The sequence below is a fragment of the Leptolyngbya subtilissima AS-A7 genome (assembly GCF_039962255.1).
In the GTDB taxonomy this organism is placed as follows: domain Bacteria; phylum Cyanobacteriota; class Cyanobacteriia; order Phormidesmidales; family Phormidesmidaceae; genus Nodosilinea.
The window spans coordinates 57672-169819 of the sequence record NZ_JAMPKY010000009.1 but is presented as its reverse complement, the minus strand read 5'-3'; the positions used below and the strand labels follow the sequence as shown (position 1 = coordinate 169819).

At 56.3% G+C, this 112148-nt stretch carries 111 protein-coding genes (1 of these 111 only partly in view); 42 read left to right on the top strand and 69 right to left on the bottom strand.

The window, feature by feature from the left end; translation table 11 throughout:
- The first annotated feature begins 110 nt into the window (after nucleotides 1-110).
- On the top strand, nucleotides 111-1037 hold the full coding sequence (locus NC979_RS19295; protein ID WP_190516639.1) for a carbohydrate ABC transporter permease: 927 nt from the start codon (nucleotides 111-113) through the stop codon (nucleotides 1035-1037).
- Between the two features lie 119 nt (nucleotides 1038-1156).
- Here NC979_RS19295 and NC979_RS19290 read toward each other — a convergent pair whose 3' ends face one another.
- The 3 genes from NC979_RS19290 to trmD form a co-directional block, all read right to left on the bottom strand.
- Nucleotides 1157-1543, bottom strand: a complete 387-nt coding sequence (locus tag NC979_RS19290) for a phospholipid-binding protein (protein ID WP_190516637.1) — start codon at nucleotides 1541-1543, stop codon at nucleotides 1157-1159.
- Between the two features lie 361 nt (nucleotides 1544-1904).
- On the bottom strand, nucleotides 1905-2387 hold the full coding sequence (gene ispF, locus NC979_RS19285; RefSeq protein WP_190516635.1) for a 2-C-methyl-D-erythritol 2,4-cyclodiphosphate synthase: 483 nt from the start codon (nucleotides 2385-2387) through the stop codon (nucleotides 1905-1907).
- A 157-nt stretch (nucleotides 2388-2544) separates the two neighbouring features.
- Nucleotides 2545-3267, bottom strand: coding sequence for a tRNA (guanosine(37)-N1)-methyltransferase TrmD (gene trmD / locus NC979_RS19280; protein ID WP_199308716.1), 723 nt, complete (start codon nucleotides 3265-3267; stop codon nucleotides 2545-2547).
- A gap of 177 nt (nucleotides 3268-3444) precedes the next feature.
- Here trmD and NC979_RS19275 point away from each other — a divergent pair, with 177 nt between their 5' ends.
- Nucleotides 3445-4263 carry a cyanophycinase gene (locus NC979_RS19275; protein WP_190516633.1) on the top strand — a complete coding sequence of 273 codons (819 nt, stop codon included), beginning with the start codon at nucleotides 3445-3447 and terminating at the stop codon, nucleotides 4261-4263.
- Here NC979_RS19275 and NC979_RS19270 read toward each other — a convergent pair.
- The 3 genes from NC979_RS19270 to NC979_RS19260 form a co-directional block, all read right to left on the bottom strand.
- Nucleotides 4260-6380: a serine/threonine-protein kinase gene (locus NC979_RS19270; RefSeq protein WP_190516630.1), complete on the bottom strand. Its 2121-nt coding sequence runs from the start codon at nucleotides 6378-6380 to the stop codon at nucleotides 4260-4262. The two genes, NC979_RS19275 and NC979_RS19270, sit on opposite strands and share 4 nt — an antisense overlap.
- Nucleotides 6381-6495: 115 nt before the next feature.
- Nucleotides 6496-7653 (bottom strand): TPM domain-containing protein, encoded by a 1158-nt coding sequence (locus NC979_RS19265; protein ID WP_190516628.1) that lies wholly within the window; start codon nucleotides 7651-7653, stop codon nucleotides 6496-6498.
- 133 nt (nucleotides 7654-7786) lie between these two features.
- Nucleotides 7787-8671, bottom strand: a complete 885-nt coding sequence (locus NC979_RS19260; RefSeq protein WP_347403902.1) for an EamA family transporter — start codon at nucleotides 8669-8671, stop codon at nucleotides 7787-7789.
- A gap of 244 nt (nucleotides 8672-8915) precedes the next feature.
- On the opposite strand from NC979_RS19260, the gene NC979_RS19255 reads away from it, so the two are divergent.
- Nucleotides 8916-9644: a DUF456 domain-containing protein gene (locus NC979_RS19255; protein ID WP_242023918.1), complete on the top strand. Its 729-nt coding sequence runs from the start codon at nucleotides 8916-8918 to the stop codon at nucleotides 9642-9644.
- A gap of 3 nt (nucleotides 9645-9647) precedes the next feature.
- On the opposite strand, the gene NC979_RS19250 is transcribed toward NC979_RS19255, so the two are convergent.
- Both NC979_RS19250 and NC979_RS25495 read right to left on the bottom strand, forming a co-directional pair.
- The gene (locus NC979_RS19250; RefSeq protein ID WP_190516624.1) at nucleotides 9648-10295 is read right to left on the bottom strand and encodes a class I SAM-dependent methyltransferase; all 648 of its coding nucleotides are present in this window, start codon (nucleotides 10293-10295) and stop codon (nucleotides 9648-9650) included.
- A gap of 73 nt (nucleotides 10296-10368) precedes the next feature.
- Nucleotides 10369-10479 (bottom strand): 4a-hydroxytetrahydrobiopterin dehydratase family protein, encoded by a 111-nt coding sequence (locus tag NC979_RS25495; RefSeq protein WP_488656489.1) that lies wholly within the window; start codon nucleotides 10477-10479, stop codon nucleotides 10369-10371.
- Nucleotides 10480-10648: 169 nt separating this feature from the next.
- Here NC979_RS25495 and NC979_RS19245 point away from each other — a divergent pair, with 169 nt between their 5' ends.
- The 3 genes from NC979_RS19245 to NC979_RS19235 all read left to right on the top strand — a co-directional run bounded on the left by NC979_RS19245 (nucleotide 10649) and on the right by NC979_RS19235 (nucleotide 16986).
- Entirely contained in the window at nucleotides 10649-10840 is a 192-nt protein-coding gene (locus NC979_RS19245; RefSeq protein WP_348253803.1) for a hypothetical protein, read from the top strand.
- 487 nt (nucleotides 10841-11327) lie between these two features.
- Nucleotides 11328-14162: an nSTAND1 domain-containing NTPase gene (locus tag NC979_RS19240; RefSeq protein WP_190516620.1), complete on the top strand. Its 2835-nt coding sequence runs from the start codon at nucleotides 11328-11330 to the stop codon at nucleotides 14160-14162.
- 58 nt (nucleotides 14163-14220) lie between these two features.
- Nucleotides 14221-16986, top strand: coding sequence for an AAA family ATPase (locus tag NC979_RS19235; protein ID WP_190516617.1), 2766 nt, complete (start codon nucleotides 14221-14223; stop codon nucleotides 16984-16986).
- A 141-nt stretch (nucleotides 16987-17127) separates the two neighbouring features.
- On the opposite strand, the gene NC979_RS19230 is transcribed toward NC979_RS19235, so the two are convergent.
- Entirely contained in the window at nucleotides 17128-17358 is a 231-nt protein-coding gene (locus NC979_RS19230) for a photosystem II protein, Psb35-related (RefSeq protein ID WP_190516615.1), read from the bottom strand.
- A 428-nt stretch (nucleotides 17359-17786) separates the two neighbouring features.
- Here NC979_RS19230 and NC979_RS19225 point away from each other — a divergent pair, with 428 nt between their 5' ends.
- Nucleotides 17787-18347 (top strand): pentapeptide repeat-containing protein, encoded by a 561-nt coding sequence (locus NC979_RS19225; RefSeq protein ID WP_190516612.1) that lies wholly within the window; start codon nucleotides 17787-17789, stop codon nucleotides 18345-18347.
- 86 nt (nucleotides 18348-18433) lie between these two features.
- On the opposite strand, the gene NC979_RS19220 is transcribed toward NC979_RS19225, so the two are convergent.
- On the bottom strand, nucleotides 18434-19300 hold the full coding sequence (locus NC979_RS19220) for an MlaE family lipid ABC transporter permease subunit (RefSeq protein ID WP_242023917.1): 867 nt from the start codon (nucleotides 19298-19300) through the stop codon (nucleotides 18434-18436).
- Between the two features lie 581 nt (nucleotides 19301-19881).
- Between NC979_RS19220 and NC979_RS19215 the strand changes: the two genes are divergently transcribed.
- The 5 genes from NC979_RS19215 to NC979_RS19195 all read left to right on the top strand — a co-directional run bounded on the left by NC979_RS19215 (nucleotide 19882) and on the right by NC979_RS19195 (nucleotide 25646).
- Nucleotides 19882-20901, top strand: coding sequence for a hypothetical protein (locus NC979_RS19215; protein WP_190516610.1), 1020 nt, complete (start codon nucleotides 19882-19884; stop codon nucleotides 20899-20901).
- Between the two features lie 45 nt (nucleotides 20902-20946).
- Entirely contained in the window at nucleotides 20947-21360 is a 414-nt protein-coding gene (locus NC979_RS19210) for a hypothetical protein (RefSeq protein ID WP_242023916.1), read from the top strand.
- Between the two features lie 172 nt (nucleotides 21361-21532).
- On the top strand, nucleotides 21533-21931 hold the full coding sequence (locus NC979_RS19205) for a hypothetical protein (protein WP_242023915.1): 399 nt from the start codon (nucleotides 21533-21535) through the stop codon (nucleotides 21929-21931).
- 74 nt (nucleotides 21932-22005) lie between these two features.
- The gene (locus NC979_RS19200) at nucleotides 22006-24057 is read left to right on the top strand and encodes a hypothetical protein (protein ID WP_190516608.1); all 2052 of its coding nucleotides are present in this window, start codon (nucleotides 22006-22008) and stop codon (nucleotides 24055-24057) included.
- A gap of 389 nt (nucleotides 24058-24446) precedes the next feature.
- Complete coding sequence (locus NC979_RS19195; RefSeq protein ID WP_190516605.1) at nucleotides 24447-25646, top strand: hypothetical protein; 1200 nt, start codon at nucleotides 24447-24449, stop codon at nucleotides 25644-25646.
- Nucleotides 25647-25808: 162 nt separating this feature from the next.
- Here NC979_RS19195 and NC979_RS19190 read toward each other — a convergent pair whose 3' ends face one another.
- The 10 genes from NC979_RS19190 to NC979_RS19145 all read right to left on the bottom strand — a co-directional run bounded on the left by NC979_RS19190 (nucleotide 25809) and on the right by NC979_RS19145 (nucleotide 32234).
- A complete protein-coding gene (locus NC979_RS19190; RefSeq protein ID WP_190516602.1) occupies nucleotides 25809-26333 on the bottom strand; it encodes a PAM68 family protein in 525 nt (174 codons plus the stop codon).
- A gap of 188 nt (nucleotides 26334-26521) precedes the next feature.
- Nucleotides 26522-26791 (bottom strand): 30S ribosomal protein S15, encoded by a 270-nt coding sequence (gene rpsO / locus NC979_RS19185; RefSeq protein ID WP_190516600.1) that lies wholly within the window; start codon nucleotides 26789-26791, stop codon nucleotides 26522-26524.
- 92 nt (nucleotides 26792-26883) lie between these two features.
- Nucleotides 26884-27510 (bottom strand): Holliday junction branch migration protein RuvA, encoded by a 627-nt coding sequence (gene ruvA / locus NC979_RS19180; protein WP_190516598.1) that lies wholly within the window; start codon nucleotides 27508-27510, stop codon nucleotides 26884-26886.
- A complete protein-coding gene (locus NC979_RS19175) occupies nucleotides 27507-28331 on the bottom strand; it encodes a hypothetical protein (RefSeq protein ID WP_242023914.1) in 825 nt (274 codons plus the stop codon). Before NC979_RS19175 ends, ruvA begins: the two co-directional genes overlap by 4 nt.
- Complete coding sequence (gene coaD, locus NC979_RS19170) at nucleotides 28241-28792, bottom strand: pantetheine-phosphate adenylyltransferase (RefSeq protein WP_190516595.1); 552 nt, start codon at nucleotides 28790-28792, stop codon at nucleotides 28241-28243. Before coaD ends, NC979_RS19175 begins: the two co-directional genes overlap by 91 nt.
- 77 nt (nucleotides 28793-28869) lie before the next feature.
- The gene (locus NC979_RS19165; protein ID WP_190516593.1) at nucleotides 28870-29388 is read right to left on the bottom strand and encodes a GNAT family N-acetyltransferase; all 519 of its coding nucleotides are present in this window, start codon (nucleotides 29386-29388) and stop codon (nucleotides 28870-28872) included.
- 9 nt (nucleotides 29389-29397) lie between these two features.
- Nucleotides 29398-29988 (bottom strand): MiaE family protein, encoded by a 591-nt coding sequence (locus tag NC979_RS19160; protein ID WP_190516590.1) that lies wholly within the window; start codon nucleotides 29986-29988, stop codon nucleotides 29398-29400.
- 42 nt (nucleotides 29989-30030) lie between these two features.
- Nucleotides 30031-30492 carry a type II 3-dehydroquinate dehydratase gene (gene aroQ / locus NC979_RS19155; protein WP_190516587.1) on the bottom strand — a complete coding sequence of 154 codons (462 nt, stop codon included), beginning with the start codon at nucleotides 30490-30492 and terminating at the stop codon, nucleotides 30031-30033.
- Between the two features lie 157 nt (nucleotides 30493-30649).
- Complete coding sequence (locus NC979_RS19150) at nucleotides 30650-30781, bottom strand: hypothetical protein (RefSeq protein ID WP_255524794.1); 132 nt, start codon at nucleotides 30779-30781, stop codon at nucleotides 30650-30652.
- A gap of 127 nt (nucleotides 30782-30908) precedes the next feature.
- Nucleotides 30909-32234 (bottom strand): competence/damage-inducible protein A, encoded by a 1326-nt coding sequence (locus tag NC979_RS19145; RefSeq protein WP_190516929.1) that lies wholly within the window; start codon nucleotides 32232-32234, stop codon nucleotides 30909-30911.
- 156 nt (nucleotides 32235-32390) lie between these two features.
- Between NC979_RS19145 and NC979_RS19140 the strand changes: the two genes are divergently transcribed.
- The gene (locus NC979_RS19140) at nucleotides 32391-34133 is read left to right on the top strand and encodes an ArnT family glycosyltransferase (RefSeq protein WP_190516585.1); all 1743 of its coding nucleotides are present in this window, start codon (nucleotides 32391-32393) and stop codon (nucleotides 34131-34133) included.
- Here NC979_RS19140 and NC979_RS19135 read toward each other — a convergent pair.
- Nucleotides 34089-35147 carry a glycosyltransferase family 4 protein gene (locus NC979_RS19135; protein WP_190516582.1) on the bottom strand — a complete coding sequence of 353 codons (1059 nt, stop codon included), beginning with the start codon at nucleotides 35145-35147 and terminating at the stop codon, nucleotides 34089-34091. The two genes, NC979_RS19140 and NC979_RS19135, sit on opposite strands and share 45 nt — an antisense overlap.
- 319 nt (nucleotides 35148-35466) lie before the next feature.
- Entirely contained in the window at nucleotides 35467-36750 is a 1284-nt protein-coding gene (gene glyA / locus NC979_RS19130) for a serine hydroxymethyltransferase (protein WP_190516580.1), read from the bottom strand.
- Between the two features lie 457 nt (nucleotides 36751-37207).
- Here glyA and crtB point away from each other — a divergent pair, with 457 nt between their 5' ends.
- Together crtB and NC979_RS19120 are read left to right on the top strand one after the other, a co-directional pair.
- Nucleotides 37208-38134: a 15-cis-phytoene synthase CrtB gene (gene crtB / locus NC979_RS19125; protein ID WP_190516578.1), complete on the top strand. Its 927-nt coding sequence runs from the start codon at nucleotides 37208-37210 to the stop codon at nucleotides 38132-38134.
- A gap of 125 nt (nucleotides 38135-38259) precedes the next feature.
- A complete protein-coding gene (locus tag NC979_RS19120) occupies nucleotides 38260-38778 on the top strand; it encodes a thiol-disulfide oxidoreductase DCC family protein (RefSeq protein ID WP_190516575.1) in 519 nt (172 codons plus the stop codon).
- A 115-nt stretch (nucleotides 38779-38893) separates the two neighbouring features.
- Here NC979_RS19120 and NC979_RS19115 read toward each other — a convergent pair whose 3' ends face one another.
- From NC979_RS19115 to NC979_RS19105, 3 genes are all read right to left on the bottom strand, one after another.
- Nucleotides 38894-39220: a DUF2973 domain-containing protein gene (locus tag NC979_RS19115; RefSeq protein ID WP_190516573.1), complete on the bottom strand. Its 327-nt coding sequence runs from the start codon at nucleotides 39218-39220 to the stop codon at nucleotides 38894-38896.
- Between the two features lie 103 nt (nucleotides 39221-39323).
- Nucleotides 39324-39590 carry a TIGR02450 family Trp-rich protein gene (locus tag NC979_RS19110; protein WP_190516570.1) on the bottom strand — a complete coding sequence of 89 codons (267 nt, stop codon included), beginning with the start codon at nucleotides 39588-39590 and terminating at the stop codon, nucleotides 39324-39326.
- Between the two features lie 87 nt (nucleotides 39591-39677).
- A complete protein-coding gene (locus NC979_RS19105) occupies nucleotides 39678-40130 on the bottom strand; it encodes a hypothetical protein (protein ID WP_190516568.1) in 453 nt (150 codons plus the stop codon).
- Between the two features lie 110 nt (nucleotides 40131-40240).
- On the opposite strand from NC979_RS19105, the gene pheS reads away from it, so the two are divergent.
- From pheS to NC979_RS19085, 4 genes are all read left to right on the top strand, one after another.
- Nucleotides 40241-41686, top strand: coding sequence for a phenylalanine--tRNA ligase subunit alpha (gene pheS / locus NC979_RS19100; protein WP_190516566.1), 1446 nt, complete (start codon nucleotides 40241-40243; stop codon nucleotides 41684-41686).
- Between the two features lie 66 nt (nucleotides 41687-41752).
- A complete protein-coding gene (locus NC979_RS19095; RefSeq protein WP_190516563.1) occupies nucleotides 41753-43771 on the top strand; it encodes a sensor histidine kinase in 2019 nt (672 codons plus the stop codon).
- On the top strand, nucleotides 43740-45257 hold the full coding sequence (locus tag NC979_RS19090) for a sensor histidine kinase (protein WP_190516561.1): 1518 nt from the start codon (nucleotides 43740-43742) through the stop codon (nucleotides 45255-45257). Before NC979_RS19095 ends, NC979_RS19090 begins: the two co-directional genes overlap by 32 nt.
- Nucleotides 45258-45395: 138 nt before the next feature.
- On the top strand, nucleotides 45396-45845 hold the full coding sequence (locus NC979_RS19085; protein ID WP_190516558.1) for a response regulator: 450 nt from the start codon (nucleotides 45396-45398) through the stop codon (nucleotides 45843-45845).
- A 207-nt stretch (nucleotides 45846-46052) separates the two neighbouring features.
- Here the strand turns inward: NC979_RS19085 and NC979_RS19080 are convergent, their stop codons facing one another.
- The 9 genes from NC979_RS19080 to NC979_RS19040 all read right to left on the bottom strand — a co-directional run bounded on the left by NC979_RS19080 (nucleotide 46053) and on the right by NC979_RS19040 (nucleotide 53609).
- A complete protein-coding gene (locus tag NC979_RS19080; RefSeq protein ID WP_190516556.1) occupies nucleotides 46053-46358 on the bottom strand; it encodes a hypothetical protein in 306 nt (101 codons plus the stop codon).
- Between the two features lie 68 nt (nucleotides 46359-46426).
- Nucleotides 46427-47035 (bottom strand): hypothetical protein, encoded by a 609-nt coding sequence (locus NC979_RS19075; protein WP_190516553.1) that lies wholly within the window; start codon nucleotides 47033-47035, stop codon nucleotides 46427-46429.
- Between the two features lie 181 nt (nucleotides 47036-47216).
- Entirely contained in the window at nucleotides 47217-48386 is a 1170-nt protein-coding gene (locus NC979_RS19070) for an MSMEG_0565 family glycosyltransferase (protein WP_190516550.1), read from the bottom strand.
- Nucleotides 48387-48397: 11 nt separating this feature from the next.
- The gene (locus tag NC979_RS19065; protein WP_190516547.1) at nucleotides 48398-48940 is read right to left on the bottom strand and encodes a Uma2 family endonuclease; all 543 of its coding nucleotides are present in this window, start codon (nucleotides 48938-48940) and stop codon (nucleotides 48398-48400) included.
- 69 nt (nucleotides 48941-49009) lie between these two features.
- On the bottom strand, nucleotides 49010-50002 hold the full coding sequence (locus tag NC979_RS19060) for a sll0787 family AIR synthase-like protein (protein ID WP_190516545.1): 993 nt from the start codon (nucleotides 50000-50002) through the stop codon (nucleotides 49010-49012).
- 292 nt (nucleotides 50003-50294) lie between these two features.
- The gene (locus tag NC979_RS19055; protein WP_190516541.1) at nucleotides 50295-50813 is read right to left on the bottom strand and encodes an MSMEG_0567/Sll0786 family nitrogen starvation N-acetyltransferase; all 519 of its coding nucleotides are present in this window, start codon (nucleotides 50811-50813) and stop codon (nucleotides 50295-50297) included.
- Nucleotides 50814-50818: 5 nt separating this feature from the next.
- A complete protein-coding gene (locus NC979_RS19050; protein WP_190516539.1) occupies nucleotides 50819-51907 on the bottom strand; it encodes an MSMEG_0568 family radical SAM protein in 1089 nt (362 codons plus the stop codon).
- A gap of 110 nt (nucleotides 51908-52017) precedes the next feature.
- Entirely contained in the window at nucleotides 52018-53064 is a 1047-nt protein-coding gene (locus NC979_RS19045; RefSeq protein ID WP_190516536.1) for a Nit6803 family nitrilase, read from the bottom strand.
- Between the two features lie 62 nt (nucleotides 53065-53126).
- Nucleotides 53127-53609 (bottom strand): MSMEG_0572/Sll0783 family nitrogen starvation response protein, encoded by a 483-nt coding sequence (locus NC979_RS19040; protein WP_190516533.1) that lies wholly within the window; start codon nucleotides 53607-53609, stop codon nucleotides 53127-53129.
- A gap of 372 nt (nucleotides 53610-53981) precedes the next feature.
- Between NC979_RS19040 and NC979_RS19035 the strand changes: the two genes are divergently transcribed.
- The gene (locus tag NC979_RS19035; RefSeq protein ID WP_190516531.1) at nucleotides 53982-55262 is read left to right on the top strand and encodes an MSMEG_0569 family flavin-dependent oxidoreductase; all 1281 of its coding nucleotides are present in this window, start codon (nucleotides 53982-53984) and stop codon (nucleotides 55260-55262) included.
- Between the two features lie 94 nt (nucleotides 55263-55356).
- On the opposite strand, the gene NC979_RS19030 is transcribed toward NC979_RS19035, so the two are convergent.
- The 9 genes from NC979_RS19030 to der form a co-directional block, all read right to left on the bottom strand.
- Nucleotides 55357-55665 carry a DUF2442 domain-containing protein gene (locus NC979_RS19030; RefSeq protein WP_190516528.1) on the bottom strand — a complete coding sequence of 103 codons (309 nt, stop codon included), beginning with the start codon at nucleotides 55663-55665 and terminating at the stop codon, nucleotides 55357-55359.
- Nucleotides 55646-55906, bottom strand: coding sequence for a DUF4160 domain-containing protein (locus NC979_RS19025; RefSeq protein WP_199308715.1), 261 nt, complete (start codon nucleotides 55904-55906; stop codon nucleotides 55646-55648). Before NC979_RS19025 ends, NC979_RS19030 begins: the two co-directional genes overlap by 20 nt.
- Before the next feature lie 33 nt (nucleotides 55907-55939).
- Nucleotides 55940-56752, bottom strand: a complete 813-nt coding sequence (proC, locus tag NC979_RS19020) for a pyrroline-5-carboxylate reductase (protein WP_190516525.1) — start codon at nucleotides 56750-56752, stop codon at nucleotides 55940-55942.
- 119 nt (nucleotides 56753-56871) lie between these two features.
- Nucleotides 56872-57465: a cell division protein SepF gene (locus NC979_RS19015; protein WP_199308728.1), complete on the bottom strand. Its 594-nt coding sequence runs from the start codon at nucleotides 57463-57465 to the stop codon at nucleotides 56872-56874.
- Between the two features lie 532 nt (nucleotides 57466-57997).
- Complete coding sequence (locus NC979_RS19010; RefSeq protein ID WP_190516520.1) at nucleotides 57998-58693, bottom strand: YggS family pyridoxal phosphate-dependent enzyme; 696 nt, start codon at nucleotides 58691-58693, stop codon at nucleotides 57998-58000.
- Nucleotides 58690-58962 carry a transcriptional coactivator PipX gene (gene pipX, locus NC979_RS19005; protein ID WP_190516518.1) on the bottom strand — a complete coding sequence of 91 codons (273 nt, stop codon included), beginning with the start codon at nucleotides 58960-58962 and terminating at the stop codon, nucleotides 58690-58692. The genes NC979_RS19010 and pipX overlap by 4 nt, the downstream gene beginning before the upstream one ends.
- A 137-nt stretch (nucleotides 58963-59099) precedes the next feature.
- A complete protein-coding gene (locus NC979_RS19000) occupies nucleotides 59100-60620 on the bottom strand; it encodes an anthranilate synthase component I (RefSeq protein ID WP_431191090.1) in 1521 nt (506 codons plus the stop codon).
- Nucleotides 60548-61462 carry an energy-coupling factor transporter transmembrane component T family protein gene (locus NC979_RS18995; RefSeq protein ID WP_190516515.1) on the bottom strand — a complete coding sequence of 305 codons (915 nt, stop codon included), beginning with the start codon at nucleotides 61460-61462 and terminating at the stop codon, nucleotides 60548-60550. Before NC979_RS18995 ends, NC979_RS19000 begins: the two co-directional genes overlap by 73 nt.
- A 148-nt stretch (nucleotides 61463-61610) precedes the next feature.
- Nucleotides 61611-62975 (bottom strand): ribosome biogenesis GTPase Der, encoded by a 1365-nt coding sequence (gene der / locus NC979_RS18990; RefSeq protein WP_190516513.1) that lies wholly within the window; start codon nucleotides 62973-62975, stop codon nucleotides 61611-61613.
- A gap of 174 nt (nucleotides 62976-63149) precedes the next feature.
- Between der and NC979_RS18985 the strand changes: the two genes are divergently transcribed.
- Nucleotides 63150-63308 (top strand): hypothetical protein, encoded by a 159-nt coding sequence (locus NC979_RS18985; RefSeq protein ID WP_190516510.1) that lies wholly within the window; start codon nucleotides 63150-63152, stop codon nucleotides 63306-63308.
- A 204-nt stretch (nucleotides 63309-63512) separates the two neighbouring features.
- On the opposite strand, the gene NC979_RS18980 is transcribed toward NC979_RS18985, so the two are convergent.
- On the bottom strand, nucleotides 63513-64445 hold the full coding sequence (locus NC979_RS18980; protein WP_190516508.1) for an NAD-dependent epimerase/dehydratase family protein: 933 nt from the start codon (nucleotides 64443-64445) through the stop codon (nucleotides 63513-63515).
- Nucleotides 64446-64701: 256 nt separating this feature from the next.
- Between NC979_RS18980 and NC979_RS18975 the strand changes: the two genes are divergently transcribed.
- Nucleotides 64702-65853 carry a pentapeptide repeat-containing protein gene (locus tag NC979_RS18975; protein WP_190516506.1) on the top strand — a complete coding sequence of 384 codons (1152 nt, stop codon included), beginning with the start codon at nucleotides 64702-64704 and terminating at the stop codon, nucleotides 65851-65853.
- 90 nt (nucleotides 65854-65943) lie between these two features.
- Here the strand turns inward: NC979_RS18975 and NC979_RS18970 are convergent, their stop codons facing one another.
- Both NC979_RS18970 and queA read right to left on the bottom strand, forming a co-directional pair.
- On the bottom strand, nucleotides 65944-66744 hold the full coding sequence (locus tag NC979_RS18970; protein ID WP_347403901.1) for an alpha/beta fold hydrolase: 801 nt from the start codon (nucleotides 66742-66744) through the stop codon (nucleotides 65944-65946).
- Nucleotides 66745-66872: 128 nt separating this feature from the next.
- The gene (queA, locus tag NC979_RS18965; protein ID WP_190516500.1) at nucleotides 66873-68006 is read right to left on the bottom strand and encodes a tRNA preQ1(34) S-adenosylmethionine ribosyltransferase-isomerase QueA; all 1134 of its coding nucleotides are present in this window, start codon (nucleotides 68004-68006) and stop codon (nucleotides 66873-66875) included.
- Nucleotides 68007-68125: 119 nt separating this feature from the next.
- Between queA and NC979_RS18960 the strand changes: the two genes are divergently transcribed.
- On the top strand, nucleotides 68126-68515 hold the full coding sequence (locus NC979_RS18960) for a hypothetical protein (protein ID WP_073609919.1): 390 nt from the start codon (nucleotides 68126-68128) through the stop codon (nucleotides 68513-68515).
- An 80-nt stretch (nucleotides 68516-68595) separates the two neighbouring features.
- On the opposite strand, the gene NC979_RS18955 is transcribed toward NC979_RS18960, so the two are convergent.
- The gene (locus tag NC979_RS18955; protein ID WP_190516498.1) at nucleotides 68596-69174 is read right to left on the bottom strand and encodes a hypothetical protein; all 579 of its coding nucleotides are present in this window, start codon (nucleotides 69172-69174) and stop codon (nucleotides 68596-68598) included.
- 207 nt (nucleotides 69175-69381) lie between these two features.
- On the opposite strand from NC979_RS18955, the gene NC979_RS18950 reads away from it, so the two are divergent.
- Both NC979_RS18950 and NC979_RS18945 read left to right on the top strand, forming a co-directional pair.
- Nucleotides 69382-70275 carry an ABC transporter permease gene (locus tag NC979_RS18950; RefSeq protein ID WP_190516495.1) on the top strand — a complete coding sequence of 298 codons (894 nt, stop codon included), beginning with the start codon at nucleotides 69382-69384 and terminating at the stop codon, nucleotides 70273-70275.
- Nucleotides 70276-70364: 89 nt separating this feature from the next.
- Complete coding sequence (locus NC979_RS18945) at nucleotides 70365-70997, top strand: SH3 domain-containing protein (protein WP_190516492.1); 633 nt, start codon at nucleotides 70365-70367, stop codon at nucleotides 70995-70997.
- Here NC979_RS18945 and rarD read toward each other — a convergent pair.
- From rarD to NC979_RS18920, 5 genes are all read right to left on the bottom strand, one after another.
- Nucleotides 70975-71895 (bottom strand): EamA family transporter RarD, encoded by a 921-nt coding sequence (gene rarD, locus NC979_RS18940; RefSeq protein WP_190516490.1) that lies wholly within the window; start codon nucleotides 71893-71895, stop codon nucleotides 70975-70977. The genes NC979_RS18945 and rarD overlap by 23 nt on opposite strands.
- Before the next feature lie 36 nt (nucleotides 71896-71931).
- A complete protein-coding gene (locus NC979_RS18935) occupies nucleotides 71932-73494 on the bottom strand; it encodes an ATP-binding protein (RefSeq protein WP_348253802.1) in 1563 nt (520 codons plus the stop codon).
- Nucleotides 73495-73584: 90 nt separating this feature from the next.
- Nucleotides 73585-75093 carry a UDP-N-acetylmuramoyl-L-alanyl-D-glutamate--2,6-diaminopimelate ligase gene (locus NC979_RS18930; protein WP_190516484.1) on the bottom strand — a complete coding sequence of 503 codons (1509 nt, stop codon included), beginning with the start codon at nucleotides 75091-75093 and terminating at the stop codon, nucleotides 73585-73587.
- A gap of 31 nt (nucleotides 75094-75124) precedes the next feature.
- Complete coding sequence (locus NC979_RS18925; protein ID WP_190516481.1) at nucleotides 75125-75412, bottom strand: glutaredoxin family protein; 288 nt, start codon at nucleotides 75410-75412, stop codon at nucleotides 75125-75127.
- A 23-nt stretch (nucleotides 75413-75435) separates the two neighbouring features.
- Nucleotides 75436-76350 carry a helix-turn-helix domain-containing protein gene (locus tag NC979_RS18920; protein WP_190516479.1) on the bottom strand — a complete coding sequence of 305 codons (915 nt, stop codon included), beginning with the start codon at nucleotides 76348-76350 and terminating at the stop codon, nucleotides 75436-75438.
- Nucleotides 76351-76613: 263 nt separating this feature from the next.
- Here NC979_RS18920 and NC979_RS18915 point away from each other — a divergent pair, with 263 nt between their 5' ends.
- The 7 genes from NC979_RS18915 to NC979_RS18885 all read left to right on the top strand — a co-directional run bounded on the left by NC979_RS18915 (nucleotide 76614) and on the right by NC979_RS18885 (nucleotide 81478).
- Entirely contained in the window at nucleotides 76614-77246 is a 633-nt protein-coding gene (locus NC979_RS18915) for an FMN-dependent NADH-azoreductase (RefSeq protein WP_190516476.1), read from the top strand.
- A gap of 87 nt (nucleotides 77247-77333) precedes the next feature.
- A complete protein-coding gene (locus NC979_RS18910) occupies nucleotides 77334-77816 on the top strand; it encodes an anthrone oxygenase family protein (protein WP_190516473.1) in 483 nt (160 codons plus the stop codon).
- Between the two features lie 314 nt (nucleotides 77817-78130).
- Nucleotides 78131-78991: a class D beta-lactamase gene (blaOXA, locus tag NC979_RS18905; RefSeq protein ID WP_431191089.1), complete on the top strand. Its 861-nt coding sequence runs from the start codon at nucleotides 78131-78133 to the stop codon at nucleotides 78989-78991.
- Nucleotides 78992-79044: 53 nt separating this feature from the next.
- Nucleotides 79045-79596, top strand: a complete 552-nt coding sequence (locus NC979_RS18900; RefSeq protein WP_190516471.1) for a dihydrofolate reductase family protein — start codon at nucleotides 79045-79047, stop codon at nucleotides 79594-79596.
- A gap of 129 nt (nucleotides 79597-79725) precedes the next feature.
- On the top strand, nucleotides 79726-80265 hold the full coding sequence (locus tag NC979_RS18895; protein ID WP_190516468.1) for a GNAT family N-acetyltransferase: 540 nt from the start codon (nucleotides 79726-79728) through the stop codon (nucleotides 80263-80265).
- A gap of 118 nt (nucleotides 80266-80383) precedes the next feature.
- A complete protein-coding gene (locus NC979_RS18890) occupies nucleotides 80384-80788 on the top strand; it encodes a hypothetical protein (protein ID WP_190516466.1) in 405 nt (134 codons plus the stop codon).
- A gap of 510 nt (nucleotides 80789-81298) precedes the next feature.
- The gene (locus NC979_RS18885; protein ID WP_190516460.1) at nucleotides 81299-81478 is read left to right on the top strand and encodes a hypothetical protein; all 180 of its coding nucleotides are present in this window, start codon (nucleotides 81299-81301) and stop codon (nucleotides 81476-81478) included.
- 1 nt (nucleotide 81479) lies between these two features.
- On the opposite strand, the gene NC979_RS18880 is transcribed toward NC979_RS18885, so the two are convergent.
- From NC979_RS18880 to NC979_RS18855, 6 genes are all read right to left on the bottom strand, one after another.
- On the bottom strand, nucleotides 81480-82970 hold the full coding sequence (locus tag NC979_RS18880; RefSeq protein ID WP_190516458.1) for a cache domain-containing protein: 1491 nt from the start codon (nucleotides 82968-82970) through the stop codon (nucleotides 81480-81482).
- Between the two features lie 84 nt (nucleotides 82971-83054).
- Complete coding sequence (locus NC979_RS18875; protein ID WP_190516456.1) at nucleotides 83055-84338, bottom strand: dicarboxylate/amino acid:cation symporter; 1284 nt, start codon at nucleotides 84336-84338, stop codon at nucleotides 83055-83057.
- Between the two features lie 15 nt (nucleotides 84339-84353).
- On the bottom strand, nucleotides 84354-85274 hold the full coding sequence (locus tag NC979_RS18870; RefSeq protein WP_190516453.1) for a transporter substrate-binding domain-containing protein: 921 nt from the start codon (nucleotides 85272-85274) through the stop codon (nucleotides 84354-84356).
- Nucleotides 85275-85390: 116 nt separating this feature from the next.
- On the bottom strand, nucleotides 85391-86179 hold the full coding sequence (locus tag NC979_RS18865) for an aspartate/glutamate racemase family protein (RefSeq protein WP_190516450.1): 789 nt from the start codon (nucleotides 86177-86179) through the stop codon (nucleotides 85391-85393).
- Nucleotides 86180-86631: 452 nt separating this feature from the next.
- The gene (locus tag NC979_RS18860) at nucleotides 86632-88212 is read right to left on the bottom strand and encodes a sensor histidine kinase (RefSeq protein WP_347403905.1); all 1581 of its coding nucleotides are present in this window, start codon (nucleotides 88210-88212) and stop codon (nucleotides 86632-86634) included.
- Nucleotides 88213-88362: 150 nt separating this feature from the next.
- A complete protein-coding gene (locus NC979_RS18855) occupies nucleotides 88363-88719 on the bottom strand; it encodes a hypothetical protein (RefSeq protein WP_190516445.1) in 357 nt (118 codons plus the stop codon).
- Nucleotides 88720-89162: 443 nt separating this feature from the next.
- Between NC979_RS18855 and NC979_RS18850 the strand changes: the two genes are divergently transcribed.
- From NC979_RS18850 to NC979_RS18835, 4 genes are all read left to right on the top strand, one after another.
- On the top strand, nucleotides 89163-89813 hold the full coding sequence (locus tag NC979_RS18850; protein ID WP_190516443.1) for a hypothetical protein: 651 nt from the start codon (nucleotides 89163-89165) through the stop codon (nucleotides 89811-89813).
- Nucleotides 89814-90068: 255 nt separating this feature from the next.
- Entirely contained in the window at nucleotides 90069-91919 is a 1851-nt protein-coding gene (ilvB, locus tag NC979_RS18845; protein ID WP_190516441.1) for a biosynthetic-type acetolactate synthase large subunit, read from the top strand.
- A 173-nt stretch (nucleotides 91920-92092) separates the two neighbouring features.
- Nucleotides 92093-92620: a hypothetical protein gene (locus NC979_RS18840; protein ID WP_190516439.1), complete on the top strand. Its 528-nt coding sequence runs from the start codon at nucleotides 92093-92095 to the stop codon at nucleotides 92618-92620.
- A gap of 33 nt (nucleotides 92621-92653) precedes the next feature.
- The gene (locus NC979_RS18835; RefSeq protein ID WP_190516438.1) at nucleotides 92654-94516 is read left to right on the top strand and encodes a peptidoglycan D,D-transpeptidase FtsI family protein; all 1863 of its coding nucleotides are present in this window, start codon (nucleotides 92654-92656) and stop codon (nucleotides 94514-94516) included.
- A 12-nt stretch (nucleotides 94517-94528) separates the two neighbouring features.
- On the opposite strand, the gene NC979_RS18830 is transcribed toward NC979_RS18835, so the two are convergent.
- On the bottom strand, nucleotides 94529-95362 hold the full coding sequence (locus NC979_RS18830) for a metal ABC transporter solute-binding protein, Zn/Mn family (RefSeq protein WP_431191088.1): 834 nt from the start codon (nucleotides 95360-95362) through the stop codon (nucleotides 94529-94531).
- A gap of 240 nt (nucleotides 95363-95602) precedes the next feature.
- Here NC979_RS18830 and NC979_RS18825 point away from each other — a divergent pair, with 240 nt between their 5' ends.
- Nucleotides 95603-96343, top strand: coding sequence for a metal ABC transporter ATP-binding protein (locus NC979_RS18825; protein ID WP_190516435.1), 741 nt, complete (start codon nucleotides 95603-95605; stop codon nucleotides 96341-96343).
- Nucleotides 96306-97211, top strand: coding sequence for a metal ABC transporter permease (locus NC979_RS18820; protein ID WP_431191087.1), 906 nt, complete (start codon nucleotides 96306-96308; stop codon nucleotides 97209-97211). Before NC979_RS18825 ends, NC979_RS18820 begins: the two co-directional genes overlap by 38 nt.
- 24 nt (nucleotides 97212-97235) lie before the next feature.
- Here NC979_RS18820 and NC979_RS18815 read toward each other — a convergent pair whose 3' ends face one another.
- Nucleotides 97236-98372 carry a HetZ-related protein 2 gene (locus NC979_RS18815; protein ID WP_190516433.1) on the bottom strand — a complete coding sequence of 379 codons (1137 nt, stop codon included), beginning with the start codon at nucleotides 98370-98372 and terminating at the stop codon, nucleotides 97236-97238.
- A 431-nt stretch (nucleotides 98373-98803) separates the two neighbouring features.
- On the opposite strand from NC979_RS18815, the gene NC979_RS18810 reads away from it, so the two are divergent.
- The gene (locus tag NC979_RS18810; protein WP_190516431.1) at nucleotides 98804-99472 is read left to right on the top strand and encodes a sugar transferase; all 669 of its coding nucleotides are present in this window, start codon (nucleotides 98804-98806) and stop codon (nucleotides 99470-99472) included.
- A 15-nt stretch (nucleotides 99473-99487) separates the two neighbouring features.
- Here the strand turns inward: NC979_RS18810 and proB are convergent, their stop codons facing one another.
- The 6 genes from proB to NC979_RS18780 all read right to left on the bottom strand — a co-directional run bounded on the left by proB (nucleotide 99488) and on the right by NC979_RS18780 (nucleotide 105054).
- On the bottom strand, nucleotides 99488-100642 hold the full coding sequence (proB, locus tag NC979_RS18805) for a glutamate 5-kinase (protein WP_190516429.1): 1155 nt from the start codon (nucleotides 100640-100642) through the stop codon (nucleotides 99488-99490).
- Nucleotides 100643-100979: 337 nt separating this feature from the next.
- Nucleotides 100980-101489, bottom strand: coding sequence for a YqeG family HAD IIIA-type phosphatase (locus tag NC979_RS18800; protein ID WP_190516427.1), 510 nt, complete (start codon nucleotides 101487-101489; stop codon nucleotides 100980-100982).
- A 134-nt stretch (nucleotides 101490-101623) separates the two neighbouring features.
- Nucleotides 101624-102685: an endolytic transglycosylase MltG gene (gene mltG, locus NC979_RS18795; RefSeq protein WP_190516425.1), complete on the bottom strand. Its 1062-nt coding sequence runs from the start codon at nucleotides 102683-102685 to the stop codon at nucleotides 101624-101626.
- A 35-nt stretch (nucleotides 102686-102720) separates the two neighbouring features.
- Nucleotides 102721-103284 carry a DUF3727 domain-containing protein gene (locus NC979_RS18790; RefSeq protein WP_190516423.1) on the bottom strand — a complete coding sequence of 188 codons (564 nt, stop codon included), beginning with the start codon at nucleotides 103282-103284 and terminating at the stop codon, nucleotides 102721-102723.
- Nucleotides 103285-103387: 103 nt separating this feature from the next.
- Entirely contained in the window at nucleotides 103388-103813 is a 426-nt protein-coding gene (ruvX, locus tag NC979_RS18785) for a Holliday junction resolvase RuvX (RefSeq protein WP_190516418.1), read from the bottom strand.
- Between the two features lie 14 nt (nucleotides 103814-103827).
- Nucleotides 103828-105054 carry a GNAT family N-acetyltransferase gene (locus tag NC979_RS18780; RefSeq protein WP_242023912.1) on the bottom strand — a complete coding sequence of 409 codons (1227 nt, stop codon included), beginning with the start codon at nucleotides 105052-105054 and terminating at the stop codon, nucleotides 103828-103830.
- Between the two features lie 282 nt (nucleotides 105055-105336).
- Between NC979_RS18780 and cruF the strand changes: the two genes are divergently transcribed.
- Nucleotides 105337-106257 carry a gamma-carotene 1'-hydroxylase CruF gene (gene cruF, locus NC979_RS18775; RefSeq protein WP_242023911.1) on the top strand — a complete coding sequence of 307 codons (921 nt, stop codon included), beginning with the start codon at nucleotides 105337-105339 and terminating at the stop codon, nucleotides 106255-106257.
- Between the two features lie 153 nt (nucleotides 106258-106410).
- Entirely contained in the window at nucleotides 106411-107628 is a 1218-nt protein-coding gene (gene cruG, locus NC979_RS18770; RefSeq protein ID WP_242023910.1) for a 2'-O-glycosyltransferase CruG, read from the top strand.
- Here the strand turns inward: cruG and NC979_RS18765 are convergent.
- The 3 genes from NC979_RS18765 to murI form a co-directional block, all read right to left on the bottom strand.
- Nucleotides 107625-108095 carry a CYTH domain-containing protein gene (locus NC979_RS18765; RefSeq protein ID WP_190516416.1) on the bottom strand — a complete coding sequence of 157 codons (471 nt, stop codon included), beginning with the start codon at nucleotides 108093-108095 and terminating at the stop codon, nucleotides 107625-107627. The two genes, cruG and NC979_RS18765, sit on opposite strands and share 4 nt — an antisense overlap.
- An 89-nt stretch (nucleotides 108096-108184) precedes the next feature.
- Complete coding sequence (gene sds / locus NC979_RS18760) at nucleotides 108185-109156, bottom strand: solanesyl diphosphate synthase (RefSeq protein ID WP_190516413.1); 972 nt, start codon at nucleotides 109154-109156, stop codon at nucleotides 108185-108187.
- Between the two features lie 719 nt (nucleotides 109157-109875).
- On the bottom strand, nucleotides 109876-110721 hold the full coding sequence (murI, locus tag NC979_RS18755; RefSeq protein WP_190516411.1) for a glutamate racemase: 846 nt from the start codon (nucleotides 110719-110721) through the stop codon (nucleotides 109876-109878).
- Nucleotides 110722-111599: 878 nt separating this feature from the next.
- Here murI and NC979_RS18750 point away from each other — a divergent pair.
- Nucleotides 111600-112148 carry the 5' portion of an RNA polymerase sigma factor, RpoD/SigA family gene (locus NC979_RS18750; RefSeq protein WP_190516409.1) on the top strand. It continues 435 nt past the right edge of the window, so the window shows 549 of its 984 coding nt (coding positions 1-549); its start codon is at nucleotides 111600-111602; the stop codon falls past the right edge of the window.

Sequence of the window (112148 nt, the reverse complement as noted above, 5' to 3'; positions counted from 1 at the left end):
ACACTGTTTCTTCATACACCCTTCAAGTATGTTTTCCCATTATGGGATCGGGCTGCTGCGGTTATGTAATTCTGTAGTTAGACTCAGTTCTCCATGCTTGTCGGCAATCTATGACCGCCTCCCCGCGTTCGGCCCCCCGCAAAATCTGGCCCCTGGGCATTACAGTCCCTCAACAGGTGATTCCCTACCTGTTTTTGCTGCCCGCCTTGGTAGCCTTGGGGATCTCGGTGTTTTGGCCAGCGCTGCGGGCGTTTTATTTGAGCTTTACCACCTTTGGAGTTGACCTGACGGCGGCCCCCACCTGGGTAGGCTGGGCCAATGTGCAGCGGCTGAGAACCGACCCAATTTTCTGGCAGACGGTACGCAATACCCTGATTTATCTAGCTGGAGTCGTGCCGATCTTGACCTTTGTGCCGCTGGGATTGGCGATCTTAGTCAACCGACAGCTTCGGGGCATTCACTGGCTGCGGGTAGCCTACTATTCTCCGGTGGTGGTGTCGATGGTGGTGGCAGGCATTGCCTGGCGCTGGCTCTACGCCGAGACCGGCCTGTTTAACCAAGTACTCAAATCTTTGGGACTGACGGAGAACGGTATTCCCTGGCTCACCAGCCCAGCCCTGGCGCTGTTTAGCGTCATGGTGGTGACGGTGTGGAAGGGGCTGGGCTACTACATGGTGATCTATCTGGCAGGGCTCCAGGGCATTCCCCAAGACCTGTACGAGGCGGCAGCGCTGGATGGCTCTGACGGCTGGCGACGCCACTGGGATATTACGCTGCCGTTGATGCGGCCCTACCTGGTGCTGGTGAGCGTAATCTCGGCGATCGCCGCCACCAAAGTCTTTGAGGAGGTCTACATCATGACCCAGGGCGGTCCGCGTCACAGCTCTAAAACCGTGGTCTACTACATCTACGAGCAGGCCTTCCAAAAGCTCGAAATCAGCTACGCCTGCACCATTGGGCTGGGGCTATTCTTAGTCATTCTTGTGCTGTCTGCCCTGCGTCTGACAGTCAACGATGGCTCAACGCCCATGGCATAACAACCTGGTAGTCTGCCAAACCAAAGGTGACAGGTAAGCAGGGGTTCAAGGCGTCTGGGTCATAACCCGCCTTAAACCAGATACCTTAAACCCTAAACCCTGGGTCTGTTGAAGCTTGCTTAAGCCACCCGTGCTGGTTGGGCTAGCTCTAGAACGTTAACCTGCACGTCGTGCACTTCGACGTGGGTTGCGCCTTCGGTATGCAGCGCTAAATTAACTAGCTGATCGAGCAAGTCTAGGGTGTCTACCTGGCCGCTGAGAATGACAGCCGAGCCGCGCTGCTTGACAGTGATTTGCTTGACAGCATCGCGCCCGACCTGACTGTGGTAGCTCGCTTTAATGCGCTTAGCCAAGCCGTAGTAGTCGTATTCGCCGTTTAGACCTACCCGCTCGGGGGGAATGGCCGACAGTGCTGCGATCGCCTGGTTTAAATAGCTAGATTTGGCATAACAAACTCCACGAATGGTGTGGCCCGTTGCCACCAGCGATTGCATGACGTTAGTCATTTGAGCCCTACCCCTTTGTCTCTGGGACAAAAACCAGCACCTACAGCTACTAACCCACTTGGATTAGCTTCGAGACCAGACCTAGATCGAGGCTCAGCAGTAGATACACGGCCATTACCGCAAATTCCGCTTCAAAACCTTGTCAAACTTGAAGATATTATAAAGTAAGTTTACGGGTTTCTCGAACAGATTAAGTATCTTTTACAACCATTGCCGAGAGTTGTGTCGTCAAATCTACATCTACTGCGGACTGGCCATAAAGATTTTACAAAGTGGTTTGACCCACGCCAAAACAAAAGGTTCCCGCCTCGCGTGAGCTAAATTTTTAGCATCCTGTAGAACGCTTGTGGGAGAAAGCCTCCTAGCTAGCGGTTGTTAAGAGCGCCACGGCATAGGCGGCGATTCCCTCCTGGCGTCCTACGGGGCCGAGTTTTTCGTTAGTGGTCGCTTTAACCCCTACCTGATCGGGAGCTAGGCTTAGCTGGCCCGCTAGGCGCGATCGCATCGCCTCGATGTGAGGCTTTAGCTTAGGCTGCTCGGCTACCACTACTGAGTCAATATTGCTCACCTGCCAGCCCCGCTCCTGCACCATTGCATTCACCTGCGCTAGCAGCTTTAAGCTGTCGGCCCCTGCCCACTCAGGATCGCCGGGGGGAAAGTAGAGACCAATATCGCCCAAACTCAGGGCTCCCAGCAGCGCATCCATGATCGCGTGGGTCAGCACATCAGCATCGCTGTGGCCATCCAGCCCCAGGTGGTGCGGGATGGTAACGCCGCCTAGAATCAGCGATCGCCCTTCCACTAGCCGATGAATGTCGTACCCGTTGCCAATCCTGATCCCCATAAGTTCTCGTCCCTATATCTCTTAAATTCTTTGGATGAATACGCTTTCCTAAACGGTGCATTGCTTCGCTAATGCACCCTACGTCCTGCATGATTATCCCCTCACCCTCCTACCCATCCACCCTCCTACCCATCTACCCATCCACCCATCTACCCACCTACTCCCCACACTCCTCCACCCACCGCTCATATAGATCGGGCCGCCGCTGCCGTGTGCGCTCGATCTGCTGCTGCCTGCGCCACTGGGCGATCGCCTCGTGATTACCCGAGCGCAGCACCTCCGGCACCTCCCAGCCGCGAAAGCTGGCGGGGCGAGTGTACTGGGGGTAGTCGAGCAGCGGGGTCTCAAAGCTTTCAAAACGCAGGGAGTCAGTTTTACCCACGGTGCCCGGCAGCAGCCGCACCACGCCATTGATCAATGCCAGGGCCGGAATTTCGCCGCAGGTGAGCACAAAGTCTCCCAGGGAGACCTCTCGCGTCAGCAGGTGGCTGACGCGCTCATCGACCCCTTCGTAGTGGCCGCAGATCAGCACCAGCTGATCCAGGGTGACGAGATGGCGAAACAGGTCTTGGGTCATCGCCTCGCCTTGGGGGGTGAGCAAAATCACCTCGCGTCGGGGCAGCACGGGCAGCGATTCTACAGCCGCAAAAATTGGGTCTGGCTTCATCAGCATGCCTACACCACCGCCATAGGGTTCGTCATCGACCCGGTGGTGCTTGTCCGTTGTAAAGTCCCTGGGATTGGTAAGATAAACTTCTGCAATTTGGCGGGCCAGGGCTTTACCAATCAGCCCTGACTCTAAGGGAGATACAAAAAAGTCTGGAAACAGGCTGACAACATCTACTCTCAGATGGGAAGCCCCCGAAATGCCAGTTGTCATAGCCTAGACTGCTGAGGCCTAACGACCTGATGGGTTGAGTAAACGTCATCCAAGTCCAGAAGTGGAGCCCTACCGGTAGGAAAACTACAGATCTTGAGCTGGACTTGGTATATAACGCTCTCTATCATGCAGTAATTGAGTCTAGGTAGCAATTTTCGTCCCTTTGTTGAGCGGCCCATGTCTCCCGTCAAGCACCATGCGATTCTGGCCATTGGTGGCGCAGAAGATAAAGTTCACGGCAAAGAGATTTTGCACACCTTTTTCGAGCGGTCTGGGGGGACGGCGGCCTGCATTGGTATCATTCCTTGCGCTTCGCGGGATCCGGTAGCAATCTCGGGTCGCTATCAAGAGATTTTTGCCGAAATGGGCGCTCCCAAGACGGTGGTGATGGACATTCGCGATCGCGCCCAGGGCGAAGACCCCGACTGGGAAACCATCGTCGAACCCTGCACTGGTGTCTTTATCACTGGCGGCGACCAGGTGCGCCTCTGCGGCCTACTGGCCGACACTCCCTTAATTAACCTGGTGCGGCAGCGGGCGCAGCTGGGCGAAATTACCCTTGGCGGCACCAGCGCCGGGGCTGCTGTCATGGGCCACCACATGATCGCCGGGGGCGGCAGCGGTGAGTCGCCCAATCGGTCGCTGGTGGATATGGCGATCGGTCTAGGCTTTGTGCCCGAGGTGATTGTTGACCAGCACTTTCACAACCGCAACCGCATGGCCCGGCTAATGAGCGCCATGGCTATGCAGCCCAACCGTCTCGGGTTGGGCATTGACGAAGACACCTGTGCTCTGTTTGAGAGCGACGGTAGCTTTCGAGTGATTGGCAAAGGGGTGATTGCCGTGGTCGACCCCAGCGATATGACCCACACCAACGAGCCCGACATTACCGCCTCCGACCCGCTCAGCATCCACGGGCTGCGGCTGCACCTGCTGGCCCACGGCGATCGCTTTGACATTAACCACCGCAAAGTCTTGACTGTGGCCAAGAGCTAGGGCTCAGGGGGCTGATCTAAACGCCAGAGCCGAATGTAGGGCTGGGTGCCGCCAATGGTAATAATTTGGCCGTTGGGCTGCACCGCAAAGCGCCAAATATCGGTTTCAAAGCCGGTAATCCGTTGAATCGGAGCCTTTTGCTGCAAATCCCACACCAAAATCGTTTTGTCAGCGTCAGCGCTCCAGAGCTGAGGCCCCTCTAGACGCAGGGTGTTGACGTAACCTTGGTGACCTTCCAACGCTGCGCTTTGGGATTTTGTCGCCATATCCCAAAGCAGCACATTTTGATCGGCTGAGGCACTCACTAGGGTTTGATCATCGTCGGTAATTTCAATGCGGTTGACAAAGCTGGTATGCCCTTCTAGGGTGGTGGGCAAACTAGCCGCACCCGTGGCGCCATCCCTTAAACTGGCCCAATCCCAAAGCTGGAGGCTTTTACCGCCGCTGATCAGCATGGTGTTATCGCGGGTGAACAACAGATCGTTGAGGGTGCCATCGGCCTGAAGAGTGTGGCTAGGACCAGCCACCGACATGCCGGATAAATTTAGGGATCCGGCAGCGTTGGTCAAAGGCCACAGTTTAATACTCCCCTCGCTGTCAGCACTCACCAGCGTGCGGCCATTGCGACTGACCTCCAAAGCGCGGATGGGCGTGCCATGGGCATTGTCAATCTGTCCTAGGGGTTGGCCATCGGGCAGCGACCAAAAGCGAATGGCGCGATCGTCTCCGGTGCTAATTAAGGTTGTCTGATCGACGGTGGTGGCGATCGCCTGAACCACATTGGCATGGGTCAGGGTGTGACGCAGGGTGTTGTCCTCCAAATCCCAAATTCGAACCGTGCTGTCAGCACTGGCAGAGATCAGCGTTTTGCCGTCTCGTAGCAGCAATAGATCGTAGATATCATTCTCGTGTCCAGTCAGGACCGCCACCGGGCTGACAGTCAAATTTTGGAGAGCCGGTGCTGTCACTTGAGAGTCACTCAAGGCCAAGGGCAGTGCCCCTCGGCTCAGCGCATACCAGCCCAAGGGCACCGCCAGAGCTAGCCCCGTGAGGCCGGCCAGCAACCAGGGGCGTTGGTCTAACCAGGGGGGCAAAAAGCTGCGCGAGGGTTCAGGGAGAGTCTGGGCCTCGTGGGGGTTGAGGGTCGTTAGGGGCCAGGTCGGGGCCGAGGTGGTGTTAGTCGAGCGAGGCAGGCCAGAGACTTGGCGCGATCGCACCTGGGCCAGACGTTCTAAAATTGCCTCGGTGTTTTGGGGGCGATAGGCCGCCGCTGGAGCGATTAGATTGTCAATCAAATCGGCCAGAGGGGCAGAAATCTGCGGCGCTGCCGATCGCCACGCAAACGCATTGGTACGCGAGTTGTAGATCGCCGGGTCGTTGGGCAGCTTGGCCGTCATTAAATAGATGAGCGTGCGACCCAGGGCATAAAAGTCAGACTGGGGCACCGCCTGGCCCTGCTCCTGCTCGGGGGGCGTGTAGCCCGCCGAACTCACGGTTGTAATGCCGCTATCGCCCAGGTTGGCCATGTAGGTTTGGGTCATCTCGCGAGCCGCACCAAAGTCGACCAGCACCAGCTGCCCTGAGGGGCGCAGCATAATGTTTTCGGGCTTGATGTCGCGGTGAAAATAGTTGTGTTGATGCACCAGATCGAGCACATCGGTCAGCTGGGTGAGCCACAGCATGGCCTGCTTTTCGCTGATTGGGTGGTTGCCCTGCTGCACCATCCACTGCTTCAGGTTGGGGCCTTCGATCTTCTCCATCAACAGACAGTGAGAAGGCTCGCCACCATTGGCTGGGTAGTAGAGAAAATAGCCCTCAGGCTCGATCCGAGGCACCCCCGGATGGTTGAGCTGGCTCAGCACCTGGGCCTCACGGCGAAACAGCTCCACCACTTTGTCGTTGGTGTTATAGCCCTCTTTGAGCACCTTGAGAATTTTGGGGACGTTGCGCTCGTAAGCCTCGTACACGCGACCAAAGCCGCTGTCGCTGCTAATCAGCCGCATCACCCGGTAGCGACCCTGGAGCACCAGAGCCGACCCACAGGCCATGCAGGTAGGACTGCCCCCATTATCGGGATGGTTAGGCTGACGGCAATTTGGGTTAATACAAAGACTCATAGCCGACGTTAGAATGCATTCCCTGTGTAGCAACAGTGTTCCACGGAATGCAGGCGGTTTGTCTAGGCAACGGCCTTTCTTTGCAATTGGTCAACCGCCAAAAGGTAGGGTTCAATTACCATTTGCCGCTGGCTCCGCCCCCCGAAGACGACCCACCCCCCGAAGACGAGCTGCCCCCAGAGGATGAGCCACCGCTAAAGCTACTGGAGGATGAACTAGGGCTGTGATGCAGCTGAGCTAAGGTAATGGTCTTTTGGTCGCTATGGTCGCAGTGGCGGCAGTGCCGTTTGGCCAGCGCTTCTCCCGGCGAGTAATAGGTTGGCTCTTTCACTGTGGTTCGCTGCACCTCTTCTAGCGTTTTATAGTGACAGCTCGGACAGGACTCAAAGGAAGTGATTAAGTTATCAAAGTGACGAGCGGTGTGCTTATGGCACTGGGGGCACTCAGCAACGGTGTGAAAGACCGACTGCAGCTCCAGCTCTAAAATTTGCCCTGCGTCTAGGTGAGCTTTGGCCTCGGTGTCACTCAGATTGGTCATTCGCACCTGGCATAGCTCGCACTGGGGTCGCCACAGGTTAAGCAGCAGTTTATAACCCGCGATCGCAACCCCACCAGAAACGAGCCCGCCTAGGCCGAGAATCAGCCACCCCCAGGGCAGTTTCTCTAGGGCTGTAGGCGGTGGCCCTGTCAGCTGTCCGACCAAGGCTTGAGTGCCTTCGTACAAACCCGTGCTGTAGGCTGAGGTCCGAAAGCGCGGCAGCATGTAGTCATCAATTACGGTCTGCATGCGAGCGTCGTAGACACGGCTGTAGCCCTTACCTAGCTCAATGCGTACAGCGCGATCGCCCTCTGAAAACAGCACCAGTACCCCATCGTTGCGTTGGGCATCGCCAATGCCCCAGGCGTTGAAAAGATTGGTGGCAAAACTTTCAATAGCATCATCCCCGGTTTCGTAAACCCCGATTGAAGGCACTGTCACCACCACGATTTCGATGCCATTAATTGTCTTAACCTGCTCCAACAACTCTCGCAGGTGAGCGGCATCAGCCGGTAGCAGCACCTCGCCGTAGTCGTTGATCTGGGCGTCTTGGCGCTGGGGGTAGCCTGTTCGAGCCTGAGCCAGCAGGGAGTCGGCAGCAGTTTGGCCCAGAACGGACTGGACATTAGCGTTGCCTAGGGCTGAGTCAGGAGCGCAGAACACTAAACCCATCAGGGCACTCACGCCCATGATTAAGATCCATCCCTGCCGCAGTTTTCCACTGATTGTTGCCACCGGTTAACCCCGCCTCCGCCGTGTTGATTAACTCCAGAATTCCCCTGAACTCGGCGGCGATCACTCCTGCTGTAGGGCAGGTAAGACTCTATTAAGTTCAGCAGAGCGGCGCGCTTTTGCCAGCACGCTCAACTCAAACAGCCTTGGTAGCAGGCTGGGATAAAGACACACCCGCTGCGGCGAGCGTGACTAAACCAATGGCACCAATCATGGTTGAGCTCAGGGTTTCGCCGAGCCAGAAAAAGCTGATTACGGCAGCGATCGCAGGTTCTAAACTCATCAGCACGCCAAACACGTTCACCGGCATGCGGCGCAGCGCCGTCATCTCTAGAGAATAGGGCAGAGTCGAGGCCAGCATCGCCACCCCCAACCCCAGCAGCAAAATATGGGGTGACAGCAGCAGTCGGCCCTCCGCTGCGATCCCGACGGGCAGCAGCAGCAATGCACCCACCGCCATCGACAGCGCCAGCCCCTCCCCACCACGAAAAGCCTGTCCCATGCGGGCCGACAGCACAATATAGCTGCCCCAGGCCACCCCGGCCAGCAGCGCCATCACCACCCCCCAACTGTCGAGCGCTGGGGTGTTGAGGGGCGATAGCAACACAATGCCCACCGCCGCCAGCGCAACCCACAATCCGTCGAGCCAGCGGCGTGAGTGCAGCAGCGCCACCGCCAGCGGGCCGGAAAACTCGAGCGCCACCGCAACGCCGATGGGAATCCGGGCGATCGCACCGTAAAACAGCGCATTCATCACCGCCAACGACAGCCCAAAAACCACTAGCAGCCGGTAGTCAGCCGGACGGTGCCCACGCCAACGGGGACGGCACCAAGCCACTAACACCACGGCCGACAACCCCACCCGCAGTAGCACCATGCCCAAGGGTCCCACCTGACCGAACAAGCTCTTGGCCAAGGTTGAGCCCAGCTGGGTCGAGGCCATAGCGGCTATCACCAACAGCGGCGCTGGCGGGTTAAAGGTAGGCAGCAGGGGCTTGGGTAGCCAAGAGTTAGGCAGCACAGGGCAAAGCTCCAAGATCAAGGAGGCGAAAAAGCGTCCTCCAACTCTAACGCTCTCCGACCACTCCATCTAGCGACGGCATCGATACGCTGCTATCACCAGCATAAATATATAGATGTATGGATGGCCGCACCTCCAGCCGTCCTAGTAGTGACCCTGGTTTTGGCTATGATGCGCTTTAGACTGTGGCAATTACTCCAGCACCCTGCTCCTAGAGGTGCAACATTTCTCCAGGATGCTTTCTATGCCTGATTTTCCAGCCCTTGACCCGACTACATCACCGCTCCTACAAGGCCTCTCTGGGATTTACTCTCAAGTAATCCAGTGGGTAGCTGGCTTAGTCAACAGCAGCAGCAACTCCCTGAGTCAGATCGGTCACAACATCGCTAGCTTGCCTGCTCAGGTGCAGGTACCCACAGCGATCGACACTACCGCGGCGTGGCATCTAGCCCTATATTGGTTGCTGGTGCTGATCATGGTGGTGGGGGTAATTGGTGCAGTAGTGCCGGCCCTGCCTGGAATCACGCTGATTGTAGGGGCCATGGTGATCTGGGGCCTAGTGGTTGGGTTTGCCGGCCTCAAGTGGGCATTGGGGGTCGCGATCGCCGCTCTCATCCTCAGCTTTGTCATCGATTACTTGGCTGGGGTGCTGGGGGCGCAGCGAGTAGGGGCCAGCAACTGGGGTCAAATTGGGGCTTTTATTGGCATGTTTTTTGGCCTTTTTGGGTTGCTACCTCTTTTGCCGACAGGCATTCCCCTACTCGGGCTTTTGGTCGGTACAGTTATGGGGGCTTTTATTAGCGAATTTCTGCACCGCCGTGAGCTGAAGCTGCTCCAGCGAGTTAAGCAATCAGCCAAGGTAGGCTTGGCCATCGTGGTTGGCACGCTAGTCGGCAATGTTTTACAGGGCATTCTTGCCTTGATTAGCCTGATCGTGTTCTTAGTCACTACTTGGCCAGGAAGCTGGGCCTAAAGTTCACCTCTTGAGCGGCTTAAGACCCGCTAGCAGCGCCATCTCGCGCCATTTCCAGTGGCAGTCAACATCGTCAAGCCCAAGCTGCCTTAGCCAGCCCAGCTGAGTTTCCACATCCAGCAGTTGGTTGGAGGGATCTTCTTCAGGGGTATAGCCAATGGCCGATAAAAACTGGTGGTGCAGCCGTTCTGTAGGAGAAGCCACATGCTCTAGGTTGCAAAAGCAGCCTCCGGGTTCCAGAATTTGGCATATCTCTGCGTAAAGGGCTGCCTTACGGGGATGGTCGAGGTGGTGAATAGCAAAGCTTGAGACCACTGCGTCAAAGGTACCGAGATTGGGTAAAGGCTGAGACAGGTCGTGGCTAACGATAGTAACGTTGGGGTCTGCGCCGAAGCGATCGCGCACCGCCGCCACCATAGTCGGCGAAAAATCCAGCGCTACGCAACTGGCCTCAGGACGATCGATTTTTAGCAGCCCCAGGAGCCGCCCATCTCCCGTGCCCAGGTCGAGAATACGACGAGCCGTTTTGGGCACCAGATCCAGCAGTACAGCCTCCCCCTCAGTGCGGTGCGGAATCGTATCAGCCCGGGCTAGATAATCTAGGGCATGGCTGGCCGAGGTCCATTGGTTGCCGGTCGGAGATAGGGTCATGGCGGTTGCGGATGTAAAGGCGTCTGACATTGCCCATTGTGCAGCGCAAAGATCTCCTCAGCCAGGGCAAAATCTAGGCTCGTCGAACCTTAGCGTCATGGGTGGTCACCGAGAGCGTGACGCGGTTGGCGATCGCTAGATCGGGGTGGTGCTCCAACCTATCAGCGGGTTCTACGAGACGCATTTACAAGGGCGACGGCGGCAGCAAAGTCAGCAAATTGGCAGACCGTCCTCAGGCTCTCGCCCTCCTATAACCACTCAGAAGATATGTTCGCTACACCGGGCAGTGCATAACTTCCCCCAGCGTCATCCCCAAACTCAGTGCGCCCAGTTTTCTACCCAAGCTGCATCGCATGGGGATCCGCCTCCCTACGTCAGGCTTCACCAATGAACCCCTAGGCCGTGATTCTGACATAGGGCTAGATATAGAGTATTACCGCCAAATTAAACTATCGGTAGCGCAGAGATGTCAAACCCTGGTGGCGATCGCCCACCAAATCGGCGATCCCAAGGGCTTAATCACATCATTTGGACAGTCGCTCTAGCGATTCAAAAGACAACAAATTCGCGAAAACCTGAACCCGCATTTAGAAACCAAGAAATAAACTTTCGTTTCGGCCAGATGACGGAAGTACAAAATTACCTCTGTAATTTTACGGAAGCCTACTACCAGTTGGCCGATTTGACCCACAAAAGCACGTCATATTTTTCGGATTTCTCTGTTGCGATTAAACCTATAAGGCGCTCAAAAATCGAATGTTTACGCAGATCTACGGATTGATTTATTCCTAAAAAAGTTTGCTCCTTCAATATTTCTCGTAGGGGTGAAACCCCTCTTAAAGGATTTTGGCCTCTTAGATAAACTTAACCTATTGAGGCGTGAGCACTCAGTTTGAGAGCTAGTTTTCTACAGTTCTCGATTAGCTGGGTCACTGAAAATCTCACCTGAAGTAATGGCTAAAGTTTTTATGTTCCCCTTTCTATTTACTAGTCAGTCAAATTTAGAGAACGCCAAAACAGGGTGCGAGGAAAATGTCAAGGGATGCGCTTGTTGTCGGGATCAATGCCTATCAGCACCTGCCGGTTTTGCAGGCACCAGCCCACGATGCTGAGTCAGTGGCCCGCTGCTTAGAAAGCTTCGCTGAATGCCGCGTAGTCAGGCTTCCAGAGGCCATCACCCATCAAAAGCCGGAGATTAGTCAGCGAGGCGGTGTGACCACAGCGCTACTTGAAGAAGCGCTCATCAAACTATTTAAGCCAGCCGGCAAAACCATTCCTCAAACCGCCATTTTTTATTATTCTGGCCACGGTTTACAACGCCAGGCCGGCATTCAAGAAGGCTATTTAGCAACTAGCGATGCCAACCCGGCCGCAGGGCATTACGGGCTGTCGCTGCACTGGCTGCGGCGACTGTTGCAAGAGAGCCCAGTGCGTCAACGAGTCATTCTGCTCGACTGCTGCAACAGCGGCGAGTTTTTTAACATGCTAGAGGCCGATCCGGGTGCCCGAGCCGGCACCGATCGCCTCTTTATGGCAGCGGCCCGCGAGTATGAAGCCGCCTACGAATCTCTCAACAGCAACCACAGCGTCTTCACCCAGGCGCTACTGTCAGGCCTCAACCCCTACAAAATCAAGGGAGGCATTGTTAACGGCCACTCCCTCACGGACACGGTTAACCGAGAACTCAAGGGCGAGCTACAGCAGCCTCTGTTTGAAAGCTCTGGCAGCGAGATTGTGCTGACTCGAGTGTCAGGCATGGTTGCCCCGGCCGGAGATACGCCGCCCCCACTGCTGGAGAGACTGCAAAAGCTCCGCTATGGATTTTGCCCCTTTCCGGGAATTGCCCCCTTCGAGGCTGCCCATAGCGAATTCTTCTTTGGTCGTGACGAAATCACGCAAACCCTAGTCGAGCAAGTGCAGTCGTCTCGGCTGTGTGTGGTCACAGGGGCATCAGGCATTGGCAAGACCTCGCTATTGCGGGCCGGGCTGCTGCCCCGCCTAGCTAAAAGCGAAGGCACCACCGCCTGGACGCTGCGCTACTTGGCCCTGGGGTCTTCGCCCCTCACCAGTCTGGCAGACGCCTTTGTTGACCCCGGTGCTACGGGCTTGCATCGGGCAGAACAGCTACGTCGGGCCGAATCGTTTTTGCAGCAGGGAGCAGAGGGATTTTGCCAGCTGATCCAAGCCCTGATGGGGGAACAAGGGCCAGAAGCCCGCCTGGTACTCGCTGTTGATCAGATAGAAGCACTGCTGACGCCTGGTTCAATCTCCGATCGCGATCGCCACCTGGTGATCGATTGCTTGACAGCAGCAGTGCAAAACGCCCATGTCCCGGTTCACTTAGTGCTGGGTCTACGGGCCCACTACCTTGAGAGCCTAAACGAGTTCCCAGACTTTCAGGCGTTGGTGACGGCCCACAGCCTGGCCATACCGGCCATGACCTACAACCAGCTCAAAGCCACCATTGTCGGCCCGCTCGAAAAGGTGGGGCTAAGCTATGACGCCAACCTGGTCTACACGCTACTGCTCGACATTGTCAGTGCCCCTGCCGACTTAGCGCTGCTTCAGCTGGTTCTGAAAGAGCTGTGGCTGCGGCGAGAAAGCACCCCCACCCTCTCCAAGCCGCCGCATTTGACCCTAGCCGCCTACGCGAAAATCGGGGGCATTCGTCACTTGCTTAACCAGCGGGCTAACGAGCTGTACGAGAGCCTTACGGCTCCTGAGCAAGCCGTTGCCCAGCGCATATTTCTGAGCCTTTGTGACCTAGGCGATGGCGCCATGGTGACTCGCCGTTCAGTGTCTTTGCCTGAGCTGGTCACCGAGGCCATGCCCGAGCCCACCGTGATCGCTGTACTAGACAAGCTCATAGCAGCCCGGCTGGTAGTTGCCCAAACCCAGTCACAGTTCCCCAGGTGCAATATCGCGGCCCATTCGGTGCCCGGATGGGCACCGGCGGATCCTGACGGTAGTCTGTTCACCATTACGGGTGAGCTGTTGAATTCTCAGCCAGCCACCACCAGCATTCCCTGTTTTGACATTGCCCATGAGGCATTGATTCGCAACTGGCCGCTACTGCAAGAATGTTTGCAAATCCAGGGGCCACGGGTCAGGCAGCAGCGAACCATTGAGGGTGCAGCCCAAGAATGGCAACAGCAGGAGCAGCCTAACCATCCCGACTATTTCTTGAGCAAAACTCGCCTTAACGAGGCAAAAGCTTTTCAGCAGACTCACCCCGAGCAGCTCTCGGTGCTGGCTAACCGTTATTTGGAGGCCTGCGATCGCTACACCAAGCGCTGCGGCCGTCAGCGTCACCTGGTTCGACTGCTGATTCCGCTGAGCATGGCCACTGGCATGTTGACGGCCTACGGCCACAGCTACCTCAGCCAGCCAGCGACTGGGTTTAGCCTGGCGAAGGAGCCTGGGGTCAGCGCGGTTACTCCTTCCTTCAACCTTGCCGACCCGCCAACCCCTACCGACGCAGACATTCCCACTCATTTGGGTTCGCCCCAGACAGGAGTAGTGCGCACCAACATGCTGCCGTTAGGGTCGCCCCTGCCCAGCCCACCGCCTCAAGAGCATCGGGCGGCCGCACCGCAGCTGCAGGCAGCCCTGGCCAAGACGGCCCAAAAATTGAAGCCGCTCCCTCGTACCAATGATTCAGAGGCAGCTCAGGCCACCCTTGCTACCTCAGCCGCCGCTAGCGAAAGCAGCAGTCTGCCTCCAGCCAACCAGGTAGTCAAGCTTGAGGCCTGGTGGGTTTCGCCCGACGACCCATCGGTGATGATTCAAATTTGGTGTACGCGCACCCAGGCAGAACCGGTGTGTTTTACCTCCACCGCCGCCCGCAGCCAACCGGGGCAGCCCTAGCCCCAGCAAAGAAAGCTATCCTAGTCTTCGTGGCTAAAGCGATGGAACGGGGCAAGCAATGCAAATTTTGTCGGTGGCGCTGCAAAACTTCAAGACCCACCGCGATCGCTACTTTGAGTTTCAACCGGGCACCAATGCCATCTGCGGCGAAAATGGCGCGGGCAAGACCAGCATTTTAGAGGCGATCGCCTGGGTGCTTTTCAATTACCAGGGCGACTACGGCAAAGACGATCTGATTCGCAACGGCAGCGGCAGTGCTCAGGTTACGGTGGCGTTTACCTCCAATTACGACGGCCGCACGTACCATGCTCAGCGCTGTACCCAGCGGGGCTACGCTCTATTTGACCCTCAGCTTAATGAGCGGCTGCCCTACACCCGCATCAAAGATGAGGTGCTTCCCTGGCTGCGCCAACACCTCGGGTTAGGCCCCACCACCAACCTAGCTCAGCTGTTTGCCCGCACCTTGGGGGTGCCCCAAGGCACCTTCACTGCCGACTTTTTACAGCCTGCTGAACAGCGCAAAGCGGTGTTCGATGCCATTCTCAAGGTTGAAGACTACAAGCTGGCCTTTAAGCAGATGAACGCCCTGCGCCGCTACGCCGAGGACCAGGCGGAGGCCACTAAGCGAGAAATTGCCCAATACGAGGAAGCGCTCACCCTTTGGGATGACCTGCACCAGCGACAGCAACACCTGACCAACGCAATTGGGATCAGCAAACAGCGTCTAAAGGCTTTGCAGACTATACTCGCTACTCTGCAAACCCAGCGGGACGCGCTCAAGGCCCAAGCTCAGGCGGTGCAAACCTTGGCTACTCAGCGCCAGGGGCTGGTGCATCAGTTTGAGGTCAAGCAGACCGCATTAGTCCGGCTTCAGCAGTCGGTGCAGCAGGCTGAGCAGGCGATCGCCCTGTGTCAAACCCATCAGCAGGCCTTCAAAGGCTATCAAGCAGCGGAGCAGGCGTTGGAGGCACTAGGTCAGGCCCAGCAGCAGCGCCAGCACTTGCAGATCGAATACCAAACGCTGCAAACTGCCCAGAGCAAAGCCCAGGTTGAGCTAGCTCGGTGGCAAACCCAGCTCGAATCGTTTGCGGCGACAGAGCGGGAGCTAGCCCAGCTAGGGCCCCAGATAGCTACCCAGACTCAGCTTGAGGCCCAGCGCCAAGACCTGGTGCAGCAGCTAGAGCAGGGTCAGCGGTGGCAGATCCAACAGCAGCAGTACCAAGCGGAGCTGAAGCAGCTCGACCAGCAGCGGCAACAAGCAATCCAATCTCGCGATCGCCTGCTAGCTCTACAGCCTCAGGTCGAGGCCATTGCTGCCCTCGAAGACCAGCGCGATCGCCTCCAGCAGCAGCTCAGCCGCTTGGCCGCTGCCCGCCAGTTTGAAGCGGAAATTAATGCTCTGGTGGCAGACAGCCGCCGCCAGGGTCAAGTCCAGCAGTCTGAGATTGAAGCAGTGCTAAGGGATTTAGCGGTGTTAGCTGAGAGCCTGCCGTTGCTCTCAGGCCCAACCCTTGACCGTCTAGAGCAGTCACTCCAGGGAGCTACCAAGCTGCACGGATCATTGCTGTCAGCCCTAGACGCCATTCTCAGCGACCTAGCAGATCAAACCGACGAGGCCGCCCTCAAGACCACGCTGCACACGCTAGAAAACAACCTCAAACAGCGCTATGGCTGGCGAGCCGAGTTAGCGCAGCTGGGTGGCATCGCCGTTCAGCTAGAGCACATTCAGCAGGCCCAGGCTGAGTTGATTGCGCAGGGAGAAATCCTCACCCAGCAGCTGGCGCAGCATACCCAGGTACAGACCACCTTAGAAAAGCTGGAGCGAGAGCTTGAGACCCTGGGGCGACCGCGCGAAAAAAGCCAGATTCTCGGACGCACTCTGCAAGACAAAGCCCGGGTGGAGCAGGCCGCCACTGCCCAAGCCACCGCCCTAGAGGCGCTAGACCAACAGCTCAAAGCGCTGACTAGTCAGCTAGAGCCCTTCGCTGACCTAGACCAGCGCCTGGCTCAGGTGCAGCGCGATCGCGCCCAACATCAAACAGGCTACAGGCTATACCTACAAAACCAACCGCTGGCTGACCAGCACAGCCGGCTGGAGGCCGAACTCGCTGAGGCCGAGGCCGACCTTGCCAAGGCGTTGCAGCAGCAGCAGGATGCTGAGCAGGCCTACCAATCTGCCCTAGCGGAGTTCAACCCCGAGGCTGCTGCCACGTTAGAAACCACCTACAGCACGACCAAATCTGAATCTGACCAGCTGGCGGGGAGCTTGCCCCAGCAGCGTCAGCGACTGACCGACATCGACCAGCAAATTGCCGGGCTTGAGGCGATCGCCCAGCGTCGCGACAGCGCCAAGCAGCGGCTCCAGGCACAGGAAAAGGCTAGACGCTTTATCAATTTTGCCCGTAAGGCCTATAACGAAGCGGGGCCACGCATTACTGAGCAATATCTGCGCAGCGTTTCCCAGCAGGCCGATCGCCTATTTCGCGATCTGCTCAACCGCCCCAACGTAGCTCTGCAATGGACCAGAGACTACGAAATTGTCGTACAGGATGGGCCTAACCAGCGGCGGTTTATCAATCTATCGGGGGGCGAGCAGATGTGTGCAGCTCTGGCGGTGCGCCTAGCTCTACTCAAAGTGCTGGCCGATGCCGACATTGCCTTCTTCGACGAACCCACTACTAACATGGACCGCCCCCGCCGCCAGGGGTTAGCCGAAGCGATCGGCCGCATCAAAACCTTTGAGCAGCTGTTTGTGATCAGCCACGATGACACGTTTGAGCAGGTTACCGAAAACGTGATTGTGGTAGAGCGGGAGGCCAGCTAATCCTCTTTAGAAAAGCGATGCTGCTCGCTAGACCCAACGTTAGCAGCAACAAAAAGCCGCCCCCGGATTGGAGACGGCTCTAGAGGTAGGAGTCCTACAGGAAACAACTGCTGCTGGCAGATGGGAATCAGCAGCTAGCTATTACTTAGAAATCACGCTGCTCGAAAAGGCATCACCGCTGTAGGCGGGTACGCGATCGCCAAAATCAGTGGACTGGCCAGTCACAGACAGAGCCAGTTGATCAAAGGAATCAGAACGCCAGTTGCGCTCGTGGATTGGCTTAGTTTGCTCACCTCGGAAATAAGCTTGGGTGCCAATCAGTGCAGCAGCGACCCAGCCAATGACGAAAAGAGAAATCAATAGGGCAATCATAAATAAACCTCCAGTGCGGGATGGTGACAGTCGCAAAACGCGCCGCTCACCTAACTCAGCGATGCAATTGATGCCGATGCATTGCGCTTATGTAAATTAATATAAATCAAATGTAACAAAATGTCAAATTAGATTGCAGATAACGGCTGCAAATGGTAGCAGTCTTGACCAAGCGGTGAAGCCAGTGCTCATCGCTCCCCTGACCCTCGCAAAGCTGTCCCCGAAGAAGCTCTAGGAGGACACAAATATTAAAAGGTCCCTTGGTTATATGCTCTGCAAAAGCGTCTAGGATGAGATCCACGGTAAATGCGTCAACATCCCTCACCGCAAGGGTTTGAGCGATCGATGAGACGCACGGGTCATTTGCATTGCCCAGACGATTGCTTGTCTGCGATCGCTCAATCTAGCCTGCTCTACACGGCCTTCCCATGCATTCCTACACGCGCTACTCTCTTGATCTACTCACCCAAAATTACAGCCGTGGGCAGCTCAAGTTTCACCATTTAGATCTGCGGAACGTATCGCTGGAGGGCATGAAGCTGCCCTTCGTTGAATTTATTGACTGCAACCTCTCGGGCCTGAATCTATCGGGGGCCTTTATGCCGGGAGGCGTGTTTACCCACAGCCTCCTACGCAAAAGCAAACTCAACTGGGCCAACCTCATCGGCAGCGACTTCTTTCGGGCCGATTTATCTGGCGCTCACCTCAACCGCGCTCTGCTTTCGGGAGCCAAGCTGACCGGCATCAATCTTCAGGGTGCTGTTCTCAAAGAAGCCGTGCTCAGTGGCAGTGACCTGCGCGGCGCCAACCTCAAACGGGCCTGTCTGCGGGGCGCTAACCTCAGCCACGCCAACCTTCAAGGAGCCGATCTGCGCGAAGCTGACCTGACCAACACTGACCTCGACGGGGCCAACCTGATCGGGGCCATGATGCCTGACCACACCTACATAGACTTTAACTTTGACATGCTGCCAGCCGGGGCAGAATAGCACCCCAGCAGGTTTGACTGACGGTCGTCGCTACAGGACTGCGGTTTTGGCAAGGGAGCCTGAGGCGACTACTAGCTAGCAATAACTTAGTGCAGCGCCACCCCAGCACCGCCGAACAACACCAGCGACAAAAAGAAGTCGACCATAAACAGCCCCACCCAGGTGGTAACCACCGCTGAAGTCGCAGCTCGACCGACCGACCGGCTACAGGTGGTCGTCAACCCCCAGGTGCAGCCCGCCAAAGCGACGATGGCCCCAAACAAAACCGATTTGATTAAGACAGCAATCAGGTCGTTGAGCACCATCAGCGATCGCACTGAGTCTAAAAACTGTTCCACGGGCATTTCGTAGAACAAAAAGGCCACTCCAGCTCCGCCGACAATTCCCAACACGAGGCCCAGCACCGTGAGCACTGGCAGCATCACGCAACAGGCCACCACCCGAGGCACCACCAGGTAGTCAATGGGGTCTGTGCGCAGCACCTTAAGGGCATCGATCTGGTCGGTCACCTTCATGCAGCCGATTTCAGCCGCGTAGGCTGTGCCCACCTGCCCGGCCATAATCGCCGCCGTCAAGATGGGGGCCAGTTCTCGACAGAAGGCCATAGCAAAGGCCCCACCCAGGGCGTGCATTGCTCCAAAGCGCTCCAGCTCGCGCGCGGTTTGCACGGTAAAAATCATGCCAGCAAAAACATTTGTCAACAGCACTGGCGTTAGGGTGAATGGCCCTGCCGCAACCATTTGCTCTAAGGTCCGCTGGCCATTGACTCGGCCACGCAGAATGCGCATGAGCACCTGTCCGCCCAAAAAGCAGGCCATCACAATGTGATAAGGGCAAGATTTCGCCCGCACGGTCACTGCCGGTCGGGGTTCAGGCCGGGAGACACAGCCGGAGTTGGTCAACTCTGGGAGGGCAAAGGAACGCCGCAGGGCTTTGTCGTAGGCCTTAACCATGGCAACAACTCGTAGGGTAGATGGGCAGAGGCAAATTTCCAAGCTCAGAGTGCCCTAATAGGGCAGTTCTGTGGAGCTGTACTGCAATGGCAGCGACGACAAAGATGCCTCTACTCAAGCGTGAAATCAGGCCTGAATCAGGCTAATGCCGCGCCCCAAGCCAGCGCAGCCAATATTGGCCAAGGCCAAGCACTAAAGGCAATTGTGATAAATCGTCACCCAAGTGTCCCCAATTTACAGAGCCTGACTGGGTTACCGACGTTTCTTCCGACAATTTTCACAATTTTGGCTGCTTTTTGAAGCGAAACCCGTTCTTAAGGGGATGCCCGGCACTGCCGCTTCAAACCATATCAACGCTTACCTACTGCCAACGCTCCTAGCCCAGCTTCTCTAGAAACCAAAAATATAGTACATTTTTTAGTACGCGTCTCGAAAAGACATGGTACACTTGTACCAAATTCTTTCGGGACTGCCCCTTGGCTGGGTGATTGTCGGTCATAAGCGATCGCTCTACACCGACCAGCTTGAGTTGATGGGCAGAGTTAATGGTTTTTGGCTGCTCCTCACACGGTTACCAGACAATGGATTTTCAAAGCATTCAAACCAAACTCACCAACACAGTCAACGCCCTGAGCCAAAACGATGCCCCCGTACAGGTTGACTGGGCCAGTGAACCATCGCTGCCAAGCACAGTGGCGCGAGGGCCTCAGGCTGTCCCTGGAGGGCCATCGCGCCCCAGCGTAGATTTTTCTACGGCTATTAATGCTCTGCAATGGCGCTCTGAACAGGCAGGGGGAGCCGATCTAGCGGCCAGCTTACCCGCTGGATCAGCGCCTGCAGAAGTCTACCTCAAACGCCTGAACGCTATAGCGCACAAGATTAACCAGCTATCGTCAGAGCAGGAACGAGCGATCGCAGAAATGCAGCTGATCCGGGCTCGCCTGACCCGCACTCATCCCATTACCAACACTCAAGGGCAGCCTATAGCGCCTCCCTCCCTCGACGTCGATCGGGCAGTTTTAGCGTCGGCAGAGATGGATAGCCAAGGCAACATCGTATTGGCTTACCGTACCGTTAGCCCCACCCCATCCCCCGGGCCTCGGGCCCATCCTATTGCAGCCGAGGTCAACCAGCTGGCTGGCCATTTGCGCACCACCTACGGTCCTGCTAAACGTCGGGGGCGAGGCCAGTGGAGTGCCCTAGCTTCTGACTTGGTCGCCCTGGGTCAAGAGCCCTCTGAGCTGGTTGCTCGCCTGAGTCGCACCGTATGGGATATCGGGTTAGCGATCGCTCGCTTTGTAGCCCCTCAGCAGGCCAGGCTCCCGATTGCGTCTAGTGCTCCCCTGGGGCAGCCGCGGCGAGGAGCGTCTCTTTCTGTGGTTGACGGGGTGCTGTGGTTGGGGGGTGGAGTCATTGGTCGACTGGCTTTGAATCTGCTACTGGCCGCCTTTCCAGCGCTTTGGTCAGTAGCAGTAGCAGCAATTACCGCGATCACAGCCTATGCCCTCTACCGAGCCACTCTGGCCCCCAAACTAGCTTTTGGCCCAGCCATTCGGGTGTTTTTGCTGGTTTTAGGACTAGTTGTGGGCGGCCGACTTTAGCGCGAGGTTGGCTCTATTCTTCACTGAGTTTTAAGGAGGCAGCTGATGGTTCCAATGCATCCCCAGAAAGAGAAAATCACTTTGGCAAATGCCAAGCCCTTTATCGCAGGGGCCATTGTGTTAGCCATCGGGTTACTGGCCATCGACGGTCAGAGGCTGGGCGGCTGGTTGCAGGCGGCTGGTACCCAGAGCGTTGAGGGATGCGAAAAGATTGTGCAGAGCACTGCCCAGTTGAGTCGTGAGCAGCTCGCTCAGCTGCTGGTCGTGCCCGAACGTGACCCGAAAGAGAATGTGCGCAAGATTGTTGCCGAGCCCTACTGTAGCCTGCCTCAGCTCCAGGTACGCTCTGGGGTGGTTTCAGAGCGCGAAGCATACCCCATGGCGTGGGATCCGACCGTTCAGCTAGTAATTCTGTACGAAAATGACGAGTACGCTGGCTACCGCTTTCGGTTTCAATAGTGCCCTGCTGAGCGGCCAATTTGGCTGGAGACCCTTAGGCCCCTGGGCAAGAGGTCGGTTTTCTCAGCCCTGGCGCTCAGGCAAACTACCCCTTGGACTCGGCCGACTGGCCCTAGGTCTAGGATTGGGCCTGCTGCTGCTTGGCCTAGGTGGTTGCGGCAGGCTGACGCCGATGGTGCCACGTCAGATTGTGCTGAAGCAGGCTTGGGAGATCGAATCAGGCGATCGCGTAGCTGGGCAATTAGTAACCGGCAGCCTGGGAGATATTTCGATCCGGCTGCAGGGTGCTCGGCTGCGCGCTCCCTTTACGGGCCAGGTAGAACTAGCAGCTAAGGGGTTTAACTGTATTTACTTTTCGAGCCCAGAGGTACCGGCCTACCTGTTTCGCTACTGCGGTGTGAGCCGCCCCCATTTGGGACCCATTGAAGCCGGAGACGTGATGGGGCGCGGGCGCTACATTCACTTTGCCACTCTGCGACGGCAGCCCGATGGCTCCTGGGCTATGGTCGAGCCCTCCGATCGCGTGCTGGAGCGATCGCTCAATCGACCACCGCCACGCTTACCGTTCTAAGCCCAGCCGCGCTGTTTTAGAACTCCAATCAACTCCCTTAAGCCTGCTCCCGGCAATTTAACCCCCTTCTGCCCATGAAGCTACATCTCACTCTCCTAGCCGCTAGTGCTCTGCTGGCACTGCTTTGTCCGACTGCGGTGCAGGCCGACGACGGCATTCTTAGCTTTGAGCTCTCGCCGCCTCAGTGGGTAGAGCCGCCGGTTGCCGATGCCGTCGCACCTGCGGTAGACAACGCCAACCAGCCCCTGCCCATTCCGGCCCAGGCAGCCAATCCACCAATGCGTTACCACTCCCCTCAGCAGCTGCCGGCGGGGGTATATCGGCGCGGGGTAGCCGTAGGGCTAAATGAGAGCACATCGGCCACTGCCCTGCTGCCACCGGCTCCACCGCTGTCTATGGCGCCAGTGATGGTGGCCGCAGCTCCTGAACCAGTCGCCCCAGAACCCAAGGTTGAACCACCAAAGGAAACGCAGCGGCTAGCCCTCGATTTTGGGTTAGAACCCTCGGCGGCGGTGGTTATGGCCCAGGCAAAATTGTCTGAGCCTAAAGCCATTCCCAACCCATTGTTAGGTCTATTTGAAGGCAACTCAGATTCTCTAGTGGCCAGGGCAGTGGGCAGCGCTGAGGGCACCCGCACCCCTAACGGTGCGATCAATCCTGCCTATTTTGGCCACACCGACCCCGGCAACCGCGTGTGGAACATGGGCACGTTTTCCTACCAGCACGGGGCTCAAACTCCCGAAGAAGCCGACCAAAAACAGCTGGCCCGACTTCAAAATCAAGGGGATGTGCTGCGCCAAAGAGCCCTCAAGCACGGCCTGAACCTTACCCTTGAGGAAACCCTCAACGGGCTGGACCTGGCTAATCAATCGCCCCTAGCCGCCATCGGGCGGGTAGGTTACGTTGAGCGTCTCGCTGAGGCTAAGGCGAATGGATACGAGGGTTCTGAGGCCATTTTGGTGGCTCGCACCCGTTCCTATATCAACCCCAACACCGGGCGCTGGAATGCCCCTGGGTTGGGCAACACCGAAGCCGGCATTCGCCGTGACCAGCAGCGCCGAGCTAATGCCGTAGCCCAGGCGATCGCCGCCTATGAGACCCAAAATCCTGACCTCCATCCCCAGACCTGGGTGCTAACCCCCGCCCCCGAGCCTGAAACCCTGGTGGCTCTAGATAGCTCTGAGGCGGAGCCGGTGGATGAGGTACTGCAAATGTGGACTTCTCCCAGTGACCCCGTTGCCCAGATTGAACCGACCAACGAGGCGATCGCCGCTGCACCAAACCCAGCTGAGGTCAGTGACACCGATCCACTAGCAGCGCTATGGCAGGTCACCGTCGAACGCTTCTCTCAAGCGGCGTTCCCATCGGGAACTGGCACCTCGCCGCAGACAGCCTCCCTTGCTAACGCCCTGTTTAACCGGGGCAATGGTTCTGCTACCACAACCGCCGTCTCAGACAACGACGAGGCAACAGCCCCACCGCCAGCATCGGTTGCCAGTAGCGATAGTGCACCTTCTGTCGATGAGGCATCACCGACCCCGATACCAGCAGAGGCTACTGACAGTGGAGTTCAAAAGCCTGGAACAGAATTAATGCCGTCTGCTGCTGCACCCCCAGCAGAGACGGGAGCAGAGCCAGCTGCGATCGCCCCTCCATCCTGGGCCGATGTAAGAGAAGGTAGCCAATCCGTTGTTCCAATCACTACTACATCCCCTGTACCTGGGGCATTCCCCGACAGCACGATTTATATGCCTCAGGCTACCGTTGCAGAACCCGATGCGCAGCCAGCTATAGCACCTCAGGAAGGTTTCGCATCTCCAGCGACCGAGGTTACCGCCAATCCAGAGGCCGAACCGCCCGAGGCCTCGGACGCCCTAAATACCTCAGAAGCGCCTTTAGTTGTTCCAGAGGCGGAACCGGAGGCCGCTGTCCCCGCTGACGCGGCGAGCACTCCTGAGCCAGAAAAGCCCTTGGAGTTCGAGCAGGTCAGCTCAGACGACCTGTCGCTGGGGACTTCTCTTACGAATGTCGAGCCTTTAGAACCAGAGGCGATCGCCCTACCAGATGCAGAGCCAAGCCAAGTCATTACCCCAGACGCTGCACGGGAAGGCGCCTTAGCTCAGTAGTCCCCTGAGTATCTCGAGTTGATCTACAGCAGCAGAGCCTAGGTATAGAGAGAACACCATCAGCATTGCCTGGGTTGCTGACAGAAAGTCGTCGACCGAAAGACGCGACGCCGCAAGAATTGCGATCGCGAGCAAAGCAGCCAACTTTCAGTGGTTAACCAACAACAGCACTGACCACAACACTGGAACAGTCCTTTCTAGTAATGTTTTAAGCCTTGTAAATGTCCTTTTCGTTATTGCCAATTCTCCAAAACCTGGGCAACTGACTGCAAATCCAGCAAAATAGTAAAGTCTCTCATAAAGATTAATGGGCTGATCTTAAGAATCTACCTTCGCGTCTTGCCCCACGCCTAGCATAGGGAAATCCTGATCGTTAACTTGCCAGGCCCATGCCGGAGCCCGACACTCACTCTCCATCCAACGACCTTTCTGCCCTTGACGTGCAAAGCGGCAGCGCGGCTATTGATAGCCGCCTCAATGTGGACCAAATGCTCTCTCTAATCGACAGCATTTTGCCCTTTGAGGCCTGTCTCTACCACGAGATCATTCCTCTCTCTGTGGAGTCGAGTTGCCTGCACCTCGGCATGGTCAACCCGTCGGACACCGTTGCTACGGAATATGCCCGCAAGCAAGTCTCCTTCATTCACTGCTCTGTAGTGTCGTGGCCCGTGGCCTCCGACTGGCAGCGCAAAATGCTCTCCAAGTATCTAAGTCACGCATCTCGGCAAAAGGCTAAGCCCCAGCCGCAAGATGAGGCAGTGCCCCAGCCACAAAACCAGGTCGATGAGTTTCTCACGTTTATTGTTGACAGCCCAGAAGATCTGAGAAGCGATCGCCCAGCTCCAGTTGTTGACAGCTCAAAAGAATTGCAGAGCGATCGCCCGGCTCCTGACCTGCCGCCGCCGCCCTCTACTCCAACTCCGCCCCAACCTCAACCTCCAGGAATTGAGCTAGAGTCTCAACCCCTAGCCCTCGTGCTTGACCCAATTCTTAGCCAGGTTCCGCTCAACCAGCTACATCGCTTACCGCCCCCCAAACTCACCCAGGCGCTGCTTTATCAGGTGCTAACCGAGGGCATTGGACGTCTCTATCTAGAACGGCGAGCCGCCCATGGCCAAGTGCTTTGGAGCAGAGACGGCGTGGTTCAAGCCGCCCTAAAAAACCTGAGCCTCGACCAGGTTCAAAGCGTCATCAACGAACTCAAGCGGCTAACGCATTTGCCCCTGCTACCAACTGCCCAACCCAAACAGGCTGACATTGAGCGGCTGTACAAAGGCGAACGCGTGTTGCTGCGCCTGCGTCTGATGTCCGGTGCCCACGGCGAAGAAGCTACCCTTCAAGTCCTACGGGGGGCCGCTCTCAAGTTTTATCAGCAGCAACAAATTAAACAGATGGGAGAGGATGCCCTTGGGGTTGCTCAAACCCTGCAAAAACGTATTTTTGAGATTCGTCACCGAGCTCGCCAGTCGCTGACGATTGAGCCTCCTTCGGCGCGGACGCTGGAAGCCCTAAGTCAGCTACTCAAAATGATGGAAGAGCAGATTGAGCAGATTATGAAGTCGTCTACTGAGCCAGACAGTGAGACATAGCCCTGTCAAAAAGTCAGGAGCTATGGCAAAAATACAACGCAAAGAACGAAAACCGTAGGCAATATCGGGAGTGCCAGCCCTGGCATTCTGGACAGTCTTCACTAATGGCTTAGCGGCTACATTGCCGAACCTTAGGAGCCAAGTGGATATCCAGTCTTGGCCCTAGCGCTCTGACTTGGCACCCCAGGCACCAGTTACGCGGCCAAAGTTAACTCGAAACTCGTCTAAGCCCAACCAGGTGCCGGGGCGTTCTTCATCCCAAGATGCTGACAGCACACCATAAGTAAGGCCTACTACCCCCAGGCCAAAGCAGCCCAAAGTCACTAGCAGCACAAAGTAAGAGGGCAACTCTACTACCTGATTTGCTACCAGATAGTAGCTAACGAAAAAGGTCAGTATTCCCAGCCCTGTAGGGACGCCGGAGAAGGCCAACATGCGGCGCAGCATGCGATCGCTCACTACCTGAGGAATAGCGGTTGTTGCACTGTTCGACCGCTTAGCTTCAGCTGGCTTTTTGCTAGCAACAACTGGCTTAGCCGCAGCAGTCTTATTCACGGCAGCTGGCTTTTTGGCTAATTTCTTTGTAGGGGCTGGCTTAGCAGCCTTTGGTGACTCATCGGCAGGCTTGCTACCACTCTTACCACCTGGCTCAAAGGGCAGCCGCTTTCGGGAAGACTCAGAGGCCATAGAGCGCTACACGGACTACAACAAGCGACAGGAATAAATGGGCGTTGGGCTAGCGGTGCTAGCCCAACGTTCTTACCTAAAGGCAAAGATCGAATAACGCGATCGCAGTACCCAACTCAGGTTACCTACCAGAGAACCTTGCTGAGTTCAACTCAACCCACCCAGCTAATTTGGCTTTAGCGGAAAACCTAACCGCGAATACCAAGCTTTTGAATCAGCGCCCGATAGCGCTCGGAGTCTTGCTTTTGCAGGTAGGCCATGAGGCGCTTGCGGTGACCAATCATTTTGAGCAGGCCACGGCGAGACGAGTAGTCTTTTTTGTTCTTTTGCAGGTGGGCGCTCAGCTGATTGATGCGTTCGGTGAGCATAGCAATCTGCAGATCGGCGGAGCCGGTGTCAGTTTCGTGCACCTGATAGTCGGAAATAAGTTCCTGCTTACGCGCTTGCAACAGAGTCATGGGACAGACAACTTCTCTAGAAGAATAATTTTGAGCCAGGATTTTTCACTATAGCATAGGGGCTACTGCACCCATCTGGTCTCAGCAGCGGATTACTGACTGAGCCATGCGATCGCCTCGCGCACCCAACTCTCTGGATCCGCCGTCTTTTGCAAAGCAGAGCTACGCCCTACCGCTTGAAGCGCCTTGAGAATCTCGCTCTGGCTATAGCCCAGGGCGCTAAGCGTGGCTTCAACTTCCTCGTAGAGGGTTGGTATCGGTCCAGCATCGGGCACCAAGCCCACCCCCGACTGAGTTTGCCAGTCTTGCAGCTTGGTTTTAAGCTCTAGCACCAGACGTTCGGCGGTTTTGTTGCCCACCCCTGGGGTACGCGATAGCAGGCGGGTGTTACCGCTAACTACAGCCTGGGTTAGCTCGGCCTCGCCTAAGGTGTCGATTAGGGCCAGAGCCATCTGAGGACCAATGCCGCTGACGCTAATGAGCAGCCGAAACAAGTCGCGCTCTTGGCGCTGACCAAAGCCAAACAGTACCGCCTGGTCTTCGCGAAAGTAGAGGTGGCTAAAGAGCTGCACCACTTCCCCTAGGGGTGGCAGCTGCGATAGCTGGCGGGCGGGCACCTGCATGTCGTAGCCCACCTGATTGACATCTAAGGTAACGATAATTTTGTGGTTACCAGGCTTTTGCACATCGGCCAGCACCCCCTTGAGATAGCTGATCATGCCGAGGGGTCAGGCTTTTGCGGTGGACGAGGGCGATGTGAGGGGCGATCGCTCCCAGCATCGGCGCGGAGGTCCGATGGCATCGCACTGGGCGACGAACCCTTACCGGATTTGGGGCGCTGGGCTGGAGTTGGCACTGATGTTTCTTTCGGTGGCTGAAGGTGACTGCGCCCGTTCTGAATGATGCGCAACATCTGCGAGAGCTGCTGCTCTACGCTGGAGAGAACCTGGTCAGCGTAGCCGTCGGCCTCCTGCTGAATCATGTCTTGCTCGTCTAGGGCCTTTTGGCGCAGGGACTCCCACTCACGCTGGGCTTGAATCTGCATTTGCTCAATGTCACCCATCACCTGGGTACGCAAGCTGTCGCAATCTTGCTGGGCTTGGGCTTTGAGCTGTTGGGCCATTTGCTCAGCCTGGCGCACAATGCCAAGTTCATCGAGTATTTGGGCCGCCTGCTGCTCAGCAGCGGCGATCAGTTCTTGGGCGTAGCGCTCAGATTCAGCAAGCAGGCTGTTGCGCTGCTGCAAAATTTGCACCGCTTGGCGAAAGGCCGGCGGCAGGTTGAGGCGAATAGCGTCGAGTTGGTCAAGCAGCTGATCCTCATCGACCAGGGTACGACCACTAAAAGGCACCCGGGGACTAGCCAAAATCAGCTCTTCGAGCTTATTCAGCTCCTGTTGAATGTCGATGTCGCCGGGGTTGGGCAGGCCCGAGTTTGTTTCCGTCGCCTCTACAGACAATCCATTGGTTTGGGCACCGACACTGCGGGACTGGGCGGTGCGGGGCTGAGCGTTGAGGCGGGAGGGTTCTGGGCGTAGCATTGGTAAATGTCTCGCGCTACATGGTGGGGAACAAGGTGGTCGATGGGGCCGCCAAAGCGGGCAATTTCTTTGACCAGGCTGCTGCTAAGAAAGCTGTACTCTGTAGAGGTTGACAGAAAAAGAGTCTCAATATCATCGGCCAGGGTCTTATTAGTATGCGCCATTTGCAGCTCTTTTTCGAAATCGGAGAGCACTCGCAACCCCCGCAGCAACACCTGGGCATGGCGCTGCCTTGCATAGTTGATGGTGAGACCATCGTAATGGTCGATGTCAATATTGTTGAGATGCCTCACCGATCGCTCGATTTGCTGAATCCGCTTGTCGGTAGAAAACATGGGCACCTTGTTGGGGTTGCTAGACACCAACACAATCACCCGCTCAAACAATCGACTGCCGCGGGTAATGATGTCTAAATGGCCCAAGGTAATGGGGTCAAAACTGCCGGGATAGATGGCAATCAAAACGGCTTAGCCAGTATTCCAGGATTAATGTGGCGATTATAGCTAATTTCTAGCCATTAAGGCTCAGACCCACGCTTCTATAGGACGGGATGGTTAGCCGGAGAGGGCAGGCGCTTACGGTAGACGCGATCGCATCGAGCTGTTTCCACCCCACTAGCCGCTTCATAACCACTGGCTTCGTACAGCATGACCGCTTCCTTTAGCACCGAGGCCGTTTCTAGCCAAATATCGGTAAAGCCGCGCTGCTGAATAGCAGATTCTAATGTGCTGAGCAGGTAACGTCCTAGCCCTTGGCCGCGCGCCTGAGGCAGCAGGTACATCTTTCGCAGCTCCACGGCACCATCCCCACGCTGGGTAGGACGATAGCCAGCAGTGCCAACCATCACACCGTCAAGCTCTACTACCCAGAATTCGCCGCCCGTCTTCCAGTAGCAGTCTTCGACTTCTAGGGCATCGCGATCGCTATCGGTTGGTTCACAGGTGAGGCGATATTCCTGCAGCACCTCGCTAATGATGGCAACGGCGGCGGCGCGATCGCTCGGCTGCCAGCTGCGAATTAGATAAGGACCAAAGGTGCTGCGGTGTTCTAGCGGCATCGAACTTCTCTAGCTATGAATGCGGGGTTGAGAATGCAGGCTGGCTAAAATTTCGCTTTCGGCGGCGGCCAATTCAGCTAGCCGCGCTTCTACCTCGGCACGGGGAAAGCGCCCAGTAGCCAGCACCCAGTAGGCCCCGTAGTGGCGAGCCTCCGAAGCCATGAGACTGCGGTAAAACTGGGCTAGTTCGGGGTCAGGGCAGTGCTGGCCCAGCAAGCCTAACCGCTCGTGGCTGCGGGCTTCAATCAGAGCCGACACCAGCAGCACGTCGAGCTGACGATGGGGTTCTTCGGAGCGTACCTGCTGACGCAGAGCGGCTCCATAGGGGGGTGGCGGCAAGGGGCCAAAGGCAACATGGCGACGCTCTAGCCACTGGTTGACTTGGGCAAAGTGGGCCAGTTCTTCCTGGGCGATCGCAGTTAGCGCTTTCACTAACTCAGCATCCGACGGATAGCGGTTGATCAGGCTCATGGCCACCCCCGCCGCCTTGCGCTCGCACTGGGCGTGGTCGAGCAAAATCACATCCAGATTGGCCAGAGCTTGCTCAACCCACGCTTGAGAAGTTGGCGTCTCCAAAAATTTAATCGTGGCATTGGCCATGCAACCTCGGGGAGGGTTCAGCGCTGATCTCAGTCTAAACCACTAAGAATCTGCGGGCACTTGATGCCGGTCTTTGAGGTGTTTCACCAGCGCGTGCAGGCCCAGACGATAGCTATCAGCCCCAAAGCCGCAGATTTGACCCACAGCCACCGCAGCAATATATGAATGATGGCGAAAGGCCTCGCGCTGGTGAATGTTGCTGAGATGCACCTCGACAGTGGGAAGGCCAACGGCTGCGATCGCATCTCGAAGGGCCACGCTAGTGTGGGTGTAAGCCCCAGGATTGATTAAGATGCCGTCTTTTTGACCAAAGGCAGCCTGAATGCAGTCCACAAGCGCCCCTTCGCTGTTGGACTGAAAGAAATCTAAAGAAACACCTAGGGTAGTCGCTTCAGCCTCTAGGGATGCTTCGATGGTAGCGAGGGTTTGCCGACCATAGATCTCGGGTTCTCGCAAGCCCAGCATGTTGAGATTGGGGCCATGAACAACTTGAACCCTTAGCAATGCTCGTTGCCCTTTGGATTAATGTTTACGCTAGCAATACCATTTGCTTGCTCATTCTCCATACGAGCACAGCGCTCTAAGTCACAAGTGCTGCACTCAAGAATGATATCAAGCGACAACATCGCTAGACTCTAGTCAAAATCTTTTAAGAGCACCCCTAACGGCGGGGTTCTTCTACCGGAATAGGAATCAAGTCAGGTTCTGCCTGATGCTCAGGGCCAAATAGAGCTTCAATTACTCTATCGACCCAGTCGCTCAGCTTTTCGAGAGCCTTTTCGATGTAGTCCATTAGGGCAAACTCCTTACTGGCACATGCCACCCTGGTTGCTCTTACCTAAAACCAGCTCTAGGCCAGATGGGGGCTGCATTTATCCATAATTACATAATAGCCATTTGAAGCAAATGATCAACCTACGTTACAGCAGGTTGCGTCGTAGAGCATCTAAGGCAGAGAGAGCACTGAGCTGGCGCACCCAGTCACGTCCCCGATAGCCAGAAAACTCGTGTTTATACGTCAACACCTCGCCCTCGGGAGTAGCTAAACCGATATAAACCAGGCCTACAGGTTTGGTCTCGCTGCCTCCGTCTGGCCCAGCAATGCCAGTAATGCTCAAGGCCCAATCGGTTTGCAGCAGCGCCTTAGCGCCTAGAGCCATCTGCTCCGCCACGATCGCACTCACCGCTCCCTGCTCCTCCAAAACAGCGGCATCCACCTTTAGAAGGTTGACCTTAACCCGGTTATCGTAGGCGATCACGCCGCCATAGAAGTAGGCAGAGCTGCCGGCAACGTCGGTCAAGAGCTGCCCCAGGCCACCGCCCGTACAAGATTCGGCCACCGCTACAGTTTGCTGTCGAGCTAGCAGCAGTTTGCCAACCACCGAGGCCAAAGTATCGTCATCAGCACCGTAGTAGTCAGCGCCGACTAGCTCCCGAATACCCGCTTCAACCGGCTCAATCTTGGCCAGGGCCGCAGCGGTGGAGTCGGCCCGCGCGCTAATGCGCAGCTTGGCTTCGCCTTTGCTGGCGTAGGGGGCCACCGTCGGGTTGCCTTGGCTGAGGTAAGCAGCAACCTGCTCCGCTAGAGCCGATTCACTAATGCCCCAAAACCGCAGCATGCGGCTGACGATGGTGGTGGTCACCCAACCCTGGGCACGCAGATAGGGTACAGCGGTCTCTTTCCACATCGCTTGCATTTCTCGCGGCACGCCGGGAAAGGTCATTAGAGTTAGGCCAGGCCGGGGCGACCAGATGATGCCGGGGGCAGTGCCCTGGGGGTTGGGTAGCACCATGGCCCCCTCGGGTAACAGCGCCTGCTTGCGGTTATTGGGGGGCATAGTTCGGCCCCGGGCGGTAAATTTCGTCTCAATATCTGCTAGCAGGTCAGGGTGTTCAACCAAAGGGGCACCAAACAGGTCAGCCAGCGTCTCTATGGTGAGGTCATCGGGGGTAGGGCCCAGACCTCCCGTGAAAAGCAGGAGCTGCGATTCCATACCCGAAGGTTTCGCAAACCGCTCGGCCGCGGTAGTCACCGCCTGCTGAATGCGGGCTGGGTTGTCACCCACAACGGTTTGGTAGTAGTGGGCAATGCCTAGACTGGCCAGCTCTTTAGCCAAAAACTGAGCATTGCCATTGAGAATATCCCCCAGCAGTAGCTCAGTGCCCACGCAGATAATCTCTGCACTTCTGGTGCCAGAGGGCAACTTGTCGGTCTCGGAGGGCTGAAATGCTGGGCTTGGGGTCATAAAACGTCCTAGGGGCGAAATGGGCCGGGGATGGGATGGCTGAGGCGCAATAGTGTCATTATGGCCATTGCAGGGAAGCCAGGAAAAGCCCGTTTGGCTCATTGGCAAAATCCCTAAAATTATGTCGCGCATTGGTTGTTTAGGGGAGGCTACCCGATGGCAGGTTGGAGCGAGGGGGATAGACCCGCCGGGGGCGATGGTCAAAAACCTGTCATCGGGGGCGATCGCAAACCGGGCTGGGCTACCGGGCTGCTAGCCCTAGTGTTAGGGGGCCTGCTCTACCGCGCTATCGTGGCGCTCTGGCTGTTTCCGGGGTTTGACGAAGCTTATTACTACCTCTACAGCCGCTACCTGAGCCTGAGCTACTTTGACCATCCACCGATGGTGGCCGTCACAACCGGGATAGGCTGGTGGCTCACAGGAGTCATTTCACCTTTCACCATTCGCCTGGGGGCGCTGCTGCTCTACTGTCTCAGCTTAGGGCTGCTGTACCTGGCGGCAACGCGGCTGTTTTCAGCGGCGGTAGGGCAGATGACCGTGGCCATTGTCACGTTGATACCGCTGTTTAACATTGGTTTTGGTATTCTCACCTCCCCCGACAACGGGCTGATTTTGTTTTGGAGTGCCACCCTGCTGGTCGCCGCTTGGGAGTTTTTTCCCTATAGCGACCGGATTGAGGACCCTAAGGCAAAAGCTTACTTACCTACTTGGCGCATTGTGCTGTTGGGGCTGACGGTGGCCCTGGCGGGGTTGAGCAAGTACCACGGCTTTGTGCTGGGCATTAGCCTAGTGGGGTTTTGTGCCGCCTATCGACCCTACCGCGCGGCGCTGCGATCGCCCTGGACGCTGCTTGCCCTGAGTGTATTCATTCTCACCCTCTTCCCCCTGTGGTACTGGAACAGCCAGAACGACTGGATTTCGTTTCGCTTTCAGCTGGGCATGAGGTTTGACAGCAACACTGCCCCCGCCGGCTTTAGCCTGGGGCAAATGGTGGGCTACTGGCTGCTGTCAAATGTTTATCTGTTTCCCCTAATTGGCTTTCCGCTGTGGTGGGTGGCGGCAAGACAGAGCGCTAAGCAGACGATGTTCTGGCGTTCCCCCGGCCTGGGCGACAGTGAAGTCCAAGAGCACTACAAACAGGGTTTCGTCCTGTGGCTATCGCTGCCGATTATGCTGCTGTTTACCCTGCTAGGGGGCAAGCAGCAGATTCTGCCAGCTTGGCCCGCCCCTGGCTACTGGGGCATCGCCATTTTGCTGGCCGCTCAGGTGCTGGTTTGGCGGCGCGATCGCCCCCGCCTCATTCGCCGTTGGCTATGGGGGTCGGGGCTATTTCTAGGCTCTCTGTCGCTTGTGGCACTGCTCCACCTCAAGCTGGGCGTTCTGCAAAAACCAAGCACCTACGCTCTGTTTGGTGGACTATTACCCGTCGAGCAGGATGGATCTACAGAACTGATCGACACGAGCCAGCTCAAGCGGCAGTTTGCCAGCAACCTAGAGATCCAAGCAGCTCTCGATGAGGTGGGGTTTGTCTTCACCAACGAATATTACCTGGGGGGCTACTTTGCCATGGCTATTCACCCTCTAGTCGATCTGCCAGTGACAGCCTTTAGCCAAGACGCGCGGGGGTTTGCCTACTGGTTTAACCCCCAGGAATGGGTGGGGCAAGATGCGCTTTATATGACGCTCGATCGCTTTGCCCAAGACGACAAAATTGTAGAGAGCTATCGCCCCCTCTTCGACAGCATTGAGCCGCTAGGCGCCGTACCGATCATGCGCGGCGGCGAAGTGACCGAGACCATTCACGTGTATCGCGCCAACAATTTGCGGCAGGCCTACCCCTACCCCTACGGTCCCTCAGCGGGTGCGCTGCCGCAGCCGCCAGCCAGTGTAGCTGAGTAGCGCGGTGGCAGCTAGGGCATAGACTAGGCCGCTGGGCATGCCCGCAAACGCCAGGGCCAAACTGCCGGCCCACAGCGTCAGCACGTAGATAAAGAGCACCGTCACCCGATGAGAGAGCCCCGCCTGGAGCAGCCGGTGGTGTAGGTGGCGCTTGTCGGCTACAAAGGGGGATTTGCCTGCTCGCAAGCGATCGACAATCACGGCCGACATATCGAGAATCGGCACCGCCAGAATTAGGTAGGGAAGCAGGACCGCAGCGGTAGTCACCGTTTTAACTAAGCCGATGACGCCGACCCCAGCTAGGGTAAAGCCCATGAAGTAGGCTCCCCCATCTCCCATGAAAATCTTGGCCGGGTTGAAGTTGTAGCGCAAAAAGCCTAAGGCTCCACCGGCTAGGGCGGCAGCAATTAGCGCCGCTGCGGGCTGGTTCATGTAGAGACTTACCACCAGCATCACAACTGCGGCGATACCCGACACCCCGGCTGCCAAGCCATCAAGGCCGTCGATCCAGTTGATGGCATTAGCCATGCCCACCAGCCACAGAATGGTCACCGGCAGGCTGATGAAGGCGGGCAGCTGGGTAAGCCCGTAGAAAGGAATCGTGAGGAAGTCGATGCTCACGCCTACGTACCAAGCCATGGTAGCCACCACCGCCTGCATAAACAGGCGGCTGAGGGGCGAGAGGCCAAACAGGTCGTCGGTAAGGCCAATTAAGAAGAAGGCTAACCCGCCGAGGGTCACCCCCCAGATCTGAAACTCTTGGGGTGGGGCTAAATGGGCTCCGGCAGCATCAATAAAGCCGCCCATAGACCATACGACCAGCAAGGCTAGCAGCGTACCAATAAAAATTGACACCCCACCCAACCGCACCATGGGCTTGTCGTGTACCTTGCGTTCGCCGGGCTGATCGACTCGCCCACTTTTAAGGCCGATGCGGCGCACGATTGGTGTCGTGCCCAGCACCACCGCGGCGGAGATACCAAAGGCCAACACGTGATACAGATAAAACGGCATCTCACTCCCCTCTATGGTTGGAGAAACTCTCTCCTGGCTAGCCACCTCCCTAGCCCAGGCCTAACCCCAGCAAACTAGTTCTTTGGCCATCGCTAATCACCTCGGGTAGCCCTAGGGACTGCCCTTAACCAAGGTCGATCAGGCCAAAGGGTAATTTGGCCCGAAACAGTCCATAGGATAGGCCGAGTCTTGTCAAATAAGCAAAAACTCCATGCAATTATGACAGATCATTAAGGAGTAACCCTAACTTTCTGCGGTTTTGCATGGAGTTAACGCCTGACCTGCGGGTCAAAGGCTTGTCCGAAAAGGTATTACACCCTTAAACCAGAGCTGGAACTAGCCCGCCCAAGTGGGCATAGAGGGGGAAGCGATCGCACAATGCCGCCACTCGACGCTTGCAGTGCTCAGCGATCGCCGCATCTTCGGGGTTGAGCAGGCGATCGGCGATGATGTTGGCGATCTCAGTGAACTCAGTCTCGCCCATGCCGCGGGTGGTCATCGCCGGAGAGCCCAGGCGCAGGCCGCTGGTGACAAAAGGCGACTCGGGGTCGTAGGGCACGGTGTTTTTGTTGGCCGTAATGTTGACCTCACTCACCAGCTGATCGGCGCGCTTGCCGGTCATGCCGATAGAGCGCAGATCGACCAGTACCAGGTGGTTGTCGGTACCGTCAGACACCACCTTGATGCCCCGCTGCTGGAGCTGAGCCGCCATGCGCTGGGCATTGGCGATTACCTGAGCAGCATAGGCACGAAACTCGGGCTTGAGGGCTTCGCCAAAGGCTACGGCCTTAGCCGCAATCACGTGCTCTAGAGGACCGCCCTGGCTGCCGGGGAACACTGCCTTGTCAAACTTTTTGCCCAGTTCGGCATCACGGGTCAAAATCAGGCCACCGCGAGGGCCGCGCAGGGTTTTGTGGGTGGTGGTGGTCACCACGTCACAGTGGGGCAGGGGGTTGGGGTGATAACCGGCAGCCACCAATCCAGCGATGTGGGCGATGTCGGCCATCAGGTAAGCACCAACTTCGTCTGCGATCGCGCGAAACTTCTCAAAATCGATCACGCGGGGGTACGCCGAATAGCCGCAGATGATCAGCTTGGGTTGGTGCTCTAGAGCCAGCTCACGGATCTGGTCAAAGTCGAGTTGTTCGGTCTCGCGGCCAACGCCGTACTGAACGACATTAAACCACTTGCCCGACACGTTCACGGGCGAGCCGTGGGTCAGGTGCCCGCCGTGGGAGAGATCCATGCCCAGAATGGTGTCGCCGGGCTGAAGCAGGGCCAGAAACACGGCAAAGTTAGCCTGGGCCCCGGAGTGGGGCTGCACGTTGGCGTGGGCGGCACCGAAGAGTTCTTTGGCGCGATCGATCGCCAACTGCTCGGCCTCATCCACAAAGGAGCAGCCACCGTAGTAGCGCTTGCCGGGCAGCCCCTCGGCATACTTGTTGGTCAATACCGATCCCTGGGCCGCTAGCACCGCAGACGAGGTAAAGTTCTCGCTGGCGATGAGCTCTAGGTGGTCGCGCTGGCGCTGTAGCTCGCGCTGAATAATGCTGGCCAGCAGCGGATCGGACTCTTGCAAAAAATCAAAGTTAGTTTGAGGCACGGGCAAGGCTCCCAACAATCGACAGAACTAGACAGACAAAGGGGACCGTTAACGGGTAGCCGATAGAGCGCCTTCCCCCAAAGCGGTGCTGCTTACTGCCCTGCAACTCCCTCAGGAATCGCTGCGCGAGGCTCAGCCCATGGTGGAGCGCAGAGAACCCACAGCGGGGGTTTGGCATCAAGCAGTTTAATACGCAGTCTATTATCTTATCTGGATGGCCTTCAAATGGGTAGTCAGCCCTTAATACGCTGGAAATAGAGAGCACGCATTTGGAATTTGCGGACAAATGTTACGGATTGCAACATATAATCTTTAGGAACGGCAGAGGCAGGGTTGCTTCGGGGAATGGGCCGATTTCAACTGTTTTGCCAAAGTTGGGTGCAGTTGTGAGAGGCTAGGTTAAGCAGAATTGCCTGTAGTCGGTTTGAGATTTATATTCTCCAGGTTTGGGTCATTAATGCTGCAACTGACGGATTCTCCCCCCATCCAATCCCTATCCTCCGTTGAGGATGCCTACGAGGTGTGCCGACGCGTCACGGCGAAATATTCCAAGACGTTTTACACCGGCACCATGCTGATGGCCCCTGCCAAGCGGCGCGCCATCTGGGCTATTTACGTCTGGTGTCGCCGCACCGATGAACTCGTGGACGGGCCGCAGGCGCAGTTCACCAGCGAAAAGACGTTGGATCGGTGGGAGTCGCAGCTAGAGTCAATTTTTGCCGGATGCCCAGTGGATGACGAGGATGTCGCCCTGGTAGATACCCTGGAGCAGTTTCCCCTCGACATTCAGCCCTTTCGCGACATGATCGCGGGCCAGCGGATGGATTTACACCGCAATCGCTACGACACCTTCGAAGACCTAGAGCTGTACTGCTACCGCGTAGCCGGCACCGTAGGGTTGATGTCGACCACAGTGATGGGCATTGATACCCAACTGCAAACTGCTCCCTGGAGCCAGCAACAGCAGCTCGACCCCACTCCCCAGGCGATCGCCCTAGGCATTGCCAACCAACTTACCAACATTCTGCGCGACGTGGGCGAAGACGCTCGCCGAGGCCGCATTTACCTACCCCTAAAGGATCTGGCCGCCTTTGACTACACCGAAGCTGACCTAGTCGCTGGTATTGTAGACGATCGCTGGCGTGCCCTCATGGCCTTTCAGATCGATCGCGCCCGTCGGTTTTACGCCGAAGCAGAGAGCGGCATTGGGCTGCTAAGTGAAGACGCTCGCTGGCCCGTGTGGGCTGCCCTAGCTCTCTACCGCCAGATTTTGGACGTGATTGAAAAAAACGGCTACGACGTGTTTACTCAGCGAGCCTACGTCCCTTCTCTGCGCAAGCTGCTTACCTTGCCCAGCACCCTGCTAAAAGCTCGGGTGCTTTAGACTGGCGACGTTTAGCCGTCTAAATCGCGAAATCTAATGGTTCTCGCAGCAGACCAAGGTCTAGGTTGTTAAGATATGTGTAGGGAATAGTTTCTTCCTTCGCACTGTCTTGGCCTCATATTTCTATGACGACTGCTGCTGCATCTTCTGCCCAAACACCCCATGCGATCGCTTGGAAAATCAAGCTGCTCTATGATGGCGACTGTCCCCTATGTCTGCGGGAAGTCAATTTTTTGCGCAAGCAAGACAACGGCCGTGGGCTGATCGCCTTTACCGATATTGCGGCTGACGACTACAACCCCGCAGACAACGGCGGTATCGATTTTGCCACGGCCATGGGTCGCATCCACGCTGTGAAGGCCGACGGCACCGTGATTCAGAATGTGGATGTGTTTCGCCAAGTCTACGCAGTTCTAGGTATTGGCTGGATCTACGCGCCTACCCGCTGGCCAATCCTTGGCCCGCTGGTCGATTGGGTCTACGGTCTGTGGGCTAACTGGCGTCTAGCGATTACCGGCAGGCCCAGTCTCAAGACGATTTTGGCCGAGCGTGAAGCCCGTCTAGCCGAGGGCTGCGGCAATCCAGAAACTGATTCTACTTCTGGGTCGGTTGACGAATCCCTTGCCAATCGCTGCCGCATTTAGAGCAGTGCCGATCTCCAGTCTCCCCAGCCAACACAAGCAGATATCAAAAAGGCTGGGTTCTCTTAAAACAGAACCCAGCCTTTTTAGTTTCAAGGAAGTTGGTTAAAGAATGGCATCAACGCTCAGACTCAGAACCGCTATCTTCTGGCTCATCGAGGGGGCTGCCAGTGCCGTTGTAGAGGGCGTCGAGCTGGTCACGGGCATCTTTTACCGAAATGGATCGCATGACCAGCAGCGGTTCGCGAATCACCTGGCCGTCTTGATCAAGCAGCTCTGGGTGGGGCATGGGGCGATCGCCTGAAGCGTTCTGCTGGCCACCGTAGGTTCTAGGCGATTGGGGATTGCGGGCGTTACCGCCAAGCAAAATCAAGTTTCTGACTAGGTTAGCGATCGCCATGATCGCCAGAACCGCAAACGCAATAATGTAAACCACGTGCCACATAGCTGCTGTCCTCTGGCGAACCTTTGCCTGTACTGACTCTAACGCGTTTCAGGTCTGCGTGCTTCGCCAGATCAAAAACTCAAATGTCAGCACCTCTTAACCTCTAGTTTAACCAAAATAAGTCTTCCTCAGCCGGGGGAGCTGACGGGTTGAGGGGTTGCCACCCCGGCTGCCAGAGGGCACGATTTTTGAGCTGTTTGGCGTTGACCCACAGCCGCACCGTGGGATCACAGGAGGCTACCAGCTCCGCAAACACCCACTGGCCATCCTGCTTGCGGTTGGTCACCTGAAAATGTCGCCAGCCGTCGGTCTTCTGGCAGGCCGTCCATTTTGAGCCGAGCAGGTGGGGATATTTTTGCTTGCGGGGCATTGGGGGAGTGGGAGGGTAGGGAGTGGGAGGGTAGGGAGTTTTGAGTTGTGTCAGAAAAATTAAACACTCAAAACACTCACCTCTCTCCTATCGTATACCGCTGGCTTCGAGGCGTTTTTTGATGCCGCCCATGTGCACGGCTCGGGTGCTGATCTGAGCCTGCTTGTCACTTAGCAGCACGTAGACACGGCCGGAGAGGAGCTGACGCACAAAGGGACGGCGGTAGACCAAGATGCCCTCTAGGTTGGCTTCGGCATCTTCGGTGTAGCCCATCTCAGCTAGGGCAGCATCTAGCTCCCGCTTGAAGGTTTTGCGGCTGTTGATGGGCAGGATCAACGTGGTGCTGCGGTTACCGAAAGCACCTAAGAGGCCGCCCGCCGTGCCAAATAGGGTGCCGTATAGGTTGGGCAAACCAGTGTCTAAGCCAATGCCGAGAGAGTTGACCGCCAGCAGGGCTGTAACTAGAGCAGTGCCAGAAAAGTAATACAGAAACGTGAAGCCGAAACCGGGACCGGAGGGCAGAGTAGGCTCGTCAGACATAGTGGAAAAATCCCTTGAATCCGGGCAGTGGTGTCTATCTTTTCATCAATGTTGGCCCTTGGGAATGGGGGAAGATTGATAGGCTGATAGAGATTTTCTCAACCTTGGCTATGCTCGACTTGCTTCAGCTCACTGGCAAACAGCGGCAGTTTATCGACCTGTTGCAGCAGCACCAAACGGTGGCGAGTCTGCGATCGCTCTGTGCCCAAGCCGGGTTTGACTTCAACTTTATCAATGGTTTTTTGCTCAGCGGGGCTCTAAATGGCTATGTGCAGTGGCAGGAGCATACCCAGCAAACCTGGGCGCTAACGGCCAAAGGAGAGGATTTGGCCGGCGTGCTGCCGGGGTCTCTGCTGGCGGATCGGCTGCTGGCAGGCCAGTGCGATCGCGCCCAGCTCCAGGCTGAGCTCGGCCCTGCCTTTAGCCTCAACTACGGTGCCCTGCGGCGCGAGCAGGCCGTCGATTTGATTGATGGCGATGGCGAAGGGACTGTGGCCGTGCTGAAGTCGTCGGTGTTGGGTGCCTACCAGCAGCGGCAGGGAGTGTTTGAGGCGATCGCAGCGGGCAAAGATCTAGATTCCAGCGCGGCGTCCTCGCTGGAATGGCTCCAGCAGCAGGGTTACATCATCAGTCGGGTCGAGACAGACTACAGCCTCACTGTGCTCCCGGCCTTGCAAACCCTGGACCTGGGGGATGTGGTGACGACCCTGACCAGCGAGCTAATTTTGTCGGGCCAGTGGCGGCAGGCCGACCTCAAGCCCTACGACATTCACGCCGAGGTGCCCAATGTCGCCTATGGACGACCCACCATTCTCACCCAGTGCATTCAGCGCATCCGCGATATTTTCTTGAACATGGGCTTCGACGAGATGTCGGGCTATATGGTGGAGTCGGCCTTTTGGAATTTCGACGCCCTGTTTACCCCCCAAGACCACCCGGCCCGCGAGGTGCAGGACACCTTTTATCTGGCCAACCCCCAGACCCTACCCCTCCCGGATGACCCGGCTCTAGTGCAGCGAGTCAAACAGGTGCACGAAGCCAACTACGGCGGCCAGTGGACCGAGGCCGAAGCCAGCCGCGCCATTCTGCGGGCTCACACCACGACCTCTACCGCCCGCCGCTTGCACCAGCTCCAGGGCAAAGACGGCAAATACTTCTCCATCGATCGCGTCTTTCGCAACGAAACCGTCGATCGCACGCACCTAGCCGAGTTCCACCAGATCGAAGGCGTGGTGGTGGGTGAACTGCTCAGCGTGCGCACGCTGATGGGCTACCTGACCTATTTCTACGAGCGGCTAGGGTTTAAGGATCTGAAGTTTAAGCCTACCTACAACCCCTATACGGAGCCGTCGCTGGAGGTGTTTGCCTATCATCCACCCAGCGATCGCTACATTGAAGTTGGCAATTCGGGCCTATTCCGCCAAGAAATGCTCGCCCCCCTAGGCTGCGGCGAAAAAGCCACCGTCGCCTGGGGCCTCGGTCTAGAGCGCATTGCGATGCTGCTCTACGACGTAGAAAAGCTCTCCGACTTAATTGGCCCTGACATTCGCCTTTAAGGTTCAGCACCTGGGCCGCGTTGACCCTCAGGTTGGCGCTGCTGGGGAGCGCAGTAGCATAAAAGCATGATTCTTATCGTTCCTCAAACCCAGTTTCGCCGTAGGCTGACCCGCGCGATCGCCCTACCCATCGTCCTACTGCTGCTTTTGTCAGGTATTTCCATCTGGCAAACCACTCGGCTATTGTCGGCCTTGGACTGGGTAGACCACACAAGCAGGGTGATTTCGCAAGCCAACTCGGCTCAAAATCTGCTGTTGGATATGGAAACTGGCTTTCGGGGGTATCTGCTGACCGGCGAGCAAGAGTTTTTGGAACCTTACGAGCAAGCTAACCGGTTAATTGAGCCCAGGCTGGAGGAGTTAAAGACTTTAGTTTCAGACAATCCGAGCCAGGTTGAGCGAGTTGTTGAACTGACGGCATCCTTTCAACGGTGGGAACAACAGGTTTTACCTGCCATTGCCCGCCGGCAGCGGGGCGAGTTAGAACCGTTAAGTGATCTCAGGGGCCGAAAACAGATCATGGATCAAATGCGGCAACAGATCGCTGCATTTATCTCCACGGAGGAGCGGCTGCGAAACCAGCGCAGTCAGACGGCTCAGGCGACGACTCAATCCGTTATTTTGACCAGTTTGCTTTTGGCAGCTGGCATCGGTGCCATGCTTGCCTATTTCATCTACCGCCAAATTTTATGGGTCTCGCGGGTTTACAAAGATGCCCTGCAAACAGCCCAATTGAGAACTCAAGAAGCTGAACAATCGGCCATTTCACTCCAGCGCAGCGCTCGACGACTGGCGGCTCTACACGACATTGACCGAGCAATATTAGCCGCAGAGCTGGACAGACCTCTGATCGGCAAAGCCCTTACCAAAATGCGCCAAGTTGTGAAGTTCCAACAGGCGTTTGTGGCTATTTTCGACTTAGAGACCGAAACCGCTCAAGTCTTGGCCAGCAATAGCCAGGTCGGCGAACTGGCCCTGCCGGTGGGCACTCGTCTCACCGTTGCCGACTTTGCCCTCGAGCAGACCATGCTCAACGGCGTTCGCTACGTTCAAAATCTGTCCACCGCAGAAGCCTGCCCACCGGTACTGGTGCAGTTGAGAGCCCAGGGATTTTTAAGCTGCCTAAGTGTGCCCCTCCGGGTAGACCACACCCTCGTGGGCGAACTCAACCTGGCATCGACTGAGCCGGCTGCCTTTGACGAAGAAGCCCAGGAGATTGCCTTTGAGGTGGCCAACCAGCTGGCGATCGCCCTAGAGCAGACCCGGCTTCGCACCCAGCTTCAAAACTATGCGGCGCTACTAGAGCAACGGGTTAGCGATCGCACCGCTCAGCTAGAAGAAACCAACCAGGAACTAGAAGCGTTTACCTACTCGGTTTCCCACGATTTGCGCGCGCCGCTGCGCACCATTCATGGGTTTGCCAACGCCCTGATCGAAGACTGCGGTGAGCAGCTAGACGACCTGGGCCGCAACTATATCGCTTCCATCATGGAAGATGCGGCGCAGATGAATGGACTAATCAGCGACTTACTAAACTACAGCCGTCTCACTCGCACTCAAATTAGTCTACAGCCCACAAAACTAGCTGAAGTCGTAGAAGACGCTTTGAAGCAGCTAACGGCTCAAATTCAGGAAAAGCAGGCTCAGATTGAGGTTGCGGCAGCCTTGCCTGGGGTCATGGCCCATCGCTCAACCCTCATTCAAGCCGTGACCAACTTAATCGGCAATGCAATCAAGTTTGTTGAGCCCACTACCCAACCACAGATAGATATTTTTGCCGAAGAAACGTATCACAATGGGCGCCGCTGGATACGAATGTGGATCGTAGACAACGGCATTGGCATTGCACCCGAACACCAAGAGCGAGTCTTCCGCGTCTTTGAACGTCTGCATGGGGCCGAGAGCTACCCCGGCACGGGCATTGGCCTAGCCATTGTGCGCAAAGGGCTAGAGCGGATGGGCGGGCAAGTCGGAGTGGAATCGCAACTGGGCCGCGGCAGTCGGTTTTGGATTGCGTTACCAATGGCTGTTCCCCCATCCCATAATTTGACCCATGACCCAACCCCTCCGAATTCTTCTTATTGACGACAACCGCAGCGATCGCCTCCTAGTGCTGCGAGAATTAAAGCGTGAATTTGACCAGCTAGACGTTCAGCAAATTAACAGCTCCGGTGAATTTAGTCGGGCCATCAAATCAGGCAACTTCGACGCCGTGGTGACCGACTTTCAACTGCGCTGGACCACCGGACTAGACATTCTAGAAACGGTGAGACAACATTATCCCCGCTGCCCAGTAGTTATGTTTACCAATACCGGCACCGAGGAAGTTGCCGTCGAAGCAATGAAGCTAGGCCTCGACGACTACATTCTTAAAGAACCCAATCGCTACATCCGCGTACCGACTGCCGTTCGAATTGCGCTAGAACGGCGGCAAGTACAACAACGAGCTGCCCTGTTAGAAATTCGCCTACAGGGATTGCTGAATCAGGTCAAAATCGGCATTTTTCGCTCTAATTCAGAGGGCACCCTGCTGGAGGCAAATCGTGCTTTTCTAGAGTTATTGGGCGCAGAGTCACTGGCTCAAGCGAGCGAACTCAATTTGATTGATACTCGCCATTACTACAGTCTTTTAATCGATTTACCGCCCCCCCAGCAGCAGGAGCAAGAAGTGCAGCTGCACAGAAGCAATGGAACTGAATTTTGGGCCCTTTTAACCACAACCTTGAATACGGTTGAAGGCATTACCGTTATCGATGGCCTGATCGAAGACATTACAGAGCGCAAGCAAGGTGAAGTAGCCCTGCAAGAACTCAACGCCACCTTAGAAGCACGGGTGCAAAAACGAACGGCCGAACTGGAAGCGGTAAATCAGGATCTCGAAGAGTTCACCTATTCCATCTCCCATGATTTGCGTGCCCCCCTGCGAGCCATTCAAGGCTTTGCTCAAATTTTGTTAGAAGACATTGGTCCTTCCTTAGATGCGAGCAACTCAGAATGCTTGCAGCGGATTTTGGCTAACACCAAGCAGCTAAATACTCTGATTACCGACCTACTCGCCTACAGCCGCATGAGACGGGTTGAAGTTGCCCTAGAGCCGGTCAATCTATCCGTCGCTCTAACAGATGTATTAGCGACCTTGAAGCCGGAGCTGCAAGAACGCCAGGCTCAAATCGATCTCGAAGAACCGCTGCCGATGGTTCGAGCCAATCGCCCCATGCTCAATCAGGTCTTGATCAACTTACTGTTGAATGCGGTTAAGTTTGTGGCCGATGGTGTGCAGCCCCAGGTACGAGTCTGGGCGGTTGAAAACCGGCCGGACGAAGCGGCAGGGGAGCCATCGACCGTTCGTTTATACCTGGAGGACAATGGCATTGGTATTGCGTCAGAGCACCAGCAGCAAATCTTTAGCCCCTTTGCTCGGCTGCACAGCGAAGCAGACTATCCAGGGACTGGAATTGGGCTAGCGATCGCCCGCAAAGGCATAGAGCGCATGGGTGGGCAAATAGGCGTTGAATCCCAACTCGGGCAGGGCAGCCGATTTTGGATAGAGTTACCTGCTGGAAAGCCGTAAGGCGCGCCCGATTTTGGTTGCAAGGTCTGATCCATCTCTAAATTAGTAGCCTTGAGTTGCCATACTGAATAGCGTGAATAATTTCTCCAGTTTTTCCTGAATCAAACTAATCATCACTCCCCCGGCTGCCCCTCTCCCATGAGCACAGAACACACCATATTACTGGTCGAAGACAATCCTAAGGATGTTTTTTTAGTTCAGCGGGCCTTTCGCAAAGCTAATATCACCACCTTGGTACAGGTGGTCAGCGACGGTGATGCAGCACTTCAGTACCTCAACGGAGAAGCGCCCTACAGCGATCGCGCCACCTATCCATTGCCTGTATTTGTACTGCTCGATCTCAAGCTGCCGCGGCGATCGGGGGCCGAAGTATTAGCCTGGATTCGCCAACAGCCCCAACTCCGGCGCTTGCCCGTGGTGGCGCTCACCTCATCCAGAGAATATACCGATGTCAATCGCCTCTACGACTTGGGTGCCAACGCCTACATTGCTAAACCGCCCGACTTTGATCAGCTAGTCGATATCCTTAAAACGCTAAATCTCCACTGGATTACCTATAACGAAAAACCCCAGCTGGGTCTGATGTAAACCAAAAGAGTGCCAACCATGACAGGCCAGAGGCCCATCTCACAAAAGTTGGTCATTTGCGTCTTGGGATTCTCTGGGAAATTCTTGTGGAATAGCCGTCTCGGCTGTCCAATCTTCAACAATCGCCCATAGCGATCGCTCGGAGCCCTTTGAATACCCTAGCTGCCTTGGAGCACTTAACCAACGTGAGGGTGGCTGTACCTTGTTCTAAGCGGCAGCGTCTTTGGGCTCATCGTCGTTGAGCTTATTGTCTAGGACACTTACCAGCGTCTCTAGATCCAGCGTAAGCTGCTCAGTGGGTTCAGAATCAGCGCTATCTTCCGAAGGAGCCTCAGAATCACTCTCAGCCGATGTCGCTGCTTCATCGCGCTCTAACCAGGGCGAATCGAAGTGGTGCCAGGGGAGCACAGGCTCGTTGGGCAAACTCTCAGTGAGCACGGTAATGTTGCTCGCATCGGGCTCGGGCAACGCCACGCGCCGCTCTAGAGTCGTTTCTTGCTGTCCATCACTCATACTGGTTCCCGCTAAATGCGGTCAAAAACGTTAGAGCCAGAGCTTCTAGCAGAGTCTCTAGACTGGCGCTAGATTAACCCAGAAGATGACCCGGTAGCCACGTAAATTACCAGGATATGTACCAGCATGATAACAGTTGTGCTCCAGATGGTGTAGGCCGCATATTTAAGGCTTTGCGAAGTATCTTCAAGCCGTTGCTTATTGGCGTTGTAGGTTTCAGACAGATTGACCAGCATTTGCAGCTGGTAATCTTGCTCAGATAAGGCCAGATAGGTTTCTAAAAACTTACGATCTTCTAGGTTGGGAGTAACGGCCACCTGACGGGGTAAAAATGCTCCCATCAGCAGCGAGAAGCTAGCCAAGAACCCAACAATTTCGGCGATACTAAACACGCTACCGCTCACCAGCAACCGTGAAATGCTGAGGCTCGTCAGCAGCGCCCCATTGGCCACAAACAAGATATTAAGCTTGGTGGTCAAAATTTGGCTTTGCTCATTTTGCTCGCGCAGCACCATACGCACGTCTTGAGCTGCCAGAGCCAGCGTCGCTGGGGGAATGGTTAGCGGCTCGGGGGCTGGCTCTTCGACGGGCAAACTGAGCTGCACCTCATCGGGCGAAGCATCGACTAGAGGAGGCAGTGTATCGGCAGGGGCAGGGGTAGAAACAGCATTGACCATGGCAGCAGCCACTCAGACGACCCTCTTGAGGTGAACAAATGGATTGGAACCCTAACAAGTTCCAGAAACTCAGTTTTGTAAAATTTGACCGGCAACCGTGCTCTAATTAACGGCGGCTGCCCTGCATCTATGGTAGTCAGAATTCTCTCTGCTGAGCGGGGTTTGAGTGGCAAATTCGACGCTATATCAAGGTTTGGTAGTGAGTTACGTGCAGGCTAGCCGATTTTTCCCAGGTGTAGTTGGGCAGCACCGCCTGACTATGCTGGACGAGCTGATCTGCTGTCCTAGGGTCTATTGCCGCAACCATGGCAGCGGCAATAGCAGAGGGCAAGTCGGGATTGACTAATAGAGCCTGGCTTGAGCTAAGAAATTCGGTAAACGGAGGCTGGTCAGCGGTGATGACGGGTAAGCCTGAGGCGATCGCCTCTAACACCACCAACCCCCAGCCCTCTTTGGTCGAAGGAAAGCAAAACACATCGGCGGCGCGGTAAAGCGCAGGTAAATCTTCATCGGGAATCACCCCTGGGAGCAGGACGGATTGACCCATCAATGGGCCGTGCTGCTGCTCTAGATCTTTTGCCCGGGCAAAGAACGTTTGCCGGTAGGGTTCGTAGTCAAATAGGGTGGCTCCACCGGCAATGACAAGCTGCGCCTGGGGATGGGTGGTGAGCACCTGGGCAAACGCTTCTAGCAAACGAATAGAATTCTTGCGCGGCTCAATGCCCCCCACGGTGAGAAAGATAGGCGATCCGCTCAGGCCGTAGCGAACTTTGAGAGCCTCTTCTTGGTCGGAGGGAATTGGAGAGAATCGCCGCAGATCCACGCCGTTGAGCACTCGGGGGGCTTCGATAGCGTACTCGTCTCGGAGAGCCTGGTGCCAGCGATCGCTTACGCACAAACACAGATCAGGATCCCGAATCGACTTATCTTGGCACTGCTGAAGGTAAACGCTGGCGTAGTCTTCGATGTGGTGAACAGTACGCACTACGTTGGGCACTCGGCCCTGCTGCCGCAGCTGCACCAGGGCATTGGCACCAATACAGTCTTGGGCGTGGTAGATATCGTGGCGATCGGGACAAGCCAAAAAGTAATCGACAAATTCTTGAATGCGCTGGCGAATCAGCGCGTCGATAGCCTGGTCAGGGGATAGGCCAGCCGGGGGCGGTTTGGCAGGTACTAACTGAACCTTGGCTGGAATCGCTCGATCGAAGCCTTGGCCGTCTTTATCGAGGGCGTAAACGCAGACTTGATGCCCCAGTTCTGTCAGCGCCGTTGCCAACTCCAGCGTATGCACAACGCTACCGCGTAGCTTGGTGGCGTAGGTCAGCAGAGCAACCCGAAGAGGGACCATTAGAGGATTAATCATCTAAAAATCTCAGCAACCGTAAGCGATAGCTCAACACCCTCAATTGTGGGCAGCCGCGCCTCTCCTTCGAGAAATTGCACCCGTTGGTCGGGCCAGACAATCAGCACGGTCTCCTCAGCAGGGTCAATTAGCCAACCGAGTTCGGTGCCATGCTGAGCACAGTGGAGCAAGTTGCTGAGCACCCGAGACTGGCTTTGCTCAGGCGATAAAATTTCAATCGACCAGTCGGGGGGAAGGTCAAACCGATTGACAATTCGCCCAGACGGCTGGCGAGGAATGCGAAGCCATCGAAAGACTGCCACGTCGGGCACCACCGATTTGTTGCCAAAGGTACAGCGCAGTTCTGGAAACGCCATAGCCACAGTGGCTTGCCTGGCCTGCTGGTTTATAGTCTCACAAAGCTGGCCTTGTAATAGGCTGTGTTCTCCCTGGGGCATGGGCTTTTGAAAAATTTTGCCGTTGATAAATTCTGAGGCGGGCTTGGTCTCAGGGAGTTCTAAAAACTCGTTGAGAGTGAGTAGTTGGGTGGCAATGGTCATCGGCAACACCTCGCAACGGAAAACCAGCGATACTCTCTTTCTAGCTTATGCAGATTGCGCGTCATTGGTTTATCTAGGCTGGTCGCCGCCGCTAAAGCCGGTAAGTGGTTCGGTGGCGAAATCCCAGAAGCAACAGGTTGCATCGCCTAGATGGAGGGTGAGGGTTTGGCCTTCAGTAATTTTGCCCACGGGTTCACATACCAATCCTTGGTTGTGGAACGGGGGCTGTATTTGTTCTACAGCTTCGGGGCGCACGCTGAGCAGATAGCCGTAGCTGGGGAAGCTAAGTAGCCACGGCAGCAGGTCTACTTGAGGGGGTGGGGCGGTCGCCCCTAAATCCAGCACAGCCCCGCAGTTCGAAGTCTCCATCAGCATGAGGGTGGTGCCGATGATGCCGCCCATGCTGATGTCTTTGCCGGTGTCGCAGAGGCCCGATTCGGCTAGGGTGGGCAGCAGCTCTAGGTTGGCTTGCAGGCGATCGCGATCGCAATCCGTCGCCGCATTCCAAAACGAGTACTGAGGATGCATGTGCCCCTGCATGTCGGTGACGTGGAGCAGCACATCTCCCGGTTGAGCGCTGAAACTGGTGATCAGGCGCTGGGCCCGGCCCAGAATGGCGACTGATAGAGCTTCGTAGGGGCTGTGGCAACTGGTGTGGCCACCCACAATCGGCACGTTGAAGGCTTGGGAGGCAGCGACCATGCCCTGCCAAAGGGGATCTATTGATGCTGCGGACTGGGCCCAGATGGTGTCAACTACAGCGATCGGCCGGCCCCCCATCGCGTAGATGTCACTGACGTTGACCATTACGGCGCACCAACCGGCAAACCAGGGATCGGTCTCCACAAGGGTGGGCCACATGCCTTCGGCGGCCAGCAGCAGGTAGCCGTCGCCATCGGGGATGGCAGCGCAGTCATCCCCCAGCAAGATAGGTTCTTGGGTAGTGGAACGCACGTGGGCACCCAGGCGATCCGCTGCTGTTTGGATGTCTTGCTTGTGGAGAATGCCGAGCGATCGCCGTAGTTCAGCGGCCAGTTCCCATAGCTTTAGCTCGTCTGACATAAATGCTTGAGGGATGCTTGGAGAGGTTACCTGATGGGGCATGGAATGTGTTGCTAGCGAAGGCGAGTGGGAAGAAAGCCAGATCTACCGCTGGGGCCATTTCGCTGGCCCCAGACCCCCTTCTCGAAGGGACGTCGCCCCTACTGGGGCGCAAATCAACATCCGCCGCCCTTCACCCCACGGAAAGGATTGACTGATCATCGGGTTAAACTTATGTTCTGCAAAGTGGCTAGTGGGAAGCTTTCAACCAGTTCTTAGTCTGCGCGCATCCACCCATCCACCCATCCACACTTCACGACACCTGCTGCACCGACCAAGGCAGAACGGGCCGCATCTCATCGCCGGGGGGATAGTGGGCTAGATCGGCTTCCATCAGGTGGTGGTTGCGATCGCACAGCACCATTTCCTCTAGCGAGTCCCAGTGGAGGCGTTGGAAGAAGCGGACGTTTTGCTCTTGAACGGTGGCGAGGAAGCGATCGCAGCCCCAGGTATTTGCCGTGGTCACTGCCTTGTGAATCAATCCTTTGCCGATGCGCCCTACCCGGCGATAGTGGGGATGCACCCCCAGCCGTCCGCCGTACCAGAGCCGCGGCGATTTTTCGTAAATGCGCACCACACCCACTACGCGATTTTCCAAGGATGCCTCGTGGTCGATGGCGACGATGGGATAGGCCACACCGTCGAGGGTATCGGCGTCGTCGTGATCAAATAGCCCCTGTTCTTCGCAAAAAATAGCCTGACGTAGGGCAAAGTAGCCTTCTAAGTCGTGGGGAGTTTTAGCCAGTTCAAAGCTATAGCGATGGAGAGCCATAGTCGTTAACCCTCAAACGTGGACAGAGCCGAACAAGCGCCGCACTTGGCGCAGCCTGCCTTCATATCGGCCGAGGCCATGCCCGACTGCTTCAGCAGCGCTCCTACCCGCTGGTAGAGCGTGAACATAAACTCGCTGCTGGGGGAAGGATGATGGGCCAGCGGCGTTTCACCAATGGGGACAAAGGGGACCACAAAGGGGTAGACGCCCATTTGGATGAGGCGATCGCTCACTTCCACCAAGGTTTCTAAACTGTCGCCCAGGCCCGCCAGCAGGTAGGTGCTCACCTGGCCCCAGCCAAACACGTTCACCGCCGCCTCAAAGGCCGCGAAGTAGACAGTGAGAGGAACTTCTGCTTTGCCGGGCATAATTCTGGCTCGCACGTCAGGATCCACCGCCTCTAGGTGCATGCCTAGGCTGTCGACGCCCGCTGCCTTCATACGCTCAAACCAGATGAAATCATCCGGCGGTTCGCACTGGGCCTGAATGGGCAAGTTCGGTACTCGCTGGCGAATGGCGGCGGCGCATTCGGTGAGATAGGCGGCACCGCGATCGCTTGTATTCGGCGTTCCCGTCGTCATGATCATGTTGGTTACCCCATCTAGCCGCACGGCAGCTTCGGCTACCTCCGCCAGCTGTTGCGGCGTTTTGCGCGCGATGGTGCGCCCCGCGTCTAGGGACTTTTCGATAGCGCAGAACTGGCAGGCTGTAGCCGGGTCGCGATAGCGCATACAGGTTTGCTGCACCGTGGTTGCCAGCACATCGCGCCCGTGGAGGAGGGCAATCTTCGAGTAGGGAATACCATCGGCGGTGGTCAGACCGTAGAACTTTGGCGCGTTGGGCACATCAACAGGGGTGATGGCTTCCCCCGAGGCCTCTAGATGTAGAGGGCTGGCGGCGGTGGCTTTGAGGGTGTAGGGGGAGTGGGCAGCGTTGTCGGTGTAGATCGGCACCATGACGGTAGTACCGTCGATGGTAATGGCGCGGTGGTCAGAGGGGCCTGCCCCGCCCCGCCGCCCCGCTGCTCCAGGGGTAGATTCCACCAGCCGCAGCCCGTGGGTTTGTAACTCTGTAATCAACCGCTGCTTGTTCATGGCCTGATGTTCAATACCCAATAAAAACCTGCGTCAATCAGTCCCGCTAAAAACTGGCTAGCGAGCACATTCAAACCTATTGAGCTGCGAAATTTTTGGCCTATTTTGACCTATGAGGTTGGCAGACCAAGGCTGTTGGGGGGTAGGCCAACGGCTGCTTCGTCTACCAATGCTGGGGCAGTCTGCGAGGCTCCGTTCATGCTGGAGGAAATCTGGGCCGCCGGGCCGGGCGTTTCTACCACCGACCAGGGTTCGGCATTTAACCGCAGGCGCAGCAGGTCGGGGCGGGCGTAGTGGCCTACCGAGTCCATCATGCGCTTGCGTTTGGTGATTAGCGAAAAGTCGAGATCGGCGATCGCCAGCCCCTCCCCATCGGTAATGGGCTCGCTCAGGGGCACTCCTTCAGGGCTAATAATGGCGGTGTAGCACCCCCCCGACAGCACGCGGTGCATCCCCTCATCAGCGGTAATCTGCTGCTTTTGCTCTGGCGTGAGCCAGCCAGTGGCGTTGACCACAAAGCAGCCCGATTCTAGGGCGTGGTGGCGCATGGTGACCTCCATTTGGTCGCCAAAAATCTGCCCCACCATCGACCCGGGAAACTGACCGCAGTGAATCTGCTCATGCTGAGTCATCAGCGCGTAGCGGGCGAGGGGGTTGTAGTGCTCCCAGCAGGCCAGCGCCCCAACGCGTCCCACCGCTGTTTCCACCACCTTCAGCCCGGCCCCATCCCCTTGCCCCCAGACCATGCGTTCGTGGTAAGTAGGGGTGATTTTGCGCCGCTTCAGCACTAGGGTGCCGTCAGCGTCAAAGATTAACTGGGTGTTGTAGATCGAGCCGGCCTCCCGCTCGTTCACCCCCAGCACCACCACCATGCCGTAGGAGCGCGCCGCCCGGCCCACCGCATCGGTCACCGGCCCCGGCACTACCACGGCCTCTTCGTACAGCCGCATGTGCTCTTTACCCATGAGAACGGGCGGCTGCACAAATGAGAAGTAGGGGTAGTAGGGAATAAAGGTTTCTGGAAAGACGATTAGCTTCACTCCGGCCTGGGCAGCCTGGGCGATCGTCTCCAGCACCTTCTCGGTGGTGCCGTCGCAGCTGAACAGCACAGGGCTAATCTGCGCAGCAGCGGCTCGAATGGTCTTGGTGTAATCCATGGGATTTGGGGGTGGGAGGAGGGGTGGTGGGCATTGCCCACCCGATGCAGGCTGACGAGTCTCTACATGGTCCAGGTGTCGAGAATAAAGGCGCCTTCTTTGCGGTGCATCAGCACGAGGTCAAGCACGTCGAGGGGGTTGATGGGTCGAATGCCGGGGATCAGAGAAGGCTCGCCGTGACCATAGAGGGCCTGAAGGGCGAAGCGGCAGGCGTAGACTTTACCGCCTAGCTCCATCACCTTGACGATTTGGTTGTTCATCGCCATGTGGCCAGGGAAGGCTTCATCCCCTAGTTTTGGGAAACCCCGCTGCACACCTAGGGTGACGCCAGGGCCGTAGAGCAGTACCGTGGTCTCAAAACCCTTACGGATTAAGCGAGTGGCCTGGAGCAGGTTCACCAGACCGATGGATCCTTCAAAGGCCACCGTGTGGAAAGTGATCAGGGCTTTTTCGCCGGGTTCGGCCTGCACATCGGGAAATACTTTCTCTTCGTAGTCAACCAAAAAATCCCCAGCCTGGTGGGCTGGCAAAGTTACTTCAGGCATAGATTCAGTTCCTTGCAAAGTTGCTGGCAGCGCGGCATGTCTGGCTGCATGTCTCAGCACCTTACGGGCGATCGCCTGAGGCTCTCGTATCAGCAACTACAAACTTTGGTGGTCTGACCTAATCAACAGGGGCGCGGGGGCAAATCGCCAGTTTGGGGGTTTGGGCTTGGGGATACCCCTATCACTTTCGATAGGTAAGCTGGTCGAATTCACGCGCGACGAGGGCAGGGCAGGGCGATCGCACACCCCCTCCCTGCCACTAGCGCTAGATCAAGACTTTCGGTAGCTGGGGTTACAAGCATCCCCAGAACAACGGCCTAGGGTACGAAAAAGAACCTCGGCTCCTCCCACACCATTTTCAGGACGTACGGTATGACTATGCACTACGGCGTAATTGTGATCGGCGGCGGCCAGGCAGGGCTGTCGATGAGCTACTGCCTCAGTCGCCTAGGCATCGACCACATCATTTTCGAACAGCATCAGGTTGCCCACTCCTGGCGCACCAAGCGGTGGGATTCGTTCTGTCTAGTCACCCCCAACTGGCAGTGCCAGTTGCCCGGCTTTCCCTATCCTGGCGACGATCCCAAGGGCTTCATGGGCCGCGACGCCATTGTGGAATACATTGAGCGCTACGCCAACCACTTCGACCTGCCGCTCAAAACGGGAGTCAAGGTAGAACGGGTGCGTCAGCCCGAGGGCGGCGGCTTTGAGGTGGTGACCAACCGGGGCATCTTTACCGCTGATCAGGTGGTCGTGGCCACAGGCGGCTACCACACCCCCAAAATTCCTCGGCTGGCGGAGCGTCTGGCTCCCGATATTGTCCAACTGCACTCGGCAGAATATCGCAACCCTGAGTCGTTGCCCGAGGGAGCCGTGCTGGTAGTGGGCACCGGGCAGTCGGGCTGCCAGATTGCCGAAGACCTGCATCTGGCGGGCCGCAAGGTGCATCTATGCGTAGGGGGTGCGCCGCGATCGCCCCGACGCTACCGAGGCAAAGACGTGGTGGAATGGCTCGACCAAATGGGCTACTACGACCTGGCGATCGACGACCATCCTCAAAAAGAAACCGTGCGCCACAAGACCAACCACTATGTCACCGGGCGCGGCGGCGGGCGCGAAATTGACCTGCGCCACTTTGCCTTACAAGGAATGGGGCTGCATGGGCGACTCACGGATATTCAGGGCACCCAGCTCACCTTCAGCGACGATCTCAAGGAAAATCTCGACCAAGCCGATGCCGTCGCCGAAAGCATTAAGCGCACCATCGACACCTACATCGAGAAGAACGGCATTGACGCACCCATAGACCCTCCCTACCGGCCCGTGTGGGAGGCGGAAATCGTGGATACTGGCATCGACTATCGAGAGGCCAATATCACCTCAGTAATTTGGTGCATCGGCTACGGTCTCGACTTTCGCTGGATCGAGCTACCCGTGTTTGACGGTCAGGGCTATCCTGGCCACCGCCGAGGGGTTACTGCCGTGCCGGGGCTCTATTTCCTTGGTCTGCCGTGGCTCTATACCTGGGGTTCTGCCCGATTCTCGGGCATTGCCCGCGACGCCGAGTATCTGGCAGAGCAGGTTGCGGCTCGATCTGGAGACAGCTCTCTCCGCGCCCTACAGACCGTTAACGAAGTAGCAATGGGATCGTAGAAAATCTCTGAGACAGTGCATTGCTAAGCGTTAGCATTCGCGACAAGAACACTCTTCCCTCAGCCACAATTCAGCGCTAGTCATGCTGCGAGCCTCATGCTTGAAGATTGCGGTTTTCGAGCCACCGTTGCAGCGAGGTTTGACTTTCGCCCGAAGGTTGCCCCAGCAAAATATTCTTCAAGCTAATGTCTTCATCAAGTTCTGGCCAGTGAATGCCTGCTTGACTGCCGGTCAATTGCCAGTTGTCACGTTCTGCTGAGGTGCCGTGGAGCAGGCGAGGATACCAGGCCAGCGGTACAGCGATAATGCGCCCATCAGATAGATCAACCGTGAGCAGGTCGGCAGAAATAGAGACCTGCTGAATTTCAGGGATGTTGAGGATTTCAACCATTGAAGAAGTCATGCCAATCCTCCAATAACTGCTGCTGATTGTCCTCGGTCAACATTTGAAGGCGATTTATCTCGTTAGACGAAAACCCCTTATTGAACTGAAGCCTGACTGGAGTCAGCCAAAACTTGGCCTCACTACTGTCGCGTTCAATATGAACGTGGGCTAGCTCATCGCGATCGCCTGCGTAACAGAAGAAACGGTAGGGACAACGCGAAGTAACGTGGGCATCGTGGCTATATACGCTCCCAAACACTTCAATTGTATGTCTGCATCGTCTGAAGGTTAATCAGGACTGCCCTAGTTCCTTAGACCGCACATAGGCCGATCGCACGGCTGCGATCAGGGCCGATCGCAGCCCGCCTGCTTCTAGGGCCGCAATGCCCGCAATGGTGGTACCGCCGGGGCTAGTGACGCGGTCTTTGAGCACAGCGGGATGGAGGTCGCCCTGGTGCAGTAGCTCGCCGGTGCCGCGTACGGTGGCGATCGCCAGCTCCAGTGCGATCGCCCGAGGCAGCCCCACCGCGACGCCACCGTCAGCCAAAGCTTCCACCACCAAGGCAACGTAGCCTGGTCCAGAACCTGAAAGCGCCGTCACCGCATCCATTTGCGATTCGGGCACCTCGACTACGGTGCCCACGCTGGCAAAGATAGCGCGAGCTTGTTCTCGCTGGGCAGTACTCACCGCTTCCCCCGCGGCCAGGGCCGTTACCCCGGCCCCCACCGTAGCAGGCGTATTCGGCATTGCCCGCACCACCGCCCAGCCCGAGAATTCTTTTTCAAGCCGGGCCAAGGGCACCCCGGCCAAGATCGACAGCAGCAGTGGCGGTTGCTCGCGCTTTGGGGTCTCTAGATTCGCCGCCACCGCCGTCAGCATCTGGGGCTTAATCGCCAGCAAGACTGTCTCAGCGGCATCGATTAAGACTTGGTTTTCTGCGGTAGTCTGCACGCCGTAGGTGTGGTGCAAGACTTCTCGCCGCGCGGCCTGGGGGTCGCTCACTACTACCGCGCCAGGCGCAAAAATCCCTTGATCAAGAAGGCGGGCGATGAGAGCTTCTCCCATCATCCCGCCACCGATAACCCCAAATGTTGCCTCAGGCATAACAGTCCTCACCGACGACTCGATCGTTTGCGATCGCTAGTGAAGACAATAACCTAAGGTAGCCCCCGGCACTAGACCGGGGGCAGTGATAGTCACGTGTTACTTAAGCGTGGATAACGCTAGGCCATGCGAGCCATAGCCTCGGCACCCCAGGCTGGAGCGGGGGGCATTTGGCCAGGCATGGGCATACCCTGAGGCTGACCCATGAAGACTTCTTCTTCATATTCGGTGGGGGTGCTCACCTGCACGCAGTTGGGCGTAAACAGGAAGATGCTTTCGCCAATGCGCTCTTGGTGCCCGTCGATGGCATAGGTGCCGCCTGCCACGAAGTCAACAGCACGCTGAGCCTGGTCAGGATCCATGATGGTGAGGTTGAGGACAACCGACTTCCGCTCCCGCAGGGCCTGAATGGCCTGGGGCATTTCCTCAAAGGAGCGGGGTTCCATCACCACCACTTCAGAGGTGCCGTTCATGGCACCGGGCATACCAATTACGTTGCTGGCCATCGGGGTCATTCCTGCATCAGTGGGCATCATTCGTTCGCGGCGGGGGCGGCTCCGGCGAATTTCTTCAGGCTGGGGCGGCTGCACAATAGGCTGGGTGTTTTCTTCCTGGTAGAGGTTCTGGTACTCCTCTCCATCCATTTCTTCGTATTCGTAATCGTAATCTGCTGGGTCGTTAAGGCCAACGAAGTCCCGCAGTTTAGAAAACATGTTGCTCACAACTTACACTCCACGATGACTATCACTCTGGTAGACCAACCCCGCGGCCTTCGACCAATGGGGCACATCATGCTCCGGTTATCCGAGGGCCATGATAGCGCCAATTTTCCATTTGCAACGGCTGTTGTGAAAATTAGTGGGGCTAGCCTGGGGTTATGGGGTTAGCCAGCCCCTTTAGAAGGGTTGCTGACTGCCTAAACCTAATCTTAAAAACCCAGCGATAAAAACAACACTATCAGTGACGCTTCTCTCTGAGCTAGGGAAGACTTAGGGTTTTGCCTTAATATCCTGTACATAGAATATTGAGTCCACAGTATACACGAAATCAAAAAAAGGAAAAGCCGATTCACAATTAGTTAAGATTTTCTCAATCTCGTTTCAGTTTTGCGTCAGAACACAGATTTTTGACTGGAAGAATGATTGGTATCAGTGGTCGCTAGCGATCGCCCCAACCCGTTCCCTACCGCTGTCTCTGCTACCGGTTCAAGTTAGGAACCCAGGGCGAAAATGGGCGGATCCCGTCCTAGCTGATTTGGGGAGATGGCGGTCGAGAGCCAAACAGTATGGTGCCCAGGCGCACCATGGTGGCTCCACAGGCGATCGCAGCCCCGTAATCCCCTGACATGCCCATGGAAAGCTGGTCGATATGCAACCGGTTAAAGCTGGTTTGGTTAATAGTGTCAGCCAGGGATTTGGCCCCCGCAAACACCTCTCGTGCCGTAGCGTCGCTCGACCCCTGAGGGGGAATGGTCATCAGCCCGCGAATCTTAAGGTGGGTGAGCTGGTCAAACTGGGGCAGCAACCCACGCAATTCGGCGGCATCAAGGCCAGCCTTAGGCGGGTCGGGTACCAGCTTGACCTGAAGGCAACACTGGGGCACTTTCTCCAGTTCTTGAGCCGCCTGATCGAGCCGCTGGGCTAATTTTAGACTGTCTACCGAGTGAATCCAGTCGAAGTGTTCGACGGCTTTGCGAGCTTTGTTGGTTTGCAGACGACCGATCAGATGCCAGGTGATGTCGGGCAGGTCGCTGAGGTCGGCTTGTTTCGCGATCGCCTCCTGCACCCGGCTCTCGCCAAAATGGCGGATTCCTCGGTCGTAGGCAGAGCGGATTGTTTCTACCGGCAAAAACTTGGTAACCGCAATCAGGGTTACCGTGGGGGGAATGCTTTGCCGAATCCGATCAAATTGCTCAGGCAGGGCACCGGGGGCAGCGGTCATTGAAAGGTTTGCTTGTAGGTGTGCTGAAGGCGATCGAAGTCGGCTTGCTGACCTGCCCGCCGCAAAATACGTAGGCGACTTTCCAGCATCATGCGAGCGTTGCTCCGACCTAGGGGTTGAAACACTAACCCCTCAGCGGGGGAATTGGTGACCAAGAAAAACAACCGCTGGGCATATAGCGTAGCGTACAGTTCTTGACCGTCGTCTACTATACACACTCTAAAGAGCAGGCCAAAATTGGGGTGATTTAGATAGGTTTCTGTGCTCATTCAGGTATGAGAGAGGCTCTTCCTTACGGTAGGACGATGGTTGTGTCTGTTCAATTCGCCACATGCATTCTAGAACCTGGTGCGCTGTCTGCATGCATTCTCAAGCAGATCAACCGTTATCTCGGGGAATGGCGAAACTACCCCAACCCCAGTGCCAGCAGTTGTGCCCTGGCTTTTTGCAGTGATTCTTGCCACTCTTTTGCGGGATCACTGTCGGCCACGATGCCCGCGCCGACTTGCCCCCACACAGTAGATGCCGTCGATAAGCTATCAGTATGCCCAAACAATAGCGTGCGGATCAGAATATTTAGGTCAAGGTGGCCGCGGCGATCGAGATAGCCACAGGAGCCGTAGAACAAGCTGCGACGAACGGGCTCTAGGTCTTCGATAATTTCCATGCAGCGTACCTTGGGGCAGCCGGTGATAGTGCCGCCAGGGAAGACGGCGCGGATCAAGTCGATGGCGGTGTGTTGACGCAGCTTCCCGAAGCGAGAATCGCTCCCTAACTTCCCCACCACGTTGCTCACCAGATGCATGACATGACTGTAGTATTCTACCGTCAGCAGCTCATCCACCTGCACAGTGCCCCACTGGCACACCCGCCCCAGGTCGTTGCGCTCCAAATCCACCAGCATAATGTGCTCAGCTCGCTCTTTGGGGTTGCTGAGCAACGTTTGAGCCAGCTCTGCATCCTGTTCTGGGGTTGATCCCCGAGGGCGGGTACCGGCGATGGGGCGAGTCTGAGCAAGACCATCCTGCAACTTCACCAGCCGCTCGGGCGAGCAGCTAATTACATCGCCCCAGGGGGTGCGCCAGTAGCAGGCAAAGGGCGATGGATTGATGCGGTGCAGCTGGCGGTATAGCGCCCAGCTGTGAGCCGTGGTAACCGTCGAGAAACGGAGGGAAAGATTGACCTGAAACACATCCCCCGCTTGAATATGCCGCTTCGCCTGAAGGACAGCCTGCTGGTATTCGGCCGCCGCCATGCCCAGGGTTACAGAGCGGGGATCGCCCTCTGGCAGGGCAAAACAGGTCTCTGGAGCAGACAGTTCTAACTGCTTCTCCATCGCATCTAACTCTGTGGGAGAGGGGGCCGCTAGCCACAGTCGCTGATTCTGGTGGTCGAGGACGGCAAAGGTGGCTGGCTCGTACCACAGCGCCACCGGAAAGGGTAAGAGATCACTATTTACTATGGGCAGCCGCTCGATTTCCCACGCCAGATCGTAGCCTAGCCAACCCAGCCAGCCCCCCGTAAACGGCAGCGTTTGCTCGGCAGTCTCGGCTTCGTCACCTAAGAGCTGGAGCTGCTCTCCCTCGGCTAGACGTTCGCTCAGCATAGGCAAAATGCTCCCTACCGCTGGCGTCCATACCTGGGGCGCTTCGGTGGGGGAAGGTGGCCCAGCACAGATGGAGTAGCGGCTGTGAATAGCGTGGGGCTGGGCCGCAGCGGTTAAGGGGTAGGGACTCTCTAGCAGGGCAACTAAGGTGGCAGAGGTAGGGGGCTGCCGCAACAGATCGCCGTAGAGGGCCTGGAAGATGTCGCTGCCGGTGCGGTGCCCTAGGGGCTGCGATCGCACCCACCAGTTCAAATCTCGCCTCCCCAGACCCACCGCGCCCACCAAAACACCACCAGCAGCCCCAGGGCAAACCAGTCCCACGACCGGAGCACCAGCTGGTACCAGCGCACTCGGTGCTCGTTGGGGCTGGTGAAACCGCGCACTTCCATCGCTGCCGCAATCTGCTCGGCCCGCAGTAGCAGATTTTGCAGTAGGCGTTCCATCACCGATAGCCACACCTGGGCAGAGCCGCGAAAGCCCAGCTTTTTCCAGTTGATGGCGCGGGTCTGCACCGATCGCACCAAATTCTGCACTTCCTCCAGCACCAGAGGAATGAACCGCAGGGAGAGCGTCACCGTCAGAGCAATCTCGGTCACCGGCAGGCGAAACCAGCGCAGAGGAGCCATCAGCGCCTCTAGAGCTACGGTAATTTCTTCGGGCGCAGTGGTGAGCAGGTAGAGGTTGGTGCCGTAGATCAGCGTGAACAGCAGCGTGCCAATGCGAATGCCCAGATCGAGCGATCGCCGCGTTACGTTAATCGGCCCCCAGTCAAATACTACGTAGCGATAGGCCGTGGGCTGAGGTAACTCTGGCAACACCTCTGGCGGATTATCCAAAGTGACCATGTCAGCTGGAGTAGGCAGCCGAGGCGTCTGCGCCACCTGAAGCCCGTCGGGCATCACAAAGGTCAGCAACATCACGATGCCGCTAAGCGCCACTAACCAGCCCATCTGCTGTCGCCACACCCGCAGCGGAATCAGCGCCGCTAGAGTCAGCAGCACCAGCAGCGCCACCAGCCCAAACCGCCAGTAGGCGTTCGCCAAAATCGGCGTCACTAAAATGCTCATCAACCAGGCCATCTTGACCCTGGGATCAAGCCGGTGCAGCCAGGTTACCGGCTGCTCCAGATAAAGGCCAATGGGAAGAGAGCGAAGAAGATCCATGGAGTTGTGGGTTGGTCTCTGACTACCTTTACCGATTTCGGATTTTGAATTTGCGGTTTTGGGTTGCGGCTATCTCGTCAGAGAAAGCTTGTGAACTCAAGTCGCAAAGATTTTAACCAACACGCCTAACTAATCCTAAATCCAAACTTCACTTCACCTTCGTCGCTCGGTTGGGGTTGTTGCGCTCTAAGTCACGCATCGCCTTGCCCCGCCAGAAGATACGAATCGGCGTGCCCTCAAAACCCAGGTTCTCGCGGAACTGCCGCTCCACGTAGCGACGGTAGTTGTCCTTCAGAAGGTGGGGATCATTGACAAATAGGGTGAAGGACGGTGGGCGCACGGTGACCTGAGTGCCGTAGTAGATGCGACCCTGGCGACCCTGGCGAGTGGTAGGCGGCGTGTGCCACTTCACCGCATCTTCCAGCACTTCGTTGACAACCGAGGTGCTAACCCGACGACGGTGCTGCTCCACCGCGTGATCCACCAGCTCTAGAATTTTGGGCACCCGCTGGCCAGTCTTGGCACTGACGAAAATGCGCTTGGCCCAATCGAGAAAGTTCAGTCGGGCAGAGATTTGGTGGTCGAAATCGTAGATGGTGTGGCTGTCTTTTTCCACCGCATCCCACTTGTTGACGACGATAATGCAGGCGCGACCGTCTTCTTCAATGCGGCCCGCCAGCTTTTGGTCTTGCTCGGTAACGCCGTCGAGGGCGTCAATCACCAGCAGCACCACATCGGCGCGGCGAATGGCCTTGAAGGCGCGGTTAATGCCAAAAAACTCTGGCCCGTACTCGACGCTCTTTTTCTTGCGAATGCCAGCGGTGTCGATCAGGCGATAGATTTTGTCGCCGTGCTGCACCTGCATGTCGATCGCATCACGGGTCGTCCCCGAGATCGGGCTAACAATGGCGCGGGTTTCGCCCACAAAGGCGTTCAGCAAGCTCGATTTGCCCACGTTGGGCCGCCCTACAATGGCGACTTTGACTTCCTCTTCGGCCGCTTCTTCTACGGTTTCGGGCAGGAACTCTACTAGGGCATCCAGCAGTTCTCCCGTGCCGTTGCCGTGGATGCCGGAGACGGCGTAGGGCTCACCCAGCCCCAGTTCCCAAAACTGCGCCGCCTGCACTAAGCCGTTATCCAGCGATTCGCATTTGTTGACTGCCAGCAGCACTGGCACCGACTGCTGCCGCAGCCAGGAGGCGATTTCACGATCTGACTCGGTGGGGCCAACTTTCCCATCGACGACAAACACCGCAGCGCTAGCTTCGGTAAGGGCTAGCTGGGCCTGTTCGCGAATGTAGGGCAAAAATTCGGTGTCGTCGTCAAATACTAGGCCACCAGTATCGACCACTAGGTAGTCGCGATCGCGCCAAAAGGCGGGCTGGTAGGTGCGATCGCGCGTCACCCCTGGCTGGTCGTAGACAATAGCGTCTTGAGCCCCGGCCAGGCGGTTCACTAAGGTAGATTTGCCCACATTTGGGCGTCCGATAACCGCAACAACAGGCAGTGGCATAGCTTGGGCCTTTTAGGCAGATGAATGGTTCAGTAGACCTGGAAGCCACACATTGCTAGACGCCCAGATCATCAATGAGAAAATCTTCCCAATCTTTCCATTGTAGTCAAGAGATCACGGTCTGGGGAAGTTAGGCAATTAATAGGGGCTAGGAATTCTACTGATGAAGAGACTTTGACACTATCTATCAAATTGAGTGAAGCCTTGGGTTGCGATCGCCACAACAATGACTCTCAGCTCAGCAACAACAGCTTTACCAAAAATGCCGCCGCACCGATAATCAAAACCACCGTGGCTGAAATCAGTAACGCAAAGGCGAAGTACACCACCTGATGCATAACGGTTTCATAGGTATCTAGCACTAGCTAAACTGCCGAATATCATCAGTCCACTTGTCAACCGCTGCGGCACTCTTTTTGACTAAAGCTTCGATGCGATCATTGCTAGTGGTCACAGCACGGGCGATAGCTACCCTGTCGTTATCACTTAGACGGAAGGATGAGCGCGGCCCACCCTGCCCGTCCGTTGCTAGGGCTTTTACGCCGCTAGAATTTTGTCGTCTAGGGTAAAATCGACCTCAGTTTTGTCTGCGCCAGAGGCAAGATAGTCGTTCTGGAACGAATCTTTTAGACCCGCAACCAAGTCGTAGGTGGGTGCCCAACCCAATTCTGCCTGAGCCTTATCAATGGCAGTAAAGAAGTGCTGCACCCGCATGGGAAAAGCCTTGGCTTTGCCAAAGTCAAAGGCTTTGGGGTCGTAGTGGACAATCTTGAGGGCATCGGCATCCTTGCCAGCTGCCAGCGCACAGGCGCGGGCCAGACCATCAAAGGTGACGGCTTTTTCGCCGGAGATGTTGTAGATTTGGCCGATCGCCGTCTCGTTGCCCAGCACTGCCGCCATCGCTGCCGCTAGGTCTTGCACATGGCCGAGCTGGGTAAGGTGCATACCGTTGCCGGGGATGGGAATGGGGCGATCGCGCACCACCCGATCAAAGAACCAGGCCTCTAGCGGGTTGTAGTTCTGCGGGCCATAAATGTAGACCGGACGCACCGAGGTAAAGGGCACCCCTTGGGCTTGCAGGTAGGCTTCGGTTTCAAACTTGCCTTTGTGGCGGCTCTTTGGATCCACGGCATCGCCTTCGATGTGGGGCATTTGGTCAGATTTGAGGTATACCCCAGCGGAGCTGACGTAGACAAAGTGCTGAAGCTTGTCGCCAAACAGTTCTACCAGCGGTTGCGTATCGCTCAGCTCGCGCCCATTGTTGTCGAAGATGGCATCGAAGGTTTCGCCCGCGAGCTGGGTTTTGAGGCTGTTGGGGTTGGTGCGATCGCCCACAATGGTCGGCACCCCCTCCACCGGCGCGGGATGGTTGCCCCGGTTAAACAACACCACCTCGTGGCCCTGCTCAATTAACAGTTTGGTTAGATACACCCCAATAAACCGGGTGCCACCCATGACCAGTACACGCATTGCCCTCTCCTTCCTGCTAACCAGCCGCCTAAAACATGCTGAAAGCAACATGCTGAAAGACGCACTGAACTTAATGTATGTATATTAAGCTGCGCCGATCCCCCAAATTCTTTCGAAGAATCAAGGGATTTAGGTTCAAACCCGTTAAGCAAACCAGTAGATAACGGCCCAGGTCTTACGCTAGCGGCGGGAACCCGCCTAAAATGTTATGAGTTGAGCACTGGCCTTAACACCCTAAGCGCGAGATTGTCTCTACATGCGAGAGCTGGACAACGCCTATAGACTTTTGGAGCTAGAGCCCGGTGCCTCGATTGAGGATGTCAACCAGGCGTATAAAGATCTAGTGTTCGTCTGGCACCCCGATCGCATTCCCCAAGACAACGAGCGATTGTATCAAAAGGCCCAAGACAAGATTAAAGCGCTGAACCACGCTCGGGATTTGCTGCGATCGCATAACCGCAACAGTCGCAGCAGCGCCAGCTCGGCCAGCAGTCGCTACGGCACCGCCAGCGGCTATCGCCCCTCGTCCGCCAGTGGCTACGGCACCAGCGACTATCGCTCGACCTACAGCAACGGCTATAGCAGCAAGGGCAAGGGCTACGGCAGTGCCCAGTCCCGAGATGACGACAGCGAAGAGGAGCAGCGATCGGGATCCCACAATCGCTACTACCGCTACCAGCGCAGCACCTACGGCAGCAGCTACTACGGGGCCAGTCAGAGCGACGGCAACCCATCCTCAGGCTCTAGCACATCTAACGGTGGCCCCTCTTCAAATTCCAGCACCTCTGGCAACGGCACCTCTTCCTCAAGCGCTAGCACTGGCCAGTCACAAACCTACCGCCAGCGGCGCGATGCGGCAGCGGGGGTAGGGGGCGATACTGCCAGCGCCAAAGGCAGTTCGGACACCCAGAGCCAGGCCAGCTCTACCAACGGCAAAGCACCTAGCTCTCCCCCCAGTAGCCAGGCCAGCTCCAAACCCGCTAACGACTCCTACAACAGCTACAACGCCCACACCCGCAGCGGAGCCGCGCGATCGCGCCAGAGCCCCGACCTCAGCGGCACCGACATGAGCGGGGCCAACCTACGCGAAAAAGACTTTGGGGGACGCAACCTCAGCGAGGCCAACCTCAGCGGGGCTGACCTCAGCGACGCCTTTCTACACAAAGTCAACCTCAACCGGGCCAACCTCAGCAAGGCCAAGCTGTTTCGCGCCAACCTGCTCCAAGCCGACCTCAGCCACGCCAACCTGCGCGAAGCCGACCTGATTGGCGCAGACTTTAGCGGGGCCGACCTCAGCGGGGCCGACCTCAGCGGCGCAAAGGTGGCGGTTGGGGGTCGCACCATGGTCAAGCTCACTGGCGCCATTCTCACCGGGGCGATCATGCCCGACGGATCGATTCACGATTAGTTTGTGATGGGTTGGAATTAGGGTATAGGGTTCAGGGTTCAGGGTTCAGGACGCTGCCTTGAACCCTATACCTTATACCCCCGTCCCCAATCACCGTCCCAGGTAGTCGGCCACGCTTTGATTAAACCCCTCAGGTTCCACCAAGTGGGACCAGTGGTTGCCAGGAATGGTGTGTATTTGCAGGTTGGGCAAATGGGTGCGGTAGGGTTTGAGCTGCCAGGCCTTGCGGTTGAGCCCGGCTTGGGGCAAAAGCAGTAGGGTCGGCACCGTCAGCTCTGCAGTCAGCCCTGCCCGATGCAGAGTGTCGCGAAACACGCCGTTGCGGGCGGCGATCGCAAACTTACTCCCCCAGCGGCTATCGGGCTTCTGCTCTATGCCGGCCTTAAACACTGCTGCTTGCAGGGGGCTCCAGCCTCGGTACTGCTTTAGGGTGCGGGCGACGGATTCTGCTGCCTCATAGCTCTCAAACGGCCCTATCACCTTCAAAAAGGGTAGGGTGCGATAGAACAATGGGAACGTGGGCTGCAACCACCTCGGCAGCTGATTCACAAAAAACGGATCTACCAACACCAGACGACGAACGCGCTGGGGTTGCTGCTTGGCCCACAGCAGCGCCAGTTTGGCGGCCCAAGAATGGGCCACGACAGTGAGCTGCTCAACGTGACAGGCGATCGCCAGAGCTTCTAAATCGTCAACCAGTTCAAGCGCATCGTAAGCGGCGACATCGTCGGGCTTACCGCTGTCGCCATGACCGCGCAGGTCGGGAGCCAGACAGCGATAGCGCATCCTCAAGGTTTCGGCTAAGCTCTGCCACACTAACCCGTGGTCGGCTAGCCCGTGGAGCAGCATCAGTGGATCTCCGTCTCCCCACTGCCGGTAGGTCAGGGGCACGGACGCGCTAGATAATGTGTGGCGCGAAAAAGACATCGTTCTATCAGCCTCTGCCGGAGAACAGGCAGGGTTGCCGCCTGGTTAGGGTATCTGAGCGCGATCGCCAGGCCACTAGCCTGAGCAATCCCCTACCGCTCAACGTTTTCACCTTGGACTGCCTCAGGCAAAATCAGCATGGCATCGCCAAAGGAATAGAAGCGATAGTCGTGCTGAATAGCGGTTTCGTAGAGAGCCAACAATCGCTCTCGGCCCATCAACGCGCTGACCAGCATCAGCAGACTAGAGCCCGGCAGGTGAAAGTTGGTAATCAGCCCATCGATCGCCCGGTACCTGTAACCGGGGTAGATAAACAGGTTTACTTTGCCCTGGTAGGGTTGCAGCTCGCCACCTTGGGCAGCCCCTTCTAGGGCACGCACCACTGTCGTACCGACGGCAATCACGCGCCCGCCTCGGGCTTTGGTGGCGTTGATCTGCGCTACGGTTTCTGGCGAAACATCAATCCATTCGCCGTGCATTTTGTGGTCGAGAATGTTGTCGGCCTCCACCGGGCGAAAGGTGCCCACGCCGACGTGGAGGGTAATGTGCGATCGCCCTACCCCCTTCTCCTCTAGCCGCTCAAACAGCTCTGGCGTAAAGTGCAGCCCCGCCGTCGGAGCCGCCACTGCCCCTGGGGCCTCAGCATAGACCGTCTGGTATTGCTCAGGGGAAGCCGCCCTATCGGTGATGTAGGGCGGTAGGGGGACTTCCCCCAGCCGCTCAAACAGGGCCAATAGGGGCTCACTTCCCTGGGGCTCAAACTTCAGCAAGCGACCGTTGGTCTCAGGGTCGGTAGCCAGCACCTGGGCTATTAGGTCAGGCTGGTTGGGATTGGGGCCAAAATGCACTGTGGCGCCTGGCTTCAAACGGCGGCCAGGGCGCACTAGAGCCAGCCACTGGTTATCGCCCTGGTCTTCCAGCAAAAACACCTCCACTTGGGCACCGCTGGGTTTATACCCAGGTAGCCGGGCCGGAATTACCCGGGTGTCGTTAATGACAAGTAAGTCGCCCGGCTGCAGCAGCGTAGGTAGGTCGCGGAAGTGGTGATGACGGTGGGTAGTGGGGCCATCGACCACCAGCAAACGAGACGAATCCCTTGGTGTGACGGGAGTTTGAGCAATTTTTTCTGGTGGGAGAAAATATTGGTAAGCCGCCAGGGAATACTCATCAGAAGGGCTCTGAGCCCTTGGATCCGTCTCTGGAGCAAGGTTTGAACTATTGCACATCGCCTAGCAGGTTGGGTGGATACACCCAGGTCGAGTAGGGGGACTTAACCCTAACAACCTGAGAGTTGATCCCAGACAATAAGGACATAAGAACTCTAGCACCTGCCTAAAGGTCAACGATGGAATACACCTACTATCTCGCCAATGCCAGTTTGACCCTCCGCGTAGTCGAACACCTGCTGGGCACCCCGAGATTGCCTCTGGAGTTTATGACGGTGATTCATCAGATCGATGGATGGGTCATCCGCGTCAAAATGAACGACAACATTGGCGTTCCCGACGCCGAAGATTTTCGCGCTTACATGAATGAACTGGGAGTAGCCTACGATCCCGGCATTCGAGTCCGCATGGCTCTGTGGGGCCTAGAAACTGGGCAGTCGCCGATTGATGTCATGCGCCGCTACCAGGTGGCGATCGTCTCCCACGGCAAGCCCGATCGCGAAGAGATTGAAGCCTTTCGCCGTCAGTTTGTGATGGGCCTGGGCTACTGCCCCGAAACCTTAGCCTAAGCGGCTTTGCAGGGGCATCCTCACCGTTGGCCTCTGATCGTCTCAAGACATGTCCCTTCGGGGCGGGGTTAAACCCGCCCCTATTTTTTGATCCATAGGGCCAGCCCACCGCTGCGCCCCCGAGCGGCAACATAGCCTTCCTCAGCTACAAAAAAGGAGAAAAACGGCAGCTTAGCCACCGAAGTAGCCACGAAATTGCCTGCTTTAGCGGCTTTGCTGCGTAGAGGTAGATTGATCAGCGTCAAACTACCCAACAGCACCTGAAGGCGAACGAAGTCAAAGGCCAACAGGTTCTTCTTAGGCAAAAACTTGGCTGGCCCCGTAAACCGCAGTTTGGCTGGCCCCACCTGAAGCTGGTTTTGAATAGTCAGCTGGTCATTGTCGTCTCGACTGAAGCAGAGAGAGGCGATCGCCAATCCCGGCATATAAAATCCACTCCCTTGGGGTTTTCCCGCTTTGTAGGCAGGCTTTTTGGGAGCCGTAAACCGCAGCCGCCAGTTTCCCAACAGCACCTCAGGGGAAAACTGCCGCCGCTCTGCCTTAGTTTGCCGCTCGGCGTCTAGCAGGGCGGCCGTCACCTGCTGAGCACTAGGCTTTGCCCCAGAGGCAGCCGCCTCCAGAACCTGCGGTGTAACAGTGGCGCTATTGGTAACGGTCATGGGGGCTCCAGAAAATAGATAGGGTCAAGCCGCAGGGTAAACGCGGTCTCGCCGTGCTTGCCAAAATTTGACCAGACACTAAGCTAAGGTCTAGCTAAATTTATTATGACAATGCCAGCCATTGGACTGGGCGATCGCCTTTAGCCCCAGTCTTTGACCCTGGCTCTGGCATAATAAGAGCCTATTCACTACTGCCGGTGCGCTGCTATGGCTACCACTCCGCGATTGCCCCTGCTGCGCAACCCAGCCGCCAAACCGGCCACCAACGTATCTATGGTGCTGATGGGGGTGGGCTTGGCCATCACCCTGGCGTTCATTCTGATTGCCCTGCTAGCGCCGCTAATGGCGAGCTGGGGCTGGGTGCTTGACCCCACCACCGCCCTACAGAATCCCATCCACGAGCCCCCTGGGGGTGCCCACTGGTTTGGCACCACGCGACAGGGCTATGACGTATTTTCGCGCACGCTATTTGGCACCCGCGCCGCCTGGCAGGTGGTGCTGCTGGCTACGCTGCTCAGCGTAGCGATTGGGGTGCCCTTGGGTATGGTCAGCGGTTACCTGGGCGGCTGGCTCGATCGCGCGCTGCTGTTCTTTATGGATACGATCTACACCCTGCCGGGGCTGCTGCTCTCAGTCACCCTGGCCTTTGTGGTGGGTCGGGGAGTGGTAAACGCCGCGATCGCCCTCAGCATTGCCTACATTCCTCAGTATTACCGAGTGGTGCGCAACCACACCGTCAGCGTTAAGACCGAGCTGTTTATCGAAGCCGCTCAGGCCATGGGGGCTTCAACTTGGACGGTGCTGTCCCGCTATCTGTTTCTCAACGTGATTCAAAGCGTGCCGGTGCTATTTACCCTCAACGCCGCCGACGCCATTCTGGTGCTGGGGGGGCTGGGCTTTTTGGGACTGGGTCTGCCCGAACAGGTGCCCGAATGGGGGGCCGACATTCGCCAGGCTCTCGATGCACTGCCTACGGGCATTTGGTGGACAGCGTTGTTTCCCGGGCTGGCCCTGACCCTGATGGTGACGGGGCTATCCCTGGTGGGTGAGGGGCTGAATGAGTTTATGAACCCCCTGCTGCGCCGCGAAAACTGGCGATAGGGCAGCCCGATTAGTCCTAGCCAAGCAGGCCAATCACGATGTTTTTTTGAGATACTCTTGACTGGCAGAACCTATAGTGAGGCAATGGTATGGCAGTAAGCATAGACCCCTTGAGACCGCTGGCGATTGGGCTGGCGACAACGGCGGCGATCGCCTATGGTTTCACCCCAATTGCCCTAGCCCAGGGGTCTAGAATCGTCGTTCAAGGCCTGCAAGAAAACCAGAGCCTCATTCGCGAGTGCCGACGGCTCAACCAATCCGTCGAGGTTTTTGACAACACCAGGCTGGGGCCCATTGCTAACCGCCTGGGTACCCTGCCAGCCGGTACTCAGGTACTTTTAACTGGGGTTGTCACCGAAGGCCGGGCTCAAATCTTTTTAGGGAATAACTTCAACGGTTTGTCATCTGTACAGCCTATGGGCTGGATCAGCGCCTCAGTTTTATCGCCTTGCAGCGTCAGGCCACCATCGGCAGCACGGGCCTGTTTTCGGGCCAATGTGCGGCTTTCGGTGAGGGCCACACCTGCCACAAACGCCAATATTATTGCTGACTACAACGCCGGAGATACCATTTACTCCTCTCGCAATCCACCCTGGCGGCAGAACTCCGGCGATGGCCGCACTTGGCTAGAGGTCACCATCTTTGATGGCAGCACTGGCTGGGTGACCGAAACCAGCTCCTACGGACAAGTTATAGACATCAGCGCAGTTCCCTGTCCCTAGCCCACAGTGCCGTGACCGAGTACAGCAGCAGCGCCGTCCAAATACAGCCAAAGGTGACTACGTGAACTGGGGTGAACGGCTCGCCGTAGACAAACACCCCCAGCAGCAGCGATAGCGACGGGGCCAGGTACTGAAAGAAGCCGAGGGTGGCCAAAGTCAACCGTTTGGCCGCTTTGTTAAACCACAGCAGTGGCATCGACGTCGCCACCCCAGCCCCGATAAACAGCAGGGTGATCGGCAGGGTTTCCCCAAAATGTCCCTGGCCGCTGGCCGCGAGCCAGCTCACAAATAGCAGCACCAGGGGGGTAATCAGCAGGGTTTCGACCGCTAGACCTACCAGCGGGGCCACCGCCACTACTTTGCGGAGCAGGCCGTAAAACGCAAAGGAAATCGCCAGGGCCAGGGCAATCCACGGTACGGTGCCCAGCTGCCAGATGAAGTAGCCCACTCCAACTACCGCCAGGGCTACGGCCACCTGTTGACCTCGGTACAAGCGCTCTTTGAGAAAGATAAATCCCAGCAGCACAGTCACCAGCGGGTTGATGTAGTAGCCCAGGCTGGCTTCGACGACGCGATCGCTATTCACCCCGTAGATATATAGCCCCCAGTTGAAAGTCAGCAGACTGGCGGTCAGCAGCAGCACCAGTACTTTGCGGGGCGATCGCAGTAGCGTTTGCAAATCCTCCAGCCGCCGCTGCACCAGCAAAATGCCGACTAAAAATACCGCTGACCAAATCATGCGGTGGCTGAGCACCTCTACGGCAGAGGCAGCGCCCAACAGCTTCCAGTAGATGGGCAGTAGCCCCCAGGTGCTGTAAGCCAACAGAGCATAAATCGCCCCCGTCTTGGCATCGGAGCGATCGCCCGGGGCAGCCGGCGCAGATTTAGGTGAGGTCAAAGAACAAATTGCCGATCAAAGCACACATTCTAACGGTCAGGAACGACGATGGTGAATGGGCAGCCGCACCACCATCGTTGTCCCTTCGCCGGGCTGGCTGCGGGTTACTACAGTGCCGCCACAGTACAACAGCAGCTGCTGCACAATCGATAGCCCCAAACCGGCCCCCTCGGTTTCAGCAGGCGGCAGGTTGCGGCCCCGATAGAAGTGCTCAAAAATGTGGGGCAGATCGCCAGCCGAAATGCCGATACCAGTATCACGCACTTCGATCTCGGCGTGGTCTGCGGTGCTAGAAGCCGTCACCCAAACCTGACCGCCGCTGGGGGTGTATTTCAGGCTGTTGTTCAGCAGATGAATCATCACCTGTCGCAGCCAGCTGTCGGGGCAAAGCACCGGCGGCAACCGGCTAGGAATGGTGTAAGCCAGCATAATGCCCTTTTCTTCAGCCAGGGGCTGATAGGTGCTGACTACTGGGGGCACGGTTTCCGACAAATTTAGCGGGTCAAGCTGGGCTTGGCTAACGCTGGTCTCCATCTGTAGCAGGTTGAGTACGCCGCTAATCAAAGCACTCTGGCGATCGCACTCATGGCTAATCATCTCCATATACCGCTGCCGCTGGGGAGGCTTAAGGTGGGGCGAGTCAAGCAGGGTCAGGGCGGTTTTGATGGTGGTCAGGGGAGTGCGTAGTTCCTGGCCCACCGTGTTGAGAAAATCATCCTTGAGGCGGAGAGTATTGATTAACACCTCGTTTTGGGATGACAGGCTCGACATATTCAACGCCTGTCGGCGGTAGGTCGAGGCCGACTGGCGCAGGTGCTCCTGACGCTTGAGCTGCCAGTTGAGCCAGCGATCGACCAGGGTGAGGTAGGTCGGGGTGAGTGAATGGGTGGGTCTCAGCTGGGGCCACTGCTGGGTCAGGGCGGCCAGATCGAGCCCGACATCGGCGGTGCCCAGACCTTGATCAATCTGGCGGCGAATGGCGCTTACCACTGTCGCCACCAGGTCAGGATTAATGGAACAACACACTGATAGATACGACGATCGCGCCGCCGTCGCTTCTTCTAGAAGCGGTGAGGCCTCGTCGTCATCCTCTGAGTCGCGTTGGCCCTCGGGGGTCAGTCGCTGACTCTGCCCTGTAGGAGTAGCCGACAGCGGCTGCAGCCGATGGGCGATCAGCATGGCCGCAAAGGACTCAGATTGCACCACCACAAAGTAGTCGCCTCGCCAGGTGTGGCTCTCTGGCAAAGGCACCACTACCTCGTTGCCCAAGTTGGGCGAGGGCTCTGCATCAGGACGCGCAAACCGCAACACCCGATAGGGCAGCTCCAGCCCTTGACCGTAGCGCAGCACATCCTCATTCCACAGATCGCCCACAGGCAGCTTTACTAGCAGGTGGGCTTGAATGTCGTGGGCTTCAAGGAACTCTACAGTCGATTGTAGAATCGCCTTAAACCCCTTAGGTTTTACCTGGACATAGTCTGGGGCTGCCGCAGTCAGCTGTAGAAGCCGGTGCAGCGACACCTCTTGTTCTTGGTAAGACTGCATAGTGCTCCAACGGGCCGGGGCCAGGCTAGCGCCTACCCAAAACGAGGTCAGCACTAACACTTATTAGGGTATCTTTAACCACTGAAAATGGCGGTGAGAATGTTGCGTGTGTTCACATAACGCCGCCATTTCAGGGCAAAAACGTCAGCTCATATACCGTTTTTCGAGAAAATGACGCGCCTGCTCGCGGTCGTCAAAGTGAATTTTTTCGGTGCCAAGAATCTGGTAGTCTTCGTGCCCCTTGCCCGCGATGAGAATGCCATCCCCCGGCTGGGCCAAGTTGATCGCCAACTGGATGGCGGTGGCGCGATCGCCCACCACCTGATCTTCCCCTAGCTCCGCCGGGATGCCCGCCACCACATCGTGCAAAATCTGCTGGGGGTCTTCGGTGCGGGGGTTGTCGGAGGTGACCACCACCACATCGGCCAGTTCGTAGGCAATGCAGCCCATCTGGGGACGCTTGGTGCGATCGCGATCGCCCCCGCAGCCAAACACGCAGATCAGTCGCCCCGGCACAAACGGCCGCGCCGCCTGCAGAGAATTCTTCAGGCTGTCCGGCGTATGGGCATAGTCCACAATCACGCTGATATCCTGGCTCTCAGAAATTTTCACCTGTTCCATGCGCCCAGGTACGCCGCCAAAGCCCGGCAGAGCGGCTGCGACAGTGTCGAGGGCCACGCCCAGGTGCAGAGCTGCCCCTACCGCCGCCAGCAAATTCTCTAGGTTAAACTGCCCCACCAGCGGCGAGCTAAAGGGCACAGTGCCCGCTGGGGTCTTCAGCGTTCCGGTGACGCCGTTAGCCTGGTAGGTGAGATCGCCGGTGTACAGGTCGGCAGCGGGATTTTGGGTGCTGTAGGTCCAGACGCGATCGCGGGGCAGCTGGGCAACCAGTCGCTCTCCGTAGGGCGTATCGATATTCACCACCGCACGACCCGCCAGATATGCCTCGCTAAACAGCAGCGCCTTAGCCTGGAAGTAGTCCTCCATGTCGCTGTGGTAATCGAGGTGATCCTGGGTCAGGTTGGTGAAGACTGCCACCTCAAAGGGACAGCCCCATACTCGCTTTTGAGCCAGGGCGTGGGAGCTGACTTCTAACACCGCATAGCGACAGCCCGCATCTCGCGCAGTAGCCAACTCAGCCTGGAGTTCGACCGCAAAGGGGGTGGTATAGAGAGCGGTTTTCTGATGCCCCGGCCAGCGGGTGTAGAGCGTTCCTAACAGCGCCGTGGGTTGCTCCGCGGCATTCAACAAATGCTCGATTAGGTGGGTCGTTGTCGTCTTGCCGTTGGTGCCTGTCACCCCCACCAGCCCCATCTGACGGGCCGGGTAGTTGTAGAACCGAGCAGCCACTTCAGCACAGGCTACCGCCATATCGGTCATGGGCACCACGCAAGCATCGCTCTCGGCTGGGCGAGCCTGTAAGGCTTGGGTAGACACCAGCGCCGCCGCTGCCCCAGACTCTACAGCGCTGGGCCAAAATTCGCCGCCATCGACCCGCGTACCCGGCATGCCAATGAACACATCCCCCGGCTGGCAAGCGTGGGAATTGGTGCAGATGCCTTTGATGTCAGGGTCGCCTATCCCCTGCGGCAGCGAAAACCCAGTCTCGATCAGCCCACCGGGAAGGTTCTCAAGCAGTTGGCGCAGCTTCATGTCAGCAACTCCTCACATCATTGAAGTTGCCCTATTCTGCCTTACTCTGACCCACATAAGTCTGTATCAATTGCTCCACCTTGGCCTGAGGTGCCCTGGGCGACAGGCGCGGCAGGGGAATTTCTTGAAGGCCAGAGTCGCCCTCGCGCACACAGCAGAGCACCGGAATCTCGTACTGGTAGCGCTGAAACCAGTCGTCGCAGGTGGTAATGTCGCGCACCTCTAGCTCAAAGGGCAGGTGGGCGGCGGCTACGAGTTTTTCTTCGAGCCCTTCGCATAGGTGGCAGCCGGGCTTGCTGTAGAGCACAAATTTAGTCACGGGGTCAGTCACGGAAAGGGCGGTTACTGCACGATCGCTCGGTAGGCGCTGGGGGTGGTGCCGGTGGTCTGGCGAAACTGCTTGCTCAGGTGGCTATGGCTGTTGAACCCACACAGCAGGGCGATTTCCACAATAGAGTGGTTGGTTTGTTTCAACAACTGCTTGGCCCGCTCGACACGCTGTTGCAGCACGTACTGATAGGGGGCCATTCCCATCGCCTGTTTGAACTGATGGCTGAAATGGAAGGGGCTGAGACCTGCGATCGCCGCCAAATCCGCCAGCTTAAGGTCGGCATCCAGGGCTTCGTGGATGTGATCTAACACCGGCAAGAGCTGGCGCTGGGGCAATCCGCTGGGGTGAATGGGCAATGGTGGTCTGGCGACAGCGTACTGCCGCAGCAGGTGCACCGCCAGTAGGTTGGTCAGCGACTCGACGTAGAGCTTGCCACCGGGGTTGGCTTGGTTGAGTTCGTCGAGCAGCATCAAGGCGATCGCCTCTAAGCGCCCATCTCGCAGGCGAAATTCGGGGATAAGCTCGATGCGATTAGGATTCAGCCCCAGGGATTCTTGGGCGACGGTGGCCATAAAGCCGGAGTCAAGCCGCAGCTCGACGTAGTGGTCATCGTCCTGCCAGCGGGCAAAAAACGGCGTTTGGGCTGGTGTAATGGAAATGTCGCCTTTGCCGTAGAGACTGCTGTGGGTTTTGCCGTCTTTAATCTGCAAAAATCGCACTGGACGGGCCGCTAACGATAGGCAAATCGTATGCTGCGCTTCTGAGGCAATCCGACATTCCCCCGGCGGGTGCTGAAACTGCCCCACCTGAATGTGCTCCCAGCCCAAGTCCCGACTCGATAGATTGGGTAGACAGATGAATTCAGCGTTATCTATTCCTAGGTGGTTTTGCAAACCCTGAGCATGCCTGGTTTTAGCTGCATTCATAGCTAAATTCTCCGTTGGAGACAGGTGACGCCAGGCCCGTCTGCCCAGCCCCTCAAGTCTATCTGGCAGAATGGAACAATAGGCGAGTTCTCACTCTCATAGCGGCCGAGAAAAGCGATGACCCCCCACGTTGCGATCGCAAAATGAACTGCTTGCTAGGTTAACCACCAGTTCACCGCAAGATTTTGACAGCCCCCCAAGAATCAAATAGCGCCCAGTCAACCAGGTTTCCTAGGCTAAACGGGTACTGACTTGGAGGCCCTATGGCGCACCTTTTGCACATCGATTCCAGTCCGCGGGGCGATCGCTCCCACTCTCGCCGCATGACCCGGGAGTTTGTCGCAGCCTGGCAACAGACCCACCCCAACGACACCGTCACCTACCGCGATGTCGGTCGTCAACCAGTGCCCCATGTGGATGAGCCTTGGATTGCCGCTGCCTATACCCCAGACGACCAGCGCACCCCCGAGCTATGGGAGGCGATCCGGGTGAGTGACCAGCTCATTGACGAACTGATCGCCGCCGATATTCTGGTAGTTGGCGTGCCCATGTACAACTTCAGCGTGCCCAGCACCTTCAAAGCCTACATCGACCAAATTGTTCGCCTGGGCCGCACCTTTGCGATCGACTATGAGAATGAAGCAGACCCCTACAAACCGCTGCTCCACGGCAAAAAAATGTTCGTGATCACCGCTCGGGGAGCGTCAGGCTTTGGTCCCGGCGAGCGTTACGGCCACATGAATCATCAAGATCCTTACCTGCGGGTAGCGTTTGGGTTCATTGGCATCACCGATATCACCTTTGTGCATATCGAAAATGACGAGCACAGCAGCGAAAGCTTAGCCACCTCGATTGCGGCGGCCCAGGCCCAGGTGGCAGAACTGGTTGCCGCTTGATAGAACCTTCGACTCAAGTAGCGGGTGTGATTTCAAAGAGCAAGCCCTCGTCACCATCACACCCTCATTGCCCTATCAGGAGCCACTATGTCCTCTATTGATGCTGGACTCACCCTCAAACTCTGCACCGCCTTGGGTTGCGGGCTAGTTGCAGGCGTCTTCTTTGCCTTTTCTACCTTTGTGATGCAAGCCCTGGGCCAGCAACCGCCTGCCCAAGGCATCGCCACCATGCAGTCAATCAATATCACCGTGATCAACCCCTGGTTTATGGGCGTGCTGTTTGGCACAGCGGCAGGCTGCCTTGGCCTAATCGCTGCTTCGCTCACCAAAGGATTGCCTGGCGCTAAGTATCTGCTCATCGGCAGTCTGCTCTACCTGCTCGGCACCATTCTTGTCACCGTCGCCTTCAACGTGCCGCTTAACGATGCGCTGGCGAGGGTAAACCCAGACAGTGCCGAGGGAGCCAGTTTCTGGACCAAATATCTGGCTAGCTGGACGCTGTGGAACCACGTTCGTACGGGGGCGGCGCTGGCAGCAGCAGCATTGCTCACGCTCTCCCTCCGTCTGTAGAGTGGTAAGTTTTGGGAACACAACGGTTGGTGCGATCGCACAACCACTAACAATCCATCCAGCAGATTGATCAACGCGGTTAAATATAACTGCATGCCACTGGCCCACCCACTGACCAGCCCCCTCGCGTTCCAGCTACCCCAGGTGAGTTTGTTACTCAAACGGGCAGTTGAGCAGCCTGGGAATTCGATTGACTGGCCTCGTAGCACTGATAGATTCAGCCGTCTTCAACCCTGCGTAGGCTAGACAAGTACCCAGGTACTATGTACAGTTGATTCCGCGCCAGAAAATTGCCCTTTTAGGAGATCAATATTGTGGATCGTGCCTATCGATGGTTTTTTGGGTTAGCCGTCAGCAGCTTGGTTGCTATGCCGATGCCGCCTGCCGCTGCTCAGTCCAGCGTGGAGCCGATCGCACCGACGATCGCCCAGCAAACGGCCGGTGTAGAAGCCCAATTTGCCCAACACTTTCAAGCTCTAGGGGTGGAAGGGGCGATCATCATCCACGATGTAAACCAGGATGTGACCTACGAGCACAATCGCGATCGCAACCGCCAGGCCTTTCTGCCCGCCTCCACCTTCAAAATTCTCAACTCGCTGATTGCTCTTGAAACTGGGGTAATTCCCAACGATCTGGCTATTTTGACCTGGGATGGCGTTGAGCGCATGGTGCCCGCCTGGAATCGCGATCAAAACATGCGAACAGCGTTTAACCTGTCCGCCGTTTGGTTTTACCAGGTGCTGGCGCGGCGGGTTGGGCACGATCGCATGCAGCAGTGGGTCAACGAGGTGGGCTACGGCAACCAAATCATCGGCAGCCCCGATGCGATCGACAGCTTCTGGCTAGAGGGCGACCTGCGCATTACGCCCCAGCAGCAGATCGAGTTCTTGCAACGTCTGCACCGTAACGAACTGCCTTTTTCTGAGGCGACAATAGCTACGGTAAAAGACATTATGATCGCCGAGCGCACCCCCGACTATACCTTGCGGGCCAAGACCGGCTGGGCTGGCCTAGGGGAGGCCGATCAACCCCAGATTGGCTGGTACGTCGGCTATCTCGAACGAGGGGACAACGTCTACCTGTTTGCCACCAATGTTGACATGCGCCAAGACTCTGACGGTCCAGCCAGGCTTGAGTTGACCCGCCGCTGCTTCGCCAGCCTAAATCTTTTGTAGCGTAGTCTAGACCGCCGAAAACCTGACTTCATACAGGGAGCAAGAGATCGGATATGGCCACCATTTACTACACGGCTACCAGCTTAGATGGCTTCATCGCCGACCCAAACAACTCCCTCGACTGGCTATTTCAGTTTGGGGAGCTAGAGCCGAACACATTTGACGATTTTTTGGCTGGGGTGGGCGCGATCGCCATGGGTTCCACCACCTACCAGTGGATCTATGACCACGATTTTTCCTCTGAGGCAGAGACCCCCCAGCCCTGGCCCTACAAAGTACCGTCCTGGGTCTTCAGCTCGCGCCAGCTGCCGACGATTGAGAATGCCGATGTTCGGTTTGTCAGCGGCGATGTCAAGCCCTTTCACCAGGAGATGGCGATCGCCGCTGGCGACAAAAATGTGTGGATTGTCGGCGGCGGCGATCTAGCAGGCCAATTCTACGACGCTGGGCTGCTCGATGAAATAGTTGTCCAAATTGCCTCGGTCACCCTGGGCAGCGGCGCTCCCCTGTTTCCGCTGCGGGTCGATCCGCCCTTAAAGCTGCTGTCAGCCAAAACCTATGGCCACAACTTTGTGGAATTGCACTACCAGGTTCCGCGCCAGTAATACAGATCAGGCAATTTCGCAGCCGCCTGAGTTGACACCCTTGAAGATTGATTTCGCCTTCTGACGAAATAGTATGCAAAAACTATAGTGGTTGGGCGGCTAGCCAACATTGATCAGCAGGTAACGACCATGCCTGAGTCAAGCACCATTACCCTGCGGCCCGCTACCCTAAGCGACGTAGACCTGATCCGCCACTGGGATGAGCAACCTCAGGTGATCGCCGCCGACCCCAACGACGATTGGGGTTGGGAGGTAGAGTTAGCCCGCACCCCCACTTGGCGCGAACAGCTCGTAGCCGAGCTTGACGATCGCCCCATTGGCTTTATTCAAATCATTGATCCCGCCCAGGAAGACAGCCACTACTGGGGCGACGTACCGGCCAATTTGCGGGCGATCGACATTTGGATTGGCGAAGCTACTGAGTTGGGCAAAGGCTATGGCACCACCATGATGCGGTTGGCCCTAGCTCGCTGTTTTGCCGATCCGCTAGTGACAGCGGTGCTGATTGACCCGCTGACCAGCAACACCCGCGCCCACCGCTTCTATGAGCGCCTCGGGTTCAAATTTGTGGAACACCGCCAATTTGGCGACGACGACTGCTCGGTTTATCGCCTCGATCGCACCGATTGGGCCAATGCAACACCTAACCTGGAGAGTCATAGCAAATGATGATCAACTGTGGTTAACCTAAACTGCTTGGGTTAAACCGGCAAAATAGTTCTGCCTATTCTGAACTAGTTTTACCCAAGCAAACTGCTTTTATCTAAACGTGTCAGGCTAAAGCTTTATGACCCTTGAAGAGCTACAAACTGAACTCGCTGAGATCAATCGCTTGGTAGCTAATTTGCAAACGTCGGCGGTTTTGGAGAAATACTACGCCGAGAACATTGTCATGATCGAGGGAGATGGCACAGTGACTTCAGGTAAAGAAGCTTGTCGCCAGGGTAGAGAAGTATTTTTTAGAGACATGCTGGTCGAGTTTAGGCAGTCACGGTTGATTAGCCAAGATGTTGCTGTTTCGGCAGATAAAAATTATGACTTTGTCGTTGTCTCTAATTGGTACAACGACTTCACGATAAAAGTTGGCGATCAGTTAATCGAAAACAAAAGCAACCAGCTTTCAATTGGCTTTTGGAAAGATGGATTGGTTGTCAAAGAGAGCTACAACTATCCTGTCATGTCAATCAGGTAGTAACCCCTCCACAATTTCTCAGACCTTCATATCGAAGCCACGTAAGATTAGAGCCTCCAACATTGTCACGGCTACAACACCCTGCTCGATAGGATGTTGTGGCTGTGCTTCATAGTTACGGACAACAGACTTTATCGTTATTGACGCCGTAGGGCGATCGCTCGATCAGAGTTTTGCCGAGAGTCTGAAAGCATTGAAGCACAGAGCTTTAGAGGCATGCCCGATCGCTGTAGTTGCAGGTTTTGGTCCTAAAAGCGATCGCGCCTTGCCTATTTGCAGTATTTTGTAGTACGCTGTAGCATGTTGAGACGCGATGCTTGTGCGTCGCCAAATTTATGCAGGAATAGTTGCTCAGGCTAATGACAATCTCTAGCAGCCTATTAGTGCCAAAAAGGCGCAGCAGGCTGGTGTTGTTTTGCGGGTAAAAGCCCTCGTGGGTTTAGCTATTGGCAGAGCAATTGCGTTTTTAGTCTTAACTGCCGAGCTCTAAACACCCAGCCGAGAAAAACCATGCTGCTCTACCTTCGCATCCCCGATTACTTCAAAGATAAAAGCTCAAATCCGCCGATTCCTGAGTCGACAAACGTTCTGTTGCAGGACTTGATCGCTCGCCATCACCAAGCAGCAGCGAGCAAACTTTATCAACGCGCCAAGGAGGACTATTTTTGTCAACGGCGCTTAATTCTCTGATCTAAATTCTGGATTCGGCCGCTTCAGCTCTATTGCTTTCAGATGCAGCGATCGCTTTGCTGCTGTTGCGATCGCGTAGCACTTGAGCTTTGGCCACCAAATCTTGGAAAAAGTCAGTTTCAACAATTTCTTGCACCTGTTTTTGGCGCTTGGTTTCATCGATTTCAATCCGGAGGTCGCGCACCTGCTGCTTCAGCTTTTGTTCGCGGCTATAGACCTGCTGAGCCATGCGGTCAAACACGCGAGCGAGCTGGCCAATTTCGTCAGTGCGGCGGGCGATCGCCCCAAGCTGGCCCAGATCAAATTTTTCAGCCTCAATGGCGGCCGCCGTTCGAGCAATGCCGAGCACCGGGCGGGCAATCAGGCGATCGGCCATCAGCACCGCCGCCCCTGCCGTTAGCCCTGTAAAAACAGCGATCACACCCAGCAGAGTGCGCTTGTTGCGGTTGACCTCTACTAGGTAGCTCGACTCGGGGATGACCGTGCCTACCACCCAGTCTAGCTGTTCTAAGGGGGTAAACGAGATCGAGTAGCGCTCCCCTGTAGCGGGGTCTTTAAAGGAAAACCGCTGTAATTCGTTTAACCCCTCCAAGTCAACCCCCTGCTCCCGCAGGGTCTGGCTGGCAATTTTCAGCAACGAGTTTTCTACGGTCTCAAGCTGCTGGAGGTGAGGGTCAGCGGCATCTTGTCCTTGGGCGGGCATCACTTCGGCCACGTCGGTAGAGGCAATCAACTCTTGCTGAGCGTTGACGATAAAGGCCTCGCCCCCATGGCTACCCTTTAACTGCTGCAAATAGTGCGAGAGCTGAGTCAGCTCAATACCGACTCCAATCACCCCCCATACGTCTCCCTGGGCATTGACCAAAGCCGTAGTGGCATCTAACCCTGGGCTTTTGGTCGTGCGGTAAACGTATACCGTCCAGGCCCGTTTTTGAGGAGATTCTAGGGCGCTCCGATACCAAGGGCGATCGGGGGCAAAGAACGACGGCTCCATTTTGTAGGTCTCAGTACCCACTGGTATGAACCCTTCAGCTTCGGCGTTGTAGGTGTTGACCGTAGCGGTAGTACTTTGGCTTTTCTCATCCCAATCGCGCAGGTGAAAGTGCATCTGGCCATCAGGAGTGCGCTGAGCGCCGAAAAAATCGCCGTTGGCTTCGCCGTACTGGACCCAGGTAAAGTTGGGGTTGGCCCGCAGCACGCTGAGCAAAAACAGCTCTCGGTCCTTAGGATTCGTGAGATTGATTAAATTCTGTCCCAGGCTGCTGTTTAAGAGCGACTGCGCCGAGTCGGCATTATTAAACAGCTTCTCCACCTCCTGAGAGGTACCTAGGGTAATCTCCTGGTTCACCTGATCAACAATGGTGTCAATGTTGCGCTTTGACACCAGCGACCAAGGCACATAGACGATCGCTGCCGTCGTCCCCACCGTCAGCAGCATGGCCCCCACAAGGGTGGCTTTAAGACCGGGCGGTTTAGGAAAGCGAAGGGGCATGGGGAGGAGTAGGTAGAAGGCAGAGAGTAAACGGGTGGTTGAGAGCGAGAAGACAGGGAGACAGGCGCCTACCACCTCATCTCTCTACCTTTCGCGCTCCGCCACTAAGGCCGTGGCCGCCATTCCCGTGTGCACAATGCCCAGGGTGCGGAAGGGGTCCATCAACGGGTCAATGGCAATAAATAGGACAAGCACCGCTTCTAAAGGAAGCTTGAGAGGATCCAGCACCAGACCCAGCATGGTCAGGGTAAGAATGCCTGTCATCCCAGATGTGGCCATCCCCGCGAGAATAGAGCCCACAATTACTATGCCCAGACCGGCCAGTCCTAAATCGCGCTGATAGAGCTGCACCACAAATAATGTGGCGGAGGCAAAATACACCACTGAGCCAAAGCGACACAGGGTAATAGCCAAGGGCGTTACTAGATTTATGGTTTGCGAGTTAAATCTGAGGTGATCGCTGAGGCTAGTGATTGCTGCTGGCAAGCAAACTAAGCTGCTAGAGGTGGCTAGAGACAGAATGGTGGGATCTTTAAGGGCTAGCAGAGTGGGCCATAGCCCAGCCCCCGATCGCTGCCAGATAACTAGAGTGCTGATCAGGTAGATCAGGGCAAAGGTGGCGATCGCCACCACCACAAAATCGACCATCGACAGCAGCACCTCTATTCCTACCTGAGACAGTTGGTAGGCAAGCAGGCTGCAAAGGCCAAACGGCAGCAGATAGGTCAACCCATAAATCACTTTGTTAAAGGCCTGGTAGAGGCTGTCGAGGGTGTCAAATAAGGTAGTAGTGGTCGAGGCTTTGACCAAACCCAGCGAAACCCCAAAAATCATGGCAAACAGCAGCACCTTCAGGGTTTGGCCTTCGCTGAGGGCAGCAAAGATATTGTCGGGCACCATACTGTTGACCAGGGCGTTAACGTCGCTCCCTGAGGCTTCCGGTAGGGGTCCGCTTAGAGCCATTTCCAGATCGACGCCCGACTGGTTGACCAATACCCCCAGCGTTTGCAAGGTATCTGTGGTGAGGTTGCGACCAGGGCCAGCTAGGGCGGCGATCGCCGCCGCGATCGCGCTCACTCCCAGCAGGCTCAGCGGAAACACCACCACAATGCGCTGCACATACTGCCGAGCATCGTGGCTCTGCATCAGTCGCCCCAAGCTGTTGGTAATGGCCGCCAGCAAAATCGGCAGCACGCACATCTTCAGCAACCCTAAGTAAAGGGTGCCAAAGGGAGCAATCCACAACGCCACCTGGGGTTGGGTGGTACCAATCAATACGCCCAAGCCACCGCTGATCAAAATTGCCCAAGGGCTGCGCAACCATTCAACAGAGACCCGGTGGGGAATGTAGGCTTTCAGAGGAACCATGGGTGTTGTCAAAAACTACGGTTGCGGCGGGCTTTGGGCAGCCCAGTAGGCGGCGTATTCATCTAGCACCGTATCTACGGTGTATTGGGCTGTCAGAGTATCCAGGTATTGATCGACAAAGGCGAGCAGATGGGCACTGCTCCAGGGCAGCACCACGGCCAAAGAGTCTTGGGTATCGGTGAGGGCAATAGTTTGCAGTTGTAGCGCCGCATCGGGTCGGGTGCGCACCACCTTCTTCACTTCTAGCTCATCCCGGTAGGCGGCCAGAATATCGCCCCGCACCACCGCTTCCACAACGTCTTCCCAGGTGGGATATTCCACGATGGTGGCCTGGGGAAACTTCTGCTTCAAAAACCCCACGTAGGATGATCCCTTGATCACCCCCACCTGGCCTCGCAGATCGCGAATGGTTTCAACTATCGATCGCCCCTGGGTTTGCTCCGCCATTTGCAGACGGTTTACTAGCAGCCCCTGGCGCATGCGCAGGTATGGCTGCGAAAAGCGCACCCGCTGCGCCCGCTTGAGGGTGCGGCTAATTTTAGAAATCGCCAAATCGGCCTTTTGCCCATAGACCGTATCCACCACCTGATCAAAAGTTTGAGCAGAGCGGGTAATCTCGAGGCTTACCCCTAGCTGGTCAGCCAGGGCGCGAGCCAGTTGAATGTCGAACCCATTGAGCTGTGCCTCCGTCTGCATAAAAAACGGCGCATTGTCTTTGGCCAGCACCGCCACCGTCAGCTTGCCTCGCTGCAAAATGCCTTGAATATCGGGCGGCATCGCTGACAGCTGCGCTGTGGTTGGGGCAGAGGCAGCTGATCGAGCCTGGGCAGCTCCGGTGGCGCGAGTGGTAGTGGCACTGGCGCTGGTAGGGGCCTTGGGGGCTGCCTGGGCTGCATCGCTTAAGCCAAGGGTTAAGACTAAAGCGATTGACAGCACGAATCCGAGCGCCAGATTACTTAGCCACTCGCTGGTTCTCGCTCTCCTCAACCTGAGCAATGCCTTCGGAGAATAAGGATCAGTGATTGCCATCGATTTCTGCACCATGCATTCTCCTAGGCAGCTTGCCAGAGCGGCAGAGACCGAACGCCCCAAGCCAGATCCAGCGTGATATCGGCCACCACCTCTAAAGGATCCACCCAGGGCAATGGCAGCGATGGCATTTGGGCGAAAGCCACAGACAATTCTGTACAACCCGCTATTACTACCTCGGCCCCTTGGGTTTTAAGCCAGCTCGTCGCCTGCTCTAATACGGTCAATGCTTTGGTAGATACCTGAGTCCCTGTGGTCTTTATTCCCCATTTGGGGTGGTAGATCGACTGCATCACTAAATCTTGCCAAGGAGACTGCTGCTCAAAGCCCATAGGGGTGAGCCCCACCTGACTCAAGCTGCGGTCGTATAAACCACACTGAACCGTGCCGTCAGTAGCCAGCACTCCAATCCGCTGCATTTTGGGATACGCCTGGCGAATGTAACTTGTGGTGCAGGCCATTAGGTGAATCCAGGGAATGTCGATCTGGGCCTGTACCTGGTCGTAGACACCATGGGCCGTATTACAGGTGACGATTAAAAAGTTAGCCCCGCCTCGCTCTAGCAGTTGGGCATAGCGCACCAGCTCCGGCACGCAGTCTGGCCCAACGCCCTGCAAGCTTGCCGTGCGGTTAGGAATCGTGGTGCCATTGACCAATATCCACACGGGATGGTCTTGATCTCCAGTGGCACCCCGGCTCACATTTCGCTGAATTAGCCGCTGCTCAAACTGCACATGGGCCATGGGGCCAAGGCCGCCTAAGATCCCTGGAACAGCGACTTGTTGATTCTGGGAGAGTAGCGGCGCAGTCATGGAGTTCCTTAGATGAATCTGAAGTCAGCAACAGAATCCAGCGACCTTTGAGAGCTCCGTCCCCTAGCTAAAAGCAACTAGCTAGTTGGCTAAGTCTTACCCCACCGCTATCACCAAGGAATGCCCTCACTTAGAAGGGAAACATGCGCGTCTGCTACGAGCACAGAGTTCAGGAGGGCGGGTACTAGCCCCAGACACCGACCGAAGGGCTCAGCTAATGCCACGCTTATTCATCGATCGCAGGCCCTGGCACAAAAGCTCTGCCTGGAGATTGCCCAGAAGAGCCAAACGAATAGCAGTGATAAAGCCCAAAATTTAGGTCTTGAGCCAAAAACCCCTAGGTTTTCACCACCTGCTTGGAAAATTGGTTTATTTTCTCGGGGTAATTACTTAAACATGAAAAAAGGGACCCTCCACAGAAGATCCCTATCAAGTCCAAAATCCACAGCGGCCTACAGTGTTTTAGTCTCCAAGGGCAAGAATACCGTCAGCACTTCGCCAGCCTGAGGACGCTGCCGCACGATGAGTTTGCCGCCCAAAGCTTGAAACAAATTCTTGGTAGCGTTGAGGTTAAGGCTGAGGCCGCCGGTTTCAGGCTGAAACATCAGCAGCTGCCCCAGGGCCTTAAATGGCGATGAGAAGGGATCATGCTTGGGCTGGTCATCACTGCCTGTGGGAGGCAGCGACTGAAACTGTAGCTTGAGCTGGTGCCCAGCCAGGGTGACCGCCAGCTCAATGTGGCTGTAAGGGGGCAAGCTGTGGGTAAAGCGATCGATCAGCCCAGTCAGCACCTGGGTCAACATGGCTGGATCGCTATTTACCATGGGCAGACAGGGGGGTACATTCACCGTCAGGCTGAGGTTGCGGCGACTGGCCTGCTGCTGCCAGCGAGGAATGGCATCGTCAAACAACTGGTTGAGGGAAATTGCCGACAGGGGCGATCGCGGCCTGGCCGTCCGGTCAGTCTCTAGCTCTACGGCCCGAAAAATCAGGCTAAAGCGATCGATTTGCTGGGTGCATTCGCGATCGATCAGCCGCAGACGCTTACCCACTTCATCGCTGATATCTTTGCGCTTGAGCAGCGATCGCGTTAGCGTGCGAATAGTTGTCAAAGGCGTACGAATCTCGTGGGCCATTGCCTTGAGCAGCTCGGTGTCGGGGCTATTCTCCGCAGCGGGCTCAGGGTTTGCCTCAGCAGCACTGCCGAGTACAGGTTCAAAATGAGAGGGCGAGTCAGTCTGAAAGGCTGCCACGGTAGGACGAGCAGGCAGCGCCAAGGCCGGCATAGTCACAGCCGATCCATGGACCTCACTCTCTGCTGCCCCATAGGGCAGATGGCGCAGTTGTGCCATCAGCAAATGGCTGTAGCGAGTCACCAAACGATAGTCGGGCTCGACGGGAGGGAACTGTTCGATCAGGCAATCGAGGGCCTGCACCAGAGGGGGACGGGTGGCCACAACGCGATCGCGCAAGCGTTGCCAGCCCTGCTCCACCACCTCAGGAGCAAAGGAAAACTGAAACTGGGGCAGGCCGTGGGCATCGTAGCCCAACACCAGCAGCAGGCTGAGGTGCTGGGTCAGCAGCAGACAAAACCGTTCTCCCACCAGCGGATCACTGCTGGTTAGGGGCACCATCTGTAGATCACAGGCGGGAGCGGCTGTCACTCCCTTGCCTTGGCCTGGCAGCAGCGGGCGGGTTACGGCCAGAATTTGCTCCAGTTGTTCGGGTACCAAAAGCCAGTGATTCAACCGCTGCCCATTGAGGCGATCGGGCAGCACCGGGAATGGCCCCGACAGCACACCTCCCATCAGCGGCATCAGCCCCCCCACCTCTGGCTCAGCAGAGTTGGGAGGAAACTCGAGTAGCAGTCGGATCAGGGCTGTAAGGCCACTTAGCCACTCCTGCTCAGCCTGAATATGGGCCTGGGGTGCGCTAGCACCAGCTCCAGGCTGCCAATGGGCCGCCTCTGGCCGAGGGCCAGAGGGAACCTGCTGCTCACTGAGCAATGGACTAAGGGGTAGAAACTGCTGCACCAAGGCGTCACCTGTCTCTGCGATCGGCCAACTACGGCACTTAAGCCACAGTCAGCAGGTTGCCCACTCAGACAACCCACCGTCTATTACGAGACTACGCCCTTAATCATGATTGAGCTATGGGTAGAACCGAACGGAAACCCGGCCAATCTATCCGAACCAGCTTGATGGAATTGGCTCAGCCTCAACCCGCTCAGCGCTGGGGCGACGCTGCTCAATCTCAGGCCGACCCAGCAAAGCCTCAATTCCTTGATGAATCAGCTGATTGATCTGATTGTGCTGTTCAGAAGAGTAGCAGTGCCCTGTCGGTGCCATATCGCAGGCAGTTCTGCTATCCATCGTGACGTAGACAACAGGCAGCCGAGCTAGAACGTAGGCGGTCAGTTTTTGCCGCAGTTCAGGAACCGCAAAAACCTGGCGATATTCGTAGAGCGGATAGGCTGCCAAAATAGCGTCAATCTTATCTGTTACGATCGGTAAAGTTAGGTTGACAATGGTTTGAGCCATTTGAATTAAACTCCAGGAGTATTAAGCGGCAAGATCAGGAGTAGATACTTCACTCACGGACTGGGGCTCAGTCTAAACAAGCTAAGAAAAGCCTGTGAGCAATGTTAAAGAGTTGAAAAACTGGTTCACCGAATAGACCAACTCAGCTTAGGGATTGATTTGAAGCGACGGCTAGAGCCGGTCAATAGAAATGTTCTAAAGCTTTGCAGTGAAGCACCTCCCAACTGACCTTAGATATTCCCTATATATGTGCGCCGATGGCGATCCCCTTACCTAAGTTTTAGGAAAAAATCATTTTTCTCTTTCGAACGATTATAAAAACTACGTAAACTGACTCGTTTCTCAATCGTTGTTGTTTCTAGCAGGAGTGTTATTCTCTTAGCTATTACAATGCGTGTCTATTGAGCAAATCTCAACCCAATCAACAAAGAATGTGGTAAACGGTGGCACTGCGGCAAATTGTTTTATTGATCTGTGGCGGCATACACCCGCCTAGCTACACGGGGCAGATTTTGGCTACGATCGCCAAAGATGAGGCCCTGAGCCAATACAGCCAGGTTGTATATGCGCCCCGTTCCACGCTGGGTGTGCTTTCACCTTTTGCTCTGCGCAAAGCTCTCGAGGCTAAGGCTGGATTGAGCGACGAGCTAACAGGAGCGTCAAGCTTTGCACCCCACTCGGGACATAACCTAGACCACACCTTTCTTGAAGGTGCACCGCCAGCACTTGTAATCTGGGCATTTAGCGCGGGTTGTGTAGGGGCAGCAGCCCTAGCTACTCACTGGCACCGTTACCAAGGGCCAGTGCTGGTCCTCTTAATGGCAGACGGCTGGGGCGTGCCCCGCGACCCCGAGGTGCCAACCTATCGACTCAGCCACGATCGCACCACCCACAACACCTCTCGCGGTTTGGGAGCAGGAGATGTCGATTTTTACGCCGATCCGGCCGTGCCGCATCTCCACCTGTGGCAGCATCCTCAGGCGGTAGTGGGTTGGGCCACGGCGCCAGGGAAAGCTAAGGAGAGCTTGACCGCCGCGGATTTTCTCTGCCGGCGATCGCGCCACGCCATTAACTGCTACACCGCCGGTTCATAGCTGAATATCAACACCCCATAACCAGGCGGCCCAAAGTAAGCCCTGCGGCTAGGATGACCCTAGCCTGTGCTGCTAATATGATGAGGATAATGAGGAAATGTTCTTCATTTAACAGCATTTAGCACCACGATTCCTGTAAAGCAGCGGCGGTGAGCCTATTCACTGCCCGTGTGGCCTGAGGGAGAAAATGTTCTGACTTTATTTTCTTCTTAACTAATGCAACCTAGCCCTAGCCCAACTCAAGCACCCGCCGCTATGACAACTCCCATTGCCGCTCCTAACAGTGTTCTTGTGCGCCGCGCTTCTGGCGCCTTTGCCCTGATCGATAGTCTCAGACGGCACGGGGTAGAACATATTTTTGGCTACCCGGGTGGGGCTATTTTGCCGATCTATGACGAGCTGTACCGCGCCGAAGCCGCTGGGGGCATCAGTCACATCCTGGTGCGCCATGAGCAGGGCGGCGCCCATGCCGCTGACGGCTATGCCCGCGCCACGGGGAAAGTGGGCGTTTGCTTCGGCACCTCTGGCCCTGGAGCCACCAACCTGGTAACCGGCATTGCCACCGCCCAAATGGACTCAATTCCCATGGTGGTGATTACGGGTCAGGTGCCTAGCCATGCAATCGGCAGCGACGCCTTTCAAGAGACCGACATCTTCGGCATCACGCTACCCTTGGTCAAGCATTCCTACGTCGCTCGCACCCCTGAGCAGATTCCGCGCATGGTGGCGGAGGCCTTTTACATTGCCCAGACCGGTCGCCCTGGCCCGGTGCTAATCGACATTCCTAAAGACATCGGTCTAGCAGAATTCGATTACGTGCCCGTGGAGCCCGGCCAGGTGAGTCTGCCCGGCTACAAACCTACTGTTAGGGGCAACCCCCGCCAGGTCAATCCGGCTTTGCGCCTCCTGCGCCAGAGTGAGCGCCCCCTGCTCTACGTGGGCGGTGGTGCCATTACCGCTGGCGCCCATGCCGAAATTCGCCGCCTGGCAGAATATTTTCAAATTCCCGTGACTACTACGCTGATGGGCAAGGGCGCCTTTGATGAGCATCACCCCTTAGCCCTTGGCATGCTTGGCATGCACGGCACTGCCTACGCCAACTTTGCCGTCAGCGAATGCGATCTGCTGATTGCCGTTGGCGCTCGCTTTGACGATCGCGTTACCGGCAAGTTAGACGAGTTTGCCTCCCGCGCCCAAGTCATCCATATCGATATTGACCCGGCTGAGGTGGGCAAAAATCGCGCTCCCCAGGTGCCTATCGTGGGCGATGTGAAGCACGTACTGACCACCATGCTGAGCCGCCTAGAGGAAGAGAATCAGCTGCCGCCCCCCAACCAAACGGCAGCCTGGCGCGATCGCATCGATCGCTGGAAGCGCGACTATCCCCTGGTTGTGCCCACCTATCCCGACGAGCTGTCTCCCCAGGAAGTGATCCACGAGCTGGCCATTCAGGCTCCCCACGCCTACTTCACCACCGATGTCGGGCAGCACCAGATGTGGTCAGCTCAGTTCCTCAAGAATGGCCCCCGCCAGTGGGTGTCAAGCGCGGGACTAGGCACCATGGGCTTCGGCATGCCTGCCGCCATGGGAGTGCAGGTGGCACTGCCCAACGAAACGGTGATCTGCATCAGCGGTGACGCCAGCTTCCAGATGAACTTGCAAGAGCTAGGCACCCTGGCTCAGTACAACATTCCAGTCAAAACGGTGATTGTGAACAACGGCTGGCAGGGCATGGTGCGTCAGTGGCAGCAGGCCTTCCACGGCGAGCGCTACTCCTCTTCTAATATGGAAGTGGGCATGCCCAACTTTGAGGTGTTGGCCCAGGCCTATGGCATTAAGGGCATGGTGGTGCGCGATCGCGACCAGCTCACCCCAACCGTGGCCGCCATGCTGGCCCACGACGGCCCCGTACTGCTCGACGTGCGCGTACGCCGCAACGAAAACTGCTACCCCATGGTGGCCCCTGGCAAAGGCAATCACCAAATGATCGGTCTACCTGAGGTACATGGCACTGGCAGTAGTACAGGTCTGACACCCTGTGTTAGTTGTGGACACCAAAATGTCTCAACCAGCAACTTCTGCTCGGAGTGCGGCACAAAGCTATAGAGCATAAAAACATCATTTAAGGTTGTAGAAAGGGTCAAGATTTAGGGATCGGTCCTACTTTTTGGCCCTTAAACTCCAGCCCTTAAATGACTCATTCATTTTGCTGGTTGATAGATCAAATTTTTCAGAATGCAGTATCCTGACTTCAGTTTCATTACTGGTGTGGGTCATCTATGTCCGCTGCGCTGAAATCCTATGTGCCCCGTCCGGTGCCGTCTCGGCCTAGGGCAGCGACAGCACATGTCCAAGGCTCCGCCACTCGACCAGCAGAAATTAGGCCAGGGGTTTCTGCGCCCGTAGTTCTGCCCCAGGCCCCAGGCTTAAATTCTCCGAGCCCAGCGGTGCGGCGATTGGCCCAGCTGCACTTGGTATCGTCAGCGCTGACCGCGTCTTTAGTAGCGCTGACTTTAGTGAGCTATGGCACGTCAGTTTATGTCAATCGCCAGCTCAATCAGGCCAGTCAGCAGCTCAATCGCCTGCAGCGCAACGAGCAGCAGCTCACCACCGCCAATGAGGTGCTTAAAAATCATTTAGCCCAGCAGGTAGAGGGGAGTGAAATGGGGTTTCAGCCACCTCAGCCGGGCAGCGTCATCTTTCTCAAGCCGGCGTCACAGGCTGCTGTGGCGATGCCGGCTCCCGTACCAACATCGCTGATGGGACGATTGGCGTTACCCAAGGTGGATGTCCCTTTAGGTTACTAGGCCCTAGCCTCACCGTTTACCCGCGTTGCACCCATGGCTAGCTCTGCCTACTCTACCCGTCGTCGCCGTCGCCGCAAACAGCCTCAGCCTCGCCCACCGGCGGTGGTTCCCTTCAACCCAGCAGCCAACCGGGTCAGAATATTATTGGTGTGGGGATTGCTGGTGCTGTCGCTGGTTGCGATCGCGGGGCGATTAGCCTGGCTACAGCTAGCCCAGGGCGACAGCCTATCTAGTTTGGCCCAGCAGCAGCGCCTCACATCGCCAGTGCAGCGGCAGGTGCGACACTCCATTGTCGATCGGCAGGGCAATGTGATCGCCGTCGATCGCGTGGTCTATACGCTCTATGCCCATCCTCAGCTCTTTGATCTATCGATTCCAGAGATGGCAGCGACCCTAAGCCCGCTGCTAGAAAGCCCAGAATCTGATCTAATTAATCAGTTTAGCCAGCAGCCTACCGGCATTCGGCTAGCCGACGGATTACCCGAAGCAACTGTCGATCGCCTGCGTGCCCTGCGCCTTGACGGGCTCGAATTCAATCCGCAGCAGCAGCGTTTTTATCCGCAGCAGCAACTGTTTGCCCCCATTGTCGGCTTTGTCAATTTTGACGGACAGCCCCAGGCGGGTTTAGAAATTGCCTATCAGGATCAGCTGGCTCTGACACCGGCCGAAAAGGCATCTCCAGCTGAGACGGAAACTCCGTTAGAAATCTATGGGCCGCCAGCGCCTGGTGCCACCGCAGAGGTTGCCGCTGCTAGCCCTGCAGATCAGCTTGATACTGAAAGTAACACCGTTGACTCGGAGCTAGACAGCACTGCTAGCCTGCGTCTCACCCTCGACAGTCGGCTGCAACGGACTGCCCAGCAGGAGCTACAGGCGGTGGTCGATCGCCATAACGCCAAACGCGGCACGGTCATGGTCATGGAAGCCCAAACAGGTGAAATGCTCGCCCTGGCCAGTGTGCCCACCTACGACCCTAACCAGTATTTCAAAACCGACCCCGAAGCTCTCAAGACCTGGGCTGTGAGCGATCTCTACGAACCCGGCTCTACCTTCAAACCAATCAACATTGCGATCGCCCTAGAAGCTGGACTAATCAGCGCCGACGAATTTGTTAACGACAGCGGTCAAATGCAGTTTGGCGAATGGAAGATTAGAAATCACGACTACGCCACCGCTGGCGGCCGCGGGCCGATTTCCATCACTGATGTGCTGAAGTACTCCAGCAATGTGGGCATGGTGCGAATCATGCAGAAGATGCCCGCCGCTGACTACTTTAGCTGGCTTGAGCGACTCAGCCTCGATCAGCCCACCGGCATAGATTTACCCGCAGAAGCCACTGCTCAGATGAAAGACCGCGAGCAGTTTGTTCGTAGTCGAGTCGAGTCAGCCACCACGGCCTTTGGCCAAGGCTTTTCGCTGTCGCCTATTAAGATGGTGCAATTGCTTGGCACCCTGGCCAACGGCGGCAAACTGGTTACCCCCCACGTAGTCAGCGGTATGGTTACTGAATCTGACAAAGAGGTATGGACTCCAGATCGTCCCCAGCCTAAGACCGTCTTTTCGCCCCAAACCACCCAGCAGGTGCTCACCATGATGGAAGCCGTCGTCAGCGAAGGCACTGGTGATGCTGCCAAGTTATCCGGTTACCGCATCGGGGGCAAAACCGGTACGGCTCAAAAGGCGACCGTTTCGGGGGGCTATGGCCGAGGCCGCGTCACCAGCTTTGTAGGCATTTTGCCCATTGAATCACCCCAATACGTGGTGCTGGCTGTCATCGACGAACCCCAGGGAGACGATGCCTACGGCTCAACGGTCGCTGCTCCTCTGGTTAAGAAGGTGATCGAAGCGCTGGTGGTGCTTGAAGGGGTACCACCCAATGCCGCTGCTACCCCCTAACGGGTAGACCGCTTAGAAGGGGGATTCTGTCACTGTTCCGCCCAGGTTTTCAACGATCGATCGCGTATTGGCTATCACCATTTTTAGGTAGCTATCCCCGTCGCTACCAGGAGCACCAATAGAGTCAGAGTAGAGCGGTTGGGGTGCCAGGTCTACCCCAGATTCGTTGGCCACGGTGGTAATGAGCTGGGGATTGATGGTGGTTTCGGCAAAGATAGCGGGTACTCCCAACCCCTGGATGGACGCGACCAGCTGCTGCACGGTGCGAGCGCTGGGTTGCTCCTCGGTACTAAGACCAATTAGGGTGCCCGCTACCGTGAGACCGTAGGCGTTGGCATAGTACTGGAAAGCATCGTGGGTAGTGACCAATTGCCGCTGCGTTGGAGGAATGGTAGCCGTTTGGATCTCGACCCAGCTGTGGAGCTGCTCAAGTTCAGCAATGTATGCAGCGGCGTTAGCAGTAAACAATTCTGCCTGGTTGGGGGCTAGTTCAATCAGCTGATCCCGAATCGTTTCGACCATGGGCACCACATTGCTCACATCGCCCCACACATGGGGATCGGGTACGGTGGTCGTCCCTTTTTGCAAATCTAGGGGCGGCACCACCTCACCTACGGCTACTCGCTGGGCATCTACTCCGGCCGCATTGAGCAGTCGCACCAGGTTGGGCTCTAAGTTATAGCCGTTGTAGAAAATTAGGTCAGCATCTTCAAAGGCAATAGTGTCGGCAGGTACAGGTTCATAGACGTGGGGATCAGCCCCGGGCTGCAAAATGCTGGTCAGGGCAACTTGATCGCCACCCACTTCGGCTACCCAGTCGGCAATCAGGGTGCTAGTAGCTACCACGGCAGGACGCGAATCGTCGGCTTCACCGGGTGCAAGTTCTGACTGTTGAGCAGAGTCACAGCTTATCAATCCCAGCCCTAGGAGCAATACCGCAGCGGCTGTTCTTCCATACCGTGGATACAGATTCACGCGTTGCATAAGCTGCTTTTCATAATCATTTCATTTTCAAGATACAATACATTTCATAATCATTTCATTTTCGCGATTGCAGCTCCTCACCCCTGCGTTAGAGATACCATCATGGCTCCTGCTCCTTACATCACCATCGACCACCTAAGCGTCAACTACCGCGACGTGCAGGCCTTGCGCAACATCAACCTTACCCTGCGCCCTGGCAAGCTGGTGGGCGTCTTTGGCCCTAACGGTGCGGGCAAAAGCACACTGATCAAAGCCATGCTAGGGCTGATGCCATTGGTTACTGGACGCGTCACCTATGGCGAGGACACCTTGGCCCACCAGCTTGAGCGGGTGGCCTACGTGCCCCAGCGATCGCAGATCGACTGGACGTTTCCCGCCACTGTTTGGGACGTAGTGATGATGGGCCGGGTGCAAAAAACTGGCTGGTTCAATCGGTTTTCAGCAACCAGCCGCCAGATTGCCAAAGAAGCCCTAGAACGGGTGGGAATGGCTGAGTTTTGCGATCGCTCCATTGGAGCCCTCTCCGGCGGGCAGCAGCAGCGGGTGTTTTTGGCCCGCGCCCTGGCCCAGGAAGCTGACATCTTTTGTTTTGACGAGCCCTTCGTCGGGGTTGATCAAAAGACTGAGGATGTGATTTACAAGATTTTCCGCGAGCTAGCCGCTGCAGGCAAAATCGTTCTAGTCGTCAACCACGACCTGGGCGAGTCGATTATGAACTTTGACCAGCTCATTCTTCTCAACAAAGAACTGATTGCCACTGGCCCCCGCGACTGGGTGCTCACCCGCGACAATATGACCCGTGCCTATGGCGGCCATGTGGGCTTCTTTGGCCATGTCGCCTGATCTGGCACTGCTGAACGGGCTGACTGAGCCATTGCAGTACGCCTTTATGCAGCGATCCCTAGCGGTGGCAATTATGGTGGGGATCATCTGCTCAGTAGTGGGCAGCTACCTGATGGTGCAGCGCCTGGCTCTGCTGGGCGATGCCATTAGCCACTCGGTGCTGCCGGGGCTGGCGATCGCATTCTTGCTAGGCGTCAATATTTTTATCGGTGCCTTCATTGCTGGAGTGTTGAGCACCGTGATAATTGGCTGGATTCACACGCGATCGCCCATCAAAGAAGACGCCGCTATGGGTCTTGTCTTCTCGGCCTTTTTTGCTCTGGGCATAACGTTAATCACCACTATCCAAAAAGACAATAAGATCGACCTCAACCACTTTCTGTTTGGCAATATTCTGGGCGTAACGGCCGGGGAAGTGCGCGATACGGCCATTATTGCCGCCTTAGTACTCCTAGTCGTGGTTCTGCTCTACAAAGAGCTACTGTTCTATAGCTTTGATCCCCTCGGAGCCAAGGCCAGCGGTCTGCCCACTGGGCTGCTCCACGCCGGGCTAATGGTGCTGATTGCCCTCACTGTTGTGGCCAGCATGAAGGTGGTAGGGGTGATTCTGGTGCTGTCACTACTGATTGCGCCAGGAGCTACGGCCTACCTTCTGGTACCCCGTCTGCACCAGGTAATGCTGCTGGGCGCAGGGGTCGGGGTATTTTCGAGCGTCAGCGGCATGTATTTGAGCTATTACCTCAACCTGCCCTCCGGTCCGGCCATTGTGATGGTGGTATCGACGTTGTTTGCCTTAGCGTTTTTATTTAGCCCCCGTTATGGCGTGCTGATGGGCCCCAAACGATGGCCCTTTAGGGTCAGTCGTTAATCATCACAGCTATGGGAAAAACCGCTATCCCTCTGTCTGGGTGCGCAACTCCTGGGCACGTAGGTAAAGCTGCACCCACTGAGCCTGAATTTGTCGACTCTTGAGCCCTAAACGACGGGCTAACTCATCGGGGGGATACTCTGCCTTATAGGCTGTCAAAATCGCCTGTTCTTCTGGGGAGAGATCTTGCCAGAAGCCATCCCATTCAGCCGGGGTGAGACCAAAGTTATGCTCCTGCAGCGAGGTTTTGAGCCAGCCGAGCACCATAGCAGGCTGCTCTCGCAGGGCAAAAATTCGAATCGCGTGGTAGCTAATCTTTTCGCGCAGCCGATAGACTTGCTGCACAGGCATACCGAGCGCCTGGGCAATCTGCTCTTGGGAAAGACCATTGAGGTGCAGCTCGAGCCATCGAGCCGCCGTGTCATCTAGGTTGCGGCTGAGGTAATTAACAAAGGAGTTTTTGACCTGCTGGCGCATACTCTGCTGCTCCAACTCGGTTTGCTCGTCCTGGTACTGGTTCCAGGCTTCTACATCGAGCAGGCTGAGCGAGTCTTCACTATCGTTGGGAGCAATTTCGTCAGAAACCAGGCGAATTAGTTCTCCAGTGGGCACCTGGGTCATGCCGCCCTTTTGACTGCGGCGCAGATAGTTGACGAAGCGATAGATGATGAGGGGCTGGTTGCGAATGGGGCGCAGGCAGTATTCCTCAATGCTGGCCAACATCAGCAGGTTGCGCAGGCGTGAGTTTTGGGTGCAGGTTGAGATCCACTTGAGCTGCTGGGCGAGGTGGCGATCGCTGCGCATCATCTCCTGAATCACTTCCTGGATCACATCGACGACGGTGCGGCGGCGATCGCGGCTGAGCGAGATCCAGGTTTTAATCTTGTTGCGAATTAAGAACAGACTGCTGAGCCGCTTGATCAGCCGCTGATAGCCTTGCTCTGGACTCACATCCCAATAGCGCTGCTGCAGAATGCGGTAACGATACTCAATCGCCTGACGAGCGATCTTGAGATCAGCATCAGCCAGGGTAGCTAATCGCTCTGGCGATTCTCCTAACAGCCAGCTGACAACGCTTTGGCAAACCGACTGGGGCTGATTGGGAAAGTCCTCCCGCAAACGAGACAACCAAACCTCGGCTATAGTGTCTGCCGCGACCATGCAATCAAATCCTTTCCGGGTGTGCCCAAGCTGGCTGTAGGCTTTATCTTAGTATCTGATCTCTTCAGACTCACGCTCTAAAGCGTGTTTTTTAGCCTGCACAGACTGCGGTAGCTAGCACTGAGTCAAAAGCTTTACACAAAATTTATGTCTATTGTCGCTCTAGTAAGATTTTGCGAAGGGTGTTCTCTACAGCCAGATTTGCCCTTCCTAGGCTGATAGTGTGCACATGAACCCATATGTACTTATACGGTAATCACTCTGTTACAAAGGTCACACAGATTACCGCTTAGCTCCAGTACAATTTCGGTTAAAGCAGTATTTACGTAAAAAAAAGCACAAACTCACTTGTTTTTTAAGCGTATCTACGGATAAATTGGTATAAATTTTTCAAGCATCTCAGCACACGCGTTCCGTCAACAGGGTCTACCATGTTATCCCTTCAGACAGATAGCTCTGGAAGTGCTCCTCCAGAGATTTCTATATCTATTGCTCATCCGTCGGCCCGATGCCTAATCAAGCGCTCTATAGATATTTTGGGCGCTCTGGTAGGATTGGCCATACTGATTTTGGTAGCGCTGCCAGTTGCCCTGGCCATTAGGTTAGATAGCCCTGGCCCTATTTTCTATGCCCAAACTCGCTACGGTCTCAAGGGTAAGCCTTTCACCATCTGGAAATTTCGCTCCATGGTGCAAAATGCTGATGCCCTTAAGAGAACAGTATCAAATCAGGCCCAGGGGCTTATCTTTAAGAACGAAAACGATCCCCGCATCACCCGAGTTGGCCGTGTTTTGCGAAAGACGAGCCTAGACGAATTTCCACAGTTTTGGAATGTACTTAAAGGCGACATGAGCCTGGTTGGCACTCGCCCCCCCACCGGAGATGAGGTCTCTCGCTACAGCCCTCACCATTGGCGGCGACTCGATGTTAAGCCTGGCATCACAGGACAGTGGCAAATCAGCGGCCGCTCAGCGATCAAAGACTTTGAGGAAATTGTGCACCTAGATTTGCAGTACCAGGCTATCTGGTCGCCCTGGTACGATCTTCAAGTCATTCTCAAAACGGTCACAGTACTGCTCGATCGCAAAGGTGCCTTTTAGGGTCAGTAGTCGTTACTAGTCCTGCAGATCACTGCCCTCGTCGGCCTCAGTATCTGTAGCAATGACTAAATTATCGCGATGGATTACCGTATCTGCTCCGGCGTAACCTAGAATGGCGGGAATATCTTCTGACCGGCGACCCAGAATCTGGCTGAGATCTCGGGCGCTGTAGTTGATAATGCCTCTGGCGATATCTTCGCCGCTGGCAGCACAGATCAAGACAGCATCCTGGGCTTCAAAGTCTCCCTCTAAACGAGTAATACCGGCGGCCAAGAGCGACTTTCCCCCCTGCAGAATGGCTAGAGTTGCACCCTGGTCTAAGTAAAGGCGGCCCGAGGGAGCAAGGCCAGCAGCAATCCAGCGCTTGCGGGCACGGCTAGGTCGGGGCGATGGGGCAAATTGCGTGCCTACTGCTTCTCCAGCGATCGCCTTGATCACATTCTGGGGCTGACGACCATCAGTAATGACGGTGCGCACCCCCGCCGTAGTAGCGATTTGAGCAGCTTCTAGCTTAGTTAGCATACCGCCCGTACCCCAGGCCGATCCCTGTCCGCCCGCTACCGCTTTAAGCGCCTGAATGTCCGCCAACCGATCGATAGCGATAATCGGTTGAGCCTCGGGGTTAGAGCGGGGATCAGCAGAATACAGGCGATCGACATCGGTTAGTAGAAACAGCCACTGAGCACCAATCAAGCTGGCGACCAGGGCCGAGAGGGTGTCATTGTCGCCGAACTTGAGTTCTTCCACAGCAACAGTGTCGTTCTCGTTGACGATGGGGATCACGCCCATCTGCAACAGCTGACGAAAGGTGCGGTAGCTGTTGACATAGCGCGATCGCTGGGCCAGGTCGCTGCGAGTTAGCAGTACCTGGGCAATGGGCTGGTTTAGGGCCGAAAACAGGTCGTCATAGATGCGCATGAGGCGTCCTTGCCCCACCGCCGCTACAGCCTGCTTCATCGCCAAAGTTTTGGGACGCTCAGCTAGGTTGAGGCGGCGGCAGCCAATGCCTACAGCCCCTGAGGAGACCAAAACAACCTGATGTCCTTGCTGACGCAGAGTGCAGAGGGTTTCGACCAGTGCAGCCAGGGTGGAGAGGGCAAACTGACCGGTGCTAGTGCCAGTCAGGCTGGAAGTACCGATTTTGACCACTAAGGTTTGAACTGAACTCACGGGCGGGCAGCATCAGTAGAGATAGCCCTGGCAGTATAACAACCGACCTAGACGTGGAGCACAGTCGCGTTGGTTAAAGAGCGGTCTAAGTAGACAGTGGAGTTCCATAAAAACTTTGGGTGCCAACCCGAAAGTCGACACCCAAAAATGGCTTATTAAATTTAAGAGCCTATATAAACTGGCCCCTGTTTATGTATTACTACTATCGCAGCGGTCCTAAGGTTTCAACTTAACTCTAATGTTTTCTTTATATTTAGCCCTACGAAGTTCTCGCATGAAAGATTGCGCTGTGTAAACTTTTCCTGGCCGTGTTAAGCCAATATTCGAGCCGCTAATCTTAAAACGTAACTCCAAAATATTGGGAGATCATCACCTCAAGCGTCCGTAGGGGTGAAGTGCGCGCTACCTGGTTAAGCCCCGGCATAGGATTGACCAAAATGGTAAATAGACCCACTCGGTTGCCAGCTAACACATCGGTAAATAAGCGATCGCCTACCATCGCCACCTGATCTACCGGAAGATCCATAGCTGCCAAGGCCAGCTTTAGCTTGCGTCCTGAGGGCTTGCCGGCACTGGTCAGGTAAGGCACATCAAACAACGAGGCAATCCGACTGATGCGGTGAGCATTAACGTTATTGCTCACGAGCCACACCGTCGCGATCGCCTTCATCTGATGCATCCAGTGGGCTAGGTCAGGGTTAGTTTCAGCCTGACGCAGAGGCACTAGGGTATCGTCCACATCCAGAATTAGCCCCTTCAAGTTGTGCTGAGCCAGCAGCTCAGGGGAAATCGCCAAGACGTTGCCGTCCAGCACTAGATCGGGTTGCAGCAGGCGAGAAAACGACATAAAAAAACCATAGCCCCAAACGTAGCATAGTCTAGATCGACGGCCTAAAGCTGCTTAAAGGGACAGCAGCAACCTATCCACAGCGGTTGAACCACGACGATCGCACGGAGGACTCTAGCGCAAACAAATTGGGCTTAGTTGTCAATAGTGGCGCGAATCGCATCGCGGGCGGCTTCGTGCTCTGCTAACGTGCGGCTAAACACGTGGGTTCCGTCGTAGCGAGCCACAAAGAATAGATAATCGGTAGCCTCGGGAGCTAGGGCCGCTTCTAAACTGGCTTTACCCGCGCTAGCGATCGGAGTCGGGGGTAACCCTGGGTTGATGTAGGTGTTGTAGGGCGACGGGGTGCCCACCTGAGTCCATGTGAGGGGCTGCTCCGGTGTCTGCACAATGCCCAACCCGTATTCAACCGTAGGATCGGCCCCTAGAGGCATGTTCTGCTTGAGCCGGTTGGTAAAAACTCCGGCAATGGTGCCGCGCTCATCGGCAATTACGGCTTCTTTCTCGACGATGCTGGCTAGGGTAGCCCACTGCAACAGCGTTAGGTCGGTCGTTGCCTGTTGGTACACTGGTAGCGCTACCGTCTCAAAACGGCTCAGCATTGCATTGACCACCGCCTCCGGCGTAACCCCCTCAGCCGGAAGCTGATAGGTATCGGGGAATAAAAAGCCTTCCACGTGGGGAATACCATCCGGCAGCCAAGGGTACGCATCCTTTGACACTTGCTCAGTGGCCGATAGAAAGGCATCGGCAGAGAAAAACCCCTCTTCCTGAAAATAAGCTGCCATTTGGCGACGGTTCCAACCCTCAGGCACCGTGAACGAGGTTTGCACCACCTGACCACTGCGAATCACGTCGGCGATCGCAGTCATCGAATCAGCTGGGTTCAAGGCATAGGTGCCCGCCTGAAACCCACCCTCGGCATTTTGCCAGGTTTGCCAGCGCGACCACAGCTTCCAAGCCAGGGCAGACCGAATCAGACCAGCCGCTTCTAGATCCTGGCCAATTTGCTGGCCTGGAGTGCCCGGCGGAATTTGAATTTGCACCGTTTGAGGCGCAGTTTCGGCAGGAGTTTCGCTGACCGGTTGATTGGCCCAGCTCCACCAGGCCCAGCCCTGCCAGGCCGCTACCCCCGTAGCCAGAGGCACCAACAGTCCCAAAAAACTCAACCGAACCCAGCGTGAACCTTTAGCCATGATTGCACTATCGATAATCGCCGTTACGGACGTCCCTACTCTAATAGATCAAACAGTTTTTCCTCTAGCCCGCCGCGAATGGTTTGAAATTCTTCCGGGGTCACCACTTCTAGAGAACCATCGCTAGTGCGGTGAGCAAAAATCAGCAGCGGGTCGAGGGGAGTGCACAGAGTATATTCTTCGTCATCGTAGAAGCAGGTTGCCAAAATCTGAAATTCCTCAGTGACGGGGTTACCGGCGTCATCGAGGTCGTCTAGCTCTAGGGTAAGGCAGTTATCTTCCTCAGCCTCGGGAATTTCTCCCGAGGCCGTCAGAGTAATAGCGGTACGTTGGAGGGTCAAATTTTGTTCAGCTAGCACGGCCTTAGCGGTAAGAAAGACTTGATCGATCTCCTCTTCTTCCACATCCATTAAGACATCGTCGTCATTGTCGTCTTGCTGCCAAACAAAAATTTCGATGGGGGCATCAATAGGCAGCAAAAGTAGGTATTCGCGATCGTTGAGCTGAAAGCTCTGCTCTACCTGACAGGGCAAAAACCGCCCGGCGTCATCGGTGAGCACTACGGCTGACTCGTCAATGGGTTGTGTGTTATCCGCCATGGAGGCTACTCTTCTCTCGGTAACCGGGCACAGTGGGTCAACACCGCAGCCCAGTATGAACACTGAACGGTGTTATCAGAATATCCCATTCGGTTACGTCTGATTACGATGAGCGCCGTTCATCTAGCCAGCGCTGCAGGATAATGGCCGCCGCTTTACGGTCAATTAGGGCTTTCTCTTGGGCTACCGAATGACCCGCGGCACGCATCAAATGTTCAGCCTCCACAGAACTCAACCGCTCATCGACATAGACCACGGGCAGCGCTAGGGCCTGACTGAGGCCCTCGGCCACCTTGCGCACTTGACGAGCCTGAAAGCCCTCTTCTCCATCCATAGTTAGGGGCAACCCCACCACCAACACCTGGGCATGTCGAGCTGTGACGAAGTACTGCAAATCGGCCACTAAGTCTTGAAATGATCGCCGCTGTAGCGTCGTCAGCCCGGTGGCAATCAGGCCAGTGCCATCGCAACCCGCTACCCCAATCCGCCGCCGACCAATGTCTAACCCTAGGGCTGAAACCAGCGCCATAGCCTTACATGACCTCAGCGATCGCCTTCTGAAGGCGCATCAACATCGGCATCTGGTTTTTGTCCTAGCACAGCCTGCCAACGCTCTGCTGACCAGGTCATGCGTCCAGGCACCGGCTTGCCCGCAGGCTGTAGCCCCGTCAAAACATCCGATAGCTGTAGCCCCTCTAGGGAAAGGTGGCGAGCTTCACGCACTTTGTGCCACACCGATCGCGACATCAGCAGCGCGTGGGACTCAGGAGTTGCTTGAATTTGAGTAAAGCACTCCTCTCGCTCGGGTTGATAATCGAGGGAGGTTAGCCGTAGAGACTGAGCCGGGAAGGGCTGCAAAATTTTAGCCATCTGCGTCATCAGCTCGGGGTAGAGCCAGGTGTAAGCCGGGTGCACTGTTAACCCTGCTTCGTGGGGCTGCTGTCCATCGCGGGAAATAGCTAGCTTAAACTGGCCGATCGCCGCTTTGCGCTGCTGCTCAAACACATAGGCGCTGACGGTTTCTACCTGGTTGACTAGGCGATCAGCAGTAGCGGTAACGCTGCCCAACAGCCCGGTCTTAAAATCTTGGATTTGGTGATCAAACACCTGACGGACCAGCGGTGGCATGGAAGCTGTGTCTAGCTGATATAAAAGCTGAGAATCAGCGTTGCTGATTGGCAGCAGGTTTGGCAAATCAGGCTCACGCTGGGCCAAGGCTTCGATCTGCTCGGCCGCCATTTCCCAATAGGTCATCTGAGCTAAAGGCTGAAACCCGTTGAAGCGATAGAGCGCCAGGGCCGAGGTGTGGTTGACATCCACTTCGAGCATCCATGTTCTGGCTTCCCAAAGTACCTCAAAGCAGTGGCGAAGCAGTCTTGAACCAACATCCATGTAGCCCGAGGCCGCCACATACCCGGATGTCGCCGTGTCAGCCAAAGCGCGACGGTTGATGACTACCTGCTCGACTCGCCAAGTGCTGCGAGTTTGATTGAACGGCGACACGTGAATGAACCCCACCAAACTTTTTTGGCGTTCAGCCACGAAGGTGGTCTGACTCTGCCGCTGCACAGAGCGGGGCAGCCAGCTTAAAACTTTAAGGGGACCATACCAGCGGCGTTGATGATCTAGCCATGTCACAATGGCCTCGGCAGCGTCAAGGTCACCGCCAGCTTCCAGATCCTCTGGCTGCCACTGCTTTAGGTCGTCTAAATCGCGATATTGCAGCGGCCTTACTGTTAGGGTATGGCCAGGGGACGTCATAAGTGCCATGGGATCTCAGAGATCTGACCTGCATGCCGTCATCCTAGCCGATTTTCCGGATTTCCACACCGCCCCTTGGCGAGGCGAGAGCCGTGTCGGCTAGCTTCTAGCCAGGTATAACTTCTTTTGTACAGAATAAGGATTCAGCGTTGGAGAGCCTGCAAAACTCACCATTTACAAAACTTATGATTTAAGCGACGATTGCATCTATGGCTGTTGCTCAGCCCTCATTTATGAAGAACAGTTAGAGGTCGAGCTACACAGCCCGACCAGCGGTATCTAGGAATTACCATGAGAAATCTTTTAGCCATCGAACGGTTTTGCCTATACGGTCACGTTGTCTCCATGGCCTTTGGCCTGGCCGGGCTGCTGTGGGTGGTGCCTCACCCTGGCATCGTGGAATACTTACCAGCAGGGCCCACCCTCTTCCAGTGGAGCATGGCCGGGGGCGGCGTTGGCTACATTTTGCTGGGAACCGTGGCAGTGGCTCTATATGCCTATCGCACCCTAGGACTGGGTAGCTTGATTACGTTTGCGATCGCAGCAGTCGGCGTTTCGCTCACGAGTGAGCTGCTGGGCACCAGCACGGGTTTTCCCTTCGGCAACTACAGCTATCTCAACGGGTTGGGCTATAAAGTAGCCGGTCTCGTGCCTTTTACCATTCCGCTGTCGTGGTTTTATCTGGGACTGGCGTCGTTTTTGCTGGCTCGCAGCGGTTTGGCCGCCGGGGGCGGTGCCGGCCGCTACAACTGGGCGCGATCGCTAGCCGCCGTATTTCTAGGGTCTATACTCCTCACCTCTTGGGATTTTGTGCTCGATCCGGCCATGAGCCAGACCGCTTTACCCTTCTGGTACTGGCACGAGCCAGGTGCGTTTTTTGGTATGCCTTACCAGAACTTTGTGGGCTGGCTTGGCACCGGGGTCGTGTTTATGGGTGTAGCCCTAGGCCTGTGGAAAACCTTCAAATTTTCCCCTGAGTTAGACCAGGGGCAGCTCACTCTCCCCCTAGTCGTATACCTGGCTAACTTCGGATTTGCCCTGGTAATGAGCCTGGCGGCTGGCTTCTATGTCCCTATCGCTTTGGGGATTTTGACCGGAGCCCTGCCTGCGGTGCTCTGTTGGCGTGCTACCGCCCAAGAAGATCTGTCAGGTGTATTAGTTGAACCTACCCAAGTCATTGAGGCACCGGTAGCTGCGACTAAGGGTTCTTAAATAACCACAGCTCTCGTTTTTGCCCAATCTCGGGATTAACTTCTAGGCCTCGGATGGTAGATACTATCCGAGGCTAACTATTCTGAAGCTGAGCTTGTGAGTCTAGACTCACTAGGTTCAGTAGTTTTGACGTCTGTTTTTGGAGGTAATCCCTTGCCCACTACTGCGGCCGCCCTATTTCTCTGGCCAAGTTTTGTAGCGGTCGTGCTGCTGTTGGTGCAGTTGCCGATGGTAGCAATACTGCTATCGCGGTTGATGCAAGGTCCCTTTCGCAGACCACCTCTAGCCCCAGCGCCCCCTGACCTCGATCTGCTAGGCACGGTTTCGGTGGTGGTGCCCACGCTCAACGAAGCGGATCGGATACGTCCCTGCCTAGAGGGTCTGATCCGTCAGGGCTACGAAGTGCGGGAAATTTTAGTCGTCGACAGCCGATCAACCGACGACACCCAGTCAGTGGTCAGGGCTTACCAGGCCCACGACCCACGGTTGCGGCTGCTAGAGGATGACCCTTTGCCCCAGGGTTGGGTTGGGCGTCCCTGGGCCTTGGACTACGGCTTTCGCCAAACATCAGCCGCTAGCACCTGGGTACTGGGAATTGACGCCGATACCCAGCCTCAGCCGGGCCTAGTGGCAGCTTTAGCTAAAGCGATGAACAGCGAGGGCTATGACCTAGTGTCCCTCGCGCCCCGGTTCATTCTGAAGCACCCTGGAGAATTCTGGCTGCAGCCTGCTTTGCTGATGACGCTGGTGTATCGATTTGGCCCGGCGGGCAGCCCCAGTGGCTCGTCTCAGCGGGTCATGGCTAACGGCCAGTGCTTTATGGTGCGGCGATCGCTGCTCGAAAAACTCAATGGCTACCAGTCCGCCTCTACCTCTTTTTGCGACGATGTGACCTTGGCTCGCCACGCTGCCGCCCAGGGTGCCAAAGTGGGCTTTTGGGATGGCACTCGCCTGCTGAAAGTGCGCATGTACGAAGGCATGGCCGAAACCTGGCGCGAGTGGGGCCGCTCTCTCGACCTCAAGGATGCAGCTCCAGCCGCTCAGGTCTGGTGGGATTGGACATTTCTTGCCCTGGTGCAGGGGTTGCCCTGGGTGCTCGTACCGGGGCTGTGGATACTTCAGCAATTTGCACCCGCATCGTGGTCTTTGGCGCTACAGATCTTGCTCGTCGTGAACATGGTCTTGATCTTCATGCGCTTGGGTATGCAGGCGGCGGTAGCGACGGCTTACGATTTCAAAGGAGCGCCAGGAGCCTGGGCATTCTGGCTGTCACCTCTGGCTGACCTGGCAGCGGTGGCGCGCATTGGTCTCTCTTCCCTGCGGCGACCTACCCAGTGGCGGGGGCGGCAGTATCCCGTTAACGAGCCCTAGTCATTCCAGCTCTTAAAGGGATGACGGGCTAGGTTGGAGTTTTGGTAGCGCGGGTCGTAGCTCACCTCTGCCCCTATCCAGGCGGGCAGGTCGATGGCTTGATCAGGACTGGTCAGCTCGACCTCCGCCATAATCAGTCCCTGGTTTTCGCCCAAGAATTCGTCTATTTCCCACACCACATCCCCTAGAGAAAGGCGATAGCGCGTTTTTTCAATGAGGGGCGGCTGACAGAGGATTGCCAGTATGGTCTGGGCATCGTCAACGGGAATGGAATACTCAAACTCAGGGCGCACTAAACCTACAGTAGGGCCTTTGAGGGTGAGATAGGCGCGATCGCCCACTTGTCGCACCCGCACAGTACGCGCATCCTGGGTAGGAATGTAGCCCTGGCACATCAATTCGCCCTGGGTGCCCTGACGCCAACTGTCGCCCACCACCAAAAATTTGCGCTCGATTTCCTGACCCATCGGCTTACTCTAGAAGCTACCTTTGCAGCGTAACCTAACCCCTGGCCCAAGAGATTCGGTTAAAGCTCTGGATCAAGCGCTCCAATGCCTTAGGAAATACGCCGCAGTACATAGCTAGTCAGGTCTTGGAGAGCCTGGCGAGCAGCGGAAGGGGGCAAATGCTCTAGGCAAGATGCCGCTAGGCGGGCGTGAGTAGCAGCAAGTTCACGCGATCGCGCAATACCGCTGCTCTGATGCACTAGGTTAATGGCCTGGTCAAAATCATCCGCCTCAGAAAACTCCCGCTCAATTAGAGTCGTGAGGAAGGGATGCTCAGCCATGGCATAGAGCACAGGAGCCGTTAAGTTGCCGCTCTTGAGATCAGAGCAGGCGGGCTTACCCAACACCTCATCAGAGCTAGTAAAGTCGAGAATATCGTCAACCACCTGAAAGGCCAGGCCCAAATGCCGGCCATAGTCGTAGAGCTGCTCGATCACGGTTTCCGACATGTCGCTCAGCACCCCTGCCGCCTTAGCGCTGTTGGCCATCAGCGATGCTGTTTTGAAATAGCTCTTGTCTAAGTAAGCATCAATGGAGAGGCTAGTATCAAAGCGGTTCAGACCCTGCTGAATCTCACCCTCGGCCAGATTCATGATCACTTGGGAGAGGAGCTTGACCACTCGCAGGTTGTCGAGGTTAGCCAAGTACCATGAGGCTTGGGCAAACAAAAAATCCCCTGCCAGCACCGCAATGCGGTTGCCAAAGCTGCTGTGCACGGTGGGTACTCCACGCCGCACGCTGGCTTCGTCGACCACATCGTCGTGCACCAGGCTAGCCGTGTGGATCATCTCGGTAATCTCGGCCAGGCGGCGGTGCTTGGGGGTGATCTCTTGCCCCGGCAGGGTGGCCTTGGATAACAGCAGCACAATGGCTGGGCGCACCCGCTTGCCCCCAGCACCAAACAGGTGCTCGGCCGCCGCCGACAGAATAGGATGTTGTGCCCCAACCAACCCCTTTAGATTTTGGGTCATCAGGTCGAGGTCGGACTCAACCGGCGCGAAAAGAGAAGTTACTGAAGTCATAGACCCCGGCAAGAGCGCTAAAGTTACGAATTTTTACATATTCTATCGTCATTCTAAGGCAACCCCGAGAGGAGTATTGGTAAAAGCTCGGCCTTTTTTGCCGCCTGTCAGTCTACGGTCGTAGCGTAGTCAGCCATTGACCATAGGCTTGAACCCGTTGTTAAGCCTGCGTTTCGCCCTCCCAAACCGGCACCGCAGCACTGGACTATACAGCGCAAACCGAGTTCCAAAAATAGCTAAAACTTAAGCGACTGTACACCTCATATTTCTCACCCGAGGGCAAAATACCGTGGTAGGATTAACTTAAGAATTTCTAAAGGAAACGCAACAAAGTCGGCAAGTCTTTTGTTTGGATTTTGTCTCGTTTCCTCAATTAAGTCGATCGCGGTGCTAAGTGGAGTTTCCACTGGCTTCTTGAGCGCTCGGTCGTGTTTTTACTAGTGTCTACGGGCGGGTTGTCGCCCGAGATTGTTGGCGAGCAATGTTCTTTCTGTAGAGAGGGAGCTGGTTTTTTCAGCACCTTGCTGCTCTCGACCGTACCTAAGCTCGTCACGCATTTACGGTCTTCTCCCACCTGCTGCTGCCGACCATGACTTACTCTGCTTCTTTAATCGTTATTCCGCTGCTAGCGATCGCCTACCTACTCCTAATCTACGGCATGCTTGTGCTAGCCCAGCGACTGAGTACCCGGCGCCGCTCCCAGGGATAGTCTTGGGGGTTTAGCCCTGGGGATTGGCCACCAGCTCAGGCAGATGAACCTGGCGCACAGTGGGTTGGTGACCTAACCACTGCACTGCCAAGCGCTTAAACTCAGGAGCCGAGCCACTCACATAAAACTCTGTCGACCAGGCAGGGATACTACTGCGGAGCCCCAAGGCGTCGAGTTCTTTGGCAGCGGCGGCCACCATAGAAATCGCTGGATCAACGTACTGGGTTGTGGCTGGCAAGATCGGCTTCAAGACTGGAGCCAGGTGAGGGTAGTGGGTACATCCATACACCAAAGTATCGATGTTGGCGGCAATTAGCGGTTGTAAATAAGTAGCGGCAGTGCGCTGGGCCTGAGGTGATTGAATCTGGTTCTGCTCGACAATAGGCACAAAGTTAGGACAGCCCACCTCCCATACTTGGCAGGTTGGGTTGATCTCTTGAATGGCATGGGTGTAGGCGCTGCTGGTGACAGTAGCTTGGGTAGCAATAACGCCAATGCGACGACCCTGCAAAGCTGCCGCTTGAGCCCCTGGCCGGATCAGCCCCAGCACTGGAAAAGGAAACTCCCCCTGTACCGGGTCGAGGGCTAGAGCTGAGCTGGTGTTACAAGCCATAATCACCATCTTGACCCCCCGGTCAGCCATCCAGGTCAAGATTTGGCGCACAAAGTAGAGAATTTCTTCGGGCGACCGCGAGCCATAGGGGAGTCGTGCCGTGTCGCCAAAGTACAGTACCGACTCGTTGGGTAACTGGCGATAGATTTCTCGCAGCACGGTAAGGCCACCCACACCGCTGTCGAAGATGCCAATAGGAGCCGGTCGCGTAGCCAATAGGCGATGGTCTAACCCGTTGTTCATGGGTGCTTATGCTTAGGGATGAAAAATAATCTCACTGAGTCTACCGGTTTTTGAGCAGTCGCTAGCAAGTTGTGTGCCAGTGCTAGTGAGATAGGTTAAGGGGGCCGTCAGGTTGTAGTATGCCGCCAGACTTGCCATAGAGTTGCCATACCGCCGACACACCTCTGCTACACAGTTTCAGTACCCTAAATCTTGAAAAGACTTCGCCTATTTTTACGCCTACCTACATTCAGCAGGTTCGGTTTTCTCAGGAGGGAAACCCCCACGCCCAAAGGCCTTGATCGTTGAAAATGAAGATGTTCTTATAAAGCATCAGTCTCAAGTCCAGTTTGGAACTGAAACATCCGATGCAGACCGCCCCGCCACAGTTGGTTAACCTAAATCCTTAGGGAAACAAAGTGACCCCTACGCCCGTCAAACGTATAACTACACCTGTAGCACTTTACGCAACCAGAAAGTTGTTATATTCTGGAGGAGTAAACTCATAATGGCTTCGAGTTTTGTTGAGAACTCTAGCCCTCCGTATCGGCCCTAGGCTTTGCAACTTTGGTCAGACCGCAGCTTCAGCAGATACAAATCTGGATAACTGTTGGATTGGTGACTCTGCATTGCGAGTGATTAACTTAGTCCTGATCTCTAAGGATCAGGGACGAAGATTGTAGAACCGCATCTCGTCAGAGCAAAGGGATGCGTGTAAGAGACAGAACTTAAGTTTGATTGCTCTCAGTTCGGTATTGAAGTCGATACAAGGCCGAGAAGCTCGCTATCTCTCCGTGATTCGGCCCAGGCATTTTTGAAAGGTGATGGTTTTTTTATCGGTTTTTGGGTTTCAGCATTCAGCGTTTGCTGCATCGTCAGTGGAGGACAAAGGTTAATTCATGGCTAAAACAAAGACCCGTACGTTAAAAAGCAAGCCCCTCTACAGTGCTGACGCTGTACGAACCTACCTCCATGAGATTGGCCGCGTACCGCTGCTTACTCACGAAGAGGAGATTATCTTCGGTAAGCAGGTGCAGTCCTATATGGCGCTGCTAGAGCAAAAAGAAGGCCTGACCGAGACCTTGGGCCATGAGCCCAGTCTAAACGAGTGGGCCAAAGCCGCTGGTTTAGACGAAGCTCAGCTCAACCATACAGTGCGTCAGGGCGAGCGAGCCAAGCGCAAAATGATTGAGGCAAACTTGCGTCTGGTAGTGGCGATCGCCAAGAAATACCAGAAGCGCAACCTAGAATTTCTAGACCTCATTCAAGAGGGCACCCTGGGCCTAGAGCGCGGCGTTGAGAAGTTTGACCCTACTAAGGGTTATAAATTTTCAACCTATGCCTACTGGTGGATTCGCCAGGCTATCACCCGTGCGATCGCCCAGCAGGCGCGCACCATTCGCTTGCCCATTCACATCACCGAAAAACTCAACAAGATCAAGCGGGTA

What these genes read in the sequence shown, in the direction of transcription:
- NC979_RS19295 (WP_190516639.1), top strand. Translation starts at nt 111, where the DNA reads ATGACCGCCTCCCCGCGTTCGGCCCCCCGCAAAATCTGGCCCCTGGGC.
- NC979_RS19290 (WP_190516637.1), bottom strand. Translation starts at nt 1,543, where the DNA reads ATGACTAACGTCATGCAATCGCTGGTGGCAACGGGCCACACCATTCGT.
- ispF (WP_190516635.1), bottom strand. Translation starts at nt 2,387, where the DNA reads ATGGGGATCAGGATTGGCAACGGGTACGACATTCATCGGCTAGTGGAA.
- trmD (WP_199308716.1), bottom strand. Translation starts at nt 3,267, where the DNA reads ATGACAACTGGCATTTCGGGGGCTTCCCATCTGAGAGTAGATGTTGTC.
- NC979_RS19275 (WP_190516633.1), top strand. Translation starts at nt 3,445, where the DNA reads ATGTCTCCCGTCAAGCACCATGCGATTCTGGCCATTGGTGGCGCAGAA.
- NC979_RS19270 (WP_190516630.1), bottom strand. Translation starts at nt 6,380, where the DNA reads ATGAGTCTTTGTATTAACCCAAATTGCCGTCAGCCTAACCATCCCGAT.
- NC979_RS19255 (WP_242023918.1), top strand. Translation starts at nt 8,916, where the DNA reads ATGCCTGATTTTCCAGCCCTTGACCCGACTACATCACCGCTCCTACAA.
- NC979_RS19250 (WP_190516624.1), bottom strand. Translation starts at nt 10,295, where the DNA reads ATGACCCTATCTCCGACCGGCAACCAATGGACCTCGGCCAGCCATGCC.
- NC979_RS25495 (WP_488656489.1), bottom strand. Translation starts at nt 10,479, where the DNA reads ATGCGTCTCGTAGAACCCGCTGATAGGTTGGAGCACCACCCCGATCTA.
- NC979_RS19245 (WP_348253803.1), top strand. Translation starts at nt 10,649, where the DNA reads ATGGGGATCCGCCTCCCTACGTCAGGCTTCACCAATGAACCCCTAGGC.
- NC979_RS19240 (WP_190516620.1), top strand. Translation starts at nt 11,328, where the DNA reads ATGTCAAGGGATGCGCTTGTTGTCGGGATCAATGCCTATCAGCACCTG.
- NC979_RS19235 (WP_190516617.1), top strand. Translation starts at nt 14,221, where the DNA reads ATGCAAATTTTGTCGGTGGCGCTGCAAAACTTCAAGACCCACCGCGAT.
- NC979_RS19230 (WP_190516615.1), bottom strand. Translation starts at nt 17,358, where the DNA reads ATGATTGCCCTATTGATTTCTCTTTTCGTCATTGGCTGGGTCGCTGCT.
- NC979_RS19225 (WP_190516612.1), top strand. Translation starts at nt 17,787, where the DNA reads ATGCATTCCTACACGCGCTACTCTCTTGATCTACTCACCCAAAATTAC.
- NC979_RS19220 (WP_242023917.1), bottom strand. Translation starts at nt 19,300, where the DNA reads ATGGTTAAGGCCTACGACAAAGCCCTGCGGCGTTCCTTTGCCCTCCCA.
- NC979_RS19215 (WP_190516610.1), top strand. Translation starts at nt 19,882, where the DNA reads ATGGATTTTCAAAGCATTCAAACCAAACTCACCAACACAGTCAACGCC.
- NC979_RS19210 (WP_242023916.1), top strand. Translation starts at nt 20,947, where the DNA reads ATGGTTCCAATGCATCCCCAGAAAGAGAAAATCACTTTGGCAAATGCC.
- NC979_RS19205 (WP_242023915.1), top strand. Translation starts at nt 21,533, where the DNA reads ATGGTGCCACGTCAGATTGTGCTGAAGCAGGCTTGGGAGATCGAATCA.
- NC979_RS19200 (WP_190516608.1), top strand. Translation starts at nt 22,006, where the DNA reads ATGAAGCTACATCTCACTCTCCTAGCCGCTAGTGCTCTGCTGGCACTG.
- NC979_RS19195 (WP_190516605.1), top strand. Translation starts at nt 24,447, where the DNA reads ATGCCGGAGCCCGACACTCACTCTCCATCCAACGACCTTTCTGCCCTT.
- NC979_RS19190 (WP_190516602.1), bottom strand. Translation starts at nt 26,333, where the DNA reads ATGGCCTCTGAGTCTTCCCGAAAGCGGCTGCCCTTTGAGCCAGGTGGT.
- rpsO (WP_190516600.1), bottom strand. Translation starts at nt 26,791, where the DNA reads ATGACTCTGTTGCAAGCGCGTAAGCAGGAACTTATTTCCGACTATCAG.
- ruvA (WP_190516598.1), bottom strand. Translation starts at nt 27,510, where the DNA reads ATGATCAGCTATCTCAAGGGGGTGCTGGCCGATGTGCAAAAGCCTGGT.
- NC979_RS19175 (WP_242023914.1), bottom strand. Translation starts at nt 28,331, where the DNA reads ATGCTACGCCCAGAACCCTCCCGCCTCAACGCTCAGCCCCGCACCGCC.
- NC979_RS19165 (WP_190516593.1), bottom strand. Translation starts at nt 29,388, where the DNA reads ATGCCGCTAGAACACCGCAGCACCTTTGGTCCTTATCTAATTCGCAGC.
- NC979_RS19160 (WP_190516590.1), bottom strand. Translation starts at nt 29,988, where the DNA reads ATGGCCAATGCCACGATTAAATTTTTGGAGACGCCAACTTCTCAAGCG.
- NC979_RS19150 (WP_255524794.1), bottom strand. Translation starts at nt 30,781, where the DNA reads ATGGACTACATCGAAAAGGCTCTCGAAAAGCTGAGCGACTGGGTCGAT.
- NC979_RS19145 (WP_190516929.1), bottom strand. Translation starts at nt 32,234, where the DNA reads ATGACCCCAAGCCCAGCATTTCAGCCCTCCGAGACCGACAAGTTGCCC.
- NC979_RS19140 (WP_190516585.1), top strand. Translation starts at nt 32,391, where the DNA reads ATGGCAGGTTGGAGCGAGGGGGATAGACCCGCCGGGGGCGATGGTCAA.
- NC979_RS19135 (WP_190516582.1), bottom strand. Translation starts at nt 35,147, where the DNA reads ATGCCGTTTTATCTGTATCACGTGTTGGCCTTTGGTATCTCCGCCGCG.
- crtB (WP_190516578.1), top strand. Translation starts at nt 37,208, where the DNA reads ATGCTGCAACTGACGGATTCTCCCCCCATCCAATCCCTATCCTCCGTT.
- NC979_RS19120 (WP_190516575.1), top strand. Translation starts at nt 38,260, where the DNA reads ATGACGACTGCTGCTGCATCTTCTGCCCAAACACCCCATGCGATCGCT.
- NC979_RS19115 (WP_190516573.1), bottom strand. Translation starts at nt 39,220, where the DNA reads ATGTGGCACGTGGTTTACATTATTGCGTTTGCGGTTCTGGCGATCATG.
- NC979_RS19110 (WP_190516570.1), bottom strand. Translation starts at nt 39,590, where the DNA reads ATGCCCCGCAAGCAAAAATATCCCCACCTGCTCGGCTCAAAATGGACG.
- NC979_RS19105 (WP_190516568.1), bottom strand. Translation starts at nt 40,130, where the DNA reads ATGTCTGACGAGCCTACTCTGCCCTCCGGTCCCGGTTTCGGCTTCACG.
- pheS (WP_190516566.1), top strand. Translation starts at nt 40,241, where the DNA reads ATGCTCGACTTGCTTCAGCTCACTGGCAAACAGCGGCAGTTTATCGAC.
- NC979_RS19095 (WP_190516563.1), top strand. Translation starts at nt 41,753, where the DNA reads ATGATTCTTATCGTTCCTCAAACCCAGTTTCGCCGTAGGCTGACCCGC.
- NC979_RS19090 (WP_190516561.1), top strand. Translation starts at nt 43,740, where the DNA reads ATGACCCAACCCCTCCGAATTCTTCTTATTGACGACAACCGCAGCGAT.
- NC979_RS19085 (WP_190516558.1), top strand. Translation starts at nt 45,396, where the DNA reads ATGAGCACAGAACACACCATATTACTGGTCGAAGACAATCCTAAGGAT.
- NC979_RS19080 (WP_190516556.1), bottom strand. Translation starts at nt 46,358, where the DNA reads ATGAGTGATGGACAGCAAGAAACGACTCTAGAGCGGCGCGTGGCGTTG.
- NC979_RS19075 (WP_190516553.1), bottom strand. Translation starts at nt 47,035, where the DNA reads ATGGTCAATGCTGTTTCTACCCCTGCCCCTGCCGATACACTGCCTCCT.
- NC979_RS19070 (WP_190516550.1), bottom strand. Translation starts at nt 48,386, where the DNA reads ATGGTCCCTCTTCGGGTTGCTCTGCTGACCTACGCCACCAAGCTACGC.
- NC979_RS19065 (WP_190516547.1), bottom strand. Translation starts at nt 48,940, where the DNA reads ATGACCATTGCCACCCAACTACTCACTCTCAACGAGTTTTTAGAACTC.
- NC979_RS19060 (WP_190516545.1), bottom strand. Translation starts at nt 50,002, where the DNA reads ATGTCAGACGAGCTAAAGCTATGGGAACTGGCCGCTGAACTACGGCGA.
- NC979_RS19055 (WP_190516541.1), bottom strand. Translation starts at nt 50,813, where the DNA reads ATGGCTCTCCATCGCTATAGCTTTGAACTGGCTAAAACTCCCCACGAC.
- NC979_RS19050 (WP_190516539.1), bottom strand. Translation starts at nt 51,907, where the DNA reads ATGAACAAGCAGCGGTTGATTACAGAGTTACAAACCCACGGGCTGCGG.
- NC979_RS19045 (WP_190516536.1), bottom strand. Translation starts at nt 53,064, where the DNA reads ATGGATTACACCAAGACCATTCGAGCCGCTGCTGCGCAGATTAGCCCT.
- NC979_RS19040 (WP_190516533.1), bottom strand. Translation starts at nt 53,609, where the DNA reads ATGCCTGAAGTAACTTTGCCAGCCCACCAGGCTGGGGATTTTTTGGTT.
- NC979_RS19035 (WP_190516531.1), top strand. Translation starts at nt 53,982, where the DNA reads ATGACTATGCACTACGGCGTAATTGTGATCGGCGGCGGCCAGGCAGGG.
- NC979_RS19030 (WP_190516528.1), bottom strand. Translation starts at nt 55,665, where the DNA reads ATGACTTCTTCAATGGTTGAAATCCTCAACATCCCTGAAATTCAGCAG.
- proC (WP_190516525.1), bottom strand. Translation starts at nt 56,752, where the DNA reads ATGCCTGAGGCAACATTTGGGGTTATCGGTGGCGGGATGATGGGAGAA.
- NC979_RS19015 (WP_199308728.1), bottom strand. Translation starts at nt 57,465, where the DNA reads ATGTTTTCTAAACTGCGGGACTTCGTTGGCCTTAACGACCCAGCAGAT.
- NC979_RS19010 (WP_190516520.1), bottom strand. Translation starts at nt 58,693, where the DNA reads ATGACCGCTGCCCCCGGTGCCCTGCCTGAGCAATTTGATCGGATTCGG.
- pipX (WP_190516518.1), bottom strand. Translation starts at nt 58,962, where the DNA reads ATGAGCACAGAAACCTATCTAAATCACCCCAATTTTGGCCTGCTCTTT.
- NC979_RS18995 (WP_190516515.1), bottom strand. Translation starts at nt 61,462, where the DNA reads ATGGATCTTCTTCGCTCTCTTCCCATTGGCCTTTATCTGGAGCAGCCG.
- der (WP_190516513.1), bottom strand. Translation starts at nt 62,975, where the DNA reads ATGCCACTGCCTGTTGTTGCGGTTATCGGACGCCCAAATGTGGGCAAA.
- NC979_RS18980 (WP_190516508.1), bottom strand. Translation starts at nt 64,445, where the DNA reads ATGCGTGTACTGGTCATGGGTGGCACCCGGTTTATTGGGGTGTATCTA.
- NC979_RS18975 (WP_190516506.1), top strand. Translation starts at nt 64,702, where the DNA reads ATGCGAGAGCTGGACAACGCCTATAGACTTTTGGAGCTAGAGCCCGGT.
- queA (WP_190516500.1), bottom strand. Translation starts at nt 68,006, where the DNA reads ATGTGCAATAGTTCAAACCTTGCTCCAGAGACGGATCCAAGGGCTCAG.
- NC979_RS18960 (WP_073609919.1), top strand. Translation starts at nt 68,126, where the DNA reads ATGGAATACACCTACTATCTCGCCAATGCCAGTTTGACCCTCCGCGTA.
- NC979_RS18955 (WP_190516498.1), bottom strand. Translation starts at nt 69,174, where the DNA reads ATGACCGTTACCAATAGCGCCACTGTTACACCGCAGGTTCTGGAGGCG.
- NC979_RS18950 (WP_190516495.1), top strand. Translation starts at nt 69,382, where the DNA reads ATGGCTACCACTCCGCGATTGCCCCTGCTGCGCAACCCAGCCGCCAAA.
- NC979_RS18945 (WP_190516492.1), top strand. Translation starts at nt 70,365, where the DNA reads ATGGCAGTAAGCATAGACCCCTTGAGACCGCTGGCGATTGGGCTGGCG.
- NC979_RS18930 (WP_190516484.1), bottom strand. Translation starts at nt 75,093, where the DNA reads ATGAAGCTGCGCCAACTGCTTGAGAACCTTCCCGGTGGGCTGATCGAG.
- NC979_RS18920 (WP_190516479.1), bottom strand. Translation starts at nt 76,350, where the DNA reads ATGAATGCAGCTAAAACCAGGCATGCTCAGGGTTTGCAAAACCACCTA.
- NC979_RS18915 (WP_190516476.1), top strand. Translation starts at nt 76,614, where the DNA reads ATGGCGCACCTTTTGCACATCGATTCCAGTCCGCGGGGCGATCGCTCC.
- NC979_RS18910 (WP_190516473.1), top strand. Translation starts at nt 77,334, where the DNA reads ATGTCCTCTATTGATGCTGGACTCACCCTCAAACTCTGCACCGCCTTG.
- NC979_RS18900 (WP_190516471.1), top strand. Translation starts at nt 79,045, where the DNA reads ATGGCCACCATTTACTACACGGCTACCAGCTTAGATGGCTTCATCGCC.
- NC979_RS18895 (WP_190516468.1), top strand. Translation starts at nt 79,726, where the DNA reads ATGCCTGAGTCAAGCACCATTACCCTGCGGCCCGCTACCCTAAGCGAC.
- NC979_RS18890 (WP_190516466.1), top strand. Translation starts at nt 80,384, where the DNA reads ATGACCCTTGAAGAGCTACAAACTGAACTCGCTGAGATCAATCGCTTG.
- NC979_RS18885 (WP_190516460.1), top strand. Translation starts at nt 81,299, where the DNA reads ATGCTGCTCTACCTTCGCATCCCCGATTACTTCAAAGATAAAAGCTCA.
- NC979_RS18880 (WP_190516458.1), bottom strand. Translation starts at nt 82,970, where the DNA reads ATGCCCCTTCGCTTTCCTAAACCGCCCGGTCTTAAAGCCACCCTTGTG.
- NC979_RS18875 (WP_190516456.1), bottom strand. Translation starts at nt 84,338, where the DNA reads ATGGTTCCTCTGAAAGCCTACATTCCCCACCGGGTCTCTGTTGAATGG.
- NC979_RS18865 (WP_190516450.1), bottom strand. Translation starts at nt 86,179, where the DNA reads ATGACTGCGCCGCTACTCTCCCAGAATCAACAAGTCGCTGTTCCAGGG.
- NC979_RS18855 (WP_190516445.1), bottom strand. Translation starts at nt 88,719, where the DNA reads ATGGCTCAAACCATTGTCAACCTAACTTTACCGATCGTAACAGATAAG.
- ilvB (WP_190516441.1), top strand. Translation starts at nt 90,069, where the DNA reads ATGACAACTCCCATTGCCGCTCCTAACAGTGTTCTTGTGCGCCGCGCT.
- NC979_RS18840 (WP_190516439.1), top strand. Translation starts at nt 92,093, where the DNA reads ATGTCCGCTGCGCTGAAATCCTATGTGCCCCGTCCGGTGCCGTCTCGG.
- NC979_RS18835 (WP_190516438.1), top strand. Translation starts at nt 92,654, where the DNA reads ATGGCTAGCTCTGCCTACTCTACCCGTCGTCGCCGTCGCCGCAAACAG.
- NC979_RS18825 (WP_190516435.1), top strand. Translation starts at nt 95,603, where the DNA reads ATGGCTCCTGCTCCTTACATCACCATCGACCACCTAAGCGTCAACTAC.
- NC979_RS18820 (WP_431191087.1), top strand. Translation starts at nt 96,306, where the DNA reads ATGGCGGCCATGTGGGCTTCTTTGGCCATGTCGCCTGATCTGGCACTG.
- NC979_RS18815 (WP_190516433.1), bottom strand. Translation starts at nt 98,372, where the DNA reads ATGGTCGCGGCAGACACTATAGCCGAGGTTTGGTTGTCTCGTTTGCGG.
- NC979_RS18810 (WP_190516431.1), top strand. Translation starts at nt 98,804, where the DNA reads ATGTTATCCCTTCAGACAGATAGCTCTGGAAGTGCTCCTCCAGAGATT.
- NC979_RS18800 (WP_190516427.1), bottom strand. Translation starts at nt 101,489, where the DNA reads ATGTCGTTTTCTCGCCTGCTGCAACCCGATCTAGTGCTGGACGGCAAC.
- mltG (WP_190516425.1), bottom strand. Translation starts at nt 102,685, where the DNA reads ATGGCTAAAGGTTCACGCTGGGTTCGGTTGAGTTTTTTGGGACTGTTG.
- NC979_RS18790 (WP_190516423.1), bottom strand. Translation starts at nt 103,284, where the DNA reads ATGGCGGATAACACACAACCCATTGACGAGTCAGCCGTAGTGCTCACC.
- ruvX (WP_190516418.1), bottom strand. Translation starts at nt 103,813, where the DNA reads ATGGCGCTGGTTTCAGCCCTAGGGTTAGACATTGGTCGGCGGCGGATT.
- NC979_RS18780 (WP_242023912.1), bottom strand. Translation starts at nt 105,054, where the DNA reads ATGGCACTTATGACGTCCCCTGGCCATACCCTAACAGTAAGGCCGCTG.
- cruF (WP_242023911.1), top strand. Translation starts at nt 105,337, where the DNA reads ATGAGAAATCTTTTAGCCATCGAACGGTTTTGCCTATACGGTCACGTT.
- NC979_RS18765 (WP_190516416.1), bottom strand. Translation starts at nt 108,095, where the DNA reads ATGGGTCAGGAAATCGAGCGCAAATTTTTGGTGGTGGGCGACAGTTGG.
- sds (WP_190516413.1), bottom strand. Translation starts at nt 109,156, where the DNA reads ATGACTTCAGTAACTTCTCTTTTCGCGCCGGTTGAGTCCGACCTCGAC.
- murI (WP_190516411.1), bottom strand. Translation starts at nt 110,721, where the DNA reads ATGAACAACGGGTTAGACCATCGCCTATTGGCTACGCGACCGGCTCCT.